The organism is Streptacidiphilus cavernicola, from assembly GCF_042510955.1.
GTDB classification, from domain to species: domain Bacteria; phylum Actinomycetota; class Actinomycetes; order Streptomycetales; family Streptomycetaceae; genus Streptacidiphilus; species Streptacidiphilus cavernicola.
In genome coordinates this window covers 1-112,458 of sequence record NZ_JBHFAB010000002.1, presented here as the reverse complement: position 1 = coordinate 112,458, position 112,458 = coordinate 1, and the positions used below count along the sequence as shown (strand labels likewise).

The window sequence follows — 112,458 nt, the reverse complement described above, 5'->3', positions numbered from 1 at the left end:
CGACCGTCGCCCGCGACCTCCGCGTCAGCGGGGCCGCCGCGGCGTCGTCGGTCACCGCCTACGTCCTGGTGTACGCGGTCTGCGCGCCCTTCCTCGGGCTGCTCAGCGACCGGGTCGGCCGCAGGGCGACGCTGCTGGTGGGCACGGCGCTGTTCGTGCTCTCGAACCTGGGCGCCGCGCTGTCCGCCGGGCTCGGCGAGCTGATCGCCGCGCGGGCCGTGGCCGGACTCGCCGCCGCCGCGGCGGGCCCGGCGATCTGGGCCCACATCGCCGAGACCGCCCCGGAACGGGTCCGGGGGCGCGCCCTCGGCCTCGGCATGGCGCTGTTCTCCTGCGGCCAGGTGGTCGGAGTGCCGCTGGGCGGGGCGCTGGCCGGGCTGGCCGGCTGGCGCTCGGCGTTCCTGGCCCTGGCGATCGGCACCGCCCTGGCCGTGCCGCTGCTGCTCCGTCAGGTGTCCGGCGCCCCGGCGGCGGCGGTGGCGGCGACCGAGGCGGGGCCCGGCGGTCTGCCCGGTGCGCTGGCCGCCGTGCTCGCCGGGTGGCGCAGCCCGCTGCTGCGCAGGGCACTGCTGGTCAACACGGTCTTCCACGCGGCCAATCTGGGCGCCTACACCTTCCTGGGCGCGCTGCTGGTCGCCCGGTTCCGGCTGACGGTGACCGAACTCGGCCTGGTCGGCGTCCTGGTCGGGGCGGGCAGCGTCGCGGGCTCGCTGGTCGGCGGGCGGCTCAACGACCGGGTCCGCCGGGCCGGGCGGACCGGACTGCCGCTGCTGCCGCTGTGGGGGCTGCTGCTGGCGGCCGGGACCGCCCTGGCCGCGAAGGGCCCGGGGCTGCCGCTGGCGCTGGCCGGGGTGGTGGTCTGGTTCCTGGCCAGCGGCGGCTTCGTGACCGACCAGCAGGCGCTGGCGGGCACGGTGGAACCGGAGCTGCGGGCCACCTCCAGCGCCTGGCTGACGTCGACCATGTACGCGGGGACCGGCCTGGGGGCCTGGGCGGTGGGCGCGTTCACCGCGGTCCCGACCGGGACGCTGGTGGTCGGCTCCGGGCTCGCCCTGCTGGCCGCGCTGGGCGGGGCGCTGCTCGCGGCCGGGACGGCGCGCCGCGGCGCGCCCGGGGAGGCCTGACGGCAGGTCAACCCGCCTGCAGCTCAGCCTGACGGAACATCAGTCTGACAGCAGGTCAGCCCGCCGCCCGCTGCGTGCCGTCCTCGCCCGTCGTAGCGGGGACGGCACGCAGTGGGCGTTCGGTCAGCGCGGTCATCCGCTCCCGGTCCTCCGCGCCGACCGGGGTGAACAGCAGGACCAGCGCCGACGGGTCGTCCACCGGGTGGAACGAGGACAGCGACAGCCTGACCGGGCCCAGCCCCGCGGGTTCCACGGTGACCGTGCGGGCGGTCAGCTCCGCCACCGAGTGGCATCCCCACCAGTGCCGCAGCTCCGGCGCGTCCTGGTCCAGCCGCCGGTAGACCTCGCTGGTGCGGGGCGCGCCGAGGGCGGTTCCGGCCTGGGCCCTGAAGTGCTGGAACACATTCATCGCCAGCGGTTCCCAGTCGTGCAGGACGCCGCGCAGCCGCTGGTCGGCCGCCATCAGCCACATGAGGTTGCGCCGGTCGGCCGGGACCGCCTCGGGGGCTCCCCACAGCGCGCTCCAGGGCGCGTTCCAGCCGAGCAGGTCGAAGCAGCGGTCCAGCAGCACCGCCGGGCTGGTCGGCCAGGAGTCGAGGACCGGCTGCACGGCGCGGGCCAGCTTTCCGGTCGGGCCCTCCTCGGCCGGTCCGGCCGGCTCGTGGTACCCGGCCAACCGCATGGCGTGCCGGACGCCCGTCCCGTCCAGCCGCAGGGCCCTGGCGACCGCCTCCAGGACCTGCCGGGACGCCGCCACCCGACCCTGCTCCAACCAGGTGTACCAGGCCAGACCCACCCCGGAGAGCGAGGCGACCTCCTCGCGGCGCAGCCCGGGGGTGCGCCGCCGGGCCGTCGCCACCAGCCCCACGTCCTCGGGCTTCAGCAACTCGCGGTGGGCCCGGAGGAAGGAGCCGAGCTCCTGGCTTGCGAAGGGAGTGGACACGGTGCGGGCTCCTCGGCCGGACGGACGGGACGGACGGGACAGGCGGGCGGTGGGACGGGACGAACGGGCACCGGTGCTGACGGCGTTTCAGGCGCCGCTGGGGACGAGCTTCCAGAGCCGGACCGGCATCCGGCTGACCCAGCCGCGCTCCTGCTGCCGCTGCCAGGCGGCCTCGCCGACCGCGCGGAAGAAGTCGCCGCGCCGTTCCGGCCCGACCAGTCGACTGTAGTAGTCGCCGAAGGTGGCGGCGTGGAAGTGCTCGTACTGCGCCGCGTCGGCGACGGTCACCTCGGCCTGGCGTTCGAGGAACGACTCGGTGGTCAGGAACTCGCCCAGCAGCGCCGCGAGTTCGTCCACCGTCCGGGTGCGGGCGCCGATCGGCAGGACGCCCGCCGCGGCGAACACCCCCGGCACCGCCGCGCGGTCGGCGCCCAGTCGGACCAGGGCGTCCCGGACGATCTCGTCCTCCCCGGCCAACCCGTCGGCGTCCCGGGCTGGGTGATAGGTCGTCAGCAGGAAGCCGCCGCCGGGCGCGAGGTGGTCCCGGACCCAGCCGAACACCCGGGCCTCGTCCGGATACAGCCAGTGCAGCACCGAGGTCATGGTGACCGCGTCGGCCCGGTACGGCAGCGGGGCCGGGTCGGTGAGGTCGGCCTGATGCAGGGCGACCCGGTCGCCGTGGGGCCGGAGCCGTTCGGCGGCCTCGGCGAGGCGGTGCTCGGAGCGCTCCAGGCCGACCGCGAGCCGCAGCGAGGGATGCCGCAGCAGCGCGGCCTCCAGCAACTGCCCTATCCCGCTGCCCAGGTCGACCAGCAGCTCCGGCCGCGGCGGCAGCCGGTCCAGCACCCAGTCCCGGTCGTGCACCTGGCGCAGCCGGCTGGCGTCGGCGTATCCCGCCAGGGTGCGGGCCTGGATCTCGACGGCGGACGCGCTCACGGGTGGACCTCCTGGAAGTCGGTGCTGGCGGGTGCGGTGCTGACGGGCGAGGCGGTGACGGGTTCGCTGATGAGCCGTTGCAGGCGCTCGCGCACGGCGCCCTGGTCGTAGCGCTTGAACAGGTTGATCCGGTTCCGGGCCAGGTCGCCCCGGTGCACCGCCTCGTAGAGGTCCTGGCGCTGGCCGAAGCCGTCCCCGGTCAGCTCCCAGGCGAGCCGGAACAGCCGGGACTTCTGCTCGGCACCGATGCCGCGTCCGCGCATGTAGCGGTCGAGCTGAGGCCGCAGCCGTGGGTTGGCCAGGTCCTTCGCGGTGGGCTGCATCAGCAGTCCGGACGCGCCGATGGAGCGGACGATCTCCACCGCGCTGCCGGCCACCTCGGCCGACCAGACCCGGCTGGCCGCGGTGTCGCCGGGGGCCAGCAGCCCGCCGTCGGTCACCGCGGCCCTGGCCTCGGCCGCGTCCAGGAAGTACTCGGTCAGTTCGGCGTAGCCGGCCAGTCGGCCCAGGTCTTCCTGGATGTTGCGGAAGCCGTCCACCCCGATGCTCTCGGCCAGCAGGGTCGCGGTGGCCAGCAGCGTCCGCAGCCGCTCGCGGTAGCGGATGTGGCCGACGTAGGCGCTCCAGGCGTTGATCCGGCCCAGGCCGGTCCTGGCCAGGTCGGCGTCCCGGAGCAGGAACACCCGGTCCCAGGGCACCAGGACGTCGTCGAAGAACAGCATGGCGTCCTGCTCGTCGTAGCGGGCGCCGAGCGGGTGGGCGTGCCCCCACGGGGCGCTGCCGAGCGGTTCGCGGCAGAGCGTGACCAGGCCCGGGGTGTTCAGCGGGAGCGCGAACCACACCACGAACTGCTCGCCGCGCCGCTGCGCGAACGAGGCCGACAGGTAGACCAGCACCTCGTGCGCCAGCGGGGCCAGCGTGGTCAACTGCTTGGCGCCGCGCACCACGATGCCCCGGTCGTTCTCCTCCAGCACCCGCAGGGCGAGGTCCGGATCGTCCACCGGGTCGGCCGAGCGGTCCACCTGCGGGTCACCCAGGGCGTGCGAGAGCACCAGGTCGTTGCGGGCGCAGTGCCGGTACCAGGCCTCGGCGTTGGCGCCGAAGCCGGTCCGCGCGCCCTCCAGCCGGTGCCGGAAGTCGTAGACCCCGACCGCGATCGAGGCCATGAAGGCGGGGGAGCGCCCGTGCTGGCCCAGGGCCTCGGCGTGCCAGAACTCGGCGCTGCGCCGCTGCAGCCGCAACTCCTCCAGGGTGTAAGGCGGTTGGTAGCCGCGAGCGAGCCGCAGGCCGGTGTCCGGGTCCTTCCAGGTGAGCAGCTCCTCGTGCTCGGGCTGGTGCTGGAGGTCGAGCAGCCGGGCGAGTTCGTCGACGGCCGGTCGGAACGCCGGGTGCGTGGCCGGGTCGGTGACCAGCTCACCGTCGAGGTAGAGCTCGCGTCCGTCGTCGAGTTCGGCCCGGTAGCGGTCGCCGGTGAGCAGGCCGCGCCCGGGGGAGGAGGGGGAGGTGGTGCGGGACAGGGGCATCAGCGGGCTCCGGCTGGGGCGGTGGGACGGTGGACGGGGTCGCTGTCGGGTGCGGGCGCGGCCCCGGAGGCGGGTCCGGGTGGTCCGGGTGCGGAGTCGGGCACGGGGCCGGGCCCGACGTCGAGTTCGAGATCGAGTTCGAGGGAGTGGAACCGGCCGTCGTGGTGGACCAGCGGCTCGCCCGGCTGTCCCTCGGCGGCGACCACCCGGCCGATCAGCAGGGCGTGGTCGCCGCCCGGCAGGACGTCGTGCAGCAGGCAGTCGAACCAGGCCAGGCAGCCTTCCAGGACCGGCGCCCCGGTGTCCTCGGTGCGCATCGGCGCGCCGGTGAACAGGCCCAGCGCCCGCCCCGCCCCCGGCGCGGCGAAGCGCCGGGCCAGGCCGTGCTGACGGTCGGTCAGCACCGAGACGGCGTAGTGCCCGGCGACCCGGGCCGCGGCCACCAGCGGGCTGCGCAGGTCGACCGCGACGCTGACCAGCGGCGGGTCCAGGGAGAGGGTGCAGAGCGAGGAGACGGTCTTGGCGAACAGCTCCTCGTCGGCCCGGACGGTCAGCAGGGCGACCCCGGTGGTCCAGTGCCGGGAGACGGCGCGGAAGGCGTCCGGGTCCACCGCCCGCGCGGGGGAGCGGCCGGTCATCGCAGCCCCACCCGGTAGGCCCGCAGCCACTCGTCCACCTGGACCAGGTGGTCCAGTCCGCCGACCGGGTTGGGCGCGGTGCGCGGGCTGGGCAGCGGCCGTCCCTCGGCCAGCAGCCGCCGCACCTCCGCCCGGTCGACCAGGTCGAAGACCGGCGCGTTCGGGTCGGCCAGCAGCCCGTGCGCCCGCTCGGTGAGCACCTCGGAGTAGCGGACCGCAGGGGTGGACGGGTAGCCGCTCTTCGGACGGTCCGTCACCTGCGGCGGCAGCAGGTCCCGGACCGCGTCCCTGAGCAGGCCCTTGGAGCGCCCGCCCGGGGCCTTGACCGCCCACGGCACGTTCCACAGGTACTCGACCAGCCGGTGGTCCGCGAACGGGACCCGGACCTCCAGGCCGACCGACATGCTGACCCGGTCCACCCGGTCCAGCAGCGACGGCAGCCAGCGGGTCAGCGCCAGGTGGGAGACCTCGCGCAGCCGCCGGTCCCGACCCCGCTCGCCGTCCAGCCGCGGCACGGCGGCCAGCGACGCCCGGTAGGCCTCGGCGGCGTACTCCGACGGCCGCACCTCCGCGGCGACCTCGGGGCGCAGCAGCGCCGCCGGGGCGGTCCGGCCGTGCAGCCAGGGGAAGGTGTCGGCGGCCAGCGCGGCCGGGTCGTGGAAGTAGGGGTAGCCGCCGAAGACCTCGTCCGCCACCTCCCCGGACAGTGCCACCGTGGAGTGCCGCCGGACCTCGCGGAACAGCAGGTGCAGCGAGGCGTCCATCTCGCCCCAGCCGGGCCGGTCGCGGGCCCGCAGCACCGCGTCTCGGGCGTCGAGCAGGTCGTCGTCGGGGATCAGCACACTGGTGTGCAGGGTGCCGATGTGGTCCGCCGCGGCCCGGACGAACGGGGCGTCGGCAGAGGTGCGCCAGGCGTCCGGGGCCCGGTCGGCGCTGCCGGGGAAGTCCACCGAGAAGCTGCTGACCTTGCCCTGGCCCGCCTGCTCCCTGGCGACGGCGGCGAGCGCGGTGATCGCGCTGGAGTCGACCCCGCCGGAGAGCAGGGTGCACAGCGGGACGTCGCTGATCAGCTGCCGCTGCACGGTGTCGGCGAGCAGCGAGCGCACCCGCTCCCGGGTCGCGGGCCCGTCGTCCGGGTGCGGGGCGGAGCGCAACCGCCAGTACGGCGTCTCCCGCGCGCCGTCGCGGTCGACCGTCACCAGGTGTCCTGGCAGCACCTCGCGCAGGCCGCGGAACAGTCCGTGGCCCGGGGTCGGCGCGGCCGGCAGGGCGAACAGCTCGGCGATGCCCTCGGCGTCCAGCTCGGCCCGGAACAGCGGGTTGGCGAGGACGGCCTTGGGCTCGGAGCCGAACAGCACCCCGGTCCGGTGCGCGTGCCAGAACAGCGGCTTGACGCCCAGACGGTCCCGGACCAGCAGCAGTTCCCGGCGGCGCTCGTCCCACAGCGCGTAGGCGAAGATCCCGTTGAAACGGGTGGGCGCCTGGGCGCCCCACTGGAGGTGCGCCCGGAGCACCACCTCGGTGTCGGAGCGGGTCCTGAAGCTGTGGCCCAGCGCGGTCAGCCGGTGCCGCAGCTCGCGGTGGTTGTACAGCTCGCCGTTGTAGGCCAGGACGGCGGCGCCGGGCTGCTCCGGGTCGGCCCGGTCGGCCAGCGGCTGCGCCCCGCCGGCCAGGTCGATGACGGACAGTCGGCGGTGGCCCAGGGCCGCGTGCCGGGACAGCCACACCCCGTCCGCGTCGGGCCCGCGGCAGGCCAGCGTCCTGGTCATGGCCTGGACGGTGCGGCGCTGGGCCCTGAGGTCGGTCTCCCAGTCGATCCAGCCGGTGACGCCGCACATCACGCCTCCCGGGCTTCGCCGGGGGCGGTCGCGGCGGACCGCTCGGCCTGGGCCGGGGCCGGGGCTGAGGCCTGGGCCGGGCCCGGTGTGCTGGCCTCCCAGTGGCAGCCGTGCCCGGTGGGCCCGGTCCGCAGGCTGTGGTCCGGGCGGTAGCCCTTGGCGCTGATGTTCGCGGAGAGCGCCTCGGTGCAGTAGGTGCACGGCGAGGCCAGGGTGAGCCGGACCCCGCCGCGGCGGGCCTGCTCGCGGTAGTCCCAGATGGCGCAGTGGGTGATGGTCAGCGCGGCGCGGTCGGCGGGCGCGGCCTGGTCCACCTCGTAGTCGGAGCCGTACAGCTCGGCCTGACGGGCGATCCGGTGGATCGGGTCGGCGGCGCCCCGGCCGTGGTCGGGCTCGACCAGCCGGTACACCTGCGCGTTGGCGCGGGCCCAGTCGCCGAGGACCTCCTCGCCGAACCGGGTCACCAGGAAACGCTCCATCAGCGCCTGCCCCCGGAAGAAGATCCGCTGCCAGGCGGCCGAGCCGCCGGTGGTCGGATCGGGCAGGTCGGCGAAGATCTCGGCCTGCAGCGCGAACCAGTCGGTCAGCCGGACGCCGCTGCCGCCGCCGTCGGCCTCCGACCGGGCGACCAGGAAGCGGGTCAGACCGGCCTCGGCCTCGTGCAGGCGCTGCCGCCAGAGCGCGGCGCGCTCTTGGTCCGGCATCGAGCGGTAGCGCGGACGGAGCTGCTCGGACAGGTCCTGGTCGCCGGGCCGCCGGTCGTCGGCGGCGTGCGGGGGCCGCTCGGCGGCGGGCGCGACGGCTCCGCGGAGAGCATCGCTCATCTCGGGGTCTCCTTCAGCGGATCGGAGCGGGCGGGGGACCCGTGAGCCGCGGTGAAACAGCTCCCAGCCCTCGGTCGCCGGTAACGCTACGGAGACCGGGACGCCCCTCAGAAGCCCCGAACGGAGCCGGAACGGGCGACCAAGGGCGACCCCGACTACTCCCAAGGTCGCCCCCTGCCACGTCGGCACCGGCGTTGACGAGCCGTCAGCCGTCAGCCGTCAGCCGTCAGCCGTCGGCCGCCCCGCCGCCCGTTGACCGACCGTCAGCTGGCCAGCCCGTGCCGGTGCGCATACAGCGCGGCCCGCAGCCGGTCGGACTGGCCGATCTTGCGCATGGCCTGGGTGAGGTGCTTCTTGACGGTCGCCTCGGCCAGGGCCAGCTCGCGGCCGATCTCGGCATTGCTCAGCCCGCGCGCCAGCTGCGCCAGCACGTCCCGCTCACGCCTGGTCAACCCGGCGTCATGAGGCAGGAGTTCGGGCCGCTGGCCGGGCAGCCCCGGCAGCGTCGGCGATCCGGGCAGCCCGGACGCCGGTATCCGCGCGGTGGGCGGGGCGGGCAGGAAGACCGAGCCCCCGGCCGCGGCCAGCGCCACCGCGCCGATGATCTGCTCCTCCGCCAGGTCCAGCGGGAAGCAGCCGCTGGCGCCGGTGAACAGGATCCGGCTGGCCTCGGCCGTGCTCTCGACCCGGCGCAGCAGCAGCACCCGGGCGTCCGGCGCCCCGTCCGGGCCGCGCAGCCGGAGCACCGCGGCGAGGTCGGCCTCCAGCGAGTCGCCCCGGCCCAGCAGGATCACGTCCGGACGCACCCGCCGCACCGCGTCCAGGGCGCGCAACGGGTCGGAGGAACTGCCGACCACGGTCAGCCCGGGACCGGCGGTCAGGACGCTGCGCAGGCCCGCGCTGGCGACCGGGTGGCGCTCCACCAGGAACACCCGGGTCGCGGCTCTCCCGGGGAGGCCGGGAGAGCCGGCGGGGCCGGCGCCGACGGCCGGGGCGCCGGCCTCGGCCAGCAGTTGGGCGCCGGCGATCAGGTCCAGCGGATTGTCGATCTCGACGTGCAGGGCGGCTACCGATCCCATCGCGAACCACCCTTCCCGGTCAGCGGTTCGGCGGACGCGTGGCGACGGTCGGCAGGGCGTTCGGGTGCGCAGAAGTGCCGCGGCATGGCGGTGTGGGTCCCCTCGGACGTGGCGTGGCCGCCGCGCGTGGGCGCCGGCGGTATTCGGTGCGGGAGGGAGGGGCGTTGCCGAGCGGCGGGGCCGGACGGTCAGCGCCGGGCGCGCCGAGGACAGAGCTCGTCGAAGCATCTGCGGTGCCACGAGCCCCCGATGCCGACCAGGGTGAAGTCGGTGCGTCGGATAGCCATGCCCGCGAGCGTAGTTGCGAGTTTCAGCGCAGGTCAAGGACAACCCCTGACCGCTGCTGGGGTGGTGCGCCGGGCCCGGTCCCGCCGGTCCTATGACCCACGGTCACCGCATGAACGCCTGACTGGTTGTCACCGGCCGCCCCACGCATGCTTCGAGGCAGCGGCGGACGTCCCGGCACCGCCGCGCTGACGAGGGACTTCACCCTCCACCGGAAGGATGACCATGCCAGTCCCCGCAGGCGTTCGGCGATGAGACGGTTCCTGCGACGGCGGCTGCTGCTGGCCGTGCCGACGCTGCTGGGGGTGTCGGTGGTGGTCTTCGCGACCGTCGCCCTGGTGCCCGGCGACCCGGTCGGCAACTTCCTCGGCCCCGGCGCCCCGCCCGAGGCCCGCCGCGAGCTGACCCGGCGGCTCGGCCTGGACCTGCCGCTGCCGGAACGCTACGGCAGCTGGCTCTGGCACGCGCTGCACGGCGACCTCGGCACCTCGATCGCCACCCAGCGCCCGGTCTCGCAACTGCTGCTGCCCGCCTTCGGGGAGACCCTGCTGCTCGCCTCCTGCTCGTTCCTGCTGGTCCTGGTCGGCGGGGCGGCGCTCGGCAGCCTGGGCGCGCTCCGGCCCCGCGGCCCGGTCGGACGGCTCACGGGCGCGATCGGCACCCTCTCCGTCTCCGCCCCGCAGTACTCGGTGTCGCTGCTGCTGATCGCGGTCTTCGCGGTGCACTGGCAGCTGCTTCCGGCCGGAGGCACCCACGACGTCTTCGGCGACGGCGGGGCGGCCGACCTGCTGCGGCACCTGGTGCTGCCCGCGGTCGCCGCCGCGCTGGTGCCGCTGGGGCTCACCGCCCGGGTGTTCCGGGCCGCGCTGGGATCGGTACTGGACGGCGAACTGCCGGACAGCCTGCGGGCCCGCGGCCTGAGCCGGACCGCGGTGCTCCGGCACTGCCTGCACAACGCCTCGCCCGCGCTGCTCACCATCGGCGGCCTGCAACTCGCCTACCTGCTGGAAGGAGTGGTCTTCGTGGAGACGCTGTTCTCCTGGCCCGGCATCGGGCAACTGCTCTACAACGCCCTGTCCGCCCGCGACCTGCCGGTGATCGAGGGCGGCGTGCTGCTGGTCGCCACCGCCTTCGTCGGCGTCAACATCCTGGTCGACACCGCCCACGCGGCGATCGACCCCCGGGTCCGGGGCTGACCGGCGATGACCTCCCTGACCACCCTGCCCGCCCCCGCGCCCGCCCCGGCCCCGGCGGCCCCCGCGGCGGGCCCGCTGCGCCGCCACGCCGGGCTGCTGCTCCCGCTGGTCCTCGCCGGGCTGCTGATCCTGGTCGCGCTGGCCGCGCCGTTGCTCGCCCCCTACGGCCCGACCACCGGCACACTGCAGACCCGGCTGCTCGACCCCGGCAGCCCCGGCCACCTGCTCGGCACCGACGGCCAGGGCCGGGACGTGCTCAGCAGGCTGATCTGGGCCGCCCGCCCCTCGCTGATCGGCGGCTTCGCCCCGGTCGCGATCGCCGCGCTGGCCGGCAGCGCGCTGGCGTCACCGCCGGACTCGGCGGCAGGGCGACCGAGCAGGCACTGCTGCGCTCACTCGACGTGCTCTACGCGTTCCCCGGCATCCTGCTGGCGATGGCCATCGCCACCCTGCTGGACACCGGCCTCGGCGCGGTGGTGCTCTCGCTGTCGGTGGTGCTCACCCCGGCGGTGACCCGGGTGGTGTTCACCGAGGTACGGCGGATCCGCTCGGCCGAGTTCCTGGAGGCCGCCCGGGTCAGCGGGGCCGGGCGGACCGCGGTGGCGCTGCGTCAGGTCGCCCCGGTGGTCGCGCCGGTGGTGCTGGTCTACTGCTCCTCCCTGGTCGGCCTGTCCATCGTCTACGCCGCCGGGCTCTCCTTCCTCGGCCTCGGCGTCGCCCCTCCGGCCGCCGAGTGGGGCGCGATGCTGGACGAGCTGCGGCCCAGCCTGCTGACCCACCCCCAGGTGGCGGTGATGCCCGCGCTGGTGATCCTGGCCGTGTCGGTGGTCTTCAACACGCTGGGTGAGGCGCTGCGCCGCCGCCTCGGCGACGCCGGAGACCTGCGGGCGGGGGCGCTGCGATGAGCGCCCCACTGCTCCAGGTCAGCGACCTGACGGTCACCCACCACCACGCCGGGGGCGCGACCCGGGCGGTGGACCGGGTGTCCTTCACCCTGCGCGGCGGCGAGGCGCTGGTGCTGCTGGGGGAGTCCGGCAGCGGCAAGACCACGGTGGCCAGGTCGCTGCTCGGGCTGCCCGGCCGGTCCGCCAGGGCCACCGGGCGGATCGTCCTCGACGGCCAGGACCTGCGGAGCTTGGACGAACGCGCGCTGTCCGGCATCCGCGGTCGCCGGGTCGGCTACGTCCCGCAGGACCCCACCGGCTCGCTGGACCCGCTGCGCCGGATCGGTGCCCAACTGACCGAGGTGCTGCGGCGGCACGGGGCGGCCGACAGCCGCAGGGCGGCCCGCGGTGCGGTGCCCGCGCTGCTGGAGTCGGTCGGGATCGCCGACCCCGACCGGGTCGCCCGCAGCTTCCCGCACGAACTGTCCGGCGGGCAGCGGCAGCGCGCGGCGATCGCCCTCGCGGTGTGCTGCGGCCCGCGGCTGCTGGTCGCCGACGAACCCACCACCGCCCTGGACGCCCTGGTCCAGGCCCAGGTGCTGGACCTGTTCGGGAGGCTCCGCGCCGAACGCGGCATCGCCCTGCTGCTGGTCACCCACGACCTCGCGGTGGCCCGCGGGACCGGCGGGACGGTCGCGGTGATGCGCGCGGGCCGCGTGGTCGAGACCGGCCCGGCCGACCAGATCCTCGACCACCCCGCCCACCCCTTCACCACCGACCTCGTCACCGCACAGCCGGGAACCCCTCGATGACCACCCCACCGCCTGCGGCCTCCACCGCGCCCTCGCCTTCGGCATCCGCTGCGCCACCCACCGGGCACCTGCTGTCGGTGCGGGCCGTGGGGAAGTCCTACCCGCGGGCGGGTGCCGTGCTGGACGGGGTCGACCTCTCGGTCGCCCGCGGCGGGACCGTCGGGCTGGTCGGCGAGTCGGGTTCGGGCAAGTCCACCCTGGCCCGGCTGGTCCTCGGCCTGGCCGCCCCGGACACCGGTGCCGTCCGCTTCGACGGGCAGGACCCGTACCGGCTGCGCGGACGCGCGTCCCGCTCGGTCAGGGCCCGGCTGCAGTTCGTCCCGCAGAACCCCCGCGGCTCGCTCAACCCCGCACTGCGGGCCGGTTCGGCGGTGGGCTTCGTCCTGGCCGCCCAGCGCACCCCGCGCGCCGAGCGGACCGAGCTGACCGCCGAACTGTTCCGACAGGTCGGCCTCGACCCGGCGCTGGCCCGCCGCTTCCCCCGCGAGCTGTCCGGCGGACAGGTGCAGCGGGTCGCCATCGCCCGTGCCCTCGCCACCGGCCCCGACCTGGTGGTCTGCGACGAGCCGACCTCCGCGCTGGACCGGGGCGTCCAGGCCCAGGTACTGGACCTGCTGACGGAGCTTCAGCAGACCCGGGGCCTGGCCTACCTCTTCATCTCGCACGACCTGGCGGTCGTCCGCCACCTCGCCCACCGGGTGTCGGTGCTGCGGCACGGCCGCGTGGTCGAGGAGGGCCCCGCCGACCAGGTCTGGGACCACCCGCAACACCCCTACACCCGAGCCCTGCTCGCCGCCTCCACCGGCCGCACCCCACCCCCCGCCCCCAACCACTGACGCCCGACCGCCCGCCATCCGCCGTCCGCCGTCCGCCGCCGCCCACCACCCACCGTCCACGCCCACCGCCGCCCCCGCCCGCCGAGCACCACCGTCCCCAGGAGCCACGCAACCATGCCGTACCCCGACCCCGCTGCCCGCACCGTCCCCACCCGCGCCCGCTCCAGAGCCGCGGCCGTCCTGGCCACCGCCTTCTTCTGCCTGTTCGGCGCCGCCGCCTGCGGCTCCACCAACCACACCGACCACACCGGCTCCGCCGCACCCGCGGCGGCCCGCGGCGGAACCCTGGTCGTCGGCGCCACCGGGACCCTCCCCAACCCGGACACCATCCTCGGCGGAGCCGGCTACGAGGGCACCAGCCTGGTCAGCTTCCAGATCTACGAGGGCCTCACCCGCTACGACCTGCTCACGCACACCGACCGGCCCGCCCCGGTCACCTCCGCGCTGGCCTCCTCCTGGACGGTCGCCCCGGACGGCGTCACCTGGACCTTCACCCTGCGCAAGGGCGTCACCTTCCAGGACGGCACCCCCTTCGACGCCGACGCCGTGGTCTTCAACCTGGACCGCTACTTCAAGAAGGGCAGCCGCTACTACTCCGCCGCGCTCGGCGCCGCCGCGCAGGAGTACGGCGGCGACATCGCCTCCTACCGCAAGGTGGACGCCGACCACGTGGTCCTGGTCACCAAGGCCGCCAACGGGCACTTCACCGACGACCTGACCCACCTCCTGATCGCCAGCCCCACCGCGGTCGCGAAGTACGGCGACACCGGCTTCTCCCAGCACCCGGTCGGCACCGGCCCGTTCGCCTTCGCCTCGGAGTCGGGCAACCAGGAGATCGACCTGGTCGCCAACACGACCTACTGGCGCGGAGCCCCCAAGCTGGACCGACTGGTCGTCAAGTCCCTGCCCGACGCGGCAGCCCGCACCGCCGCGCTCCGCTCCGGCGACGTCAACCTGATCGACTACCCCAACCCGGACGACATCGCCGCCCTCACCGCCGCCGGGGCCAAGGTCGACACCAACAGCTACGACCACATCTGGTACTGGATCCTGGACCGGTCCAAGGCCCCCTGGAACAACCTGAAGGTCCGTCAGGCCGCCAACTACGCCGTCAACCGCGCCGCCATCGCCGACGACCTGCTGCACGGCACCGCCGCCCCCGCCTACCAGGCCGCCCCCAAGGGCACCCTGGCCTACGACCCGGCCGGGAACGTCTACTCCTACGACCCGGCCAAGGCCAAGCAGCTGCTCGCGGAGGCCGGCTACCCGCACGGGTTCAGCAGCACCGTCACCGTCCCGACCGCCGGCTCCGGCAACCTGCTGCCGGTCCCGATCGCCGAGGCGATCCAACGCGACCTGGCGGTGGTCGGGATCACCGTGAAGATCCGCACCACCGACTGGTCCTCGCTGCTCGGGGCCGAGGCCAAGGGCCAGGTCGCGCTGGGCTCCGACGCGCTGGCCCAGTCCACCACCCTGTTTCAGTCCGAGTCGCTGCTGCCGCTGTTCCTGGGCAGCAACAGCCCGTTCTGGACCGGCCACTACTCCGACCCGGCCGTGGACCGCCTTTTCGCCGCCGCCTCGTCCTCGCTCGACCAGGGCACCCGGAAGACCGACTACACCCAGGCGCTGGACCGGGTGACCCAGGACGCGCCCTGGCTGTTCGTCGTCAACGACCGCGACCCGCGGGCGCTTTCGCCGAAGGTGCACGGCTTCGTCCAGCCGCAGTCCTGGTTCCTCGACCTGACCGGGGTCTGGGTCCAGAAGTAACCGCAGAAGCAACCGATCACCCCTCCCGAATCCGCCACCGCCACCCAGGAAGAACGGGCACCGCCATGACGCTCCCGCAGAGCCTCCCGCCCCGCTGGGGCCTCACCGTCCCGCTGCCCGGACTCACCATCGACCGGCACCGCTTCATCGTCGAGCGGCTGCCCGACCTCGGCTACACCGACGTCTGGAGCGCCGAGGGCGGCGGCACCGACGCGTTCACCCCGCTGGCCGCGACCGCGGCCTGGTCCCCGAGCCTGCGCATCGGCACCGGCATCGTCCCGGTGCACACCCGGGGACCGGCCGTGCTCGCCCAGACCGCCGCGACCCTGGCCCAACTCGCCCCCGGACGGCTGCTGCTGGGGATCGGCGCGTCGGTCCCCGCGCATGTCACCGACATCAACGGCATCCCCTTCGACGAACCGTTCAAGCGCACCAGGGACGTGCTCCGCTTCGTCACCAGGGCGCTGCGCGGCGAGCACGTCTCCGGGGACTTCGACACCTTCTCGATCACCGGCTACCAACTGCCGCACCCGCCCGCCGACCCGGTCAAGGTGATCCTCGGCGCGCTGCGCCCCGGCATGCTCAAGCTGGGCTTCACCGAGGGCGACGGCGCCATCACCAACCTGCTCTTCCCCGAGGACGTGCCGAAGGTGCTGGACGCGGTCGGCCCGCAACCCCCGGGCAAGGAGCTGGTGGTGAAGGTGTTCGTCTGCCCGACCGAGGACACCGAGTACGCGCGCCGGGCCACCAGGCCGTTCCTGGCCTGGATCCTCAACCGCGAGCCCTACCGCAAATTCCACGAGTGGCTCGGCCACGGCGAACTGCTGCGCGAGTCACACGAGTTGTGGGCCGCGGGCGATCCGGAGGGCGCGCAGAAGGCGCTGCCGGACGAGGTGGTGGACGGCCTGTTCATCAGCGGCTCGCCGGAGGAGTGCCGCGAGCGCATCCTCCGCTACCACCGGCCCGGGGTGACCACGATCCAGCTCTACGTGTCGCTCCCGCCCGAGGTGTTCGTCAGCCGGGCCCGCCTGCTCGACACCCTGACCCGGCTGGGCCCCGCCGCCGGCTGAACGGCGGGGCGCGGAGCACGCATCCTGACGTGGGCCGGGTTCAGTAGCCGTAGACGAGGTCGTAGGCGACCTGGGGCAGGAACTGTCCGGCGGCCGAGCCGGCCCCGGTGCCGCAGTTGCCGTCGGACTCGCCGGGGGTCTTGATCCACAGCAGCATCTCGGCGCCGCCGCCGAGCTTGCTGGGGGTGCCCAGTTCCCGTCCGGCCGGGTTGCACCAACTGCCGTTGGAGCCTTTGCCGTTGCGGCTGGTGTCGATCACATACGGCTTGGTGTAGCCGGAGGAGGAGCGGAGGGTCGCGTTGACGGAGTTGCCGTAGCTGGTGTTCTGGGCGGTGGTGTAGAAGTTGGAGACGTTGAGCGAGAAGCCGTGCGCGCCGCTGAGTCCGGCGGCGGCGAGGTGCTTGGCCATGGTCGCGGCGCTGATCCAGCCGGGATTGCCCGCGTCCAGGTAGACCCAGGTGTTGGGCGCCTTCTTGTTGAACTGGGTGATGGCGTTCTTCAGCAGCGCGTTGCGGTCGGCTATCTGGGCCGAGGTCATGCAGCTCTCGTCCCCGAGCGAGTCGGGCTCCAGGATGACGACGGCCGGTCGGCTGCCGATGCCGGAGGCGAAGGCCGCTATCCAGGTGTCGTAGGCGGCGTCGCTGCCCGCGCCGCCGCCGGACTGGCCGCCGCAGATGTCCCGGTTGGGGATGTTGTAGGCGACCAGGATCGGCAGCTTGCCCGCGTTCGCGGCGGCGCCGACGTAGGCGCCGGTCGCGGTGCCGATGGTGCCGCTCCAGTTGCCGAACCAGCGAGCGGCGGGGGTCTTGGCGATGGAGGCCTTGATGGCGGCGGTGCGCCCGTCGCCGGGGTTGGCGGCGACCCACTGCTTGGCGCTGGAGTTGGGGTCGGCGTAGAAGCCGTTGGTCATCCCGACCGGGCTGGCCGCGTAGGCGGTGCCGGTGTGCAGGGCGACCAGCGCGGTGGTGAGCGCGGTGGCCAGGGTCAGGGACAGGGCACGGGCAGGGCTTCGCATGTGGGGGGTACTCCTTCGCTGCTGAAGGGGGCCAGGAGTGTGGAAGCGCTTCCGGTTTGCTGGGATCCGATCCGCGTGTGGGATGCGAGATGGATGATTGACGTGTGAGGAGGACCGTGTCAATGCGTTGAACACCAGCAGTTCTACCGGCCGGTCGGCTCACCCCGTGGAACAGGGCCTTCGGGACGGCCAGCCGGAAGCGGTACCATTTCTGGATTCCGCCAGGGGCAATCCGGAGGTCCCGGCAGGGTCGGCCGACCAGGGTGGCCGGGGCGTGGGAGCATGGCGCTGACCGTCGCCCGAGACCTCAAGGGAGCCAGCCGTTCCATGGAGCCGTCGCCCAAGCGTCTGCCGACCCTCGACGAGGTGGCCGAACGCGCCGGGGTCTCGCGCACTGCCGCGTCCCGTGCGATCAACAACGTCCCGCACGTCAGCCGGGCCAAGCGGGAGGCCGTCGCGCGGGCGGTCCGCGAGCTGGGCTACGTGCCCAACCCGACCGCGCGGGCGCTGGCACGGAGCCGGGTCGGGGCGGTCGTGCTGGCCGTGTCGAGCGACGAGCCGGGGCTGTTCGCCGACCCGTTCTTCGCCGAGATCACGGTCGGCGTCAGCGCGGCGCTGGAGCAGACCGAGTTCGAACTGATCCTGCTGCTGGCCAACACCGCGCGGGGCAAGGAGCGGCTGCGGCAGATGCTGCGCTCCCGGCGGGCCGACGGGGTGATGCTGATGGCGCTGCGCGGGGACGACCCGCTGAGCCGGCTGGCCGAGGAGGGGGAACTGCCGGTGGTCTTCGGCGGCCTCCCGCTGACCGGCGAGCCGCGCTGGTACGTGGACGCGGACAACCGCGGCGGCGGTCGGCTGGCCGCCGAGCACCTGGTCCGCACCGGGCGCCGACGGCCGGTGATGGTCACCGGACACGTCGACACCCAGGTCGCGGTGGCCCGCGAGGCGGGCTTCGCCGAAGGGCTCGCGCTGGCCGGCCTGCCCCGTCCGGCCGTCGAGCCGGGGGACTTCAGCGAGGAGGGCGGGGCCGTCGCGATGCGGCGGCTGCTGGACGCGCACCCCGACCTCGACGCCGTGTTTGTCGCCTCGGACGGCATGGCCGTCGGCGCGCTGCGGACACTGCGGGACCGTGGCCGCCGGGTGCCCGAGGACGTGGCCGTGATCGGCTTCAACGACCTGGCCGGCGCCCGCTCCACCCATCCGCCGCTGACGACGGTGCACCAGCCGGTGCGCGCGCTGGGGCACGAGATGGCCCGGATGCTGGTCGGCCTGATCGAGGGTCAGCAGCCCAGCCCGCTGATCCTGCCGACCCGGCTGACCGTGCGGGACTCCGCCCCGGCGGCCTCCCCTTCCGGGATCTGACCCGCCGCCAGGAGCGCCCCCGCCGAGTCGGGTCCGTCCGAGCGGGCGCCCAGAGCCGGACGCCCAGAGCCGGAGGCTCAGGCGGGCGGACGGGACGTCAGCGCGCGGCGCATATGGGCGATCCCGTACTCGAAGGCGTGGTCGACGTCCCCGCCCAGCCGGAACGCGCCGGCCAGCTCCATCCCGATGAAGCCGGTGACCCAGGCGGTCACCAGCCGGGCGGCGTCGAGCTCCTCCGCCTCGCCCGCGAGCTGCCGGGACGCCCGCAGGATCGGCGCGGCGACGCGGGCGGGCGTCTCCGGCGCCGCGGTCGCGGACAGCATCAGCCGGAAGCCCTCGGGGCGCTCCTGGGCGAAGGCGCGGTATTCGCGCGCCAGCTCCTCCAACGAGCCGTCGGTCGCCTCCAGCCGGGTGATCAGGTCCTCGATGGAGGCCTCGGCCACGGCGGCCAGCAGCGCCGCGCGGTCGCGGACGTGCTTGTAGAGGGAGGGTGCGCGCACCCCGACCCGCTGGGCGACGCTCTGCATGGTCAGCCCCTCCCGGCCGCCGGATTCCAGGATGTCCCGGCCCGCCGCGACGATGGTGCCCAGCGAGGTCTTCTCAGGAGTCGGCATCGGACGGCCCGCCCTTCCGCGGCTAAAAGCTATTGACCGTAGCCATGAAGGCTATGTAGCGTAGCCATCGTAGCCGCTGGACCCCTCCAGGAGGAAACCATGAAGCTCGCTCCGCACCTGCACCGCCTCGGAAACGACGTGGTGGCGTGCTATCTGATCGACACCCCCGAGGGCATCACCCTCATCGACGCGGGCCTCCCCGGCCACTGGAACGACCTGCAGGCCGAGCTGCGCGCGCTGGGCAAGTCCGCCGCCGACATCCGCGGGCTGGTGCTGACCCACGGGGACGCCGACCACCTCGGCTTCGCCGAGCGGCTGCGGACCGAGCACGGGGTGCCGGTCTTCGTGCACGCCGCCGACGCCGTCCGCACCCGCACCGGGGAGAAGCCCAAGACTCCGGCGGGCCCGATGCGGCTCGGCCCCGCGCTCGGCTTCCTCGGCTACTCGCTCCGCAAGAACGGCCTGCGCACCAGGTACGTCCAGGAGGTGACCGAGGTCGCCGACGGCGACGTGCTGGAGCTGCCCGGGAGCCCGGTGGTCGTGGGCATGCCGGGGCACTCCCCGGGGAGCATCGCGGTGCACGTGCCGCTCGCGGACGCGGTCTGCGTCGGTGACGCGCTGACCACCCGGCACGTGCTGACCGGGCGCACCGGCCCGCAGCCCGCGCCGTTCACCGACGATCCGGCCGAGTCGCTGGCCTCGCTGGAGCGCCTCGCCGCGCTGGAGGCGTCCTGGGTCCTGCCCGGTCACGGCGCGCCCTGGAACGCCTCCCCGGCCGAGGTGGCCGCCGCGGTCAGGAAGGCCGACGAGGCCGGGAAGGCCGGGAAGGCCGGCGCGTAGCCGCGGGCCCGGTCGGCGCGGTCACTCCGCCGACCAGGTCGTCCGGCAGGCGGCGGCGGTGAAGCCGGGGCCCACGCCGACCAGCAGGCCGGTCGATCCCGCCGCGGGCGGATCGGTGAAGTGACGGGCGAGGACGTCCAGCACGGCGACGCCGCCCAGGTTGCCGCGGTCGCGCAGCCCGGCCCAGGAGTGGTCGAGCAGCTCGGGGGCGCAGTCCAGCCCCGCCTGCAGGTCGCTGAGGATGCGCGGACCGCCGGTGTGCGCGATCAGGAACGCGGGGGAGTCCTCGGGGTCGCGCCGGTACCAGTCCAGCAGCGGGGGGATCAGGTCCGCCATGGACTCCAGCGCCTGCGCGGTCGACTCGAAGTGCTGCCCGGTGCCGTCGAGGCGCATCCGGTAGCGCTCGGTGCTGTCCGGGATGACGTACTCCCAGGTGTCGTCGATCCGCGGACCGCCGCCGACGGGGGTGTCGGTCACCACGACGGCCCCGGCGGAGTCCCCGAACAGGGCCTTGTAGATCATGCTCTCGGTGGTGGTCTCGGAGTGCTGATACACCGTGCTGAGCGTCTCCGCGACCACCACCAGGACCCGTCGCCCCGGGTGGGCCCGCAGGTAGTCGGCCGCCCGGACCAGGGCGTGGGCGCCCCCGGCGCACCCCAGCTGGGTGAGCGGCACCCGGCTCACCGCGGGGTTCAGCCGCAGGCTGTTGACCAGGTGCACATCGAGCCCGGGGACGGCCAGGCCGGTCGAGTGGCTGGTGACCACGGCGTCGATGTCGGCGGGATCGAGACCGCTGCCGAGCAGCGCGCCGACCGCCGCCTCGACGCCCATGGCGCAGACGTCGTCGAAGGCCCGGTTGTTGCGCGACTCGATGTCCTCGGTGGTGGCCACGGTCTTCAGCGGCTGGGTGAAGTGGCGCAGCTGGACGCCGGTGCGCCCGACGATGCGGCTCCAGCGGGTCAGCAGCGGGTGGTCCGGGTGCGCGCGGCCGATGTCCTCGACGATCTCGTCGACGGTGACCGCATGGGGTGGCAGGACGATGGCGGGGGATCCCAGGAAGGCTGGCATGCGGCCCCTTCTGGTCGTTGCGTCGGTGTTCGTCGCCGGGCGGGTGCTCAACGCTAGGCGGCCGGGGCGCGTCCCGCCAGGGGTGTCCACCGAGAGGTCCGACAAACGGACGATCGTTCCGATTACTCCGCGGAATCCGGGTCCGTGAGCAGGTCGAGCTGCCAGGAGACGCCGAAGCGGTCGTTCACCCAGCCGAACTTCGTACTGAAGCCGTAGCAGTCCAGCGGCATCAGCTCCGAGCCCTGCTCGGCGAGGGCCGCGTACAGCCGGTCGATCTCGGCCTCGTTCTCGCAGCGCACATACAGCGAGACCGCCGGGGTGAAGCCGAAGGCGTGCTTCACATAGCTGTCGATGCACATGAACTGCTGCCCGGCGATCGAGAACACGGCGCGGTGGACGCTGCCCTCCGGGCCCGGCCCCTCGGCGCCGTAGCGGGTGACGTCGAGGACCTCGGCGTCGTCGAACAGCGCGGTGTAGTAGGCGATCGCCTCCTCCGCCCGGCCCTCGAACATCAGGAATGTGGTGATCTTCTGCGGTGTCGCGGTTGCCATGCTGCAGAGGTTAGACCGCACCCACGGGGCGGGTCCGCAGCGGCTCACCGCCGCCGGTTAAGCAATTCCTTACCGAAGCTTGCAGATTCTCGCCGCTGCTCTGAAAACCCTGCTCCTGAGGTCTGGTCAGCTGACACGCGGTCAACTAGGTTGAGCCGCGCTTGCTGCTAGTTGCAGCAAGACTTTGCCGAACGACGGTTACTGCCCGGCACGCGCGGTCGCTCGACGGCCGCCACGACGGCCCGGCAGCGGGGGTCCCGGTGCGCCGCGAGGCGTCCGCGGACCCGTTTCAGCAGTCCCCACCCGTACTGCAGGAGCACCCCCATGTCCGTGCAACGTGCGCGCCTCCGCGCGCCCTCGCCCCACCTCGGCTCCTCCCCCCGCGGCCCGGTCAAGTGGACCGCGCTGGCCGCCGTCGCCGCCCTGGCGGCCGTCGCCGCACTCGGGGCCGCCGCCCCGCCCGCCGCCGCCGCGACCGCACCGGGCGGCCCGGGATCGGTCTCGACCTGGAACGAACCCCTGGGCACCCAGGGCTTCGCCACCGCGCTCAGCCAGACCTCCAAGGTCTGGTACCTGCTCGCCAACGGCGCGCTGCAGAACGTCTACTACCCGCAGACCGACAACCCGGACAGCTACGGGCTGCAGTTCTACGTCACCGACGGCTCCGGCTTCACCGACAACGAGATCAACAGCACCGCGCACACCGTCACCCTGGCCGACCCCGACTCGCTGACCTGGACCCAGACCAACACCGCGACCAGCGGCAAGTACACCATCACCAAGACCTACGTGGCCGACCCGAACCGCTCCGTCATCGAGATCAACACCACCTTCACCAACCACACCGCCACCCCGCTGTCGCTGTACGCGGACTACCTGCCGCAGCTGAACAACCAGGGCAACGGCAACTCCGGCAGCACCGACAGCGCCAGCGGCGACCTGGTCGCGTCCAACGGCCCGGTCGCCAGCGCGCTGGCCGCCTCCGTCCCGTTCAGCAGCGCCTCCACCGGCTACGTGGGCACCGCCGGCAGCGGCAGCGCCCAACTGGGCGCGAGCCACGCGCTGACCACCCCCTACAGCGCGACCGCCGGCCCGGGACACATCGAGCAGACCGCGCAGATCCCGGTCGCCGCCACCGGCTCCACCAGCTTCACCCTGGCCCTGGCCTTCGACAGCAGCACCGCCTCGGCCGTCAGCGACGCCACAGCCTCGCTGGCCGCCGGGTTCAGCGCCACCGAGAGCGCCTTCCAGGCCGGTTGGCACACCTGGAACCAGGGCCTGAACTCCCCGCCCGCGTCCGTCAGTTCCAGCCCCGGGCTGCTCACCCAGTACCAGGTGGCGCTGATGGAGACCAAGGCGGACGAGGACAAGAACTACGTGGGCGCCTTCGTGGCCTCCCCGTCCACCCCCTGGGGCGCCTCGGTCAGCGCCGACGGCGGCGGCCAGCACGGCTACCACCTGGTGTGGACCCGCGACGAGTACCAGATGGCCTCCGCCCTGCTGGCCGCGGGCGACAAGCAGGACGCCAGTGACGCGCTGACCTACATCCTGACCTACGAGGAGAGCGCCAGCGGCCAGGTCAAGCAGAACTCCTGGCTCAACGGCAACCCGATGTGGGGCGGCAACCAGGAGGACGAACAAGCAGACCCGATCATCCTGGCCTACCAGCTCGGCCGCACCGGTGCCGCCGACTTCGCCAGACTCAAGCTCACCGCTGCCTTCATCGCCGCCAACGGCCCCACCACGGGACAGGAGCGCTGGGAGGAGAACGGCGGCTACTCGCCCGCCACCATCGCCGCCGAGATCGCCGGACTGATCTGCGCCGCCCAGATCGCCACCGTCAACGGCGACACCGCCGACGCCGCGTCCTGGACCGCCACCGCCAAGAGCTGGGCCGCCGACGTCGTCGGCTGGACCTACACCACCAACGGCTCCTACGGGAACGGCAGCTACTTCCTCCGGATCACCCCCGACGGACAGCCGAACTCCGGGGCCACCATCGGCCTCGCCAACGGCGGCGGCAACCACGACGACCGCACCGTGGTCGACCAGAGCTTCCTGGACCTGGTCCGGCTGGGCGTGCTGGCCCCCGGCTCCACCCAGGTCAGCAACACCCTGGCGGTCGACGACGCGCAGATCGGGGTCAGCACCCCGGAAGGGCTGATCGACCACCGCTACGACTTCGACGGCTACGGCGAGAACGCCTCCGGCGCCGACTACACCGGCGCGGGCGTCGGCCGGCCCTGGCCGGTGCTCAGCGGCGAACGCGGCGAGTACGACGTCGCCGCGGGCAATCTGACCGGGGCTCAGACCACCCTGCAGACCATGGCGGACTCGGCCGCCGACTACCAGATCTCCGAACAGGTCTGGAACGGGGCCACCGGCACCAACGGCTTCACCAACGGCAAGCCGGACGACTCCGCCACCCCGCTGATGTGGGCCATGGCCCAGTACGTCCGACTGGCCATCGACATCTCCGCGGGCCAGGACGTGGACACCCCGGCCGTGGTCTGCCAGACCTTCGACACCTGCGCCGCGCCGCCCACCAAGGCCCCCGCCGCGCCCACCGGCCTGACCGCCACCGCGGTGCACACCACCGGGATCACCCTGTCCTGGACCGGGGCGCCGCTGGCGGCCGGCTACAAGGTCTACCGCGCCACCGGAAGCGGCACGCCGGTGCTGGTCGGCACCACCGCGAACACCACCTTCGCCGACACCGGGCTGACCCCGTCCACCGCCTACACCTACGACGTCACCGCCTACAACAACATCGGCGCCTCCCCGGCCTCGGCCCCGGTCACCGCGACCACCAAGGCCCCGAGCCCGCCGCCGGACCCGCCGACCATGCTCAACAGCACCGGCGCGACCAGCACCACCGTCACGCTGACCTGGACCGCCGCCACCGACAGCGCGGGCGGCACGGTCGCCGGGTACCACGTCTACCGGGCCACCGGGAGCGGCACGCCGGTGCCGGTCGCCACCACCACCGCCCCCGGCTACACCGACACCGGGCTGAGCCCGACCACCGTCTACACCTACCACGTCACCGCCTTCGACACCGACGGCAACGAGTCCGCGGCCTCCAACAGCATCAGCGCCCTGACCACGGCGAACAACGTGGAGACCGTCAACGTCACCGTCCCCGGTTACACCGACCAGACCGGCCTGAAGGTCTACCTCGACGGGACCCTCTCCGCGCTGGGCGGCGGCCTGCCGGACTGGGCCGCCAGCGGCATCGCCTTCACCCGGGTGGACGCCACGCACTGGACCGCCACGATCACCGCGGCTGGGCCGACCACGCTGCAGTACAAGTACACGATCGGCGCGAACTGGTCCGACAACGAGGAGACCAGCAGCTGCGGCTACGTCGGCAACCGCACCCTGGTCATCAACGGCGGCACCACCACGGACACCGTCGCCAACTGGGAAGGCCCCTTCACCTGCGGCAGCCCGCCGACGCCCACCCCCACCCCCACGCCTACTCCCACCCCGACTCCCACGCCCACCCCGACCGGTGTCACCGAGACCGTGAACGTCACCGTCCCGGAGAGCACCCCCGCCACCGGCAAGGTCTACCTGGCCGGGAACCTCTCCGCGCTCGGTGAGGGCCAGACCGACTGGGCCGCGAACGGCGTGCTGATGACCCGGGTGGACGCCACCCACTTCACCGCGACGATCACCGCGGCCAAGGCCGCCACCCTGGCCTACAAGTACACGCTCAACGGCAACTGGTCCAACAACGAGGAGACGGCGGGCTGCGCCTACGTGGCCAACCGCAGCATGTCCGTCAACGGCGGAACCGTCACCGACACCGTCGCCAACTGGGAGGGCTACGGCGGCTGCTGACCCCCTGTCGGCAGCCTGTCCGGTGCCTCGCGGGCCCGCCGGACCCGCCGCTTCAACGCGGCGGGTCGGCGGGGTAGCTGAACACCAGCATGGTGACCCCGTCGGGCGACACCCAGGGACCGTGTGCCATCCCCGGCGGTCGGCAGGCGTACATGCCCGCGGAAAAGGTCTGATTGAGCGTCAGATCGTGCATCGCGCCGTCAAGGAGGTAGACCTCCTCCCAGAAGTCGTGCCGCGCCACCCCCTCCCCGGAGGTGTCGGTCCCCGGCTCCCAGCGCACCAGTGCGGTCCGCCGTTCCCCGCGCGCGTCCTCCGCCAACACCCGCTCGGCCACCCCGGCCCCGGCCCCCGGCGGCGCCGTCCACGCCCGGTCCGGGAAGTGGAACTCAAGCTCGGGCTTCCCCACTGCTGCCTCCTCGGCTGTCGACACGGCTGTCGGTACGGCTTCCCCTGGTCGGCGTTCCGTCCGGGGTGAACGCCTGGTGGAAGGTGAAGGCATGCGGCACGGAGCCGTGGTCCTGGAGGTGCTCCAGCCGGGATACCCCCTCCTGCCAGGTGGGTATCGCGCCGTCGGAGACCCACCAGAACACGTGGCCGGGGCGGCCCGTCCGCTCGAACCAGTCCTGACGCCGGTTCAGCGCCCCGCGGTGCAGGCCGGTGTAGACGGCGTCGAAGGCGGAGCCCAGGTCGGTCCAGAGCGAGAGGGTCGCGGCCAGGGCGGTGCTCTCCGCCGTACGGCCCTTGCCGTACCAGGTCGGCGCGGCGAACTCTCCCCAAGGGCCCCAGTCCAGCTCGAACATGGTGCCCCGGTCGCCGTCCGCTGCCTCGGCGTGGGCGAGGTATCCGGGGTGTCGGCTCATCGTCCGGTAGACGGCCTCGCCGCTCTCGTGGAATTCGCGGGTGAGCTGCCCGGGATCGGCGAGAGGCGACTTCAGGACGCCGAAGGTGTACAGCGCAAGGCGGGGCATGCGTCTCTCCCTGGTCGTGGGTGCCTGGTGCGGATCGCGAGCAGCGCATCCGGCGGGAACTCCGGTGCGACCGACCGCGGTCGGTCGCCGAGGACCAGGTGAAGGTAACCGCTTCCGCGGGCGGTGTCGAAGTTGCGTTCTACCGGTTCGCGTGGCCTCCTGGGCAGCCGGGTCAGGTCAGCAGCCCCTCGACCGCCGTCCTGAGCCCGGCCATCGCCGCGCGGTAGAAGCGGGGACCGTAGGAGACCCGGGCGACGCCCAGCTCCCGGAGCGCGGCCAGGTCCAACTCGTCGCCGCTGTTGCCGTTGACCGGACCGGGCAGCCCCGCGACCAGCGCGGCGAGGTCGCTCCTGCGGGAGACGGCGATCGGGTAGACGCAGTCCGCGCCCGCGTCCAGGTAGAGCCGGCCCCGTCGGATCGCCTCCTCGATCCGTTGCTGCTCCGGCACCTTGTTGGCGGGCAGGAAGGTGTCCACCCGGGCGTTGACCACGATCGGCACCCCGGCGTCGTCCGCGGCGGAGCGCACCGCCGCGAGCCACCGGGCCTGCGCACCGGCCTCGGTCAGGCCGCCGCCCCGGTGGTCGGTGTCCTCCAGGTTGCAGCCGACGGCGCCGATCTCCAGCAGTCGGTCCACCAGCTCCCGCGGCTCCATGCCGTATCCCGCCTCGGCGTCCACCGTCACCGGGACCGACACCGCCCGCGCGATCCGTCCGGCCGCGGCGAACATCTCCTGCCACGGCGCGCCCTCGCCGTCGGGCAGGCCGAGCATCGCCGAGACGGCGGCGCTGGCGGTGGCGACGGCCGGGAACCCCGCCTCGGCCACCACGGTCGCACTGACCGCGTCCCAGACGTTGGGCAGGACCAGCAGGCCGCCGTCGTGGTGCAGCGCACGGAGCTGCTCCGCCTGGGCCTTCAGATCATCCTGGGTACGCGCGGTGTGACGGGCGTGCGTGGTCATTGACAGCCTCCGGATCGAACACGGCAACGGGGTAGAACACTGCGACTGGTCAGGGCCCGCTCATTGTGTCTGCCGCGGACCCGCTCGAAGGTACAGACCCGGCCGGCGCCCGGAACTCATCGGCCGGATCCCGGCTGCGTCCGGACAGGTGAGTTCGGTTGCTCCGTGCGGCCCCACCGCCCGTGTCCCTGCGGACGGCGCCCGCCGGTATTGGTGTGGGGTGGGCGGACGGGGGTCGGCCAGGCGGCCCCGGGGAGCACGGTGGCGGCTGCGGCAAGCCTGCGCAGGCGGGCGGCCGACGGACCAGGGAAAGCGGGCCCTTGTGGCGAAGTTCCTCGCCGATCACCCCTATGTCACCCTCTTCGCGGTCATCGCCCTGGGCTCGTTGCTGGGAATGGTGAGGTTCGGACCGGTCAAGCTGGGTGCGGCCGGGGTGCTCTTCGCCGGGCTCGCGGTGGGCGCCCTCGACAAGGGCGTCGGCGCCGCCGTCCCCACTGCGCTGTCGGTGGAAGGGCTGGCCCTGTACGTCTACACGGTCGGGCTGGAGTCGGGCCCCGCCTTCTTCCGTGAGGTCGGCAGGCAACTGCCGGTGATGGTCGGCGCGGTGGTCGCCCTGGTGGCCACCGCGCTGCTGGTCGGCTGGGGCGGAAAAGCGCTGTTCGGCATCAGCGGCCCCTTCCTCGCGGGCGGGTACGCGGGCATCGGCACCACCACCCCCGGCCTGGCGGCGGCCCAGGCCGCCTCCGCGGACCCGACCCAGCCCGCGGTCGGCTACGCCATCGGCTATCCGCTGGCCATCGTGGTGACCATCCTGTTCCTCTCCTTCCTCGCCAAGCGCGGGCCCTGGCCCGCGGCCAAGGACCCGGGCGACGGGCTGCCCGCCGAACTGCGGACCGTCACCGTGCGGGTGGGGCGCGAGGCCCGGCTGAACAAGGTCCCCGGGGTCGCCGAGGGCGGGCTGCTGGCCAGCGTGCACGAACCCGTCGGCGGACGACCGGCGGTGGCACTGGACCTCGACGTCCTGCGACCGGGCGACCAGGTGGTCCTGGTGGGCGGCGACGAGGCGGTCGAGGCCGGCACCGCGTTCCTCGGGTCCCGGGCCGAGCACCACCTGCTGGACGACCGCGGGTACGTCGACTACCGGCGCATCCTGGTCAGCAACCCGGCCCTGGCCGGACGCACCGTCGCCGAACTGGAACTGGCCGAGCGCTTTGGCGCCAAGGCCTCCCGGCTGCGGCACGGCGACGACGACCTGCTGGCCACCGGGGGAGTGGTGGTCCAACTCGACGACCGGATCCGGGTGGTCGCCCCGCGCGGCAGGGCCGAGGAGATCACCCGCTACCTCGGCGACAACGAGGCGGGCACCAGCCAGGTCAGCGCGGTGAGCCTGGGTCTCGGGCTGTGCCTGGGCTTTCTGATCGGCATCCCCTCGGTCACCGTCGGCTCGACCACCCTCGCCCTGGGCACGGCGGCGGGACCGCTGCTGATGGGGATGTTCCTGGGCTGGCGCCGCCGCACCGGGCCGCTGGTGTGGACCCTGCCGACCCGGGCCAACCTCACCCTGCGTCAGATCGGCCTGCTGCTCTTTCTCGCCATCGTCGGCCTGACCTCGGGCTACGCCTTCCGGGTCAACGCCTTCTCGCTGTTCGGGCTGAAGCTGCTGGCGGTGCTGGTGGTCGGCGCGGTGGTCAGCTACTCGCTGCTGCTGCTGGCCTGCCGACTGCTCGGCCAGAGCCGGGAACGGGCGATGGGGCTGCTCGCCGGATACGTCGGCAACCCGGCGCTCACCTCCTACGCGAATGCCCAGGTCCGCGACAACCGGATCAACACCGGCTACTCGACCCTGTTTGCGCTGGCCATCCTGGTCAAGATCATCTGCATCCAGCTGATCGTGGGTCTCTAGAAAAAAGCCAACAAGAAAAAGCAACAGATCTAGACGTTATCCATCAGAGTGCGTACCTTTCGAACAAGTCGCAGGCAGTGCGAACTGCCCTGCCGCGCAGCCGAGTCAGCTCCCCTCCCCCCACCCAGGAGCACGCCATGCGCACGGAATCGGAACGGTTAGCACGACCAGCACGATCGACCCGTCGGTACCTCCGGACCCTGCTCTCCGCCGTGGCGGCGCTCGGGTTTCTGCTCGGCGCCTTCCTCGGCGCCCCCGCCTCGGCGCAGGCGGCCGGCTCGCTGCCGTGCGACATCTACGCTGCCGCCGGTACCCCCTGCGTCGCTGCGCACAGCACTACGCGGGCGTTGTTCTCTGCGTACAACGGCCCGCTGTACCAGGTCACCCGGGCGTCGAACGGCGGCACCGCCGACATCGGGCTGCTGGCCCCCGGCGGCTACGCCAACGCCGCGCAGCAGGACTCGTTCTGTGCCAACACCACCTGTCGGATCACCAGGGTCTACGATCAGACCTCGCGTCACAACGACCTCCTGCCCGGTCCGGCCGGGACTTCCGGTATGGGGGCCGACCGCGGGGCGGATGCGAGTGAGTTGTCGGTCACGGCCGGCGGGCACAAGGTCTACGGCATCTGGGTCTCCCCGGGTGTGGGCTACCGCTCCAGCGGGGCCGCGTCGGGCGCTGCGGTGAACGGGCAGCCCGAGGGTGCCTACATGGTCGCCAGCGGTACCCATGTCGGTTCGGCCTGCTGCTTTGACTACGGCAACGCCGAGAGCACCCCGGCCGACACCGGCAACGGTCACATGGACGCGGTGAGCATCGCCACCACCTGCTACTTCGCGCCGTGCACCGGGACCGGCCCCTGGGTCGAGGCCGACATGGAGAACGGCATGTTCCAGGGCGACAACGGCTCCAACACCGCGAACGCGGGCAACAGGAGCGCGTTCGTCACCGCCGTCCTGAAGAACAACGGGCAGACGACGTACGCGCTCAAGGGCGGCAACGCGCAGTCCGGCGGGCTGTCGACCTGGTGGAGCGGTGCGCTGCCGACGCGCGGCGGCTACACCCCGATGCACCAGGAGGGCGGGATCATCCTGGGCACCGGCGGCGACAACAGCAACTGGAACATGGGCACCTTCTTCGAGGGCGTGATGGTCGCGGGCTACCCGACCGACGCCGCCGAGAACGCGGTCCAGGCGAACGTCGTCTCGGTCGGCTACGCCGGTGAGACGAACGTCCCCAACGGGCCGCAGGGGCAGATCACCGGCCCCGGCAACCAGTGCGTCGACGTCGCGGGCGACGACACCGGCGCGGATGGGACGGCCGTCCAGCTGTGGAACTGCCAGTCCTACGCCGAAGACCAGTACTGGACCCACAACGCCAACGGCTCGCTGAGCACTATCGGCCGCTGCCTGGACATCAACGGCAACGGAACCGCCGCCGGCACCAAGGTCGAGCTATGGGACTGCAACGGCGTCGGCGGCCAGGTCTGGAACCAGCGCTCCGACGGCTCGCTGTTCAACCCCCAGTCCGGCCGCTGCCTGGACTCGCCCAGCGGCGCCACGGCCAACGGCACCCGGCTGCAGATCTGGGACTGCAACGGCACCGCCGCGCAGAAGTTCACCCTGCACTGACGGCTCCGCGGGCCCGGCCCCTATCGCTCCGCGGGGCCGGGCCCGACCGTCCGTCAGGCGGTGTGTCGACGCCCGTCAGTGGTTGACGGCGAACCGCAGCAGCGCCTGGATGTTGCCCTGCTCGACCTTGCCCCGGGTGTTGACGACCTCCAGCGTCCAGGAGGTGCCCGCGCGCACGGCCTTGGCGACCGCTATCGCGTTCCCGGTGCCCAGCAGGCTCGGCCAGATGTCCGCCACGACGTCCATCGTGCCGCCGGTGCCGTCGTAGACCTTGCAGCTGACCTTGGCGGCCTTGTCGAAGGAACTGCCCTTCTTGAACGCCGCGATGGTGATCAGCACCGCCGAGATGTGGTCGGGTATGCGGTTCAGCTCCATCTTGATGAACTCGTCGTCGCCGTCGCCCTTGCCGGTCTGGTTGTCGCCGGTGCTGGTGACGCTGCCGTCGTCCATGGCGTCGGTGACGTCCAGGCCGACGTAGCGTACGGGCTGGCCGTCGTTGTCGAGGAGGATCCCGAACGCGTCCAGGTCCACGCCGCGCTTGCGCTTCGCGCGGCCGAGCAGCCCGCCGGAGGCGCCTCCGGTGGCGTCCCAGGACAGGCCCATGCCGAGGGTGGTGACTCCGCGAAGGTCATTGGGGCCGTCGCCCTTGGTGAGGGTGGGCATGTGAGATCCGTTTCTCTAGATCCGAAGCGTGAGTACGCCGGGCCGGCATCGGTATGACCCGGGGGATTCCGACATGATGCCTCGACCGCTTGTGACGACGCACGCGGGGGTGGCGGTTGCGCCCGCGCGCCCGACGATTCGTGGGGCGGTCAGGAAGCGAAGCCGCCGTTGCTCTTGAGCAGCTGGCCGTTGATCCACTGGCCCTGCGGCGAGCACAGGAAGTCCACCAGGTGCGCGGTGTCCTGCGGGCGGCCGAGGCGGCCCAGCGGGGTCTGGCTGAGCACCTGTTCCTGGAGCTCGTCGGACATCCAACCGGTGTCCACCGGGCCGGGGTTGATCACGTTGGCGGTGGCACCGAGGTGAGCGAGTTCGTGTGCGGCGGCCAGGGTGATCCGGTCCAGAGCCGCCTTGCTTGCCCCGTAGGGAAGATTGCCGACGGTGTGGTCGCTGGTGAGGCTGATCACCCGTCCGGTTCCCGCGGCCCCGCGGAAACCCGTGTCCCCGTGGAAGCGGCGGCCGTACTCGCGGATCAGCAGCCAGGTGGCGCGCGCGTTCACGGCGAAGTGCCGGTCGAAGCTCTCGACGGTCGTGTCGAGCAGGCCGGAGGCGACCGACTCGGCGTGGCACATCACCAGGGCGGTGACGCCGCCGAGACGGGCCTCGACCTGGTCGAAGACCTTCCCCGGGGCGTCGGGGTCGGCGAGGTCCGCCTCCACAGCCACCGTGTCCACGCCGTGTTCGGCCAAGGCGGCGGCGATGCCGTTCGCCGCGGCCGGCTCGACACCCCAGGGCATCCGGGCGTCGTACGGCGTCCAGTAGGTGAAGGCGATGTTCCAGCCCGAGCGGGCCAGTTGCCGGGCGATGCCCGCACCGATGCCCACGGAACGGCCGACGCCGGTCAGCAGGGCCACCGGCCGGGGAGCTTCGGGCGGAGAGGTACGGGCTGCGGTCGTCACAAAGCGCATCGTGGTATCCGCGTCGCGGGTCTGGCAACCGGATTTCCCGGTGGCTGACCTGCCGTCAAGGATGCGGCGGTTCACCGACGAGGAGTCGGCACGTTCCGCCCGCCCCGGGTTACCGGGCGTTGCCGCCGCTCCGTTGTACGGCGTCGGCGATGACCGCTGTCACCAGTTTGTCGACGGCTGTCGTGGCGGGCGACGCGCCGGAATCGCGGGCGCGGTCGGGGTCGGCGAACAGCAGGTGCCCGCCGCCGACCAGGGAGAGGGTGAGCGAGTCGATGTCGGCGTCGGCCGCGATCCGGCCGAGGTCGCGTTCGTCGGTCAGGTAGCCGGAGACCGCGGCGGTGGCCTGGGCCAGGATGGCGATGCCGCCTCCGGGCATGGCCTGCCGCAGCCGGGCGCGCAGCTCGTCCCGGAAGGTGATCAGCGGGATGATCGCCACCGGGACCGGCTGGAACAGCGCGGTCAGCGCGCCGGTGAGGTTGCCGGCCACGGTGCCGGTGCCGACTGACGCGCGCAGCGCACTCGCCTGCGTCTCCAGCCGTGCGGCCCGGTCGAGCACGAGGTCCACCAGGAAGGCGTCGAAGTCGGCGAAGTGCCGGTGCAGGACGCCTTTGGCGCAGCCTGCCTCGTCGGTGACGGCCCTGCTGGTCAGCCCGTTCGGCCCGTCCCGCAGCAGTACCCGCTCGGCGGCGTCGAACAGTTGCTGCCGTGCGTCGCGAAGGTGCACCCCGGTGGGCAACGCGTTGGTCCTCTCGTCCGTCGGTCGATGTGTCGTGTTGTCGCTCTGTCGGCTTATCGTTGCCTAGTGGGCAGCTGCCCACTAGAGTGGGCGCATGCCCACTCTACCGCGAGAGCAACCGGAGCCGTCCGCGCCGGAGCCGTCCCTGCCCGAGCCGCATACGGCCCGGCGGATGGCCGAGTCCTTCGGTGTGGACGCGCAGCGCTACGACCACGCCCGGCCCGGCTACCCCGACGCGCTGGTGTCCCGGATCGTCGCTGGAGACCCGGGAACCGACGTCCGCGACAGGCAAGGCGCCCGCCACGTTCGCGACGTCCTCGACGTCGGCTGCGGCACCGGCATCGCGGCCCGTCAGTTCCAGGCCGCAGGCTGCACCGTGCTCGGCGTCGACCCCGATCCGCGGATGGCGGACGCCGCGCGGGCCCGCGGACTGCGGGTGGAGGTCGCCGCCTTCGAAGCCTGGCAGCCGGACGGCCGGACCTTCGACGCGGTCGTCGCCGCCCAGTCGTGGCACTGGGTGGATCCGGTCGCGGGGACCGCGAAGGCGGCGCAACTGCTGCGCCCCGGGGGACGGCTGGCCGTCTTCGGGCATGTGTACGAGCCGCCCGCCGAGGTGGCCGAACCGTTCGCCGCCGCCTACCGGCGGGCGGTGCCCGACTCCCCGTTCAACAACCAGGCGGCCCGACGCCCGCTCGACCTCTACCACGCCATGTACGCGAAGTTCGCCGACCGGATCCGCGAGACCGGACAGTTCGACGAACCCGAGCAGTGGCGATTCGACTGGGAGCGGTACTACAGCCGCGACCAGTGGCTCGACCTGCTGCCCACCACCGGCGGCCTGACCCAGCTCAGCCCTGGGCAACTGGCCGAGGTGCTGGACGCGGTCGGCAGCGCCATCGACACCCTGGGCGGCGGCTTCACGCTGAACAGCACCACCCTGGCAGTGACCGCGATGCGCGCCGCCGCTCCCTGACGGAATGATGTCCCGATGGACTGCTACGCCTGCCGGATGAACCGGACGATCGACACCCTCCCCCCGCGCGAGCTGATCGCCGCCGACCCGCACTGGCGGGTCGCCCACGCCATGGACACCTCCCTCCCCGGTTGGCTGGTGCTGCTGCCGCGGCGTCATGTCACCGCGCTGGCCGAGCTGACCGACCAGGAGGCGACCGGGCTCGGCAGCTGGCAGGTCCGGCTCTCCCGGGCGCTGACCGAGGTCACCGGCTGCGCCAAGACCTACGCGGTGCAGTTCGCCGAGGCCGAGGGCTTCGCCCATGTCCACGTCCACGTCGTCCCGCGGATGCCGGACCTGGCCCCGGCCCTGCGCGGCCCCGGCGTCTTCGCCCTGCTGAACGCCCCGACCGAGGAGCGCGTGCCGCCGCAGGCCATGGACGCACTCGCGACCCGACTCACCGCGGCACTGCGCTCCGCCGCCCCTGAGCCTGAGGCCTAGTCAGAGCAGGCGGCGGATCTCGCCGCGGGCGCGGTAGAAGCCGCCGCTGCCGGACGGGTGCACCTCGGCGACCAGGTAGCGGGCCCCGGGGACGCGGATGTCCTTGGGGAACTGCACCCGCCAGCCGGGGTCGAACCCCGGCGTCACGACCCGGATCCGGGTGCGGGCGCCCTCCTGGACGCACTCCACCACCACCCCGCCCGACGCCCCGGCCTGACCGGCGGTCACGGTCTCCACCGAGGCCGACGGCAGCACCCGCTCCCACCCGGCGGCCTTGATGTCCGCGGTCTCCGGCAGCCGACCGTCCTCCGCGTCGCGCACCGCGGACTCACTGGCGTCTATGCAGGCCAACGTGCCGTCCGTGGTCACGATGTAGAGGCGCTCGTCGCGGTACTGCATCGAGTAGGCGGAGCCGCACCCGGTGCCCAGCTTCCAGAGCCGGGTGCCGTCCGGGCCGAAGCAGTAGACCGACGAGTGGTTGTCGGCGGCGAAGACGTACCGCCCGTCCGGCGACGTCGCGCAGGAGAAGACCGCCGCGTCGCAGCGGTAGCGGGCCCGGACCGCGCCGTCCGCCTTCCCCAGCCGGTAGACCCAGCCGCGGCTGGTGCCCGCGAAGACCTCGGTTGTCTCCTGCCATCCGAACAGCACCGCGCCGTCGGTCTCCGTCCCCCAGAGCTGCGCGCCGTCGCCCGCGCCGTACATGGTGACGCCGCGGGCATGGCCGTGGTAGACGCCGTCGTCGTCGCAGCGGACCATCCAGGCGTGGCTGCCCTCGCCGCCGCGCCGCCACTGGAACTCGTCCTCGTGGTCGACGGTGGTGATGCCACCCTTCCGGTCGGAGACGCCGAGCACGCCGTCATGGATGTCCAGCCAGTAGATGTCCACGTCGTCGGCTATCTCGTAGGCGACCCGGGGCACCTTGCCACCGAGGTCGTACACCCGCCCGTCGTCGCAGCCCGCGTAGATCCAGAAGTCGTCGGCGACAATGCACTTGACCCCGTCCGGCAGCCCGAACCGGCCGGTGACCGTCCCGTCGTGGGTCAGCGTGAAGACGTCGCCGCGCTGGTTGCCGACCCAGGCGTGCTCCTCGCCGACGAAGACGCCGAAGGCCGGCGAGCCGGAGGAGAACCGCCACAGCACCGGGGCCTGCCGGGCCGACGAACGCGAGCTGGTGATCTCCCGACGCGTCACCGCGCGCCGCTGCCGCACGCCCCGCACCGCCGGCGCGTAGCCCTTGCGCACCTTCTCGCCGACCTTGCGGGCCGCTGCCGCGGCGGCCTTCTGCACGTTCGGGTAGGCCGCGGTGCGGACCTGTCCGGCCTCGCCGATCCGGCCGTAGGTGATGGTCACCTCCAGCCCGGAGTGCCGCACCTCGTAGTACTTGTGGGCGCCGGATCCCTCCTCCGAGAGCTCCAGATAGGTCGTCAGTTCGGTGGCGGGCACGGCGGAAGTCATGGGTGTCCCCTCCAGGGGCGGAGCGCGGGTTGCGGAACGTCAGTGCGCTGGTCGCCACCACCGGCGACTGCGATACCTGAACCCTAGGCCGCACCACTGACAACGCCGTCCGGGCCCGGCGCGGGACCGGTGCTGCCGCGGACCACCAGCTGGGTCGCCAGCTCGATGTGCAGGGCCTCCGCCTCGTGCCCCTCCAGCACCCGGACCAGCGCGGTGACCGCCAACCGGCCCAGCTCCTGCAGCGGCTGACGCACCGTGGTCAGCTCCGGCGTGCTGGCGCGGCTGACGTCGATGTCGTCGAAGCCCAGCACCGACAGGTCCGCGGGCACCCGCAGGCCGCGTTCGGCGGCGGCGCGCAGGACGCCGACGGCGACCTTGTCGTTGAAGCACACCACCGCGGTCGGCCGGGGGGAGAGGTCGAGCAGTTCGCCGCCCAGGCGGTGGCCGGTTCCGGTGACCGGCTCCCCGGCCCGGACCAGCGCCGGGTCGATCAGCGCGCCCACCTCGGCCAGCGCGGAGGCGTGCCCCGCCATCCGGTCCTCGCCCGCGGTCAGCACCGGCGCCGCCGAGATCACCCCGATCCGGCGGTGGCCCAGGCCGGTCAGGTGCGCGGTCGCGGCACGCGCGCCGGTCACGTTCGCCGCCGAGACCGAGAGCACGTCGCGCGGCACCCGCACCCGGGGATCGATCACCACGAACGGGGTGCCCGAGGCGCGCAGCGCGTCCAGGTCGGCGGCGGACTCCGGCGGCAGGACCAGGACCGCCCCGGCGATGTCCCGCCTGCTCGGCAGCCGTGCCAGCACCGCGTCGTGGTACCCGGCGTTGCCCGCGTCCAGCAGGACCTCCCGGCCGTGCAGCCGCAGCGTCTCGGCGGCGCTGGAGACGATCGGCCCGAAGTAGTCGGTCAGTTCGTAGGGGCAGCGCAGCAGCACCTGCCCCTGCCGCCGGGGGCGCGGACGCGGCTGCGGGGCCGGGCCGTCGAGTTGGCGCACCGCCTCCTGGACCCGGCGGCGGGTCTCGGCCGCGACATGGGCACGGCCGTTGAGGGCGCGGGAGACCGTGGCGGCCGACAGGCCGAGGTGCGCGGCGAGGTCGCGGACCGTGGCGCGGCCGACCGGCGGGCTGGTGATCTCCTGCGCGTGTTCCACGGGCACAGCATAGGCCAGCGCTGACGTGCGGTGATGTGTCCGCTTCTTGACACGTTCGGGTCAGGCTGCTTTCGTACCTGGAACACATGTTGCAGAGAGCGCTCTATGAAGTATCAGTGCAGATCAGCGCCAGTAAATGATCTGTACCAGAACGCTTTTGGCGACGTGTTCTGCACCTCATGTTTCAGAAACGCAATCCACCCCATTGCGAAAGGTCGTCATGAAACGTTCCCAGAGGTTCAGGATGGCTGCCCGCCGGGTCGCGGGACCCGGCACAGCCGTGGTCCTGCTCGCCGCGGGCCTGTCCGCCTTCGGCGCCGGTTCCGCCCAGGCCGCCGTCTCGACCTCGGCCTGGTACACCCTGGTGGCGAACAACAGCGGCAAGTGCGTCGACGCCGCAGCCGCGTCCACCGCCAACGGCACCGCGGTCCAGCAGTACACCTGCAACGGCACCACCGCGCAGGAGTGGCAGTTCCGGGCCGGCGCCGACTCCGGCTACTACGAGATCGTCAACAACAACGGCGCGCAGCCGGCCATCGACGTCAACGGCCCCTCCACCGCCAACGGCGCACTGCTCCACCTCTGGGCCAACGGCGGCTACAGCAGCCAGGAGTGGCAGCCGGTGCTGGAGAGCAGCGGGCGCTACCACTTCGTCAACCACTACAGCGGCCTCTGCCTGGACGTGCCGAGCGCCTCCACCGCCGACAGCGTCCAACTGCAGCAGTACACCTGCAACGGCACCGCCGCGCAGTCCTACACGCTCAACACGGTCGGCGGCGGTGGCGGCACGACGCCGCCGACCAACCCCGACCTCGGCCCGAACGTCAAGATCTTCGACCCGTCGATGTCGAGCTCGGCCATCCAGTCGACCGTCAACTCGATCTACAGCTCCCAGCAGTCCAACCAGTTCGGCACCAACCGCTACGCCATGCTGTTCGAGCCGGGCAGCTACAACGTGGACGTGCCGGTCGGCTTCTACACCGAGGTCGCCGGACTCGGCGCGTCCCCTGACGACGTGTCACTCACCGGCGGCGGCGTGCACGTCGACGCCGGCTGGTCCGGCGGCAACGCCACCCAGAACTTCTGGCGCGACGTGGAGAACCTGTCCGACACGCCCAGCTCGGGGACGCTGGAGTACGCCGTCTCCCAGGCCGACCCGTTCCGGCGGGTGGACGTGCACGGCAACATGATCCTCGACGACAACACCTCGGGGAACAACAGCAGCAACTGGTCCTCCGGCGGCTTCATCGGCGACTCCCGGGTCTCCGGCCAGATCAACTCCGGCACCCAGCAGCAGTTCCTGACCCAGAACACCTCGATGGGCAGCTGGGCCGGATCGAACTGGAACATGGTCTTCGTCGGCGACAACGGCGCCCCCGGCCAGTCGTTCCCGACCTACACCACGGTTGCGCAGACCCCGACCGGCCGCGAGAAGCCGTACCTGTACGTGGACTCCACCGGCCTCTACCACGTGATGGTCCCGGCCCTGCGCACCAACGCCACCGGCCCCGACTGGACCGGCGGCAGCACCGCGGGCACCTCGCTGCCGATCAGCCAGTTCTACGTGGTGAAGTCCGGCGACACCGCGGCGACCATCAACGCCGCGCTGGCCTCCGGCCTCAACCTGCTGGTCACCCCCGGCGTCTACCACCTCAGCGCACCGCTGAACATCACCCGGCCCGACACCGTGGTGCTCGGCCTGGGCCTGGCCACCCTGGTCCCGGACAACGGCGTCACCGCGATCACCACCGCCGACGTCAACGGCATCGACATCGCCGGACTGATCGTCAGCGCGGGCACCACCAACAGCTCCGCGCTGGTGCAGATCGGCCCGGCCGGCTCGTCGGCGAGCCACGCCGCCGACCCGACCGAGCTGCAGGACGTGTTCTTCCGCGTCGGCGGCGACGTGGCCGGCAAGGCCACCGCGTCGCTGGTGGTCAACAGCGCCGACACGGTCGGCAGCGACCTGTGGATCTGGCGGGCCGACCACGGCAACGGCGGCACCGTCGGTTGGAGCACCAACACGGCCGCGAACGGGCTGGTGGTCAACGGCGCCAACGTCACCATGTACGGGTTGGCGGTCGAGCACTACCAGCAGTACCAGACCCTGTGGAACGGCAACGGCGGACGGACCTACTTCTACCAGTCCGAGATGCCCTACGACGTTCCCAACAACGCGAGTTGGACCGCGGGCGGCGGGGAGAACGGCTACCCCTCCTACAAGGTCGCCAACACGGTGACCTCGCACCAGGCCTGGGGCATCGGCGTGTACTGCTACTTCAGCACCAACTCGGCGGTGGCCGCGGACCGCGCCATCGAGGTGCCGACCAGCGGCACGACGTTCCACGACATGGTGACGGTCTCGCTGGGCGGCACCGGGACCATCCACCACATCATCAACAACTCGGGCGGCCAGGTCTCCTCCAGCCCCACGGTGGCAGACCTCACCAGCGGGCCGTGACCGCGGCCGGATCTGCGGCCATGGCCGGGTCTGGGCCGTGACCGGGCCGCGATCGTGACCGGGCCGCGATCGTGACCGAGGCCCGGCGATAGCCACGGTGCCCCACCGCCCGCAGGACGGGCGATGGGGCACCGTGTTGTCCACCGCGGGGGTTGAGTCGGGGGTTGAGCCCACGTCAGTCGGCCGGGGCGGTCAGGTCGATGATCCGTTCCGCCCGGTCGATGAGCTGGTCGTAGGTGATCACGTCGATACGGTTCAACTGGCTGCTGTAGTTCCACAGCACCCTGGCCGTCTCGTTCGCGGTGAGGCCCCCGGCGGTGTGCGCGCTGTGCCCTATCACCACGGTCATCGAGGCCCTGCGGCAGTCGATCCCGAGTTCGGCCAGGATGGTGTGGCGCTGCTCGTCCAGGCCGACCAGGTAGTTGATCACCTGGCCGACCGCTCGGTGCACGCTGTTGCCCGGGATCAGGTGGTTCCGCTGCCCGGTCAATAGGTTCTTGACGTCGGCCTGCTTGAGCTCCACCCCGTGCAGGGTTCCCTCGGGCCGCAGCAGGGCCAGGTCGAGCCGGTCCAGCACAGTGAGAGCCCGGCGGGCGGCCGAGCCGAGGAACTCCCCACCGAACACCCAGGTCATCCCCTCCAGGATGCTCTGGAGCTCTGCCTCCTTCGTTCCGGGGGTCTCGGCCGCGGCCCTGAGCCGGTCCAGGTCCTGCCTACGCCGGGTGTGCTCCAGCGCGGTGGCCAGAATTCGGGCGCGGTCGAGTCCCAGGGCACGGGTCGGGTCGCTTCTGAGCAGGTCCAGGAGTTCGTCAACAGCCGCCTGCGCGGGGGCTTCCGGCCCTCCTGATCCATCGTGCCCTCTCGCCGACGCGGCCGCTTCGCTGCTGGTCACCTGCAGGCCGACGGTGCTGCGGGGCGCTCCGCGGAAGGGGTCCGATCCAGCGGTGAAGGGACGCGGGCCGCTGAGCTGGCGCAGCCGGAAGACCGGGACGTTGGTGTTCCAGACGATGGGGCTGGCGAGGAACCGTCCAGCCTCCCGTGTCCCGGTCGGCACCAGGCGTTCGACCGGCCGCTCACGGTCGACGGCGAACTCACCGAGGTAGAGGCTCTGGTCGCTGCGGGTCTGGAAGACCCGCAGCGGGATGCCGCGCTTGAGGTGGGAGAGGACCCCGTGGTTCTCGGTGGACAGCCAGTCATGGTCCTGCCGGTGCCCCGGGGCCAGCAGCACGTCACCGTCCCACCGCGGTGCGAGGTCCGGGGTCGGCTGGTCCGGGGCGAGAAAGAGAAAGGTGTTGGGTGTGAGTGCGCTGGAGGTGGCCGACGCCCTCCTGTTGCCGCCGTAGCTGTCATGGACGTCGCCGCGCGGGACGATCGTCCCCGGTTCGATGTTCCAGGAGGCGGGCCACGGTGCAGTCGGGGGACGGTCCGCCACCAGGTCGGCCAGGCGCTGCCAGTGAGCCTCGGGCATCGGCAGGCTGACGAGGGTCCGCAACCGCGCGTCCTCGCTGCGCGCCCCGCGTGCTCGTTTCACCACGATGCCGAGCCCGGCCCCGGCGAGGTCGTCCGGCAGGACAGGGGCGCCAAGGCACAACCGGTCGAAGGAGAGTCCGACCTTCACCTTCTCCGGCACGTCCGGTTCCGGTGGGGCCTCTTCTTCTGACGGCGCCTCATCCGCAGCAGCCTCAGTCCGGCGGCCACTGAGTTGTTGCACCATCCGTCCGAGCCTCCTGCGGTCGTCCTTGAACGGTGCGGTGCCCACGACGGTTCCCAGGGCGACGACCCCACCACCACGGCCGCCGCGCCAGAGCACGACTCGGTCGCCCTCCAGCGCGTCCGCCGGCGCCAGAGCCCTGTGCTGCGGATCCCAGTTGTCGACCTTCTTGTAGCCGCTCCCGGTCTTGTCCTGGGTCACGCAGAGCCACTGCCGCACTGATCGTCCCTCCGTCTGCCTCGGTCGCTCGCGCGTCCGCAGGGGCCGGGGTTCATCATGAGCCGCGGCACTGACAAGAATGCTCTGTCGGTCGGAGGTTGTCGGTCGTCAGTTGTCAGCTGTCGGCCGTCAGTTGAGGGTGTCGGGGTCCGGGCCGGTGCGCAGGCCGCGGTCCAGGGCGGCGAGGGCCTCGATCTCGTTCGGGTCGAGCTCGAAACCGAAGACGTCGAGGTTCTCGCGGATCCGGGCCTCGGTGACCGACTTGGGGATGACCACGTTGCCGGTCTGCAGGTGCCAGCGCAGGACCACCTGGGCCGGGCTCCTGCCGTGCCTCGCGGCGATCGAGACGACCGCGGCGTCGCCGAGGACCGCACCCTGGGCGAGCGGGCTCCAGGCCTCGGTGGCGATGCCGTGCCGGGCGTGGAATGCGCGCAACTCCCGCTGCTGGAGCCCGGGGTGGAGTTCGACCTGATTGACGGCCGGGACCACCGAGGCGCTGTCGAGCAGCCGCTCCAGGTGCGCGGGCTGGAAGTTGGAGACTCCGATGGCCCGGGTGCGCCCGTCGGCGAGGAGCTTCTCGAAGGCACGCCAGGTGTCGCGGTAGCGGTCCCTGGCGGGGGTCGGCGGATCAGGTAGAGGTCGACGTGGTCGAGCCCCAGCTTGTCCAGTGAGGCGTCGAACGCGGTGAGGGTTGTGTCGTAGCCCTGATCGGGGTTCCAGAGCTTTGTGGTGACGAACAGTTCGTCGCGAGCGAGGCCGGAGTCGGCGAGGGCCCGGCCCAACGTTCTGTCGTTCCTTCTCGGTTGCAGGTTGCAGGTTGCAGGTTGCTGGTTGCTGATTGCGGGTCTTGGCGGGTTGCGGTCGTGCCGGTCGGGGATGGTGCCGCCGCTCAGCGGTGAGCCGGTACGGCCTGTCCGGAGCGAGCCGTGGTCTCGGCGGAGCCGACGGCGGGTGAGGTGGGGGAGTGACGCTCGGGGTGGCGGCGTTCGAGCGAACGGGAGACCACGGCGAGGACCAGGGCGGAGCCGGCCAGCGCCGCACCGACCCAGTTGGGCGAGCTGTAGCCGAACCCGGCGGCGATGACCGCGCCGCCGAGCCACGCGGAGAGCGCGTTGCCGAGGTTGAAGGCGCCGATATTGACCGCGGACGCCAGCGTCGGGGCGCCGTGCGCGAAGTCCAGCACCCGTTTCTGCAGCGGCGGCACCGTGGCGAAGCCCAGTGCGCCGATCAGGAAGACGGCGACGGCTGCTGCGGCCTTGTTGTGCGCTCCCACCGTGAACAGGGCGAGGACCAGCGCCAGGCCCCCGAGCGCGGTGAGCAGCATCGGCATCAGCCTGCGGTCGGCGAACCTCCCGCCGACCAGGTTGCCGCCGACCATGCCGAGCCCGAACAGCACCAGCAGCCAGGTGACGGAGGAGTCCGCGTAACCGGCGACCTCGGTCATCATCGGCGCGATGTAGGTGACGGCGGCGAAGACCCCGCCGAAGCCGAGCACCGTCATCGCCATGGCCAGCAGCACCTGGACGTTCCTGAACGCGACCAGCTCGTGCCGCAGCCGGACCCCTTCGGGTTTGGGCAGGTCGGGGACCAGCCTGGCGATGCCGACCAAGCCGACCACGCCGAGCGCGGCGACCAGGAAGAAGGTGGTGCGCCAGCCGGCGCTCTGCCCGACCAGGGTGCCCAGCGGCACGCCCACGACGTTGGCGACGGTCAGGCCGGTGAACATCAGCGCGATCGCCCCGGCCTTCCGGTCCGGAGCGACCAGTTCGGCGGCGACGACCGCGCCGATGCCGAAGAACGCGCCGTGGGCGAGCGAGGCGACCACGCGGCCGATCAGCATCACCGCGAAGACCGGGGCGACCGCCGAGATCAGATTGCCGACGACGAACAGGGCCATCAGCAGCATCAGCATGTTCTTGCGGGGGATTCTGGTGCCCAGCAGGGTCATCAGCGGTGCGCCGAGGACGACCCCGAGGGCGTACCCGGTGACCAGGAACCCGGCGGTCGGCACCGAGACGCCGAAGCTGGCGGCGACATCGGGCAGGAGGCCCATGATGACGAACTCGGTGGTGCCGATGCCGAAGGCCCCGATGGCGAGGGCCAGGAGCGCGAGAGGCATGGAAGTACCCTTCCGGATGATGTTGCGGTAGCGCCTTACAAGCTACGACAATAATTGCAGACGCGGTATAATTGCAAACGCGGTATAGTTGCGTATGCCGACACACGCCGGGCTGCACGAGCCGCACCCCGCACCCCGCACCCCGCACTCGCCCGCCTGGCCGGCCTGGTCGTGGAGCCACCCCCGGCCCCGTACGGAAGGACGCGCCGCAGATGACCGCCACCGACCCCGCACTCACCGCACTGGCTCAGGGCTGGTCGGCGCTCTCCCTGCTGCACGGAAGGATCGAGACGCACTTGGAACGCGCCCTGCAGTCCGGGCACGGCCTGAGCGTGCGTGAGTACTCACTCCTCGACGTCCTCAGCCGCCAGCACGACGGAGAGGGCGGCCACCTCCAGATGAAGCAGGTGGCCGACGCCGTCGTGCTCAGCCAGAGCGCCACCACCCGCCTGGTCACCCGCCTGGAGGACCGCGGCCTGCTGGCCCGCTACCTCTGCCCCACCGACCGTCGCGGCATCTACACCGACGTGTCCGCCACCGGCCTCGCGCTACTGAAGCAGGCCCGCCCCACCAACAACCGCGCCCTGCGCGAAGCCCTGGACAGCGCCATGGCGGAACCCGACCTCGCCCCGCTCGCCCAGGCCGTCACCCACCTGACCGCCCCGACGGCGATCTGAATCCCGGCGCGTACGCATGTGCGTGCGCGCATGCGTGAGTCTGCGCATGCGCGCGGCTAATTTCACTTGCGTGACATCGCCACTCGGGCCAACGTCGTCCGACACCGGACGAAGGCAGAGGACATGACCACGCAGACCCAGCACGTCGACCACGAACTCGTCGAGGCCGCGGCTCACGTCGCGCGCACTCGCTGCCGGGGCGACAACCACACCATGGCGGCCGCGGCCCGTGCCCGGGACGGCCGGATCGTCACCGCGGTGAACGCTTACCACTTCACCGGGGGCCCCTGCGCCGAGCTGGTCCTCATCGGCACGGCAGCCGCCCAGGGCGTCTATGAACTGGACACCATCGTCGCCGTGGGCGACCGCGACCGGGGCGTCGTCCCACCGTGCGGCCGATGCCGTCAGGCCCTTCTCGACTACTTCCCGACCCTCAAGGTCATCGTCGGCGCAGACGACCGGCTCCGAACCCTCCCCATCACCGACCTGCTCCCCGAAGGCTATGTCTGGGCCGACTACCAACTCGACGCCGAGCAGACCTGATGCTGCGTCAAGCACCCTTGCCCTGCCCAGGGGCAGACGCCCGGAGTCGCCGTGCTCATGTCTTCGACCTCTACTGTGAACGCCAGCTGCAGGGCGGCCTCGCGCATACGCCCGAGTCGTTGCGCTGGATCTTCTCCGACCTGGCGGAAGTCGGCCTGCGTCGCATGCGGGAGGAGCCGCCCCAATCCGCCCTCTTCGGCGCGCCCTTCCTGTGGACCGCACTGTTCCGCCGTGTTGCGGCAGCAGAAGCCGCCGGACGTGCGGGCGCATCGGGCGGTCCCGGCGACGATCCGGCGTAGGTGGCTGCCGTTGCTAGACCGCACCCGCGGGGACGGTGGCTTCCGGCCCGAAGCGGGTCCACTTCAGGTGGTGGCGGAATCGGTGAGGGCCGCGTCGATGCGGTTGAGGACGTGGGGCCAGCCCTCGCTCATGCCGTGGTAGGCGTGCTTGCCCAGCGGGGAGTCGAGGTCGAAGCCTGCGTGGTCGAGCAGCAGGCGAGTTCCCGGGCCCTCCGGTTCCAGCCGCCAGGTGATCGTGGTGTCCAGGGAGCCTTCCGCGAACCGGTAGGCGAGCAGGCGCTCGGGCACGACTGCGGTCACCTCGCAGGGCTGGACGCCCCAATCGCCCATGTCGAGGGTGAAGCAGTGGCCGACGATCGGCTTGATATCGCCGGGAACCCACCACCGGGCCTGGAGTTCGGGGTCGGTCAGCGCGTTCCAGACCCTGGCGGGCGGGTGTGCCAGGTACTGCTCGCAGTGGATCGTGGTGGGGTCGTCAGTCATCGGTGTTCTCCTCGTTCAGTACGTCGGCCAGGGTTTGCAGTCGCTGCTTCCAGTAGTGCTCAAACGGGTGCAGCCACTCGCCGACCTCGGCGAGCCCGCCCGGTTCCAGGTGGTAGAACCGCTGCCGACCGCGGGGCTCCTCGCGCACCAGACCGGCGGCCCGCAGCACTGCCAGGTGTTCGGAGACCGCTGGACGCCCCAGGTCGAAGAGGCTGGCCAGATCGCCGGTGGCCCGTGGGCCCTCGCGTAGACGTTCGAGCAGCTTGCGGCGCACTGGATTGGCCAGCACGCCGAACACATCGGTCGGCATGTCGCCACCATACGTCGGAGAATTCCGACGCGTCAACTATTTCCGACGGGTCTAGAGGGCTTGCCCCGGTGTTCCTCCGGGCTTGCTCCTGCTGACGCGCGGCAAGGCGGAGCCCCCGGTCTTGGGCTAGGGTGCGGCGGGTGACCGGTGCTGCGCGACGTCCGCTGCTCTTCCTCGACATGGACGGGCCGCTGATCCCGTTCGGTGCGACGCCCCGTCAACTGCCGGGCGGCTATCCGACGTATCCAGCGGATTCCGGGCTGCGCGAGGCCGAAGGCGAAGCCGCTGCTGGCGAGGCTCGACCCCGCGCTCGGACCGCGATTGGTGGCGCTGGGGTGCGAGTTGGTGTGGGCCACGACCTGGATGCAGGAGGCGAATGAATGTGTCGGCCCGCGGATCGGTGTCCACTGCCGCCGCCCAGCAGCTGATAGCCGGGCGGGTGTCGTTGTCGGACGTGATGTCTGCGCTGGCGCTGGCTCGGCCGGTGTTCCATTCGGAGGCAGATCTGCAGCACGGCTTCGCGCGGGCGCTGTGGGGGTTGGACCGCAGCGTGGAGTGCCGCTTGGAGGTGCGGCAGACCGGGTCGGACCGGATCGAGCACGTGGACCTGCTGTGCATCGGTCCGCTGAGCCGAACTGCCGTGGAGTTCAAGTACTTCACGCGTGCCTGGAGCGGCACGGTGGGTACCGGCCCGAGGAGCGAGCAGTACGCGCTGAAGTCGCACGCGGCCAATGATCTGGCCCGGCGGAACTTCGTGTTCGACGTGGAGCGGTTGGAGCGGTTCTGCGACCGGGCGGACCAGAACGGCCTCGCCCTCATGGTCACCAATGACGCTTCCCTGTGGAGCGAGCCGAAGGCGTCGGCAAAGCGGACTCGGGACCATGAGTTCCGGCTTCACCAGGGTCGTATGCTGACCGGCACACTCCAGTGGGCTGGCGGTGCGTACAAGGAGAACACCCGCGTCCTGCGCGGCGACTACCGTCTGGACTGGCGGCCGTACACACGGCAGCCGGGCGTCGGGGGAGAGTTCCAGTACCTGGGTCTGTTCGTCGTCGGAGCGGGCGGTGTTGCCGCTGCGGAACCGACCGGGCCGAACACGTCCGTACCGACGCCGACGCTACAACCGACGTCGCCACCCTCGGCGGCGCTGCCGCCAGCCCCGACACCGCTGGCCTGACGGGGCGTCTCTGCGGCGCTGACAGGTGTGATGATGGCGGCCATGGCGTTCTCAACCGCGTTCACGAGACTGTTCGGCGTGCGGTACCCGATCGCGTTGGCGCCCATGGGCGGGTCCGCCGGTGGTGCGTTGGCTGCCGCGGTCTCCCGTGGAGGCGGGCTCGGGCTGCTGGGTGCCGGGAACGGCGATCCGGACTGGCTGGCCCGCGAGGTGCCCCTCGTCGCGTCGGGCACGGACGCGCCCTGGGGCATCGGCTTTCTGACCTGGGCGATCGACGTCGGCACGGTCGAACGGGCGCTGGAGTACCGCCCCCGAGCGGTGATGCTGTCCTTTGGCGACCCGAGCCCGTTCGTCGAACCCGTCCGCCGGGCCGGGGCGGCGCTAATCCTCCAGGTCACCGACCTGGAGGAGGCCAGGCGAGCGGTGGATCTGGGCGCTGACGTGATCGTGGCGCAGGGCACCGAGGCCGGCGGGCACGGTGCCCGGCACGGACGGTCCACGCTGCCCTTCGTGCCGTTGGTGGTTGATCTGGCGGCGCCCGTCCCGGTACTGGCGGCGGGCGGGATCGCCGACGGCCGCGGCTTGGCGGCGGCGCTGGCTCTGGGAGCCGCGGGAGCGGTCATCGGCACCCGCTTCCAGGCGACGGCCGAGGCCCTGGTGCACCCGTCGATCGCGAAAGCGATTGTCGAGGGGTGCGGGCAGGACACCGAACGCAACCGCGTGCTCGACATCGCCCGTGGCTCGCACTGGCCGTCCCGGTACACCGCCCGTACGCTCGGCCACCCCTATCTCGAACGATGGCGAGGCAGGGAGACCGAACTCGCCGCGGACGAGCAGGCGCGTCAGCAGTACCAGGACGATGTAGCTCGGGAGGCGGTGCCTCCGCTGCCGGTCTGGGCGGGGGAGGGGGTGGACCTCATCACCGACGTGCCGCCGGCGGCGGATCTGGTCGCCGCGCTGGCCGACCAGGCCGAGGCCGCCCTGACCCGAGCAGGAAGGAACTGACGGCGGAAAGGGGGTGGTTGTCCGGCTGGGGCGGTGGCCTTGGAGTCCGCGAACCAGGATCTCGTGGGGCCGACGGCGTCCCGCCTTTTCTGGTATCGGAAGGCGGGCAGAGCCGGTCGGGGGTGGCTGGAAAATCAGAGTTGAACATGTTCAAAAAGTCGGCCATGATGGCGCACATGACCGAAGGGGAGCGGCTTCGCCGTGCGAGGGTGTGGATCGTGCTGTTCATGGTCGGCCTGGTGCTTGCCGGGATCACGGCCTTTCCGCTGGTGACCGAGTCGGGTTGGCTGGTGTGGTGGGCGACGGACCGGGGGTCGCCGCTGGCCGGGCCACACGGGCACCTGCTGCCGTCGAGCGCTGTCGCCTGGGTGCTGCGGGTGCACCAGGGGCTGCAGGAGACGTCACACGCGTATCCGTTCCTGGCCTACGGCACCGACTGGCTTGCCTTCGCGCATCTGACGATCGCCGTTGCGTTCGTCGGACCGCTGCGTGACCCGGTCCGCAACGTCTGGGTGGTCGACTTCGGGTTGATCGCCTGCGCTGGGATCATCCCGCTCGCCCTGGTCTGTGGGCCGCTGCGCGGCCTGCCGCTCTGGTGGCTGCCGGTCGACATGTCCTTTGGCGTCCTTGGTGCGGTCCCGCTGGTGCTGGCGCGGCGTCACATCAAGGCCGTGGAAAGCGCATCCGGGAGCTGGCGGGCCGCCCGAAGCCGACCCGAGCTGAACCGATCTACCTGAGTCGGCCGGGAGCGGCGGAAGCTGACGAAGGTTGACGGGAATAGTAGGAAATGATCGAAGCTGACCGAAACCCGCAGTCGGCGGGGAGCTGACCGAGGCCCCCTGTTGCCAGGGGGCCTCGGGATTGCAGCGGCATCCGGCGGGAGCCAGCTAAAGCCAGGAGCCAGCTCAAGCACAGCGGAATCCCACCCGGATCACACCGGCTTCAGCAGCCGGGCCTTAGCAGCCGGGCTTCAGCGGCCGGGTCTCAGCCCGGACCATACGTCACGGGTAGCTGACCACATCCGACGGTGTGGTGTTGGACGGAGTCGCGCCTCCCGTCTGGTTGATGACGTGCTGGATCACGCCGACCCCGCCCAGGGACACGGTGAGCAGGTCGTGGAAGTTGACCCCGGCCGTGTTCGGGGCCTCGAAGGCGTGGTCCGAGACCACCGCCGGATTGACGTTGAAGTAGCAGTAGCTGCCCAGCCCGTAGGCCTGGTGCGTGGTGACGTTGGGCGACACCACGTACGCTGCGTAGCCGTTGTTGGTCCCGTTCATCCAGGCTGCCTGGTTCGGCGGGTCGTAGGGCATCTCGTTCTGCAGGAAGATGGTCTCGCCGCCCTGGCCGTTCCAGACCACCTCGTTCTTCTGGTAGTGCTCCACGAACAGACCGGTCGCCAGTACGTTGTTGCCGTTGACGATCAGTCCGGTGTCGGCGGTGTTGACGGTCCAGCCGACCGTTCCGCCGTTGCCGTGGTCCGCGCGCCAGGCCCAGATGTCGTTCACCAGGGTGTTGTTGGCGTTGACCACCAGGCTGTCGGTCGCCTTGCCCGCGATGTCGCCGCCGATCCGGAAGAACACGTCCTGGATCGAGGTCGGGTTGCCGGCGTGGCTGGTGGTCGAGCCCTGGGTGCCGACGGTCAGCAGCGCCTGGGAGTTGGTGGTGCCGGCGTCGAACAGCACGCCGCTGATCCGGACCCCGTCCACGTCGGCGACCTGCATGGTGTTGACGCCGCCGGTCGGGATCAGGGTCGGGAACCCGGTGCCGAGCACCACGGTGTTGGGGTTGTTGACGTTGAGCGTCTGGTCGATGGTGTAGACGCCGGGGGTGAAGAACAGGCTGCAGCCCTGCGCCAGCGCCGCGTTCATCTGCGCCGCGGTGTTGGACGGGGTGGCCACGAAGAACTGGCTCATCGGCAGCGAAGTGCCGGGAGTCGGCCCGTTCGCCCAGCTCGGGCCGGAGGCGTTGGTCCGCAGCGACGGCAGGAACACCCGGTAGGCGCCGGACGAGTCGACGTACAGGTACGGCACGTCACGCGAGGTCGGCGTGGTGGCCAGGGTGGTCATCGGCGGGTTCGGGAAGCTCTGCGCGGGTGCGCCGGTCACGCCGGAGAACACCATGTTCCACACCGAGCCGCTCCAGCTGCCGAAGCTGCTGTCCTGCGAGTACCACTGCTGCTGCGACACACTGGAGGCCTGCCCGCTGATCTTGGAGTCGGCGATGTAGCCGCCGCTCGCGTAGCCGTAGCTGGCCGGGTACATCTGCAGCCCGCCGTGGATGTCCATCCGGCGGAACGGACCGGCCTGGGCGACCGCCCAGCGGGTGTTCCCGGCCGACGGGTTGACGGCCATGTTCTCCGCCGAGCGCCAGAAGTTCTGGGTGGCGTTCCCGGTGCCGTCGAACGCGTCCACGGTGACGTCGCCGTTGATGGTGACGTCGTCGGGGTTCTGCCCCAGCCCCTGGATCGAGGTGTAGTAGCCGATGTTCGCGGTGTTGCTGTAGGTGCCCGGCTTGAACAGCAGGGCGTAGCGCTGGGTGCCGAACTGGTTCAGCTTCTGGGTGTTGAAGACCGAGTCCAGGGTGGCCTGGATGGAGGCGCTCGACATGCTCGGGTCGAAGATGTCGACGTTGGGCCCGAAGTTGGGCGTGGCCGGCTGGGTGCAGCCGGTGGCCACGGTGGTGACCGTCCAGCCGAACGCGGCGGAACCGGTGGCGCTGGTGCCGTCGGTGGCGGTCACCGTCGGGTTGAAGCTGCCGGCCGTGCTCGGGGTACCCGAGATCAGGCCGGTCGAGGCGTTGATGGACAGCCCGGTCGGCAGCCCGGTCGCGCTGTAGCTCAGGGTCTGGCCCGACGCCGAGTCAGAGGCGTGGATCTGCAGGCTGACCGCGGTGCCCACGGTGGTGGACTGGGCCCCGGGGCTGGTGACCGTGACGGTGTTGCCGCCGGTGGCCGTCCCGGTGAAGACCTGGAACTCCCACAGCGAGTAGCCGTAGCCGGTGCCGCGGGCCGTGCCGTACATCCGGATGTAGCGACCGCTGCCGGAGACGTTCAGGGTCTGCACGCCGCCGGTGCCGGTGGTCGTGGTGTAGATCGGGGTCCAGGTCGCGTTGTCGTTGGAGGTCTGGATCTGGAAGGCCTTGCCGTAGGCGGCCTCCCAGTTCAGCCCGACCTGGCAGATCGACTGGGTGGAGCCGAGGTCCACCTCCAGCCACTGCGGGTCGCTGAACGCGCTGGACCAGCGGGTGCCGGTGTTGCCGTCGGTGGCGTCGGCGGCCGGAGTCCCGGCGCCCTCGACCGAGGAGGCGGTGGTCGGCTGCCCCAGCGCGGCATTCGCGGTCCCGCAGCCGCCGCCGCTGCCGGCGATCGTGCCGTAGACCTGGAACTCCCACAGCGAGTAGCCGTAGCCGGTGTTGCGGGCCGTCCCGTACATCCGGACGTAGCGGCCGGTGCCGGAGACGGCCAGCGTCTCGATGCCGCCGGGCCCGGTGGTGGTGCTGTAGATCGGGGTCCAGTTGACGTTGTCGGTGGAGGTCTGGATCTGGTACGCCTTGCCCGAGGCGGTCTCCCAGTTCAGTACGACCTTGTCGATGGACGCGGACGCGCCGAGGTCGACCTCGATCCACTGCGGGTCGCTGAACGCGCTGGACCAGCGGGTGCCGGTGTTGCCGTCGGTCGCGTTCGACGCCGGAGTACCGGCGTTCTCGGTGGAGGAGGCGGTGGTCGTCTTGCCCTGCGAGAGCAGGGTGTCGGCGGCACGGGCGGACGGCGCGGCGATGGTGCAGAGCGCCAGACTCAGCGCGACCAGGAAGAATAACGCGGCGTGAGCCGGGCGGATCAGAGCACCCCGGTGGAGCGTTCCACCGGAGGAGTGGGCCTGCATGGCGACTCCAGCTTGGTCGTGGGTGGGTTGGTGGCAGGACGTGCGACGTGCGGGACGTGAGGGTTGCGCTGGACGTGCGGGACGTGGTGGGTCGGGGAGGCTTCGCGAAGCGAAACAGCGGCGCGGAGGACAGGCCCTCGGCGCGCTCGTCCGGCGTGCGGGGAGCGGTCCGGCGTGACGGGGGATCGGCCCGGCGTGCGGGGGAGCCCGTACCGCGACCGCGAGCGGTTGCGACCACGAACGTCAGCAGTGGTGCAGCGGGAGCCCGGCAGGGGCGGCGGGCTGCGCGCGGCGGGGCGTGAACGGGCCATGAAGGCTCCTTCTCGACATGCGGAGATCTGAATTCCCGACCCAGAGAGCGCTCTCCCTCATGAGGTATAGGGGTGCCCCACAGCGATGTCAACGAGTCCGCGTACCGGAACCGGCCGAGGGGTCAACGGGTGACCCCCGCGGCCGTCAGACCGCCCCGCGGTAGCGGTGCTCCGGGCGTCCGGCCGTGCCGTAGCGCAGCTCCAGGCGGGCGCGGCCCTCCCGGACCAGATAGGACAGGTACCGCTGCGCGGTCGGGCGGGAGATCCCGGTCGCCTCGGCGACCTCCGCCGCCGACAGGTCGCGCGTCCGCACCGCCTCGCTGACCAGCGCCAGGGTGGGGGCGGACAGCCCCTTCGCGGGCGGCAGCTGCGGAACCGGCGTGGGACGGGCGACGCTGAACAGCGCGTCGACCTGGGCCTGGTCGGCCTCCGCGGCCGGACCCAGTGAGTGGATCCGGCTGTGCAGCTCCCGGAAGGCGGTCAGCCGCTCGCTGAACTCGGCGAAGCCGAACGGCTTGACCAGGTATCCCACCGCTCCGAGCTTCATCGCCGCCCGCACCGTGGCCAGGTCCCGGGCTCCGGTGATCACGACGGCGTCGGGCCGGGCGCCCCCGGACTCGCCGGTCAGCCGGTGCAGCACGTCGAGCCCGCTGCCGTCGGGCAGGTGGATGTCCAACAGCAGGAGATCCGGCTGCAGTTCGCGGGCCGCCTGGACGGCCGTCTCGACCGTGGACGCCTGGCCGACCACCTCGAAGCCCTCGATGCGTGCCACGTAGCGCGCGTGGATGCCGCTGACCCGGAAGTCGTCGTCCACCACCACGACCCCGATCACCAGCGATCGCCCCCGGAGGCCGCGAGCTCGAACGGATTCGCGTGGGCGGTCCGCGCGGCGGGGTCCGGGACGGAACCCGACAGCGGAAGCACGACCGTGAACACGGCCCCGGCTGCGGCCCCGGTCTCAGCCCCGGTCCCAGCCTCGGCTTCGGCCCCGTTACTCACCGTGATGGTCCCGCCGTGGTGCTGGACCAGCCGCTTGACCAGGGCCAGTCCGAGCCCGCGTCGTGCCGTGCCCCGGTCCGGACGGGTGGACCATCCGTCCTCAAAGATCACCTCGGCGTTCTCCGGCGCCACCCCGGGACCCGAGTCCGCGACCCGTACCGTGATGGCGGACGGCGTCTCCAGCAGCGAGAGGCACACCCGCGCACTGCCCGCCATCGCGCCGCCCGCCATCGCGCCGCCCGCCGTCGCGGCTGCCCCGGACACCGCCGCGTCCACCGCGTTGTCCAGCAGGTTGCCGACGATGGTGAGCAGTCCGCGCAGGTGGGGCGGTTCCTCGCCAAGCTGGGACTCCTCGCTGAGGGTGATCCCCACCCCGCGCTCGGCGGCGACGGTGGACTTCGCCACGATCAGTCCGACCATCATCGGGTTCCCCACCCGCTGCCGCACCGACTCGGTCAGCGCGGCCTCGGCTCCGGCCGACTCCATCACGTACTCGAAGGCCGCGTCGTGCTCCCCCAGGTCCAGCAGCCCGGCCAGGATGTGCATGCGGTTGGTGAACTCGTGCTGCTGGGCCCGCAGGGCGTCGGTGAGCCCGCGCACCGAGTCCAGCTCGCGCAGCAGTCCGACCATCTCGGTCCGGTCGCGCACGGTCACCACGGCCCCGAGTTCACGGCCGCGCAGCCCGACCGGCATCCGGTTGACGACCAGGCAGTACCGGTCGGTGAGCACGGTGAGGTCGGTGCCGGGGAGGGTGCCGTCCAGGACGTCACGCAGCCGCCCCTCCGGGAGGACGTCCTTCGGCTTCAGGCCCAGCGCCGCGTCGATCCCCAGCAGCCGCCTGGCCTCGTCGTTGACCACGGTGATGTTGCCGCGCGGGTCGAAGGCGATCACGCCTTCCCTGATCCCGTGCAGCATCGCCTCCCGGTCCTGCAGCAGCCCGGCGATCTCCTCCAGCTCCAGGCCGAAGGTGGACCGCTTCAGCCGCCTGGCCAGTGCGTAGGAGGCGGCGCAGCCGACCGCGAGGGCGATGCCCGCGTACAGGGCGAAGGTGGGCAGCTCCCGCCAGAGCTGGCCGATGACGTTGTTCTCCGGGATACCGACCGAGACCTCGCCGATGATCGCGCCCGAGGGGCCGCGCAGCGGTGCCTTGCCGTTGGCCGAACGCCCGGTGGCGCCCTGGTCGATGCCCACGTGTCCCAGCCCGTCGAGCACGACGATCGGTTCGGCGACCCGCTTTCCGATGAGTCCGGCGACCGGATGGGAGTGCCTGACGCCGCGCAGATCGATCACTACGACATAGGACGCCTTCGAGGCGGCGGTGATCCGCTCGGCGGCCGTCTGCACCAGGGAGCCTTCGGCCGGGTCCGCCATGCCCGCGCGGATCTGCGGGTCCCAGGCGGCCACCTCGGCTATGGACAGCGCCCGCTGCTCGTACTCACGGTCGAGCTGGGCCCGCTGCGCCCAGGCGAACAGGACGAAGCCGATCACGCTGGTCACTGCCAGGATCGCGACCTGGCTGGCCAGGATCCGGGTGGACAGCCTCCGTCCCTGGCCCTGGCCTCGTCGTGGTCTCCGTCGGAACATCGTCTCTCATCGTTCGGCTCCCGAGCCGGCACCCTTGCCGACGCTCGTGGAGCGATTGTTACCGGTCAGGGATGATTTGCCTAGCCCGGTCGCCGGCCCCCGGGCGAACCCGGGGACCGGCGGACGGGGCGCGGACGGGCACCGACAGCGGCGAGCGGGACGGGGCGAGGAGCGCGGGCCGCGCCGGGCCGGGGGCCTCAGCCGCCGCTGATGGTGAAGCCCTCCGCCTTGTTCGCCGCGATGACGTAGCTGTTGGTGTAGGTGTCGCTCACCTTCACCTTGCTGACGTCGACCCCGGAGAGCTTGGCGGTGGTCTCGACGGTCGCCGGGCCGTTGGCGGGCATCATCCCGTCCGGCAGGAACTGCCCCTTGTCCTGGGCCAGCGCTGCGACGTAGACGGCCTTGGTGATCAGACCGTTGTTGGTGTACGACGCGGGCAGCGCGTCGGCGATCTGCTCGGCGGTGTGGGTGTTGATCCAGTGCATCGTCGCGACCAGCGCGTCGACCACCTTTTGCGCGGTGTCCTGGTGCGAGGTGACCCAGCTGTTCAGGGCGAGCACACCGGCGGCGGGCCAGGTGCCGCCGAGCCACTGGGTCGCGCCCGAGGTGCTGGAGAGGTCGAGCACCGAGGTCCCGGCCCCGGCCTTCTCGACGGCGCTGACCGTGGGCTGGGTGGTGATGGCGCAGTCCACCGTGTTCTTCTGCAGCGCGGCGAGCAGCGTGGACCCCTCGCCCACACCCAGCCGGTGGAACTGGCTGGAGCTCAGGTTGTAGTGCGCGGCCAGCTGCTGGACCAGGTCGTCGGTGCCGGAGCCGAGGTCGGTGACACCGATGGTCTTCCCCTTGAAGTCGGCGGGAGTGGTGACGCCCGAGTGCTTGGAGCACATCACCCGCTCGCCGGGAGCGCCGCTGAGCTGGGCCAGGTTGATCACGTCCTTGCCCTTGGCCTGGAAGTCGAAGGTGTGGATGTACCAGGCGCCGGCCATGTCGACCTGGCCGGAGGCCATCGCGGTCTCGGCGCCGACGCCGCCCGCCGTCTCGGTGCTGAGCTGCATGTTCACGCCGTACTTCTTGTAGTAGCCGAGCTGCTGGGCCAGCTCGTACGGCAGGTAGATCTGCTTGTCGATGCCGCCGACCATCATGGTGACCTTCGGCAGGCTGCCGCCGCCACTGCCTCCGGCGGCGCTGCCGGTGCTGCCGCTGCTGCTGGAGGAGCCGCAGGCGGTCAGCCCGAGGACGGCGAGCAGACCGCCCGTCATCGCCAGCGCGACGGTACGACGGGATCTCCTGGCGTTGCTGAACATGGCTGTACTCCTTTGTACGGTGCGGGGTTGTGTCAGGTGAGGGTGTTCGGGGCGACGACCGGGGGCTCGTTCAGAGCCCGGCGACCTCGGTCGAGGCCGGGGGACGCCAACTGAGCAGCTTCTTCTCCAGCAGGCTGATGCCGCTCTCCGCGGTGAGCGCGATGACGGCGATGATCACCATCGCGGCGAACACCCCGTTGGGGTTGAAGTGGTTCTGGGCGTCCGAGATGACCAGGCCCAGGCCCTGCTGGGCGCCGAGGAACTCCCCGACGATCGCGCCGATGACGGCGAAGCCGAAGGCGACGTGGAGACTCGCGGTGATCCAGGTGAGCGCCGAGGGCAGCACCACATGACGGGTGATCTGCAGCCGCGAGGCGCCGAGGACCCGGGCGTTGTTGACGAAGACCTGGTCGACCTCGCGGACGCCCTGGAAGGCGTTGAAGAACACGACGAAGAAGACCAGCACGGAGGCGAGCAGCACCTTCGCCGGGGTGCCCAGGCCGAGCCAGACGAAGAAGATCGAGCCGAGCACGATGCGCGGGACGGCGTTCACGATCTTGATGTACGGGCCGATCACATCGGCCAGGAAGCGGACCTGGCCGAGCAGCACACCCAGCACGACGCCGCCGACCACGCCGTAGACGAAGCCCAGCAGGGCCTCCTCCATGGTGACGCCAATCTGGGTCCAGATCGAGCCGAACGTGGTGCCGTGCTGGAACCAGTCGCCCAACTGCTGCACGATGCCGGACGGTTGGCCGAAGAAGAACGGGTCGATGACCCCCCACTGGGCGAACAGCTGCCAGCCGCCGATCACGATGACGCCGAGCAGCGCCCGGCTCACGTTGACCTTGATCCTGCGGGTGCGGGCCTGGCGCAGCGCCCTGGCCTTGACGGTGGCCTCGTCGGCTGCGATCTCGGACCGCAGGGTGGAGCGGACCTGGTCGGGTGTCTGCATCTCCCGCTCCCCGGGCTCGGATGTGGGTGTGGTCGCGGATGCGGCTGCGGTGTTCATCAGCGCTCGCCCTCCGCTCCGGCAGTGGCCAGGGCGGCCGAGGTGCCGCCGGTCAGCGCGTAGGCGCGCTGCACCTCGTCCTTGAGCGACTCCCAGATCTGGTGGTGGAGTTCGAGGAAGCGCGGCTCGAAGCGGATCTCCTGCACCGCGCCGCGCGGACGCGGCAGGTCGATGTCGTAGACGCCCTTGATCGACCCGGGCCCCGAGGTCATCACCACCACGCGGTCGGAGAGCGCGACGGCCTCCTCCAGGTCGTGGGTGATGAAGAGGACCGAGGGCTTGAGCTCCTCCCAGAGGCCGAGCAGCTCGTTCGACATGATCGCCTTGGTCTGCACGTCCAGTGCCCCGAACGGCTCGTCCATCAGCAGGATCGAAGGCTCGTTGATCAGCGCGGCGGCCATGGCGACGCGCTTGCGCATCCCCCCGGAGAGCTGGTGCGGGTGGTGCTCCTCGAAGCCGCGCAGCCCCACCCGGCCGAGCCAGTCCCGGGCCATGGCCTGGGCCTGCTTCTTGCCGACGCCGCGGAAGACCGGGCCGAGCGCCACATTGGCGAGCACCGACTTCCAGGGCAGCAGGGCGTCCTGCTGGAACATGAAGCTGACGCCGTCGGTGATCCCGTCGACCTCCTTGCCGCCCACCCGGACGCTGCCCGCGCTGGGCCGGTCGAGGCCGGCCACCATGCCCAGGGTGGTCGACTTGCCGCAGCCGGTGGGTCCCACCACCGCGCAGAACTGCCCCGGCTCGACCGTGAAGTCCACATCGCGGAGCGCGGTGAAGACCTTTCCGGCCGGGGAGGTGAAGCGCCTTGTCACACCTGACAGTTCAATTCTCTGTGCGCCCGTCACATCCGTTTCCTTTCGTCCTCGCCGTTGAGGACTCTGAAGCTAGAGCGACGCGCAGATGACATCCATGTTTCGTGCTTAGCTCGCGATTAAGCTCTTAACCTGCGGTTTTGTGCATTCTGCTCACGCCCTCAGTGCGCGGGTCGGGGTTGCCGGTTGGGGCCAGGGCCCGGGGTCAGTGCCGGGGATGGCGGAAGGCGAGGGCGGTCAGGGTGAACACGATGCCGCCGACGACGAAGACCAGGTCGGTGGCATCGCCCGCGACCGTTGCCCAGGTCGACGGGTGGGCCATGCCCGTGGTCTGTGCCGTGGACAGCCCGGTCAACCCGTCCGGGAGGACACCGGTGGCCCTGACCACATCGTCCACCACGCCCGAGGCGCCCCGCAGGACCAGGAGCACGGCCCCGGCCCAGGTCGCGGACAGCAGCAGCCACCGCGGCACCCGGCGCCTCCACGACCGGATCACCAGCGCGAGCGCCAGCAGCACGCCGACGGCCACCATCAGGTAGAGCGCGGCGGACAGGACGTAGAAGATCACCCGTCCGCTACCCGGGTGCGTGGCCGCGGTCGGGACCTCCAGCCCGGTCAGCGCCCACATGACGTGCCAAGCCAGAAAGACGATCACCCAGACGAACACCGCACGTGGGGCCCATGCATCGGCGGGTAGTGGGTCCTCACTCACCCCGCCCCCAGTCGGCGGTGCCGCGCGGCGGCGGCCCGCACCATCGGTCGTGGAGGCGGGGGACGACGGCTTCATACCAACCACCATGTCCCGGGAGGCCCCTGCGGCGGATCCCGCCAGCGGTCGAGACGCCTCCTACGGGGCAACCCCGCCATGCTCCTCCCCAGGGAGGACCCGGCTCTGCTCCCGCCGGAAGCGCGGCCGGGTCGGAGAGTCGCTAGCTGGGCTGCCAGAGCTCGATGCGGTTGCCCTCGGGATCGGTGACCCAGCCGAAGCGGCCGACGCCTTCCATGTCCTGGGTCTCCTCGGCCACGGCCGCGCCCTTGGCGCGCAGTTGGGCGAGCATCGCGTCCAGGTCGCGGACGCGGAAGTTGAGCATGGTCTGCTGGGCGCGGGAACCGAAGTAGTCGGTCTCGGACTCGAAGGTCGCGAAGACGGTCAGCCCGGCCTCCGGGCGCCACAGGCCGTTCTCGTCGGCGTCCAGGCCCAGGCAGTCGCGATACCAGGCGCCCAGGGACGCCGGATCGGCGGCCCGCATGAAGTAGCCGCCCACTCCCAGCACACGTTCCATGCCGCGATCCTGCCAGAGCCGTGCCCGCCCGCCGCGCACCGCGCGGTCTCGGCGAGCCGCGCGGTCGCGCAGCAGTCCAAACGCCGCGGACCCCATGCCCGGTGACTGCGTGAACCCGGCGCGGACCCGGCGGGATTTGGTCGGGCCGCCCCCGTTTCCCCGGCTCGAAGACGGACAGGCGCTACCACTTGAAGCCCGTCCGAGCACTTCCCGAAGGAGCCGTGTGATGAACTGGCGTGATCGCGCAGCCTGTCGTGCCGAGGACCCGGAGCTGTTTTTTCCGGTGGGGACCAACGGCAGCGCCCTGTTGCAGGTGGAGCAGGCCAAGGCGGTCTGCCGCCGCTGCCCGGTCCTGGACGCGTGCCTGGGGTGGGCCATGGAGATCAACCAGGAGTCCGGCGTCTGCGGCGGCCTGACCGAGGACGAGCGGCGCGCCGCACGGCGCAGGCGGGCGCGGACGGCACGGGTCGGTCGCAGCAGCGGCGGCCGGTGAGCGAGGACGCCGTAGACGGCGCGGCGGAGTGGGGGAGCGGCGGAGTAGGCGGAGTGGGGGAGGCGGCGGTCGCCGCCGCACCCGCTCACCCGCTCACCCGCTTAGGCGTCGCCGTCCCACCGCTCACCGCTCACCTGCTCACGCGCCGCCGCCTCCGCCGTGCGCCGTGTCGCCGTCGCTGCTGCGGCCGTCGTCGCCACTGTCGTCCTGGTTGTGCCAGGTCTGACCGGTCGGCAGCAGGGCGTCCGCGTCGGCGGGGCCCCATGATCCGCGCTGGTACGGCACCACCGCCGGAGGCTTCTCGATCAGCGGCTGGAGGATGCGCCAGGTCTCCTCCACCGCGTCCTCGCGGGAGAACAGCGCGCGGTCGCCGGTCAACGCGTCGTGCAGCAGCCGTTCGTAGGGGGCGGGCGGCTTGCCGAGTTCGGCGGCGAACGGCAGTTCCAGGTGCACGTCGCGGGAACCCGTGCCGTCCGCGGCCTTGGACAGCAGCCGCAGCCGCATCGCCGGGTCGGGGTCGATGGTCAGGATCAGCTGGTTGGCCGCCGCGTGCGCGGGGACGTCCAGCGGTGCGCGCGTCTCGGGGTGCCGGTAGACCAGCCGGACCTCGGTGACCGTCGTCGCCAGCGCCTTGCCGGCCCGGATCAGGATCGGGACGCCCTGCCAGCGCTCGTTGCGGATCTCCAGCCGCAGTGCCACATAGGTCTCCGTGCCGGACCCGTCGCCGACCCCGGGCACCTGCTGGTAACCCTCGTACTGGGCTCGGACGGCGTGGGCCGGGTCGGCGTCGGCGACCGCGCGCAGGACCTCGACCTTCGCGTCCCACAGGGCATCGGCATCAGCTCCGCGCGGCGCCTCCATCGTCACCAGGGCCAGCACCTGGAGGAGGTGGTTCTGCACCACGTCCCGCAGCGCTCCCACGGCGTCGTAGAAGGACCCGCGGTCCTCGACGCCGAAGTCCTCGGCCAGGGTGATCTGCACGCTCTCGATGTGCTCACGGCTCCAGACCGGCGCCAGCAGCGTGTTGGCGAACCGCAGATAGGCCAGGTCCAGCACCGGCTGCTTGCCGAGGAAGTGGTCTATCCGCAGGATCTGCTGCTCCCGCAGCAGGCTGTGCAGCCGCCGGTCGAGCTCCCGGGCCGAGGCGGCGTCGTGGCCGAACGGCTTCTCGACCAGCACCCGGGCGTCCCGGGTCAGCCCGGCGTCCGCCAGGTGGCCGACGACGTCGGCGAACAGGGACGGCGGGATCTCCAGGTAGAACAGCGGACGCCCGGCGTCCCGGAGCCGCTCGGCGAGGCTCTGGTAGAGCGCGGGGTCGGCGAAGTCGCCGTGCAGGTAGTCCAGCCGGGCCGCCAGTCGCTCCAGCGCCTCCGCGTCCACCTGCTGCTCGACCGCGTGGACGGCCTCGCGCAGGGTGCGGCGCAGGTCCTCCGCCGACCGGTCCTCCCGGGCGACCCCGATGATCGGGCAGTCCAGGCGGTTCGCGGCCTCCAACCGGTACAACGAGGGGAGGGTCATCTTGTGGGCGAGATCCCCGGTGATGCCGAACACCACCAGGACGTCGCTCTGCTGTTCAGCTGCGTCGGTCATTGTCGCCTGCCCTTCGCCACAGGTCGCCGGTACGCCGTCGCAGCGACGTCTGCCCGTTCCGGACGGCATCCACGCCCGATCTTTCGGTTCGTCAGGAGGCTTGAGCCGTACGTGGTGTGGCAGAAGGTACAGCGCGGCCTGCCAGTTCGGTCGGCCGACACGCACCGCTTCCCCTCATCGGAGGAGTACCCATGGGAAAGATCTTCGGTAGAGAGCCCGCGCTGTGGCTCGGCCTGGTCGCCATCGTCGTCAAGGTCGTCTCGGCGTTCTGGCTGCACGTCTCCACCAACCAGCAGTCCGTGATCAACGCCGCCGCGGCGGCGGCCGTGGGCCTGCTGGTCGCGGTCAGCACGCACGACGGAGTGTCCGCGGCGATCCTCGGGTTTGTTCAGGCCACGGTGGCGCTCGCGGTCGGCTTCGGGCTGCACTGGGCGCCGGAGCAGCAGGCGATGGTGATGTCCCTGGCCACGACCCTGATAGCGATGTTCACCCGGACCCAGGTCACCGCGAAGGTGTCCGCTGCCCAGGCCGCGAAGCCGCCGACCCGCCCCCGGCCGCGAGCAGCCTGAACCCGAAGCTGGGCACTGGCGGCTGACGCTGCGTCAACCCGCCTTTGGCGGAAGCGTGGTGTAGAGCCGCACGGTCGTCCCGGTGTCCGGTGTCGATCGGATCCGGACCAGGTCGCACAACTGCTGGACCAGCCACATGCCGTGGCCGCCGACCTGGTCCGGATGCGGGCGCACGCGTCCGATCAGGGGGTTGTCGATGTATCCGGCGTCGTGGAACTCGCAGACCAGGTCGGTCTCCTCGGTCCAGACCCGCAGCGTGCCGTGGCCGCCGCCGTGGTTGATGCTGTTGGTCGCCACCTCGGTGGCCGCGATCAGCAGTTCGCGCAGCCGCGTGCCGTCCAGGCCGTGCGCGGTGGCGCAGTCGGCGACCTTCTCCCGCACCGCGCCCAGCTGCCCGGGGCCGTAGGCGAACGCGTGGTGCGGGTCGCACGGGGGGCCGAGCTCGTCGAAGTCGTAGGGGGAGTCCTGGTAGGTCGGGCTCGGTCCGTGTCCGCCGTCGGTGAATTGCAGCGGATGGCAGCGGCCGAGCGCCTCCAGCACCGTGCCGCTGGCCGCGTCGGTGTCGTACGGACAGAGCAGCCACCAGGCCGGGGACTTGACGAAGGCCAGGTTCAACAGCCACTCGTGGTAGCGCAGTTCGGCCGCCTCCACCTGCGAGCGGCCGGTCCAGCGGGACTCGCCGATGCCGCGGACCGGGCGCCCGGCGTCGGTGCATTCGGCGATCCAGGACTGCCAGGCCGGGATCAGCCGCGCCGGATTGCGTCCGAGCGCGTCCACGTCGAGGAAGGAGACGTCCTTTCCGTGGCCGTTCAACTGCTCCCTGAGCAGGTGCTGCTTCGCCTCGGCGACGGCGACCAGGACGATCTCGCCGCCGGTCAGCGCGTCGTCGATGAAGGAGAGCGTGCCGGCCAGGAACTGGGCCTCACCCTGGTACGCGTAGAGCTCGTGCCGGAAGCCGGAGCCGGGGCCGCCCGCGTCGGGGGGCGTCGGCCCGGTCGTCGTCCCGCCGTCGCTCACCCTGTTCGCCGGACTGTTCATCGGACCAGCTCCACGGCGCTCTGCGAGAGGTGGAAGCCCAGCAGCTCCCAGCAGCGGCGCACGGTGTCATTGGCCTGCTCGACCAGGATCCTGCGGTCCGGGAGCAGCCGAGCCGCGGCGGCGAGGGTGCGCATCCCGGCGGTGTCCATCAGTTCGAGGTGTTCGCAGCTCAGCCGCAGGGGTCGGCCGTCGACCAGCGGGGCGGACGACAGGAGTTCGCTCACCGCGGTGTGGAAGGCACCGGCTCCTTCGGAGTCCACCACGCCGCTGACGCTCCAGCGGTCCGGGCCCGCGTTGAACAGCCGGAACCCGGGCGGGGGCGGCACGACGGGGACGGCCCCGGCGGCCGACCCGTCCACTGCGTCGACTCCGTCCGCACGGCTCGCCCGGCCCAGGTGGTGCGGGTGGACCCCGGTGGCCTGTGCCAGAGCGGCCGGAGAGAAGCCGTCCCTGGGGTAGGCGCAGACCACGATGGCGCCGCTGTCGGCGACCAGCGCGTCCAGGCCCAGCTCATGCCGGGCGACCTGCTCCGGGCTGGCCCCAGCGGGCCAGAGCCGGTCCATCTGGGCCAGGACGCGGAGCGTCCGGAAGCCCTCGCGGCAGGCGGCGTCGGCCTCGCGGCGCACCGCGCCGAGAACGGCGGGCCCGTCCCAGGCCGTGCCACGGGAACGCTCGGCCAGCGGGTCCACCAGCAGGCCCCGGGCCACCCCGTCGACGGACCAGCGGGAGTCGGGGGAGCCGACGACCATGACCTTGTCCCCGAACAGGACGCCGTCGGCGGCGAAGGCACGCGCGGCGGGGGTGAGGTCCTCACCCGGCTCGACCAGCCAGCAGACATGGTCCCCGGCGAGCACCGGGTCCAGAGTCGCCACGTCGCGTGCGAGCCTCACGCAGCTCCTCCTCCATCCAGTCCAGGCCGTACCCTATACCAGGCCCCGGCACGGTCCCGGCAGCGCCGCGACGCTCGTCACGGCCGGTCGTCGGTGTGTGCGCACACCCACGACAGCGCGTCGTGGACGCCCCTCACATAGTCCCTCGGGGCTCTCCGCTGCGCCTGCTGCGCCAGTTGCACGACCGAGGCGTCGATTTCCGCGGTGAGATCGGCCAGGTCCGGTGGCCCGGTGCTGACCGCACCGGTCACCGGTGCGGCACCGGCCCGTCCGGTCGCCCAGGCGTAGCCGGCCAGGGCGCCCCTGGTCAGCGCGGTCTGCCGCCGCGGGCGTGCGGCGGCGGCTTCCAGCTCCGCCTGGGCCTGCCGCACCTCGGCCTCCGGGCGCGCCCCGATGCGGACGGTGCCGGCGTTCGTCGTCATCCCTCTGTTCGTCATACCTCTTCGGCTTTCCCGAACAGGCGTGGGGAAACAGCGACTGGTGCGGCGCGGTGCGTGCGCACCGTCCGGTGCGGTGCGGGACGGTCAGGCGCCGGAGGTGAAGCGGAGCTGACGGAGCAGCACTTGGCGGGCGACTTCGCACATCCGCAGGCCGTAGGCGAGCGCGTGACCGTGCATCAGCTCGTAGGCGCGCTCCGTCCGGACCCGGGCCTGGAGGGTGACCAGTCCGGCGGCCTGGTGGACGACGGGGAGCTCGCGCTGGTTGAGATCCTTCACATACCTACCATCGGTATGGTTCAGGCCGCTGGTCAAGAGTGCGGTTCGCTGGGCTCGCCCCGGTGGCATGGTCGAACACGTGTGCAAGGCGGCTTCGGGGGCAGACGCCCGGAGAGCCCGCCCCGCCGATCCAGAGGAGCACACCGTTACCCCGACTCGGAATCCTGCCCCGGCACAGTTCCGCATGGCGCCTACACGCTCATGTGAGGGGAAGCAGCGCCCGGATCGTCTTGCCGCCGTCCGGGCACAGGTGGACGTCGAGGTGCCGGGTCAGCCGCCGCAGCAGGTTCCAGCCGAATCCGCCGCCTCCGCTGCGCAGATCGGCCGTGCGTTGGACCGGGACCGCGGCGACGGTGTCGGTGAGCGCCACCGTCAGGGTGCCCGCTCCGTCGACGGCGAGCTCCAGGGTGCAGGGCCCCGGCGCGTGGCGGACCGCGTTGGCGACGAGTTCGCTGACCACCAGCAGGGCGTCGTCGCGGGTCTCGGCCGAAGGGGAGACCGGAGTGGTGGCGAGAAACGCTCGGGTGTGGTCGCGGGCGCGGCTGACGGTTCCGCTGGAACCGTCGAGGAACCATGCGTGTGCGGCGGTTGATTCCTCGGGCCTGGCTTCCATGTTCGGTACCCCGTGACTGTTGAGGAGAAGCTGTACTCCTGTAGCGCCTACCCCCGATGCGGGTTCCCATCGTCGCGTTCGTCCCCGTATCCGCGACAACCCTCATTGTCGCGGGGGCGCCCGGTGCGTAGGGTGGGAGCATGGCCGACAGTTCTCAGCCACCGATACCGGACAGACCGTCAGCAGCCGCGGACGAGGCCCTCGCCGCGGCCGTGGACCAGCTGCGACGGAACGGTGGCGGCCCATCCGGCGGCGCGTCCCCGGAACCGGCGTCCTCGCCGGAACCGGCGCACGCGGCCCGGGACGACGCGCTCGGCAGGCTCGCTGCTCTGGCCCGGCTGCAGGTCGCGCTGGAACTGCAGGTCCGTCAGGCGGCGGCGGGCGCCGCGGCGGCGGGGGCGAACTACTCCCAGCTCGGCGCGGCCTGGAACATCAGCCGTCAGGGGGCCCGCCAGCGCTGGCCGGGCCTCGTCTTCACCCGCCCGCAGTCCGAACCCGAGCTCGAACCCGAGCTCGAACCCGAGTCCGACCTGACCGAAGGAAGTCCCCGCGTGAACGCCACTGCCCCGCCCACCTCCTACACCGTGCTGCTGGTCGAGGACGACGACGCGGACGCGATGCTGATCGAGGAGGCCCTGGTGGACCGTGGCCTGGCCCGCAGCGTCCGCCGGGCCGCCGACGGCATCGCCGCCCTGGACTACCTGCGCGACGCCGACAACCCGCGGCCCGACCTGATCGTGCTGGACCTGAACATGCCGCGGATGAACGGCCGGGAGCTGCTGACCGTCCTGAAGAACGATCAGGACCTGTCCACCGTCCCGGTCGTGGTCCTCACCACCTCCGCCGCGCCGGACGACGTCAACGGCGCGTACCAGGGGCACGCCAACGCCTACGTCACCAAGCCCGTCAACCTGGACGACTTCATCCACGCCGTGCAGAGCATCGACGCCTTCTTCCTGGACACCGCGACCGGGCCGGTCGCCGACGCCTGAAGCCCGCGGCCCGTCCTCCGCGCTGCTCAGTCCTCCGTCAGGAGCTGGCTGCGCAGGGTGCCCAGCGCGCGGGAGAGCAGCCGGGAGACGTGCATCTGGGAGACGCCGAGGGCCTCGCCGATCTGGGACTGCGTCATCTCCGCGCCGAAGCGCATCGAGATGATCTGCCGGTCGCGTTCGCCGAGCCCCGCCAGCAGCGGCTTGAGGGAGATCAGGTTCTCGACGCTGGCCATCCCGGGATCGTCCTCGCCCAGGCGTGCAACGAAGGTGGCCCCCTCCTCGTCGCTGTCCGAGCCAGGGGAGCCGGCGTCGATCGAGGAGACCGAGTAGCCGTTGGCCGCGACCATGCCTTCGCGGACCTCGGCCTCGCTCAGTTCCAGGTGGGCGGCGAGTTCGGTGACGGTGGGGGCGCGGCCCAGCCGGTAGGTCAGCGCGTCGGTGGCCTTGGCCAGCACCAGGCGCAGTTCCTGCAGCCGGCGCGGGACGTGCACGGCCCAGCTGGTGTCGCGGAAGAACCGCTTGATCTCGCCGATGATGGTGGGCATCGCGAAGGTCGGGAACTCGTTCTCCTGCTCCAGGTCGAACCGGTTGATCGCCTTGATCAGGCCGATCGTGCCGACCTGGACGATGTCCTCCATCGGCTCACTGCGGGTGCGGAACCGCTGCGCGGCGAACCGCACCAGCGCCATGTTCAGCTCGACCAGGGTGTTCCGCACGTACTGGTACTCGTGCGTCCCCTCCTCCAGCTCGGCCATCCGGGCGAACAACACCTTCGACATCGCCCGCGCGTCGCTCGGCGACACCCGCCGCAACTCCGCCGGGTCCCAGCTGAGCCAGGAGCTGACCTGCTCCTGCACCGCGTCCGGTGCTGCTCCTACCGCTGCTGCTGCTTCCTGCGGGTACGCCGTGACCTGGTCGAGCGCTGCCGCAGCGGTGCGGGTCCGCGCTTGAGTGACAGTGTCCACGGGTTTCCTCCGAAGGCAGGACCTTCCGGTACGGGGGGACCCCGTGCCGGACCGCGAAGGCGTTCGCGTGGGCATCGTGTACCCGGCGAATCCCGCCTCATGCCAGGGAATCCCGGAGAATTTCACGGCCCGCCCCGGAGGGTTTCCCCGCCCGCGGCCTGACATGGGCGGCCCGGGGCTGGGCAGCGGAGTGACTGGGGGCCACCAGCCTTCCCGCGTCTGCGGCGCGGCCGGTTCACTCGTCGTGCAAGGAGCTGACATGGTCAAGGTTCTTCTGGTGCTGCTCTGCTTCGTCTTCCCGTTCCTGGCCGTGCTGCTCAAGGACGGGCCCAGCCTGAAGGTGCTGTGGGCCTTCCTGCTGCAACTGCTCGGCCACATCCCCGGTGTGATCTACGGCATCTACCAGGTCGTCAAGGACTGAACGGCCGCCGCGGGGTGCCTCCGTGTGCGGGCGGGGCGACGATCCCGCCCCGCCCGCGCGTCACACCTCTGGCGGCGCCGTCAGTTGACGGTCAGTGTGAGCGGACCCGCCAGTGCGGCGTAGCCGTCGTTGGCGAGGTACCAGACCGCGTAGTTCCCGGCGCCCTTGAGGCTGCTGGTCTGGAAGGTGAGCGAGCCGCTGGTGCCGGGGGCGTACTGCCAGGTGGTCGAGGCCTGGGAGCCGGGGGTGACCCCGGCCGGGTAGATCCCGATCCAGTTGGTGCTGCTCGCGGTGGCCGACCCGGTCGCGTACTGGAAGGTCACGCTCGCGCCGTTGCTGACGCTCGGGGTGGTCGTGGTCAGCGTGCTGGGCGGGGTGGCGACCGGCACGAAGGCGTCGTTGAGCGGGGTGGCGTAGGTGTCGTTGGCGGTGATGCCGGGCAGGCCGAGGGCCGCCTCGATGGTGCGTGCGGTGCTGTAGTGGTCGTAGCGGGTGCTGCTGGTGGTCCCGGCCGGCACGGTGCCCTGGGAGCCGAGCACGATGGTGGCGATGTGGTTGTCGGCCTCGCCGCTGGACTCGTCCCAGGTGACGATGAGCAGCGACTTCTGGGTGGTCCAGGCCGGTGAGGCGAGGATCGGGTTCAGGGTCTTCTGCAGCCAGCCGTCCTGGGTCTTCAGGCTGGTGGCGCTGCCGTTGCCGGAGGCCTCGCCGTCGTAGTAGTCGTCGGCCGCGATCCAGGCGAAGTTCGGGGTGGTGGCGGCGCTGGCGAGGTCGGTGGTCAGCTGGGTGGTGTCGAACAGGTGGGCCTTGCAGCGGGCGGCGTTGCCGCTGACGTCGGTGTAGTTGATGAACGGCGCGTCGTCCGGCTCGTAGTACGAGTCGTTGGCGGTGGTGAGGTTGCAGGGGGAGCCCATGCCCTGCTCGTAGGCCTTCCAGGTCTTGCCCTTGGCCTCGATGGTGTCGCCCAGGTTCTTGCCCGGGTCGCTGATGTTGGGCCAGTAGACCGCGCCGTTGGCGTAGGTGTCGCCGCCCGCGATGGCGAGGTAGTTCTCGTCGCTGGGGTGGTAGACGCCGTGGTAGTTGTTCAGGCTGGCGCCCTTGCTCATCAGGCTGTGCAGGTAGGGCGTGTCCGCGGGGTCGTTCATGATCTGGGTGCAGCGCACGTAACGTGAATCGGCGGCGCGACCGCCGCGAGCCGCCGCGCGGGGGCGCGGGCGGCCGGAGGAGCAGGAAAGGCTTCACTGCGTTCCCTTCGGTTTTGGGCATGGCAAAGCACACGGCGGAGCACGGCAGAGCGAAGCGGAGTACGGCAGAACGGCGGCTCGGCGCTCACCGGCGGGCCGCTGAGAGCGCTCTCTAGGCAGAGGTTTAGGGCAGGGCCTCGGACATGTCAAGCATCTGCGCCGGATCGAGGAGGAGCGGGAGTACGGGGCGTGCGCGGCCCGTACGCGGCCCCGTACGGATCCGGCCACAGCCGCCCGAATCGCCGTCTCCGCCGCCGCCACCTGACCGGGAGTGCCTCGCGATGCGGTCCGTTCGTACTCGTTCTAGTCTCGGTAGGTGTGGGACACCGTCGGAACCGGCGGTGAGTCTGTTGCACGAGGAGGCATGATGCTTACTCAGGAACTGCTCCACACCGGCGAAGCGACGCTGGCAACCCCGGCGGAGCGCAGCGCGATGACCGCGCTGATGGTGGAGACGGAGGCGCCGGTCAGCGACGCCCCGCTCTACGCGCCCGAGGACGTCGGCGGCGGCCTGCTGTTGCTGGGCCTGCTGCTGTCGCCGAAGCCGCCGAAGGACCGGTGACCGACAGCGTGGCGCGCACCGCGCCCGCCGGGATCGGAGCCTGATTCGCCGATGTCCGTCTACGACGCCACCCCTGAGGAAGAGATTTCCCAGGCCGCCGAGCGGATGGCCGTCCGCGCCCTCGCCGTGTTCCACACGGTCGAGGGCGCGGACGCGCCGCGGCCGGACGCGCTGGAGGACTCCAAGCCCGCCCTGGCGGCAGCCCGGGTCCTGGGCGCCGACCTCTTCGCCCCCTACCTGCTGACCCGGCGCCCCCTGCACGCCGAACTGGAGGAAGCCGTGGCCCTGGCCCAGGCGTTCCAGCTGTTCCCGGCCGCGGCCTCCGGGGTTGCTGCCGCAGGCGCTGCCGCTGTTCCCGCCGCAGGCGTGGAGGGTGCAGGTGCGGTGGAGTCGGCGGGGTCCGTGGTGGCCTGGCGCGACTGGGCGGCAGGCCACCTGCTGAGCCGGTGCGCGCCTGCCGCGTCCGCCGGGCCCCTTGCTGCCGTGTCCGCCCCGGGGCCCGCTCCGATGCCGGAGCGCTGCCCCGTCCTCGGCGACGAACTGCGCTGGCGGGAGTGGGCCGGGTGGATGGCCCAGGTCTCGCCGTTGGCGCTGCCGGGCATCGACAGCCCGGTCCACGAGGCCGCGCTGCGCAACACCCGGGCGCTGGCGCGGGGTGCCGTACGCGCCATGCTGCGCCGCGACTACCGCACCGCGGCCAGGATCGCCCGCTGGCTCGCCCTGGGCCGGTCGCTCGGAGCGGACTCGCCGCTGGACCTGGCGCCGATGCTGCGTCACCTGCGGATGTTCGGCGGTCCCAGCGCCCGCACCGCCCTGGACCTGTGCGTGGGGGAGCGGCTGGTCGAGGCGGCGGGGGAGCTGTGAGCGACGCCGTCCTGGGGACCGCCCAGCAGTTGGGCTCACGCGCCCTGTCGTGGCTGCGGGCCTCCGCGCACTTCGGCGTGCTACCCGACACCACCGTCGACTTCGCCGACCCCGACAACGCCTACAAACCTTTGGGGGAAACGGCTTTGGCCGCTTCCCTGGTACTGCGCGAGGGTGTCGGCGGTCCCGCCGAACTAAGCACCGCACGCGAACTGCTGGACCAGGCCTGGGGGCAACTGCGGCAGGGCGACTTCCTGTTCGAGCGCCAACTGCGCCATCCGATGGTCACCGACCCGGTGGAGACCTATGCCCACTTCGTCCGGGGCGGCCACCGCCATCCGGGGCTGGACCGGATCGCCGAGCACCTGGGCGGCCTGGCCTCGACCCGTGCGGTCGAGATGATGCCGAACCGCCGGCTGGGAGTGGCCAACGCCCACCGCGTCATCGGCTCCGGCGACCGCGGGGATTGGGCCGCCATGGCCGAGGACACCTGGCTCGGGGCCTCGCCCGAGCCGTGGATGATCGACTGGATGACCGGCTACAACATGACCCACACCGTCTTCCACCTGACCGACTGGGGCGCCGACCCCGACGGTCTGCCCGAGCCCCTCGCGGACTACCTGCGGATCTGGCTGCCGGTCTGGGCGGATGTGTGGCAGGAGGTCGCGCAGTGGGACCTGCTGGGCGAACTGCTGATCGTGGACGCCTGCCTGCCCGAGCCGGTCTGCGACCCCGGAAGCTGGGACCGGCTCGCCGCGGCGCAGCACCCCAGCGGCCTGCTCCCGAGGGACGCGGAGCCGGTGACCGAGGACCCCCGACAGGCCTTCAAGGACCACGAGCACACCGCGGTCGTCGCCGTCGTCGCCGGAACCCTGACCCTCTCACGCGCCCTGGGCGGCACCTGGACCGAGGCGTGACCGGCCGACCGGACGCCGCGGCGGCTCCCGCCGACGCCGACCCCTGCCTCGCGCCGCCGGTCGCACCGCTGCTCGACCCGCTGATCGCGCCGCTGCTCGATGCCGCTCCGGGGGCCACTGCTGTGGCCCTGGCCGCCGTCCGTGGCCGCGACACCCTGCTCCGCTGGACCGGAACCACCGACCGTGCCGCAGGCAGGGCCGTGGACGCGGACACCCGGTTCGAGATCGGCTCGCTCAGCAAGACCTGCACCGCGCTGCTCCTGGCCGAGGCGGTCGCCCGTGCGGAGGTCCGCTACGGCGACCCGATCGCCCGCCACCTCCCGTCCGGGACCGCTCCACGCCACCGCAGCGGCGAGCCGATCACCGTGCTGCACCTGGCCACCCACACCTCGGGGCTGCCGCGACTGCCGAGGGGCATGTTCCCCGGCGCGCTGCGCGACTGGTCCGGCAACCCCTACGGGCGCTACAGCGAGCAGCAACTCTTCGACTCCCTGGCCACCACGGCCGTCCGCGCCCGTCCGGGGACCCGGGTGTACTACTCCAACCTCGGCGTGGGACTGCTGGGGCACGTCCTGGCCGGTGCGGCCGGGACCAGCTATCCGGAACTCCTCCGGGCACGCGTCCTGGACCCGCTGGCGCTGACCCGCACCACTGGCGACGCCGGCTGTGACCAGGCCACCGGACACTGGCACGGACGGCCCCGGCCGCCGTGGTCCATTCCCGCCCTGCCCGGCGCGGGGGCGCTGCGCTCCAGCGCCCGGGACCTGCTGCGCTACCTGCAGGCCCTGATCGACCCGGCCGGTGCGGGCCCGCTCGCCGACGCACTGACCGACGTCCAGCGCCCGCGCCTGGCGCTGCCCCGCACCGGGGACAGGATCTGCCTGGTCTGGAACCTGCGCTCCTCCCCGGGCCGCGACCTGTTCTTCCATTCCGGCGGCACCCGCGGGTTCACCGCCTTCATCGGTTTCTGCCCACAGACCCGCACCGGCCTCGCCGCACTCGCCAACACCACTCCCACCGGCAACGACGCCTTCAGCCAGGCCGCCTACAGCACCCTGCGGAAGCTGCCCGGAACTCCGGGCCGAGCCGATTCCGCAGGTCCTCGTCAGGGCGGGGATTCCTTTCGCGGCGAGTGATCCGGTTGATGTCAGTGGGCGCGTTTAGGCTCGGTCGATGATGCAGTCCGGGTGAGATGAGAGGTGTGAAGGTCGTGTCGCGTGTTCGAGTGCACAATCTCAGCGTGTCGCTGGACGGGTTCGCCGCCGGGGCGGAGCAGACGTTGGAGGCCCCGTTCGGGCATGCCGGGACCCGGCTGGTCGAGTGGTTCTTTCAGACCCGCGCCTTCAACGAGATGAACGGCCGGGCCGGTGGCAGCAGCGGTGTGGACGACGCCCTCGCCGGGACCTGGGGGCCCGGGATCGGGGCGGAGATCATGGGCCGCAACAAGTTCGGGCCGCAGCGCGGCCCGTGGACCGATGAGGAGTGGAAGGGCTGGTGGGGGGACAACCCGCCGTTCCACACCCCGGTGTTCGTGCTGACGCACCACCCGCGGCCGTCCCTGGAGATGGAGGGCGGCACGGTCTTCCACTTCGTGGACGCCACGCCGCAGGAAGCCCTGCGGCAGGCCCGCGAGGCCGCGGGCGGCCTCGATGTGCGGATCGGCGGAGGCCCGGACACGGTCCGGCAGTTCCTCGCGGAGGACCTGGTCGACCACCTCCACGTCGCCGTCGTCCCGATCGTGCTGGGCCGCGGTGAGCGGTTGTGGGAGGGCCTGGAAGGGCTGGAGCAGCGGTTCCGGGTCGAGTCGGTGACGACACCCAGCGGTATCACCCATATGACCTTCACCCGGCCGTAGCTCCGCCCCCTGCCGGGCCGAGGCGATTCCACGCCCCGGCCCGAAACCGGGTCGGGAGTCCGTGCTGTCAGTCGGCCAGTTTGAATTCCAGGGCCGTCTCCCATTGGGCGGTGTCCGGCTGTTCGCGCGGGTCGGTGCGGTAGCTCTCCAGGCGGCAGGCCCAGCGGTCGCCTGCCTCGGTGGGGGTCATGTCCCAGGCCAGGCCGCGGTCTGCGGCCCAGTCCAGGAGTAGCGCGTTCGCCTGGACGAGGGTGCTGGGGCTGCCGGTGTGGAGGTAGGAGGCGTAGCGGCCGGCGGGCAGCGTCCCGTTGATGAGGTCGCCGTCTACCGCCACCGCGTCGATGACCGGGACACCGGCCTCGATCTCCAGCTGCCGGGCCATGTCGATGAGGTTGTACTTCAAGAACGGCGGCCCGGCGGGCTTCGCGCCCAGGGCGGCCACGCGCCCCAGGACCTCGGGGATGCGGTGGGCGATGGTGTCGACAGTGGCCATGGTGACCCGGGCCCGGACGGCGATGTACGGCTGGGCGGGGCGTTCGACGATCCGGGGGGATGCGTGCGTAGCGGAAGTCATGCCCCAGTAGACCGCGTCCGGCGGGCGAACTCATCGGTCGGCGGGGAGATCCGGGTCGGGTTCCGCGGCGGTTCCGCGGCGCGCGTGCATCGTCGGTGCTGCCGAACGGGTGGTTGGCAGCCGGATGTCAGCCGGGTCGGCGTGGCGGCGGTGTTGACGGGGCGTCGTATTCGTACGGTTGTCCCAAGGCCCGGTGGAGTGGCCGAGAGGCAAGGCAGCGGTCCGCAAGGCCGCGTACATGGGTTCGACTCCTATCTCCACCTCCTTTGTGACGCCCAGGTGATGGGCAGCGCAGCGGGGCGGCACCCGGTGGGTGCCGCCCCGCTGATTGTGCGTCAGTTGTTACTGCCGGTCACCAGCGATACCAGCGTCCGCGGGACCCGCCCGCTCCGGCGCCCCGGAAAACGAAGCCCAGGGCCCAGACGACCAGCACGATGATAGCGATCCACCACAGGATATGGATCGCGAACCCCGCGCCGCCCAGGATCAGAGCCAGCAGCAGAACCAAAAGAAGTGCACCCATAGTTATCATCCTCCTGGCGAACGCATGCCCCGGTACAGCCGACCCATGCACTCGGTTCTGCTCGCCTTCCGGACTACAGGTCCGGGCGGTGGGTCGGGCCGGAATGTGTGCCGGGCGCGACCAGCCCGCTCTCGTAGGCGAGCACCACGGCCTGGACCCGGTCGCGGAGGTCGAGCTTGCTGAGGATGCGCGCGACGTGGGTCTTCACGGTGGTGGTGCTCAGGGTGAGCCGGTCGGCGAGTTCGGCGTTGCTCAGGCCGGTGGCCAGCAGGTGCAGAACCTCCAGTTCGCGCGGGGTCAGCCCGGACAGGTCGCGGTGGACGGCGGACCTGGACTCGTCGCGGGGCGCGAAGCGCTCGATCAGGCGGCGGGTGATGGCGGGGGCCAGCAGCGCGTCGCCGGCGCGGACCAGCCGGACCGAGGCGATCAGGTGCTCGGGGGTGACGTCCTTGAGCAGGAAGCCGCTGGCGCCGGCGGTGAGGGCGGCATACACGTAGTGGTCCAGGTCGTAGGTGGTGAGGATGAGCACCTTGGTGCGCTGATCATCCACAGCTGTGCCTCCGGTGCCCCCGGCGCCCGTGCTGCTCCCTCCATCTGCGGCCATAATCCGCCGAGTTGCTTCAAGTCCGTCCATCTCGGGCATTCTGATGTCCATCAGCACCACGTCCGGACGGGTGCGGCGGACCGCGGCGACGGCCTCGGTCCCGTTCACAGCCTCCGCGACGACCTCGATGCCGTCGGCGGCCAGGATCATCCGGAAGCCGGTGCGCACCAGAGCCTGGTCGTCGGCGATGACTGCGCGCAGCGCGGTCTGGTTCACGTGCTGCTCCAGGGGATTCGGGCACTGATCCGGTAGCCGCCGCTGATCGTACGCCCGGCGTCGAGCGTTCCGTCGTAGAGGGACAGGCGTTCGCGCAGGCCCAGCAGGCCGCGGCTGTTGCCGGTCCGTGCCTGCGCCCCGGGGGAGCCGCCGGTGTCGACCACCTCCACTTCCAGCACGGAGTCGTCGTAGCCGACGGTCACGGTGGCGGTGGAGCCGACGGCGTGCTTGAGGGTGTTGGTCAGGGCCTCCTGAATCACGCGGTAGGCGGTGAGGTCGATCCCCGAGGGGAGGGGGTGGGGCGGGAGCGAGACCGAGGTGATGACGGGCAGTCCGGCGGCGCGGACGCGCTGGACGAGGGCGGGGAGTTGACCCAGGCCCGGCTGCGGTTCCAGCTCGTCAGCGGTGAGGTGGTCGGTCGTGGGGCCGTGGGCGGCGCGGCCGTCAGCGGCGGGGGCGCCGGGCGGCACGGGGCCGCCGGGCACGGGAGCACGGGACGCGGGGGCGCCGGGCACGGGGGCACCGGACGTCGGAACACCGGACGCGGGGCCGTCGGGCGCGGGGCAGCCCGGACTCCCCGGACCTGCCGGACTCCCCGAACTCCCTGACCGGGCTCCGGTTCCGGAGACCGCCAGCAGGCCCATCACATGCCGCAGTTCGGCCATCGCGGCCCGCCCGCCCGCCTCGACGGCGAGGATGGCCTCCTTGGCCAGCTCCGGCGAGGAGTCCAGGACCATGCGGGCGGCACCGGCCTGAATGACCATCACGCTCACATTGTGGGTGACCACATCGTGCAGTTCGCGGGCGATCCGTGCGCGTTCCTCGTCCACGGCCCGGCGGGTGGCCGATTCCTGGGCCTGCTGGAGCTCGACCAGCCTGAGTCGGGTGTCGGCCAGTCTGGAGGCCCAGAAGCGGGCGACGCTCGCGAGCAGCCCGAGCACCAGCAGGGCGACCAGGAGGTCCCGCAGCGTGGAGGTGGCGTTGCGGAAGGTGGGGATGACCAGGAGCGCGCTCAGGGCGAAACTGCCCATCACCGGCACCTGGTTCCGGCTGTGGATCACCGCGGCGCAGATGGCCAGGCAGCAGGTGAACAGCACGAGGAACGCGGGCAGGTAGAGGTCGGCCCGAGCGGCGATCAGCAGCACCCAGAACGTGGCCAGCGGGAACCGCCGCCGCGCCGCGAGGGCAAGGGCGCCGACCGCGGCGACGACGTAGTGCTGGAAGTCCGGGGAAAGCCACCTGACCGGGCCGCCCGGGGCGATCGGCGCCGCCGGGGGCAGCAGGACCGGCCCGAGGATGCGGCGTGGCAGCGGCATCGGAGCGGCGGGCGGCACCAGCCGTCCGACGTCCTGCGGGCCGACCGCGACACCGACCGCGACACTGCGCATCGCGAGCAGCACCACCACCGTGACCAGCACGGCGAACAGCACGTCCCCCAGCAGCGAGCCGCGCCGCAGCGGAGCCGCCCGGCCGCCCTCGGGACGCAGCACGGCGCGTATCCGCTGACGCCACGGGTGCTGCGGGTGCCACGGGCGCTGATCGATCCAGTCCATGCGGACATTCTTGGGCGCGCCCAGGTCCGCGCGCATCCCCCTCACTGCTCATCGGCGACGCCGAGCGGCGTACATCGCAGGGAGGACGCCGGGCCAGGGTCGTCCGCGCGGCGGAGCAGACATCGGTGCGACGGCCGACGCGGCCCACGGGCGCCCGCTCCTAGCGTCGTCGGTGCCGCCGGACCCGGCGTCAGTTCCCTCTTCCGAACCCTGAACTCCGAACCCTGAGAGGCCTCCGATGACGAACGTGATCGAACTTGAGGGGGTGGTCAAGCGCTACCAGAGCGCTGACACCCCCGCGCTCGGCCCGGTGGACCTGGTCGTCGCCGAGGGCGAGGCGGTGGCGATCACCGGCCCCTCCGGCAGCGGGAAGTCCACCCTGCTGAACCTGGTGGCGGGTCTGGACCGGCCGACGGAGGGGCGGGTGTCCGTGGGCGGCCTTCGGATCGACGGGCTGGGGGAGCGCGGGCTCGCCCGGTTCCGGCGCGAGCGCATCGGCATGGTGTTCCAGTTCTTCAACCTGCTGGACGACCTGACCGTCGCCGACAACATCCTCCTCCCGGCCCAGTTGGCCGGGACGCCGAGGGCCGCTGCTGCGGCACGGGCGGCCGAACTCATGGCGGTGCTGGGCATCGCCGAGCACGCGCGCGCCTATCCGGGCCGGTTGTCCGGCGGCGAGCGCCAGCGGGTCGCGGTCGCCAGAGCGCTGGTCAACCGTCCCGCGCTGCTGCTGGCCGACGAGCCGACCGGGGCCCTGGACACGGCCTCCGGCCACGAGGTCCGCGAGCTGCTGCTCGACCTGCACCGCAGCGGGCAGACCGTGGTCCTGGTGACGCACGACCTCGCCCTGGCCCGGTCCTGCGCCGAGCGGACCGTCTCCCTGGTGGACGGAAACGCGCTGGACCACAGCGACAACCGCGACGAGCGCGACGAGCGCGACAACCGCGACGAGCGCGCGCGGGCCGCACGGTGAAGGCCCCCAGGACGACCGGCCGGATCCGGTTGAGCAGGGCCGGGCGGCGGCGGGTGCAGACCCTGGTGGTGCTGTTGTCGGTGTTGATGGCGGTGGCCTCCGCGGTGCTGGCCGGCTCGCTGTTGGTCAACGCGTCCGCGCCGTTCGACCGGGCCTTCGCCCAGCAGCACGGCGCCCAGCTGACCCTCCAGGTGGACCCCGCCCGCGCCGACGCCGCCCGGCTCGCCGCCACCGGACGCCCCGGACGGCTGACCGGCGTCACGGCCGCTTCCGGCCCCTACCGGACCGCGCAGATCGACCCGCCGGGTCCGGGCGGGATCGACATGCACCAGACGATGACGGTCGTCGGACGCGCGACACCGACCGGAGGAGTCGACGACCTGGCCCTGCGCTCGGGGCACTGGGCCACCGCTCCGGGGCAGATCGTGCTCGCGGTCTACTCCGGCCAGGGGGCCTCGAACCTGCCGGACAACGTGAACAAGCCCGGCGACGTCATCAGCGTCTCCCCGGCCCCCGGCAGCGCCAAGCTGACCGTGGTCGGTTTCGCCTCCTCGGTCACCGGCAGCGCCGACGGCTGGGTCGTCCCCGCCGAGATCGACGCCCTGCACAGCGCCGGTGCGCCGACGGGCCTGCAGATGCTCTACCGCTTCCGCTCCGCGGGCACTACCGCCCAGGTCAACGCGGACCGGGCCGCGCTCACCGCGGCGCTCCCGCCCGGTGCGGTCCTGGGCGCCCAGTCGTACCTGGACGTCAAGCTGGCCGCGGACGAGAACACCGCGCTGTTCGTGCCGGTGATGACGGCCTTCGGGATCCTCGGCCTGCTGATGTCGGTGATCATCATCGCCAGTGTGGTCAGCGGGGCCGTGAGCGCGCAGACCCGCAGGATCGGCACCCTGAAGGCGATCGGACTGAGCCCGGGTCAGGTGGTCCGGGTCTACCTGGTCCAGGCGCTGATCCCGTCAGCCGTCGGCGCTGTTCTGGGTGCGGTGGTCGGCGACCTCTTGGGGGCGGCCCTGGCCGGGGACTCGGAGGCGGTGTACGGGGGCAGCTCGGCGGCGGGCGCCTGGTGGATCGACCTGGCCGTGCCGGCCGCGGCCCTGGTCCTGGTCGCGCTCGCCGCCCTGCTTCCGGCGCTGCGCGCGGGCCGGCTGAGCACCGTCGAAGCGCTCGCCCTGGGCCGCGCCCCGCGCAGTGGCCGCGGGCAGTGGGCCCACCGGGCGGCTGCCCGACTGCCGCTGCCCCGGGCGGTCACCCTGGGACTGGCCTCCCCGTTCACCCGCCCGGTCCGCTCGGCCGCGCTGCTGGCGGCGGTGGTGTTCGGCACCACGGCGGCGACCTTCGCCCTCGGGCTCACCTCCTCCGCCAGTGCGGTCACCACCGCACGCCACCCCAGCCAACAGGCCCCGGTCTCGGTCTTCCTGAACGGGCAGACGCCCGACGGCAAGGGGTTCTCGGCCGACCCGGCCAGCACCCTCGCCACGATCGAGGCGCAGCCGGGCACGGCCTCCTACGTCGGGCAGACCCAGAGCGAGGTCACCGTCGCGGGCGCCGCCGGAACCGTTCAGGTCCGGCTCTACCAGGGGAACTCCGGCTCCCAGGCGCTGGCGATGATCCACGGGCGCTGGTTCGGCCGCCCCGGCGAGATCGTGGTGCCCACCCACTTCCTCGCCAGCACCGGCACCAGGGTCGGCCAGCGCGTCACCCTGGTCGACCGAGGCGTGCGGGTGCCGGTGCGGATCGTCGGCGAGGACTTCGACCCCGGCAACGCCGGGCTGGTGATCAACGCCGACCTGGCCACCCTCATCGGCGCCGAGCCGACCGCGCACCCCGACATCTACAGCGTGATGCTCAAGCCGGGGACCTCCGCCGCGGGTTACGTCGCGGCGCTGAGCCGGGCCCTCGGCTCCTCCGGGGCCCAGGCCGTGGCTGATCCGGGCGAGCACCTCAACGCGACCGTGATCGCCTTCGACGCGATGGCGGTGCTGCTCACCCTGATCCTGGTCTCCGTCGCCGGGTTGGGCGTGCTGAACTCCGTTGTCCTGGACACCCGCGAGCGGGTGCACGACCTGGGCGTCTGCAAAGCGGTGGGGATGACACCGGGTCAGACGGTCACCCAGGTCCTCACCTCGGTCGCCGGGGCAGGCGTGATCGCCGGAGTCATCGGCGTGCCGGCCGGAGTGGCGCTGCACGACTACGTCATCCCGCTGGTGCTGCGCACGGCGGGCAGCGGCACTCCGCCGCAGGTCCAGAACGTGTACGGGCTGCCGGAACTGCTCCTGCTGGGGCTGGGCGGCGTGGTCATCGCCGCCTGCGGCGCGCTGCTGCCCGCCGGTTGGGCGGCCAAGGCACGCACAGCCACGGCACTGCGCACCGAGTAGCGACCCCGTCGGAGCCTGGCTCGTGTACCGGACGGTCAAGCGTCGCGGCGGTGATCCTCACCGCGGTGGCGTGCGTCGCCGCGGTTCAGCGCCGGAGGAGTTCGCCGAAGCGGTGAAGGGCCAAGTCGGTGCGGTGGCGGTCGCCGGTGGTCGTCAGATCGAACAGCAGGCCCCGGATCACAGCCATGACCAGCGTGGGAGTGACGGTGTCGTCGGGGCCGCCGGCGATGTCGCGGAACGCGGCGCCGAGGGTGTCGAACCAGTCCGTGATCGCCTCGGCCTGGTTCGGGTAGTTCTCGGGGTGGACCAGGCCGTCGGCGTGCACCTCGAAGAACAGCCGGACCAGCGCAGCGCGCTCGGGCGCGCTGATCCAGGCCCAGATGCCGTGCAGGCGCTCCTCCGGGGAGGCCGCCTCCGACGGGAGTTTCCCAGCCAACCGGGTCGCACCGCGACGGCGGGCCTCGGCGAGGATCGCGGACACCAACTCCTGCTTGCTGCCGAAGTCGTAGAGCAGCATCCGCGGGCTGGTACCGAGCGCCGCGGCCAGCGGCCGCAGGCTCAACCCGGCCAGGCCGTGACCCAGTACGTAGTCGGTCGCCCGCGCCAGCGTCCGCTCCCGCCGGGCGGGATCCGGGGGTCGCCCCATGGTGGACCGTCCCTTCCGGACAACGGATCTGAGCCTGTGCCAGAGTATATGATACGACTGTTTCACTCATGAGAGGGGGCAGTCGTGGACACACCCGACCGGGCACTCGTGCTGGGCGCCGGAGGTCTCGTCGGCATGGCCTGGATGGCTGGACTCGCCTGCGGACTGCGCCGTGGCGGGGTGGATCTCGGCGGGGCCGACCTGACCGTCGGCACCTCGGCCGGTGCGATCACCGCCGCCCTGCTGGCCACCGGCCAGGACCCCGACCGGCTCGCCGCCCCGGTGCGCCCCGCCGGCTCCGGCGGCACCCCGCCCCAGGTGGACGGGCGCCGACTGGGCGAGGTGTTCGCGGTACTCGGCGGGGCCGCCTCGGACCCGGCCGAGGCGCGGCGCCGAGTCGGCCGGCTCGCGCTCGCCGCCGAGACCGGCCCCGAGCAGGCACATGTCGCCCGCATGCGGGCCATGGCCGGAGCCGATCGATGGCCGGATCGAAAACTGCTCATCACCGCACTGGACGCCGAGACCGGCGAGCAGGAGGTCTTCGACCGTGCCAGTGGCGCGTCGCTGTCCTCCGCGGTGGCGGCAAGCACGGCCTTCCCGGGCATCTACCCGCCGATCACCATCAACGGCCGTCGGTACCTGGACGGCTCCCTGCGCTCGGCGACCAACGCCGACCTCGCGGCCGGAGCCCGGACGATCGTCGTGATCAACCCGCAGGCACACCTGTTTCCCCGCGAGCTGCTCCAGCGGGAACTGGCGGCGACCGGGGCGCACACCGTGCTGACCATCGAGCCCGATCCGGCGTCACTACGCGCGTTCGGCCAGGACCTGAACGACCGGACGGCCTGGGAACCGGCCTACCGGGCGGGCCTCCGCCAGGCCCCCGATGACGCGGAGCGGCTCCGCCTGGCATGGGGGACCGGATCCGACGGGGCCTGAGCAACCGTCAGTGAGCGAGCCGTCCGGCCGTCGGTTGTCCGGCCGTCCTCACGTCGGCGTGGGCTGGGGGGCACGGCGGCGTCCTCGAAAGCGTCCGTGCCACCGGGCACGGCCGTGTGCGGCGCTACTGGATCAAGATCTAGTGCCTCCGACACACCCGTGGGTTTTCGATACGCCGACGATATGCGTCGACTCGTAGCATCGGGAACATGCGTGTGTTGATCGTCGAGGACGAGCCCTACCTGGCCGAAGCCATCCGCGACGGCCTGCGCCTGGCCGCGATCGCGGCCGACATCGCGGGCGACGGCGACACCGCTCTGGAACTGCTGGGCGTCAACCCCTACGACATCGCCGTCCTCGACCGCGACATCCCGGGACCCTCCGGGGACGAGATCGCCCGACGCATCGTCGCCTCCGGCAGCGGCATGCCGATCCTCCTGCTCACCGCGGCCGACCGGCTGGACGACAAGGGTCCGGGTTCGGGCTCGGCGCCGACGACTACCTGACGAAGCCCTTCGACCTCCGCGAACTCGTACTCAGGCTCCGCGCACTCGACCGCAGACGTGCCCACAGCAGGCCGCCGGTGCGCGAGATCGCAGGGCTGCGGCTGGACCCGTTCCGCAGAGAGGTCTTCCGGGACGGCCGCTCCGTCGCACTGACCAGGAAGCAGTTCGCGGTGCTCGAAGTCCTCGCCGCCGCCGAAGGCGGTGTCGTCAGCGCCGAGGAACTCCTGGAACGGGCGTGGGACGAGAACACCGACCCGTTCACCAACGCCGTGCGGATCACCGTCTCGGCCCTGCGCAGGCGTCTCGGTGAACCCTCGATCATCGCCACTCTGCCGGGCGTCGGCTACCGCATCGACGCGTACGCCCAGTCGGAGTCGGAGCCACAGCTGGAGCGGCACCCGGAGACCGGAGACGGGGGAGGGGCCCGTGGATAGGGCCCCCGGGCTGAGCGTCCGGGTCAGGCTCGCCCTCAGCTATGCCGGGTTCCTCATGGTCGCCGGCATCCTGCTGCTCGCGGCGATGTGGGTGTACCTGGTGAACTCCCTGCCCAATGTGACCGTCACCATCGGCGGAGTCCTCAACCGCTCCGCCCTGCTGCGCGGCTTCGGGCCGGCCGCCGCCACCGTCATGGGGTTCCTGCTGGTGTTCGGACTCCTGGGCGGATGGGTCCTGGCGGGCAGCATGCTCGCCCCGCTGACCAGGATCACCGAGGCCACCCGCCTGGCCACGAGCGGATCGCTCTCCCACCGGATCCGGCTGCCGGGCCGCAGGGACGAGTTCCGGGACCTCGCCGACGACTTCGACACGATGCTCGCGCAGCTCGAAGCGCACGTCGCCGAGCAGCAGCGCTTCGCGGCCAACGCCTCCCATGAGCTGCGGACCCCGCTCGCCGTCTCGAAGGCGCTGCTCGACGTGGCCCACGCCGATCCCCAGCACGACACCGGCGAACTCATCGAACGCCTGTATGTCGTCAACACCCGGGCGATCGACCTCACCGAGGCACTGCTGCTGCTCAGCCGGGCAGACCAGGGCTCCTTCAGCCGAGAGCCGGTCGACCTGTCCCTGCTGGCGGAAGACGCCGTCGAGACGCTGCTCCCGCTCGCCGAGAGGCGCGGTGTCACCCTCGACGTCTCCGGCGACATCGCCCCGGCCTACGGATCGCAGGCGCTGCTGCGGCAGTTGACGACAAATCTGGTGCACAACGCCATCGTGCACAACCTGCCCGCTCAGGGCGCGGTGTGGATCACCACGGCCGTTCGCCCGGACACCGTGCTGCTGACGGTCGAGAACAGCGGCGAGAAGCTCCCCCCGGCCCTGGTGGCGACGCTCACCGAACCGTTTCGGCGCGGCACCGAACGCATTCGCGACGACCACGGGGGCGTCGGCCTCGGCCTGGCGATCGTCACAAGAATCGTCCAGGCCCACGGCGGATCTCTCACCGTCACCCCGCGCCCCGCGGGCGGGCTGTGCGTCGTTGTCGAACTCACCGCCGTCCCGCCGCATATCAGCCGTCGTCAGTAACCCCTTCCGAAACGTGCAGGATTTCAGAGTTCAGGAATGCGATCAGTGAGCGAATCAATACCAGAGTCCACGGATGTGCGGCAGCAACTCGAAGCCGGGGAGCACGCCGGGAGGCCGGACCCGACGGAGGCCGGGACCCCGGCCGGAAGCCGGGTCGGCCGCCTCGGTTTCCGGCCGGGGGCCTGGCGGCGCGGCCGGGTCCTCGCGGCGCTGGCGCTGCTGCTCGGGCTGCTGATGCTGCTGCACGCGGAGATCCCGAACCTGGTCTGGAACCTCGGCAGCCTGGCGGAGACCTTCCTCCCGTGGTTCGGCCTGGGCGTCCCGGTGCTGCTGGTCGGGGCGCTGTGGCGCCGCTCCGCCTCGGCGCTGGTCGCGCTGCTGCTGCCGGTCGTGGTCTGGGCGAGCCTCTTCGGCGGGACGCTCGGCGACAAGTCTCACCTCAGCGGCGACCCCGCCGCCGGCGACCTCACCGTGGTCAGTCAGAACATCGACGCGGGCAACCCCGACCCGGCCCGAACCGCCCGCGACCTGGCCGCCTCCGGGGCGGACCTGCTGGCGCTGGAGGAGATCACCCCGAAGGCGGAGCCGCTGTACCTGCGGGGCCTGGCGAAGGCGTACCCGTACCACGCGGTGCTGGGCACGGTCGGGCTGTGGAGCAAACTGCCGCTGTCGGACACCCAGTCGATCGACATCGTGGACTACGGCCCGCTGGCGACCGCCGTACCGGCCGCCCAGAAGCTGGCTGTGAACCGGGCGTTGCGCACCACGGTGGCCACCGACCACGGGCCGCTGACGGTGTACGTGGCGCACCTGGGCTCGGTCCGGGTGAATCCCCGGGGCGGCTTCTCGACGACCTCGCGGGACATCGGCACGCAGGCTCTCGGCAAGGCCGTCGCCGCCGACCGGAGCACCCGCGTGGTGCTGCTCGGCGACCTGAACGGCAGCCTGGACGACCGTAAGTTCGCCGCTCTCACCGCGCAGTTGCGCTCGGTCCAGGACGCGGCCGGGAGCGGCTTCGGCTTCACCTGGCCGGCGGGCTTCCCGGTCGCCCGGATCGACCAGATCCTGGTCCGCGGCGTGCGGCCGGAGAACTCCTGGGTACTGCCGGGCACCGGCAGCGACCACCTGCCGGTGGCGGCCACGATCAGCTGGTGAACCCGCGCCGAGCCCCAGGTCAGGGGCCCTGTCAGGCGCCCCTGGCAGGGCCCCTGGCAGCCCCCGCCGCGCCTCCGGCAGGCCCCCGCTGAGCCCCCGTCAGCTCCCCGCGTCCCCGCCGCAGGTCGGATGCGCCGGGCGTGACTCCTGATGCGACGGCCCCATTGACATGTCCTCAGATTCCGCGTTCTACTCATGCCTCGTGCCGGTTGGCAACGTTGTCAGACCCTCGGGATCGTCAGACCCTCAGGGCGTGACCGCGGTGCCGGTCGCGGACGCCACCCGTCCCTGGCACACCCATGCACACAGCACGGAAACGCGGAGGCAACCGATGGCCACACGGCGGCGCCCGGATGGGCCCCGTATCAGCAGCAGACTCCGTCAACGCCTGACCCTGGTGGCCCTGGCAGCCATCGCGGTCATGCCGTTCCAGACCTTCGGCAGTGCGGTGGCCGCGTCCGGCCCGCAGCTCGTCGCGGACCCCGCAGCCCTGGTCAACCCCCTGATCGGCACCTCGGGCGCGGTGGACACCTTCCCCGGTCCCGACATGCCCAACGGCATGCTCCAGTGGAGCCCGGACACCACGCCCAACCGCACCGACGGCGGCGGCTACGAGTACGACAGCACGAAGATCTCCGGCTACAGCCTCACCCATGTCTCCGGCCCCGGCTGCCCGGTCGCGGGCGACATACCGATCCTGCCGCTCACCGGCGCGCTGACCGGGAACCTCTCCAACGCCACGGCCACCTTCAGCCACGCCGACGAGCAGACCGGGATCGGCTACTACGGCCTGACCGACGCCGCGGGCGTCAAGACCGAACTGACCGACACCACCCGGGCGGGCCTGGGGAAGTTCACCTTCCCGGCCGGTGCGCAGGCCAACCTGCTGCTCAAGCTGAGCGGCGGCGCCACGCAGGTGGACGGCACCCGGGCGAAGGTGGTCAGCGACACCGAGGTGAGCGGCTCGGTCGACAGCGGCCACTTCTGCGGCGCGGCCAACCGCTACACGCTGCACTTCGACATCAAGTTCAACCAGCCGTTCACCCAGAGCGGCACCTGGGTGGGCAGCACCATCAACCCCGACGCCAAGGCGCTCAGCCTCGGCCGGCCGCAGCAGGACCTGGCCGCGCCGAAGAGTGCCCCGCAGCAGGAGAAGCACTTCACCGTCCCGGCCAGCCCGTCGCCGAAGATCCACCCGACCAGCGGGGCCAAGGCCGTGGGCGCCAAGCCCTCGACCGACAAGGCGGCCTCGCCCGCCGCGGCCTCGTCGGCCCCGGTCACCGGCGCCAACGGGATGTACCTCACCTTCGACACCTCCGCGTCGACCACGGTGACCGCGGCCGTCGGCATCTCGTACACCAGCGACGCCAACGCCGCCTCGAACCTCTCCACCGAGGTCAAGGGGTGGGACTTCGACGCCATGCGGCAGGCCAACCACGACGCCTGGAACACCGTGCTGGACCGGGTACGGGTCGGCGGCGGCAGCCACGACCAGCAGGTGCAGTTCTACACCGCCCTCTACCACTCGCTGCTGCACCCCAACGTGTACTCCGACGACAACGGCCAGTACATGGGCATGGACGACCAGGTACACAAACTGAGCAAGGGTCAGAAGGCGCAGTACGCCAACTACTCGGGCTGGGACACCTACCGCTCGCAGACCCAGCTGATCGCCATGGTCGAGCCGAAGGTGACCGGCGACATCGTCACCTCGATGCTCAACGGCTACGACCAGACCGGCCTGCTGCCCAAGTGGGCCTCCAACAACGGCGAGAGCTACGTCATGGTCGGCGACCCGGGCGCCTCGATCATCGCCGACGCCTACGCCTTCGGGGTGCGCAACTTCGACACCGCGCACGCCCTGGACGCGATGGTGCACGAGGCCACCGCGCCCAACCAGGACCGTCCCGGCGAGGCGGTGCGCGACGCCAAGGGCTACCTGCCGCTGGACGAGACCGACTACGGCTGCTGCAACTTCTACGGCCCGGTCTCCACCCAGCTGGAGTACGACAGCGCGGACTACGCCCTGGCGTCCTTCGCGAAGGCGCTGGGCAACACGGCGGACTACCAGAAGTTCGCCACCCGCGCCCAGGACTGGATGAACGTCTTCAACCCGCAGACCGGCTACATGCAGGGCAAGGACCTGGACGGCCAGTTCGCGGGCGGCTTCACCCCGGGCACCTCCAACGGCTTCGTCGAGGGCACCTCCGCCCAGTACACGCCCATGGTGCCGTTCGACCTGCAGCAGCTGATCACCGCCCGCGGCGGGGACGCGGCCTACGCGTCCTACCTGGACAGCCTGCTGGGCAACATCACCGACCCCGGTGGGACCAACGCCGACCTCAGCAACGAGCCCAGCCTGGAGATCCCCTGGGAGTACGACTACCTCGGGCAGCCGTGGAAGGCCCAGGCCGCCGTGCGCCAGGCGCAGCAGAAGCTCTACTTCAACGCGCCAGTCGGCTCGTTCGGCAACGACGACCTCGGGGCGATGAGCTCCTGGTACGTCTGGTCCTCGCTGGGGATGTACCCGGAGACGCCGGGCACCGACACGCTGGTGCTGGGCAGCCCGGCCTTCCCGGTCGCGAACGTGACCTTCGGCAACGGCAAGCAGGCCGTGATCAACGCGCCGCAGGCCGCACCCGACGCCCCCTACGTCCAGGCGCTGGACGTGAAGGGCAAGGAGTGGAACAACGCGTGGCTGACGTTCGGTCAGCTCCAGAAGGCCGGCACGCTCGACTACAGCCTCAACACCGTGCCGAACACCGGCTGGGCCGCGTCGGACGCGGCGGCCCCGCCGTCCGACACCACCGGCGGCGGCCGGGTGCTCGCGGCCACCGGCCCGAGCAGCGACGGGCTGATCGTCGCGCCGGGCGGCTCGGGTGACGCCACCCTGCGGCTGACCAACCTGGGCACCCAGCCGGTCACCGCCGACTGGACCGCCACCGTGCCCTCGGGGGTGACCCTCGCCGCGCCCACCGGTTCGGTGACCGTGCCCGCGTCGGGCAGCGCCGAGGCGAAGATCCCGGTCACCGCCGGGAGCACCGAGGGCGCGTACTCGGTGACCTTCGCGGTCACCGACCACAGCAGCGGCGCCGCCCTGGCCTCCGCCACGCTGCGGGTCGCGGTGGCCCAACCGGGCGAGCTGTGGCCCTACGAGTCCAACGAGGGCGTCTACGCCGACGGCGCCCACTTCTCCGGCGGCTTCGACGACGAGGGATGGGCCTACTCGCAGAACGCCCTGACCGCGGCCGGGGTCGGCAGCAACGGGAAGGTCAGCGCCGACGGCATCTCCTACACCTGGCCGACCACCGCAGCGGGACGGCCGGACAACCTGGAGGTCGGCGGCCAGACCATCCCGCAGCCGGCCGGCACCACCGGGGCCTCCATCGGCCTCCTCGGCGCCGCGACCAACGCGCCCACCGACGGAACCGGCGTCCCCGGCAAGCTCACCGTCACCTACACCGACGGCAGCACCACGACGGCGACGGTGACGTTCTCCGACTGGACCCTCAACGGCGGCTCCAGCAAGGCGGTGGCCGGCGACACCACTGCCGTCACCACCGCCTACCGCAACACCGGCGCCGGGGGCAAGGACACCGTGAAGGCCTACGTCTTCTCGGTGAAGGTGCCGCTGGACCAGACGAAGACGGTGGCCTCGGTGACCCTCCCGGTCACCGGAGCCTCGGGCACGGTCCACCTGTTCGCCATCGGCTTCGGCGGATAGGCGGCAAGCCCGGCACCGAATCGCAGCAAGGAGCAGCAGCACAGCAAGCAGTAGCACCCGGGGCCGTCCCCTCCGCAGACCGGCGGAGCGGGACGGCCCCGCCGACTCCGGTGCCGGGCCTCAGCCGAGCTGGTGCCGGCTGCCGTCGGCGACGGCGCGGAGCTTGTCCGGGTTGGCCACGTTGTGGATGGCCGAGATGCGGCCTTCCGGGTCGAAGTCGAAGGTCATCGTGGCGAGCACGCGGTCCGGGCCGTGGAAGACCACCCCCGGGCCGCCGTTGATCGAGGTCAGCTCGGCCCGCATCTGTCCGGGCTCGACGCCCTGGTAGGCCACGGTGCCGAGCGCGCTGAACCAACGGGCCACGGTCTCCAGCCCGACGACCGGCTTGAGGGCCTGGCGGACCTTGCCGCCGCCGTCGGTCCACAGCGTCACATCCGGGGAGAGCAGCTCCATCAGGGTGTTGATGTCGCCGCCCGTCGCCGCCGCGAAGAAGCGCTCGGTGACGTCGCGTTGGCGGGCGCGGTCCGCGGTGAAGCGGGGTCGCCGGGCCTGGACGTGCTCGCGGGCGCGGTGCGCGGCCTGCCGGACCGCCGGCTCCGAACGCTCCACCGCCTCCGCGATCTCCGCATGGCTGAACGCGAAGACCTCCTTCAGCACGAAGACCGCCCGCTCCAGCGGGCTCAGCGTCTCCAGGACGACCAGCAGGGCCATCGAGACCGAGTCCGCGGCGGCGACGCCGTCGGCGGTGTCCGGGCCGGTGAGGACCGGCTCGGGCAGCCACGGCCCGACGTAGGCCTCGCGCTGGTGGCGGGTCGAACGGAGCCGCTCCATGGACAGGTTGGAGATGATCCGGGTCAGGTAGGCCTTGGGGTCGGCGACCTGGGAGCGGTCGGCCGCCGACCATTTGAGCCAGGCGTCCTGGACCACGTCCTCGGCGTCGGCGGCGCTGCCGAGGATGCGGTAGGCGACGGAGAAGAGCAGGGTGCGGTACTGCTGGAAGGCGAGCTGGTCGGGGCCTGCTGCCTGCTGGGGCTGGGTCACTTGGCGCTCCTGGTCCGGGTGTGGCGGCCGCCGCGCGGCCAGAACGCGCCCGAGGCGGGCATCTTCTTCATACGGGCGAAGGTCGCCCACGGCGCGGCGGAGACGGTCTCCTTGTACGCCGCGGCCCGCTTGCCGGTCAGCACGAGCCGGCGCGGGCTGTCGTCGGGGTGGGTGAACTGTACGACGGCGTCGTTCCGGCCCAGGCTGACGGGGGTGTGGTAGTAGCCGAAGCGGAAGGCCCTGGGCTCCTTGCCGACCAGCACCCGCAGGATCGACAGGGCCGCGTGCACGCCGCTGGGCATGCCGCTCTGGCAGGTCCCGTGCATCACGCCGTAGCCCTGGCGGACCGCCGCCGCGTCGCCCACGGCGTAGACCTCCGGGTGGGAGACCGAGCGCAGCGCACTGTCGGTGACCACCCGGCCGCGCTCGTCGACGGTCAGTCCCGCGGCGGCGGCCAGCGGCGGGACGCGGGTACCGCTGGTCCACAGCACGGCGTCGGCCGGGACGCCGGAGCCGTCCGCGAGCTCGACGCGGTCCGGCAGCACCTTGACCACCTCGACGCCGCTGCGCACCCGCACACCGAGCCGGGCCAGCGCCGCGTCCAGGTGCGCCTTGGCCTTCGGGTGCAGGCCCGCGCCCGGCTCCTGACGGCCCAGCAGCACCACCTGGAGCCCTGGGTGCCGCTCGGCGATCTCCGCGGCGGCCTCGACGCCGGTCAGGCCGCTGCCACCGACCACGACGGTCCCGCCGTCGAGCCCGGCCGGGCGTTCCAGCCGATCCAGCCGTTCCAGCCGTTCGGCGAGGAGGGCGGCGTCCCGTGGGCTGTCGAGGGTGTGGGCGTACTCGTCCACGCCGGGGACGGCGGCGGTGTCCGCGACGCTGCCCAGGCCGTAGACCAGGGTGTCGTAGCGCAGGACCCGTTCGTCGTCGATCCGGACGGTCTTCGCCTCGGCGTCCACGGCGGTGACCCAGCCGCGGACGAACCCGGCGCCGGTGCCCTCCAGCAGCTCCGGGATGTTCATCTCGGCCGTCTCCTGGCCGGTGGCGGTCATGTGCAGACGGAGCCGCTCGGTGAAGGTGCTGCTGGGGCTGACCAGGGTCACCCGCAGCCCCCGCGCTTCCTGGTGCGGGCCGCGAGCTGGACCGCGGCGGAGAGCCCGGCGTATCCGGCGCCCAGGACCAGGACCTCGTGCTGCTGCTGCGCTGTTGTCGCGTTCATCGCTCTGTGTCTCCTCGGTGGCGGTCGTTCCCGCTGCAGCGGACGACCAGCAGACGCAAGCTGCCCTTCCGTTCGTGACACGGGGTCGGTGTGGCCTGCGTCACATCCGGCGGGGCCGCGTCGTCGGCGCGGTCCAGGACCGCCGCACCTGGGCCCAAGCCGTCTTTTGACGGCTTGTTCGGAACGGAGCCGCCCGAGCATGGACACGCAGACGGACGCAGACGGGTCCGTCTGAAGGTCGAAAAGCTTGGGGGAGTCTTCATGAGCTTCGAGGAAACACCGCTGTTCAGCTTCCGCCGCTCGGCGTGCCTCGCCGCGGCCGTCGCCCTGACCGCCTGCGCCGCGGCGCTGGCGCCGGCCGCCGAGGCGTCACCGGTCGTCCGCCCGGCGGCGCCGTCCGCCCAGGTCGGCGCCGCCGGGCGGAGCACCGCGGCAGCCACAGCCGCCGCGCCCACGTCCGTGCGGACCTTCACGGCGACCGCCGCGTCGCCCAAGACGTCGATCACCTGCACCCTGACCGCGCACAATCCGACCTACGGCGGCCCGGTGTACGGGCAGTACGGCACCTCGACGGTCCAGTGCACGGCCAACGTCCAGTCGATCTACCTGATCACCGCCCTGTACTACGAGAACTCGCTCTACGTCGACAGCGTCACCCAGACCGGAGGGGGTACCGCCGCATCGGCCAACGGAGCCACCCAGTACTCGAACTCGCTCAGCGGTCCGTGGACCACGGGCGCGGTGGCGATGATCACCTACCCCAGCGGGTACACGCCCGCGACCCAGAACCTCGGCGAGGTCTACAGCAGCACGGTCAACCTGCAGTAGTCAGCAGTAGTCAGCAGGAGTCAGCGGTAGCGGCCACCGTGCCGACGCGGGTCACCAGCGCAGCCCGGCGAAGTCGATCGGCCGCGGTGCGAGCCGTCGGGTGCGGTCGGCCAGGCCGTGCAGGCGGCGGGTGAACTCGTCGGCGGGCAGGTGCTTGCGGTCGCCGTGACCCGGCATCAGCCAGGCGAACCGGATCCGCGGCGCCGTACGCGCCAGCGACGCGGCCAACTCGGTGATGGAGTACCAGGTGACCGACTCGGCGACGGCGAGGTCGGCCGCGGACCGGGACCAGTAGAAGCTGTCGCCGCTGAAGCAGTACGTATCGTCGGCGAGGAACAGGACACTGCCCTCGGTGTGTCCGGGCAGCGGGTGCGCGGTCACCCCGTCGGCGATCTCCACCGGGTCGGTGCCGCGCAGGACCATGTCGGCGTCCGGAACGGCGACCAGGTCGCCTTCGTGGATCCAGAGCCGGGCGTCGAACCGGTCGGCGTAGGCACGGCCGTGCTTGGCGTGGTCGCGGTGGGTGAGCAGGACGTCGGTCACCGGACCGAGGGCCTCGTAGGCCGTCGCCAGCTCGGGGCTCCAGCGCGGGGTGTCGACCATCATCAGGTTCCCGGCGGGCCGCCGCAGCAGATAGGAGTTCGCGCCCGCGGTGCGGGGCGAGTTGTGCCCGCACAGGTGGACGTGCTCGGTGAGCCGCAGCGGGAACGGGTCGTGGGCCGGGTCCAGCTCCCGCCCGCCGTGGCGGATGGAGCGGGTGGGGCAGGCGAACGCCGCGGCGTGCAGCGCCGCCTCCTCCGCCTCGCTGCGCGGTTGCCGGACCACCGACGAGCGGCCGGCGATCTCGGAGATCAGGTCGGGGGCGAGCTGTCGGGCCACATCGCAGTTGGTGCAGCGATTGTCGACCCGCCAGCCGGAGTCGGCCGGTTGAGTGTCCATGGGGCGATTCCTCCGGGCAGACGCTGGGGCGGCTCTGGCTCCGGAATCCTCGCACGCGGCGGTAAAGCCCGCGTAGTGCGCCCGAAACACTGGTGGTGTTCTGTGGGGCCCCTGGCGCGAAATCCATTGCCGAGGGGCGGATGTGACGACGTTGAGGGGACTCCCCGGAGACCCAGGAGCAATGGAGCACTTCGCGCAGTGCCTGAGCGGCGTCGCGGCCCTGGTCGACTGGGACGGCAGCTGGTTCCGGGAGTTCTGGCAGCGCGACGCCGAAGGGATGCGCGCCTGCCTGGAGGGCCGTGAGGTGCCGCCCTGGGACGTGATCGAGTCCATGCTCCACGACCTCGCCGCGGTCCGGGGCACGGAGAGCGCCCGGCACGAGGCGGCTCGGCTCCGCCCGCTGTACCGCGCATCGGTACGGGCCTACGACCGCACCGAGGGGGTCAGGGCGACGCTCACCGAACGGCTGCGCCTGCTGCGCGAGGAGCAGCAGCGGTCAGCCCGCCTGCTGCGCGACCTGCAGACCCGCGGCGCCTCGGCCGTCGGCCCGGAGCGGCAGCGGGCCGGTGCGAGCGATCTGGCCTGGGCCGGTGACTACCACGCGCGGATCTGCGGCCGAATCGCCGAACTGCGGGGCCGGGTGGCGGCTTTGGAGCAGGGAGAGGCGGCACCGGTCCGCCCGGTGCCCCAGAACGCCGGGCAGCGGCCGGAGTCTGCACTACTGGAGTCCTCGCTGCCGGAGCGGCGGCCCCCGGCGTCCTCCGCGTCAAGGCGCAGAGGACGGGTACGCGGCAGCGCCCGCTTCGCGGGCCAGGACGTCGGGGCCCGGACCGGGTCCGTCGAAGCGGGTGCGGAGCAGTCCGCCGGGACCGTGGCCGCCGCGGACCGCTCCGCCGGGACCGTGGCCGCACCTCGCGGTGCCCGCTTCTCCGGGGCGCCGACCACAGCCTCCCCGGGGACCACGGCGGTGACCACCCTGCCCGGGGCGGTCGGCACGTTACGCGGTGCGCGGTTCGTGGGGGCCGCGGACGCGCCCGCCGCCCGGGTCGCCGCCGCCGTGGACGACGCGGACCGCGCGGCGGTCACCCGCACCGTCGAGATGCTGCGGGGACTTCGCGCGCACGACCGCGGCGGCCAGGCGCACGCCGTCCTCGCCGAGGCCGCGTACCAGCCTGCCGTACGGTTCCCGCTGCTGGCGGAGCAGCTGGAGCGAGCGGGTATGGCCGCGGACTGGGCCACGCTGCTGTGGGAGGCGGCGGCGCTGCCGCTCGACCGCGTGCTCGCCGCCGCGGAGGCACTCGGGGCCGCCGGACGCACCCCGGACGGCGAACAGCTGCTGCGGCTGGGCATGGGCAGGTCCGCCGCGGAGGTCGGCCCCGCGGTGGCCGAACTCGTCGACGAGGCCCGGGGCAGGGAGGCCCGCGCCGTCCTCGACGTCTATCTCCGCACCCGTGCCACCGGCGAGTCCGCCCGGGTCGCGCTCGCGGACCCGGTCCGCCTGGTGCCGCTTCTCCTTGAGGTGGCCCTCGGCGTTTCCACCGGCCTGCACGAGGACCTGGTGCTGTCGCTGCGGGTCGCCGGGATGCGTGACGAGGTGTCAGCGGCGCTGTCGCAGGCCGGATAGGGCCCATGGCCCAATGGGCCCGGTCGCGGTGGCCGCTCTCAGGCGGTCCGGTCGGCGTCGGGACGCAGACCGCCGATGATCAGGTCGAGCACGCGGCCGGTCTGCTCGGGGGTGCTGCTGCCCGCGGTGGCGAGGAAGGTGCCGAGCAGGATCACGGTGACGTCGTCGGGGTCGACGTCGGCGCGCAGGGTGCCGTCGGCGGCGCCCGCGTCCAGGAACGCGGCGATCGCGCCGGTGATCCGCTCACGGGTGGCCGGGGTGGCGATGCGCCCCGCGGCCCAGCCGGCCCGCAGGGTGTCGATCATTCCGCGCTTCATCGCGGCGAACCGGGCGTAGCTGTCCATCCAGGCGCGCAGTGCCAGGTCCGCGGGGTGGGCGGCGAGCAGGGCGGGGGCGCTGGTGGTGATGGCGGTGAGCTCGGCCGCGTAGACGGCTTCGACCAGGGCCTCGCGGGTGGGGAAGTGGCGGTAGAGGGTGCCGATGCCCAGGCCGGCGTCGCGGGCGATGTCCTCCAGCGGGACACCGGCGTCGGCGGCGGTGAAGGCGGTGCGCGCGACGGCGATGAGGGTGTCGCGGTTGCGTTGTGCGTCCGCGCGGAGCGGGCGGTCCTGGGCGGCCAAAGCGGAGGTACCTCCGTTAGTGCTATTCTCGGATAGAGCGGAGGGACCTCCGCTTCCCCCATGCTCCCACAGGACAGGAGTCCAGCCCATGCCTGTCGATGCCGCTTCCACCACACCCAACGGCGTCCCCCGCCCCGGCGGTGCGGGCCGGCTCGCCGGTCGCACCGTCTCCCGGGTCGGCTTCGGCGCGATGCAGCTGGAGCGCCTGCACGCGGACCGGGCTGCCGCGGTCGCGCTGCTGCGCCGCGCGGTCGACCTGGGGATCGACCACGTCGACACCGCCCACTTCTACGGCAACGGGTTCGTCAACGCGGTGATCCGCGAGGCGTTCGGCCCCCGGGACGAGGTCCTGGTGGTGAGCAAGGTCGGCGCGGACCCCGACCCGGGCGCCCGCATCCCGCTGCGCCCCGCCCAGCGGCCCGAGCAGTTGCGGGCCAGCGTCGAGGCCAACCTGGCCGGTCTGGGCCTGGAGCAGATCCCGGTGGTGAACCTGCGCCGCCTGGACACCGGCCCCGGGCTCCGCGCCGAGGGCGACCAGGTCGTCGCCATCGAGGACCAGCTGGCGACGATGACCGCGCTGCGCGACGAGGGCAAGATTGGCGCCATCGGTCTGAGCAGCGTGACCGCGGACGGGCTGCGCCGGGCGCTCCCGGCCGGAATCGCCTGCGTGCAGAACGCCTACAGCCTGCTCGCCCGGGACGACGAGGACATGCTCGCGCTGTGCGCCGCCGAGCAGATCGCCTGGGTGCCGTTCTTCCCGCTCGGCAGCGCCTTCCCCGGCCTGCCGAAGGTCACCGACGAGCCCGCGGTGCGCGCCGCCGCCGAGTCCCTGGACTGCACACCGGCCCAGGTGGGCCTGGCCTGGCTGCTGCGGCACGCGCCCCACGTCCTGCTGATCCCCGGCACCGCCGACCCGGACCACCTGGCCGCGAACACCGCGGCCGGCTCGCTGGTGCTGGACGAGGCGACCCTCGCGGCCCTGGACGCCGTCCCGTCGCGCCCGCTGCGCATGGCGCTGGGGTGACCCGACACTGTCCGGCGGAGCGGACATGACGCACCCTCACCACCCGCACCAGCTACCTGAACACCACAAGCCTCAGCACCAGACAGCTCAGAACCACACACCTCAGTACTACACACCAGGACAGGGCACCACACCATGACTGACCCGACACCCACCCTCGACCCAAGGCGGTGGCGGGCCCTGGGCTTCATCGCCCTGGCCCAGCTGATGGTCGTCCTCGACGGCACCATCGTCAACATCGCCCTCCCCTCGGCGCAGCACGACCTGGGCATCTCCGACGCCAACCGCCAGTGGGTGGTGACCGCCTACGCACTGGCCTTCGGCGGCCTGCTCCTCTTCGGCGGCCGGATCTCCGACCGCTGGGGACGCCGCCGCGCCTTCATGGTCGGCCTGATAGGTTTCGCCGCCGCCTCCGCGCTCGGCGGCGCTGCGGTGAACACCGGCATGCTGCTGGGCGCCCGTGCGCTCCAGGGCGCGTTCGGCGCGATCCTGGCACCGGCCGCACTCTCGCTGCTGGCGGTGATGTTCACCCAGCCCAGGGAGCGCGCCAAGGCCTTCGGCATCTACGGTGCGATCAGCGGCGGCGGCGCGGCCATCGGGCTGATCCTCGGCGGCCTGCTCACCGAGTACGCCGACTGGCGCTGGACCCTCTACGTCAACGTCCTCTTCGCGGTGGTCGCGGTGGCCGGCGCGGTGTTCGTGATCAAGGAGCCCGAGGGCGCACGCCACACCACCCGCCTGGACATCCCCGGCATCGTGCTGGCCGGCACCGGACTGGCCTCGCTGGTCTACGGCTTCAGCAAGGCCGAGACGGACGGCTGGAGTTCGGCCGGGACACTCGGCTTCATCATCGCCGCCGTGGTGCTGCTGGCGGCCTTCGTGGTGGTGCAGTCGCGCGGCAGGTCCCCGCTGCTACCGCTGCGCGTGGTCCTGGACCGCAACCGCGGCGGGGCCTACCTGACCATCGGCATCTCGGTGGTCGGCATGTTCGGCGCCTTCCTGTTCCTGACCTACTACCTGCAGGTGGTGCTCCACTACAGCCCGGTCACCAGCGGGTTCGCCTTCCTGCCGATGGTGGTCGGGATGATGCTGGGCGCCACCCAGGTCGCGGTGCGGCTGCTGCCCAAGGTCCCGGCGCGGTTCCTGATGGCCCCGGGCGCGTTCCTCGCGGCCGGTGCGATGCTGGTGCTGACCCAGATCAGCGTCGGCGGCTCCTACGCCACCCACGTCCTGCCCGCGCTGCTGATGCTCGGCTTCGGCATGGGCCTGGTGTTCATGCCCGCGATGAACCTGGCCACCCTGGGCGTGCAGCGCCAGGACGCGGGCGTGGCGTCCGCCATGGTCAGCACTTCCCAGCAGGTCGGCGGCGCCATCGGCACCTCGCTGCTGAGCACCGTCGCCAACAGCGCCACCGCCGGCTACGCCAAGGGGCACGCGAGCGCGGTCCGCTCCGCGGCCGACGCCGCCGCGCTGAAGTCGAGCGCGATGGTGCACGGCTTCACCACCGCCTACTGGGTCGCGGCCGGGCTGCTCGCGCTGGCCGGGCTGTCCGCGGCGGTCCTGGTCAACGCGCGTCCGCTGGGCGGCCACCAGGTCGAGTCCGACTCCAAGGCCGCAGAGGCCGCCGAGGAGCAGGAGACGGTGCCCACTCTGGCGCACTGACCCCGCACGCCCGGACGCCCGGACGCCGGGTCCAACGCACCGTCGGACCCGGCGTCCGGGCGTCGCAGCGCGACCAAGAGTACGGACGGGGTCGGGCCCCGGCGCGCGGTCACCCCTCCGGGCTCTGGAAGCGGGCCAGTTCGTCGTCGATCAGGCCCTGGGCCTTCTTCACCACGCGGGAGTTGTAGGCACCGGTCGAGCGGAGGGCCAGCAGCGCGTTCTGCTGGGCGGACGCCGTGGCCAGCATCAGCTGCTGGAACTGCTCGCGCGGATCGACGCCCTCCGCGACGGCCCCGACGGCGGGCTTCCGGCGGCGGGCCGCCGTCCAGTTCCGGACCTGCTCCAGCACCGCCGGGTCGTAGGGGACGCCGTCGGGCGTCCTCAGCTCGGGATCGTCCAGGGCGTCGGCGACGCGGGACGTCATCTCGGCGTAGAGCTCGACGAAGGCGGCGCGGTCGGCGGCCTCGTCGTCGCCGGGGACCTTGAGCGCGCGGATCACCCGCGGCAGCGACAGCCCCTGCACGAGCAGGGTGGTGACGGCCACGACGAACGCGATCAGCAGGAGCTGCGGCCGGTAGGGGGTGTCGGACGGCAGCGACTGGGCGGCGGCCACCGTGATCGCGCCGCGCATCCCGGACCAGGCGATCACCGTTCCGCCGCGCCACCCGAACTTCTCGTTGATCTTGAAGTCAGCGTCGCTCCGGCCGCGCACCAGTCGGCCCTGGAGCCGCTCCGGGTCGGTGTTCCGGAAGCGGTTCGGCAGGTCCTGCCCGCTGCTGAGCCGGTCGGCGAGGTCGTCCAGCGTGGTCCGGAAGTTCTCGGCCCGGTCCGCGTCGCGTCTGAGCGAGGCGACCAGCGGGACGAGGAACAGCATCCGTACCGCGATCGCCAGCAGCGTCGCCAGCAGCCCGATCCAGACGGCGTGGACGACGTCCTGTCCGGCGTCGTGCGCCTGGTCCAGCAGGGTCCTGAGCTGAAGCCCCATCAGCAGGAAGATCCCGCTTTCCAGGAGGAAGGCGATGGTCTGCCAGTTGACCTCCTCGGCGAGCCGGTCCCTGGCCCGCAGGAACCGGGGGCTGAGATGACCGCTGACCAGCCCGGTCAGCACGACCGAGAGCACCCCCGAGGCGCCCAGGGCCTCGGCGGGCAGGAACGCCAGGAACGGCACCACGAACGAGAGGGCCGTGTTGAGCACGGTGTCGGTGAGCCGCCCCCGCACCAGCACGGTCAGCAGGCCGACCAGGACCCCGATGACGGTGGCGATGGCCACCGAGAGCAGGAAGTCCGTGCCCACCTTCCACAGGTGCACGGTGGAGGTCGTCGCGGCGACCGCCGAACCGAGCAGGACCAGCGAGGACGCGTCGTTGACCAGGCCCTCGCCCTCCAGGATGGTCATCAGCCGGGACGGCAGGCCGAGCCGCTTGCCGATGGAGGTGGCCGCGACCGCGTCGGTCGGGCTGATGATCGCGCCGAGCGCGAACGCGGCGGCCAGCCCGAGACCGGGCAGCAGCCAGGCGAACAGGTACCCCGCGCACAGGGTGGTCGCGACCACGAGCAGGATCGCCAGCCGCAGGATGGCCTTGAGGTCGCGCCGGAAGTCGATCGCCGGCATGTGCACGGCCGAGGAGTAGAGCAGCGGCGGCAGCACCACGGTCAGCACGAGCTCGGGCTCGACCTCGATGTGCGGCACCCCCGGCAGGAAGCTGAGCACGAGTCCGACCACGACCAGGGACAGCGGCGCGGCCACCCCGATCCGCCGGGACACCACCGCCACCGCCACCATGCTGATCACGCCGAGCACGGCGATCAACGTCAGTTCCACGTGCGCTTCCCCTCTGGCCCCACCCGTCGTGAGGGCTCCCCTGCACGATGCGGGCCCGCGTCGTGCATGCAGCCGCATCTTTCCAGGTGGTCCGGCCTGCCGACGGCCACCGCGCTGCCGTCGTCGGGGACACCTCCCTCACCTCGCTTCAACGCTCGGTCGCCGAAGCAGGGGTGGGTAGAGTGACCTGACCGGCGGTCAGCAGGCCGGTGCAGCCATCCTCCCGGCTCGGACCGAGCCCGCGACCGATCGGAATGCCCATGCCCGACCTCGACGCCTGGATCTCGGCGGCACGCAGTTCGCAGGACCGCTTCGCCGCCCTCGTGCTGCCGCTCGACGCCGAACAGGTGCAGCATCCCTCGTACGCCGAGGACTGGTCGGTCGCCCAGGTCGCCTCGCACCTGGGCAGTCAGGCGGAGATCTTCGGCCTTGCCCTGGACGCCGGACTGGCCGGAACCGCGGCTCCGGGAATGGAGCAGTTCCAGCCGCTGTGGGACACCTGGAACGGCCGCTCCGCTCAGCTTCAGGCGACGGAGAGCGTGAAGGCCAACGAGGCCCTGGTGTCCCGGATCGAGGGCCTGTCCGAGGCGGACCGGGCCCGCTTCAAGGTGTCCCTGTTCGGCCGGGAGGTCGACCTGGCCGGGCTGCTGGCCCTGCGGTTGGGCGAGCACGCCCTGCACACCTGGGACATCGCGGTGGCGCTGGACTCCACGGCTGTCCTGTCCGCTGACGCGGTCGACCTGTTGATCGACGTGCTCCCCAGTACCGCCGCACGGGCCGGCCGGGCCGCCGCCGAGCCCCGCACCCTCGCGGTCGAGACCGCCGCCCCGGAACGCCGCTTCACGCTGACGACCGGGCCCGACGTCGTACTCACCCCCGACTCCGGCACCGGCCCGGTCGACCTGGTCCTGCCCGCTGAGGAGCTGGTGCGGCTCGTCTACGGGCGGTTGGACGAGGAGGCGACCTCGGCAGAGCTGCCGGGCCACGAGGTGGTCCCCGAGCTGCGGCAGGTGTTCCCGGGATTCTGACGGGTCGTTCGGGCCCCGGCGGCTTCGGGCCCTGACGGCCTACGGGACGGCCGCCGGAGCCCTGCCCGGGGGGGCTATCCGAACCGCGTGGTGTCGCCCGCTCCGCTGCGGACGATCTCGGCCTCGCCGCTGGAGAAGTCGATGACCGTGGTCGGCTCGGTGCCGCAGTCGCCCGAGTCGAGCACGGCGTCCACGACGTGGTCGAGCCGTTCCTTGATCTCCCACCCCTGCGTCATCGGCTCCTCCTCGCCGGGCATGAGCAGGGTGCTGGACAGCAGGGGCTCGCCGAGTTCGGCGAGCAGCGCCTGGGTGACCGCATGGTCGGGGATGCGGACCCCCACCGTCCTCTTCTTCGGGTGGAGCAGTTGCCGCGGGACCTCGGCGGTGGCCGGAAGAATAAAGGTGTACCGGCCCGGGGTGGCCGCCTTGACCGCTCGGAAGACCCTGTTGTCGATGTGCACGAACTGGCCCAGCTGAGCGAAGTTCTGACACACCAGGGTGAAGTGGTGACGGTCGTTGAGGCTGCGGATGGAGCGGATCCGGTCGATGCCGTCACGGTTGCCGAGCTGGCATCCCAGTGCGAAACACGAGTCGGTCGGATACGCGAGCAGCGCTCCGGAGCGGATGAGGTCGGCCACGGCAGCGATGGTGCGCTGCTGCGGGTTCTCGGGGTGGACGTCGAAGTACTTCGCCATCCGCTGAGCTTAGGGGACCGCGGTCACTGTTGTGCCGTGCCGCGAGTTCCGCGGGCGGCGTGGCGGCGCCGGCAGCCGGCAGGTGATTCCCCGACACGGCCACACGGGCACGGGTCCACAGGATAACGTCACCTGACGGTGCACCAACAATGAATGGGGGGCGGGGCAACGGTGATGTGGATCGATGCCTCGGCATGCGGTGCGGCAGGGGGACTGATCGCCGAAGCGGTCGTCACCTTCGGGCGCCTGAATGCCTGGCAGCAGGCCCGACACACGGCGAGGGCCACGGCGGCGCCGCTTCCCCGGCTCGACGGGTTCGTCGATCCGCTCGCGGACTCGCTCGCCGCACTCCTCCGGGTGGCGCTCGGGGGAGTGGCCGGTTGGCTGCTCCACGCCGAGATCACCGGTGTGTACGCGGCGGTGACCGTCGGAGCCTCGGCCCCCGCGCTGCTCGCCCAGGTGGGCAGGGCGACCACACCCGCCGTGGCCCTGCATGGGCCCGACGGAGCACAGCCGGCCGCACTCCCCTCGCCAGGCGATGGCCAGGGGCCGCCGCCGACCCGTGCGGGGGATGCGGGGGAGGCGTCGTGACCACCGGCTCGGTCGTCCGGAGTTCCTGGCGGTCCTTCATCGGCCGTAGTCCGTCGCCGTCCTCCTCCCTCTCCCTCTCGCCCGCTCCGGGACGCGGTCGCGGACGCGACGGCCACACCCTGCGGCAGCGGTTCTGGGCCTCGTTCACCGGCCTGGACCTGCCCCCCGTGCGCTCCGCGCGCCTCGGCGCCGCGCCCGCCCACGCGACGACCCCGGGGAGTCCGCCCGTCGCCCCGCGCCAGCCCCCTCCCCGGCGGCGGACCGGCGGACTCCCCTCGGGGCGGTTCCTGCTGCCCCGGCTCCCGCAGGTCGGCGGACTGACCGCTGACGGCGGCGACGCGGTGCTGGTCGAAGCGTCCTCCCCGGACGGCAGCGCCACGTTCCTGGTGCGCGGCCACGGAACCACCCCTCTCGCGTACAGCCTGGAACTGGTGGTGCACGGCAGGGACGCCACCCGGCCGCTGATGACGTCGGTCGGCTACGCCGGGCCGGACGGTGTCGAGCGGTTGCTGCTGGTGCCGGTGGTGCGTGCTCGGATCGGTCCGCCCGCCTCGTACGTCCGTCTCCCGGACCTCAGCGCCGAGGCGGAGTTGACGGCCTCCGCGCCCGTTCCGGTGAGCCCGGAGAGCGCGAGCGCCTGGGATGCCGCGACGGTTGCGGCATCGGTCCGCGCGGCGCTCAACGAGGCGACCCGCGAGGCCTGGCGCCAGGTGCGGGAGTCGGTCGCGGACGACGGCCTGGGTGCTGTCATCGACCGGGAGCTCCGGTGACCGCGGCCGAGGAACGCGCCGCCCGCACCGAGGGCCCCCGGCCCGGAACACGTCCGGAGCCCGGCTCCCTCGCGGCCCGGTCGGCGCTCGAACAGGTGCTGGAACGCACCACCAGCCCGCAGGCCGCCGTACGCGAGTTGCTCGGCGACACCCCGGCGCTGTGGTGGAACTGCTGCGGCGAGGCGGCCCGCGCCGACCCCGCCTGGCTGTCCGGTCGGCGCTGCGAGGAACTGCGCACCTGGCTGCACACGACGGCGTCGGACCAGGGCGCCGCGGCGGTGGCGTCGGTCGACCACCCGCTCCTGCTGGCCCGGGTGCTGGCCGCACCCGCGGACGGGACCGGGGACGAGGCCCTGTCGCAACTCTCCACGGCCTGGCAAGAAAGCAGACTGCTCCCTCTTGCCCCCGCCCCCACCGACGCCGAGGACCCCTCCTCCGCCGACCCCGCCTCCAACGTGCTGGCAATCGCCCTGCTGATGATGGCGGGGGCGGAATCGCGCAGGCGGCCCGCCGTCCGGGTGTCGGTGGTCTTCGGCCGATCGGCCGGTCCGGACGGACGCGCCGAGCTGCCGGAGGGGGCCACCGGTGTCCTGGAGCTTCGCGACTTCCCCCGGGGGCCGACGGGGCTGTACCCCGACCCGCGGGCGATGGCCGGGGTGCGGAGCCCCAACGGCCAGTTCGCCGCCGCGCTTGACCACGCCTGGCGTCTGGCCGGTCCGCGACGCGAGGGGCGCTGCGTCCTGTGGCGCATCGTCCTGTCCGACGAACCGGCGGCTCCGGCACGGCTCGAAGGCCCCTCGCTCGGTGCGGCCTTCGCCCTGGGCCTGCGCGAACTGCTGCGCCACCCGCGGTCCGGTCGGCCCGGCCTGTCCCGGCTGCGCGCGGTCTTCTACGGCCTGCGGCCCCGGACCGCGGTCACCGGCGCGCTCGGAGGCGAGGACCTGCTCAGGGTCAGCGGCATGGACGCCAAGCTGCTCGCCGCCCGCCGCAGCGGTCTGCGGCTCGTCGCCCCCGAGGCGAACCGGCTCGACGCCGCCAAGGCGCCCGAACCCGGCGACGTCAGGTTCGCCCGGACGCTCCGACAGGCCGACCGTCACGCCCGGCGGTTCCGCACCGGTCGGCTGGCGGTCGCCCTGTCCCTGGTCGTGGTCAGCGGTGCCGGGGCCGGTGCGCTGGGCGCGGCCGTCAACCAGCACGGCAACAGCGTCCGCCAGCACCAGTACGCCCTCTCCCGGCAGTTGGCCGCGCAGGCGGTGGCCCTCGACACGTCCCAGCCGGACATCGCCAAGCAGATGCGCATCGCGGCATACCGCACCGCGCCGACCACGGAAGCCTTCGACGCGCTGACCAGCGGGGTGCGGCTGCCCGGGGTGATCGCCGCGCCCGCCGTCTCGCACGTCGCCGTCAGCGACAGCCTCATCGCGGTCGAGGCCGCCGGCCGGGCCCGCCTGTGGAGCCGCTCCACCCACCGCTTCGCGGCGGTGCTGCCCACCCCGGGCGTGACCGCCGCGGCGTTCAGCCCGGACGGCACCGCCCTCGCCGTGGGCACCAGCACCGGAGCCCTGGACGTCTGGAACGTCACCGAACCGGGGCACCCGACGCTCAGCAGGACGCTGCCCGGCGCGGTCGGCCCGATCCAGGCCGTGGCGTTCAGCCCGGACGGCCGCCTGCTCACCGCGGGCGGCGCCGACCACAGCGTCCGGGTGTGGAATCCGGCCGCTGATCGTGGTCAGGGCGGAGCCGCCACCCCGCCGACCCCCCTGGCGACGATCAACGGCGGGGCGGGCACGGTCGCCGGACTCGCCGTCAGCCGGGACGGACACCAGCTGGCCGAGGCGGATTCCGACGGCTCGACCAGCCTGTGGGACATCACCCGACCCGCCGTCCCGGTCCTGCTCACCCGGATCCCCGACAGCCAGCCGGTCCGCTCGGTCGCCTTCGACCCGGTGGGCCAGGTGCTGGCCGCGACCGGCCTCGACGGGAACGTGCGCCTGTGGGACATCCGCGACCCGCGCCGTCCGGCGGCACTGGCCGCGCTGCACGGCACCGGCCCGATGGCCGCCACGGCCTTCTCGCCCGACGGACGCTTTCTGGCCGCCACCGGCATCAACGACGCTGGGCCCACCCAGCTCTGGGACGTCTCCGACCCCCGGTTCCCCGCGCCGCTGCCGACCCTGGCCGACGGCGGCGGGAACACCGACGTGGCCTTCAGCCCGGACGGGACCGTACTCGTCACCGTGGACAAGTCGTCCGGCGGCCTCCGCTCCCCGGACGACACGGTCAAACTGTGGAGCGCGATGAGCCTGGGGCTGCCGGCCGCCACCGCGGCGCTGCCCTTCGGCAAGCACTACGACTCCGTCGCGCTGTCACCCGACGCCGCGGTCATGGCCGCGGCGGGCGTCGACGAGGTGGGCGTGTGGGACCTGGCCGATCCGGAGCATCCCCGCGAGCTGTGGAGCGAGGGAGACCCGCGGACTCCGACCGGGTACAGCGTCTCCCTGTCGAACCGCACCCTCGCGGTCGGGGGAGACCACACCGTCACCCTGCTGAGCCTGGCCGACCCGAGCCGTCCGGTGGAGCAGGGCTCGACCGTCCTGCCCGGCTCCGGGGCCTTCCCGGACTCCCTCGACGTCACGCTCAGCCCGGACGGGCGGCTGCTGGCGGTTCGGGACAGCGACCGGCCGGAAGCCTGGCTCCTCGCTGTCCCGGCCGTCTCGGCCTCGTCGCCTTCCTCGCCACCCCGCCTCCTGGCCACCCTCGACGGCATCCCCGGCGGGCACGAGACCTTCAGCGCCGACGGGACCCTGCTGGCCATCGGCAACCTCCCGCAGAACCAAGGGGGCAACGTCCAGGGCCCGTCCCCGGCAGGGATCTGGGACATCCGCGATCCGAGCGACCCCAAGCCGTTGACCAGTGCCGTCAAGCAGATCGGGATCGCCACGGCCGTGCAGTTCTCCCCGAAATCCCCGGTGCTGGCGGTCGGCGCCCGGGACGGCACGGTGGCCTTCTGGCGGACCACGCCCAGCGGGCGGGTGACGCGGTCGGCGTCGCTGCCCGGTGCCGGGGCGGCAGTGCTGGCCCTGCGCTACAGCGCGGACGGCGACTTCCTCCTGGACCTCGACACAGCCGGAACCATCCGCATGTGGAACCTGACGAATCCGACCAGCCCCACCCTGCTCGGGCACTACAACGAGCCCGCCAGCCCAGGTCTCGCCTACGGGGACGCCTCGGCCGCGGTCGGACCCGCCCGACCGGCCGACGGCGGCCGGACGATCGTCACCGCCACCGACCTCAGCGACCCCTACCTCTGGACCAGCGGCGCCGACCAAGCCGTCAGGCGGCTGTGCCAGACCATCGGCGACACCCTGACCACCGCGCAGTGGAGCCACTACCTCCCGGGCGCAAGCTACGCCAACCCCTGCCCGAGCTGAGCACGGCCGCCCCGCGCCCCGGCCGCCACCCCGCGACCCCACCACCCTCAGGAGAAACCCCGTGCAATCACCCCAACCCCACAACCTCCGAGCCCCCTTCCGCTCCTTGCTGAGCGCGCTCACGACCGTAGCGGCGATATCCCTCTGCGCCGCAGGATGCAGCAGCACACCGCCCCCGTCGCGCCCGTCACCCCCGCCGCTCCGACCGACAGCCACCCACCCATCGCCGCCCCTCGCACCCCCGAACCCACCCGACTTCGCCCTGTTCACCGGCCACTGGATCGGACACGGCAACGACATGACCGTCAACGCCGACGGCACGTTCACGATGGAGCTGCGCACCTACGTCTCCTGCACCGACAACCCTCCGCCCTGCGACACCGACACCAACGCGCAGATCACCGACGGCGCTCACGCGCTCGGCACGCTTCGCACCGTCTCCGGAACCGTCGCCTCCGGCGTGATCAGCACCACCAACGACGCCCCCCAGATGCCGACCGGCCCGGTCACCTTCACCCTCGACACCACCAACGACGCCATCAACGCCCTGAACCTCAACTGGTGCGGCCCCAACGCCCCTGTAGGAATCTGCTACTGATCCCCCAGCACGCAACCTTCGGAAGCCCCGAAACCCCTTGCTCTCACCCGCCGCTACAGCACGGAATCCTCGGAGCCGACGCCGAACAAGAACGCAACATGGCCCTCAGCGCCGCCCAGATCGCGTGCTCCGAGACCGGGTGCAGCGAAGCGGACCGCTACTACTACGGCATGTACTCGCAAGGGTTCCTCGGCCAAGGCATCATTGAGGCAGCTGGAGCCGGCGGTATCGTAGGCAGCAAGGCTCTCAAGGCGCAGGTCGAAAGGATTCAGAAGCAAAAAGCTGAGAGCGGCTCGGCCACCCGCTTCGGCCCAAACCCGCCTCCCGGAACCGGAGATAATTGGACTGTTCGGGCCTCGGACAACGGCAAGGGAACAGTCTGGCAAGCGCCCGGATCCAACGGAAACGCAAACAGTGTCTGCGTAATGGCAGCAACACCGCGATACGCTAATGGGTATGTACGCTTTTATAATTCCGGTGGCCAGCCGCTCGGTATTAACGGAAATCCTGGCCCAAACTCCGCCACGCCTATCCCATTGGATCAGAATGGAAATTATCCACTTCCTACTGGATGGCAGCAGTGAAAATTAAGGCAACCGGGTGCAGCGTCAGGCGGATCTGTTTCGATGGGGGAATGGTTATTCTCCTCGATTCTGGGCAGGAGATTCGAATCGAAACTTTTGCCCATATCGAGGGTACGCAAGAAGCTCCTGTTCGATTCGATCCGCAAGTCCCGTCCGAATCAGCAAATGCCATCGCCATGAGGCTACTAAATGCAAATATTTCCGAGGTCGAGGCAATGGATTCGGGGTCCTTGAATCTCCAATTTTAGGACGGGCGTCGACTAACTGTGACAGCGGATCTCAATTATGAAGCGTGGAGTATTACATCAGCCGATGGAGCCCGTATTATTTGCATGCCTGGCGGTGAAATCGCAGTCTGGTCGTAGTCCATGGAAATGCCTTGGTCGTGAGAATTTTCTCGTCCTTCAGGTGTTGCAGGCTTCCCAGGGTTTGATCTCGGCGGATATGGGCGGTATCTCGTTCCAGGTGGATGGCGGGACGATCTTCGTTTGCTTTGCTGTGCGTCGACGTGAGACGGAGGAGCTGGAAGAGGATGACGATATCATGTTCGAACTGGATGCCTTCCTGGGTGGTGAAACTCCGTTGAGGACACGGGTATACGTAGGCCCCCGGACGGTGATTGGCCAGGACGTCGCCATCGTATGGTTTATCTGGCCAAGCTGGAAACGGACGGGTAGCTGCGCTATGCCCGGCATATTGACAGCACATCTACTGACACCGGTGCCGGTCGTGGTGTCGATGGGACGGTCGATAATGCCGGTCATGGCAGATCGCAATCTGGTCCTTCGGATCATTACCACGGCGGCGCGGGAGTCGTTGAAGCCGCTCGGCTTGGCCTAGCGCGGGCGGTCGCGGGGGGAGTGGGGATGGTTGGGTGGCTGGTCTGGGAATGTGTGGTTCGGGTCTCGCTGCTTTGTTCCCTCAAGGAGTATCTCGGGCGGGGCGTCGTCGCAGGATTTGGCCTGGAAGAGATGTATCACGCGGTCAGCGTCGTGGGCCAGCAAGGCTGCCAGGTCCGGGGGCAGATGCGGTGCCCGGGCGGCATTGTGGCGGACCAGCAGTTTGGGAGAGCTCGTGAGCTGGCGTATGGCTTGGGCGTTCGCGTGCGGTGCGCTGATCCACCGTAGTGCTGTGGTCTGTTCGTGCGGGTCGATGTCGGGAACCTGGGAGGCCATTGCGTCGATCTCGGCCGCCGTTGCTGGCGGCACGGCGTGGTGATGGTGTGCACGCCCGACACCTCGGCGGCCATGTGACAGTCGCGTGGCCGTTAAGTGCTTTTCTGCCGGTTCCGTCAGCTGTGGACGTAGGTTCGGGCGTGGCGGCGCTCCGCGCTGACCCGGGGGCCGCCGGGAAATGAAGCCAAGTTGGGTCTTGAACCCGCCACGGGATTCGCCGGAAGCCCTGCGGGAGCGGCCAGGGAGCGGCCACGCTTGTTCCTATGGATACCACCGAAGAACAGGTCGCTGTTGCTGAGGCATTGCGGGTCTGTCTGGGAATCCCCTGCCCGAAGTGCAAGGTGAAGGCCGGTCAGCACTGCCGTAATCAGATGGGGGGTGGGGTAGTCAACGCCCGTTTCCACAAGCCGCGGCAGGTCGACTCCGGCGCGCAGCAGATCCTGGAGGCCGTGGGCATCAGGCATTTGCGCTGGCAGGCTGCGGCCACGGGCACCTGGACCGGTGCCCCCGTGTGAGCGGCTGCGCAGCATCGTGCGCAGTTGGCCGTACAACTCCTTGATCAGGTCGTTGTCGCGCCAGCGGCGGAAGAACCGGTAGACGGCCCGCCACTTGGGGTCGTCGGCGGGCAGACTGGCCCAGTGAACGCCCTCGGTCACCAGGTAGCGCACAGCGTCCAACATCCCTCCGGGCGACCCCCTCGCCCGTTCAGCCAGGCCGGGACCGGCAGCAGCGGCCGAACGATCACCCACTCCGCGTCCGAGAGGTGGAGCCGTAGCGAGGGGTCCGGCCGGGCTGGTCGGCGGCGTTGCCGAGTCTATGCGCGAGGCAATCGCACAACACTCCGGAACTGGACGCCGAGGGTGGGCACGCCAGAGTGGAGCACGAGGGCCTCCTGGTTGTTCGCTGACTCGACATCACCGAACTGTGCAAGAGGCCCTTCTTCTATGTGCCGACCACCGACTGATCACCCGAACGAGACCAAAGCGCATGGAAGTTCGAGCGGCAGTCTGTCCCTCGGATTGGGAATCGCTTCTAAAGCCACATGATCCGAACTCGGTTTTTTTTAGATGGCTGGGCGCCAGAAGAAGGTTTTGCGGTGGGTGATTTTGTTGTTGGTGGTGATGTAGGTGTCGGCGAAGGGTTCGTGGAGGGGTTGTCCGGTGTGGGTGGTGCCGTGGAAGTGGCCCCAGCAGGCGGCGGTGTTGAGGTTGCTGGTGGTGTGGTCGATGTGGTGGTGGCCGGTGGCGATGATGCGTTGGTGTTGGTAGAAGTGGAGGATTTGGTGGAGGCCGAGGAGGGGTGGGTAGCCGGGGCGTTCGTAGACGGCGTCGTCGGTGAAGATGTGGGTGAGGTTGTTCCAGGTGCGGTTGTCGATGATGTGGAAGAGGTCGTGGACGAGGGTGTCCGCGGTGCGGTAGGCGGTGCTGGTGCTGGTGCTGGTGCTGGTGCTGGTGGTTGTGGCGGGGCTGGTGCTGGTGGTTATGGCGGTGGTGGTGCTGGTGGTCATGGTGTTCCTCTTGCTTTCTTTTCGGGGGGTGGGTGGGTTGGGGGTGCTTTTTCGGGGGTGTTTTTTCGGGGGGTGTTTTTTCTGGGTGGGGGTGGGCCGGGGTGTGGGGGTTATTGTCCTTGCCAGTGGGGTGGGCGTTTTTGGGTGAAGGCGAGGGGGCCTTCTAGGGTGTCGTGGCTGTTGATGCGGTGTTCTTCCCAGTGGTAGCGGGTGGTGAAGGCTTGTTCGAGGGGCATGGTGGTGGCTTTTTGTGCGGCTTCTTTGGTGGCGCGGAGGGCGAGGGGGGCGCAGGTGAGGATGTCGTGGAGCCAGTGGTCGGTGGTCTGGTCGAGTTGGTCCAAGGGGACGACTTCGTTGACGAGGCCGAGTTGGTAGGCGCGTTGGGCGGTCATGGGGCGGCCGGTGAGGAGGTGGCCCATGGCGGCTTTGAGGGGTGTTTGCTGGCTGAGGCGGAAGACGCCGCCGGCGCCGGCGATCAGGCCGTGTCTGGGTTCGGGTAGGGCGAAGGTGGCGTGGTCGGCGGCGATGATGATGTCGCAGGCCAGGGCGAGTTCGAAGCCGCCTCCTAGGGCGTAGCCGTTGACGCGTGCGATCAGGGGTTTGCTGAGGTTGAAGCGTTCGGTCAGGCGGGGCCAGCCGGGTTGGCCGTGGCTGCCGAAGGTGCTGGGGCGGGTGCCGTGGTGTTGGCGTTGGGCGAGTTCGTGCAGGTCCTGGCCGACGGAGAAGGAGCGGTTGCCGGTGCCGGTCAGGACGGCGGCCCAGAGGTTGTCGTCGTGTTCGAAGTCGTCCCAGATCTCGGCGAGTTGTTCGTGCATGCGCAGGTTCATGGCGTTCAGGACCTGGGGGCGGTCCAGGGTGATCCAGGCGGCGTGGCCCTTCTTCTCGTAGCGGACGACCGGTGAGGCGGCATCGCCGTCCGCGGTCCCGGTCCCGGTGGTGGGTTCGGCGGCGGTGGGTTCGATGGTGGTGGGTTCGGTGGTGGTGGTGTCGCTGGTCTTGGCGTCGTCGTTGGTGGTGTTCATGGGTGCTCCGGCCGGCGTGTTTGGGGGGTGTGGTGGTTGGTCAGGCCGTCCAGGGTGATCGCGGCCTGGATGGCGGCCGGGGTGGTGGTGGCGGTGGCGGGGGTGGTGGTCTGGGTGGTCGTGGTTGCTTCGGCTGGTGGGCTTGGGGGGTGTGGTGGTTGGTTTGGCTGTTCAGGGTGGCTGTGGCTTGGGTGGCGGCTGGGGTGGTGGTGGCGTCGCGGCTGGTGTCGGTACCGGTTTTGGTGGTGGTGGTCTCGGCGCTGGTGCCGGTGGTGGCGTTGTTGCCGGTCTCGGCGCTGGTGCCGGTGGCGTTGGTGTTCATGGGTGCTTCGGCCGGCGTGTTTGGGGGGCGTGGTGGTTGGTCAGGCCGTCCAGGGTGATCGCGGCCGGGGTGGTGGTGGCGTTGCCGCCGGTCCCGGTGGCAGTGCCGGTGGTGGTGCGGGTGCTGGTGCCGGTGGTGGTGGTTGCAGTGTTGGTGGTGTTGGTGGTGGTCATGGTTGCTCCGGCCAGTGGGCTTGGGAGATGTGGTGGTTGGTCAGGCCGTAGAGGGTGACGGTGGCTTGGATGGCGGCCAGGGTGATGGTGGTGGTGAGGGGGGTGGTGTATTGGAGGAGGAGGCCTGCGGTCATGGTTCCTAGGGGTGGGCCGACGCTGAGGACGGTCATGACGGCGACGATGGTGCGGCCGCGGCGGTCTTCGGTGACTTGGCGCAGGATCATGATGTCGATCAGGACGCGGAGGGCGGGGACGGTCAGGGTGGCCAGGATCAGGGTGGCGAAGACCCACCAGGGGCCCAGGGGGGCGGCGAGGAGGGCGACGGCGGCGGCGACTACTGCGGAGACGGTGATCAGGAGGCGGCCGGGGGTCATCAGGGTGTGGAGTTTGCTGACGAAGGGGGCGCCGAGGAGCATGCCGACGGCGGATCCGGACAGGGCTGTGCCGATCAGGGCGGGGGAGGTGTGTTGGGTGCGCAGGGTGACCACGACGGTCAGGATGATGGCGGTGATGATGAGGTAGAAGGTGCCGATCAGCAGGATCGCGCCGCGGAGCAGGGGGTTGCGCCATAGTTCCAGGACGCCGGCGAACATGCCCTCGGTGCCGGGTGCGGCACCGGTGCCCGTGCTCGCGCCCGTGCCGGGTGCGGTGTCGGTGCCTGCGTTCGTGCCTGTGTCGGGGGTGGTGTCGGGTCCCGGTGCGGGGGTGGTGGTGTGGGCGGCGGGGTCGGCCGGGCCGCTCCGGTTGCCCTGGATGCCCTGGGTGCCCTGGGTGCCCTGGGTGCCCTGGGTGCCCTGGGTGTGCTGGGTGCTTTGGTGGTTTTGGTTGTTGGGGTGGGTGTCGGTGGTGTGCTGGCTGGTGGGGGTGCGGGGGGGTATGCGGACGAACAGGGTGCACAGCAGGGAGAGGGTGAAGGTGGCGGCGCAGGCGAGGAAGGGCAGGACGCGGGCGATGCCGTAGAGGGTGCCGCCGACGGCGGGGCCGATCAGTCCGGCGGCGCCTTCGCGGACTTCGTCCTGGGTCAGGGCTTGGGTGAGTTGTTCGGGGGGGACGACGGCGCGGACCAGGAGCATGCGGACGGGGCCGCCGAAGGCGGCGCCGATGCCCAGGACGGCGGCGACGAGCATGAGGTGGATCATGGTGAGGTGGCCGGTGGTGATGGCGATGGCGACGGAGGCGGTGGCCAGGGCGCGGAGTGCTTCGGCGCCGATGAGCATGGTGCGGTGGTTCCAGCGGTCGACGAGTTGGCCGATGGGCAGTCCCAGGAGCACGTTGGTGGCGGCTTGGACGAAGCCGAACAGGCCGGCCAGGGCGGGGGAGCCGGTCAGGCCGAGGACCAGTAGCGGGTAGGCGACGTCGACGGCTTCGACGCCCAGGGTGGTGCTGGTCGCGCCGATCCACAGGAGTTGGAAGCGCCAGTTGCGGCGCAGTGGGGGCGGGGCCAGGTGGAGGCCGGCCGGCGCGGTCTGGGTGCTCATGGTTCGGGGCCTCTCGTTCTGCGGAGGGTCCGCGGCCTACGGGGGTTGCCGGGTGCGGGGTGCGGGGGCCGCGGCGCGGGCGGCGGCGGCACCGCCTGGCGGGTCTGGCGGCGTGACGCCTCCGCGCACCCGAGCCCAAACGC

The 112,458-nt window shown here is 71.9% G+C and carries 100 protein-coding genes, 1 tRNA gene and 6 pseudogenes (1 of these 107 only partly in view); 51 read left to right on the top strand and 56 right to left on the bottom strand.

Features of this window, described 5'->3' with window-relative positions; genetic code table 11:
- Positions 1-1,124 carry the 3' portion of an MFS transporter gene (locus tag ACEZDE_RS02635; protein WP_380531463.1) on the top strand. 133 nt of this gene lie to the left of the window's left edge, so only the last 1,124 of its 1,257 coding nucleotides appear in the window; its start codon lies off the left edge, out of view; it ends in the stop codon at positions 1,122-1,124.
- 55 nt (positions 1,125-1,179) lie between these two features.
- Here the strand turns inward: ACEZDE_RS02635 and ACEZDE_RS02630 are convergent, their stop codons facing one another.
- The 7 genes from ACEZDE_RS02630 to ACEZDE_RS02600 form a co-directional block, all read right to left on the bottom strand.
- Complete coding sequence (locus ACEZDE_RS02630) at positions 1,180-2,067, bottom strand: helix-turn-helix domain-containing protein (RefSeq protein WP_380531461.1); 888 nt, start codon at positions 2,065-2,067, stop codon at positions 1,180-1,182.
- Positions 2,068-2,154: 87 nt separating this feature from the next.
- Positions 2,155-3,003, bottom strand: coding sequence for a class I SAM-dependent methyltransferase (locus tag ACEZDE_RS02625; RefSeq protein WP_380531458.1), 849 nt, complete (start codon positions 3,001-3,003; stop codon positions 2,155-2,157).
- Positions 3,000-4,526 (bottom strand): 4-hydroxyphenylacetate 3-hydroxylase family protein, encoded by a 1,527-nt coding sequence (locus ACEZDE_RS02620; protein WP_380531456.1) that lies wholly within the window; start codon positions 4,524-4,526, stop codon positions 3,000-3,002. The genes ACEZDE_RS02625 and ACEZDE_RS02620 overlap by 4 nt, the downstream gene beginning before the upstream one ends.
- On the bottom strand, positions 4,526-5,164 hold the full coding sequence (locus ACEZDE_RS02615; protein ID WP_380531454.1) for a flavin reductase family protein: 639 nt from the start codon (positions 5,162-5,164) through the stop codon (positions 4,526-4,528). Before ACEZDE_RS02615 ends, ACEZDE_RS02620 begins: the two co-directional genes overlap by 1 nt.
- Complete coding sequence (gene asnB, locus ACEZDE_RS02610; RefSeq protein WP_380531452.1) at positions 5,161-7,002, bottom strand: asparagine synthase (glutamine-hydrolyzing); 1,842 nt, start codon at positions 7,000-7,002, stop codon at positions 5,161-5,163. The genes ACEZDE_RS02615 and asnB overlap by 4 nt, the downstream gene beginning before the upstream one ends.
- The gene (locus ACEZDE_RS02605) at positions 7,002-7,826 is read right to left on the bottom strand and encodes a hypothetical protein (RefSeq protein ID WP_380531450.1); all 825 of its coding nucleotides are present in this window, start codon (positions 7,824-7,826) and stop codon (positions 7,002-7,004) included. Before ACEZDE_RS02605 ends, asnB begins: the two co-directional genes overlap by 1 nt.
- Before the next feature lie 263 nt (positions 7,827-8,089).
- Positions 8,090-8,905 (bottom strand): response regulator transcription factor, encoded by an 816-nt coding sequence (locus ACEZDE_RS02600; RefSeq protein ID WP_380531447.1) that lies wholly within the window; start codon positions 8,903-8,905, stop codon positions 8,090-8,092.
- Between the two features lie 536 nt (positions 8,906-9,441).
- On the opposite strand from ACEZDE_RS02600, the gene ACEZDE_RS02595 reads away from it, so the two are divergent.
- The 6 genes from ACEZDE_RS02595 (at position 9,442) to ACEZDE_RS02570 (ending at position 15,755) form a co-directional block, all read left to right on the top strand.
- Positions 9,442-10,386 carry an ABC transporter permease gene (locus ACEZDE_RS02595; RefSeq protein WP_380531445.1) on the top strand — a complete coding sequence of 315 codons (945 nt, stop codon included), beginning with the start codon at positions 9,442-9,444 and terminating at the stop codon, positions 10,384-10,386.
- Complete coding sequence (locus ACEZDE_RS02590) at positions 10,383-11,291, top strand: ABC transporter permease (RefSeq protein WP_380532312.1); 909 nt, start codon at positions 10,383-10,385, stop codon at positions 11,289-11,291. The genes ACEZDE_RS02595 and ACEZDE_RS02590 overlap by 4 nt, the downstream gene beginning before the upstream one ends.
- The gene (locus tag ACEZDE_RS02585) at positions 11,288-12,082 is read left to right on the top strand and encodes an ABC transporter ATP-binding protein (protein ID WP_380531442.1); all 795 of its coding nucleotides are present in this window, start codon (positions 11,288-11,290) and stop codon (positions 12,080-12,082) included. The genes ACEZDE_RS02590 and ACEZDE_RS02585 overlap by 4 nt, the downstream gene beginning before the upstream one ends.
- The gene (locus ACEZDE_RS02580; RefSeq protein ID WP_380531439.1) at positions 12,079-12,918 is read left to right on the top strand and encodes an ATP-binding cassette domain-containing protein; all 840 of its coding nucleotides are present in this window, start codon (positions 12,079-12,081) and stop codon (positions 12,916-12,918) included. The genes ACEZDE_RS02585 and ACEZDE_RS02580 overlap by 4 nt, the downstream gene beginning before the upstream one ends.
- A gap of 114 nt (positions 12,919-13,032) precedes the next feature.
- Complete coding sequence (locus ACEZDE_RS02575; protein WP_380531436.1) at positions 13,033-14,685, top strand: ABC transporter substrate-binding protein; 1,653 nt, start codon at positions 13,033-13,035, stop codon at positions 14,683-14,685.
- Positions 14,686-14,750: 65 nt separating this feature from the next.
- A complete protein-coding gene (locus ACEZDE_RS02570) occupies positions 14,751-15,755 on the top strand; it encodes an LLM class F420-dependent oxidoreductase (RefSeq protein ID WP_380531433.1) in 1,005 nt (334 codons plus the stop codon).
- A gap of 40 nt (positions 15,756-15,795) precedes the next feature.
- Here the strand turns inward: ACEZDE_RS02570 and ACEZDE_RS02565 are convergent, their stop codons facing one another.
- Positions 15,796-16,770 carry a glycoside hydrolase family 6 protein gene (locus ACEZDE_RS02565; protein WP_380531430.1) on the bottom strand — a complete coding sequence of 325 codons (975 nt, stop codon included), beginning with the start codon at positions 16,768-16,770 and terminating at the stop codon, positions 15,796-15,798.
- Positions 16,771-17,097: 327 nt separating this feature from the next.
- Between ACEZDE_RS02565 and ACEZDE_RS02560 the strand changes: the two genes are divergently transcribed.
- A complete protein-coding gene (locus ACEZDE_RS02560; protein WP_380532309.1) occupies positions 17,098-18,132 on the top strand; it encodes a LacI family DNA-binding transcriptional regulator in 1,035 nt (344 codons plus the stop codon).
- 77 nt (positions 18,133-18,209) lie between these two features.
- On the opposite strand, the gene ACEZDE_RS02555 is transcribed toward ACEZDE_RS02560, so the two are convergent.
- Entirely contained in the window at positions 18,210-18,746 is a 537-nt protein-coding gene (locus ACEZDE_RS02555) for a TetR-like C-terminal domain-containing protein (RefSeq protein ID WP_380531427.1), read from the bottom strand.
- Between the two features lie 99 nt (positions 18,747-18,845).
- On the opposite strand from ACEZDE_RS02555, the gene ACEZDE_RS02550 reads away from it, so the two are divergent.
- The gene (locus ACEZDE_RS02550; RefSeq protein ID WP_380531424.1) at positions 18,846-19,586 is read left to right on the top strand and encodes an MBL fold metallo-hydrolase; all 741 of its coding nucleotides are present in this window, start codon (positions 18,846-18,848) and stop codon (positions 19,584-19,586) included.
- 21 nt (positions 19,587-19,607) lie between these two features.
- Here the strand turns inward: ACEZDE_RS02550 and ACEZDE_RS02545 are convergent, their stop codons facing one another.
- Both ACEZDE_RS02545 and ACEZDE_RS02540 read right to left on the bottom strand, forming a co-directional pair.
- Positions 19,608-20,654, bottom strand: coding sequence for a type III polyketide synthase (locus ACEZDE_RS02545; protein WP_380531421.1), 1,047 nt, complete (start codon positions 20,652-20,654; stop codon positions 19,608-19,610).
- Positions 20,655-20,776: 122 nt separating this feature from the next.
- The gene (locus tag ACEZDE_RS02540; protein WP_380531418.1) at positions 20,777-21,205 is read right to left on the bottom strand and encodes a VOC family protein; all 429 of its coding nucleotides are present in this window, start codon (positions 21,203-21,205) and stop codon (positions 20,777-20,779) included.
- A gap of 324 nt (positions 21,206-21,529) precedes the next feature.
- Between ACEZDE_RS02540 and ACEZDE_RS02535 the strand changes: the two genes are divergently transcribed.
- The gene (locus ACEZDE_RS02535; protein ID WP_380531415.1) at positions 21,530-25,051 is read left to right on the top strand and encodes a glycoside hydrolase family 15 protein; all 3,522 of its coding nucleotides are present in this window, start codon (positions 21,530-21,532) and stop codon (positions 25,049-25,051) included.
- 52 nt (positions 25,052-25,103) lie between these two features.
- Here ACEZDE_RS02535 and ACEZDE_RS02530 read toward each other — a convergent pair whose 3' ends face one another.
- The 3 genes from ACEZDE_RS02530 to ACEZDE_RS02520 all read right to left on the bottom strand — a co-directional run bounded on the left by ACEZDE_RS02530 (position 25,104) and on the right by ACEZDE_RS02520 (position 26,977).
- Positions 25,104-25,457, bottom strand: a complete 354-nt coding sequence (locus ACEZDE_RS02530; RefSeq protein WP_380531412.1) for a cupin domain-containing protein — start codon at positions 25,455-25,457, stop codon at positions 25,104-25,106.
- Positions 25,438-26,019, bottom strand: a complete 582-nt coding sequence (locus ACEZDE_RS02525; protein WP_380531410.1) for a DUF3291 domain-containing protein — start codon at positions 26,017-26,019, stop codon at positions 25,438-25,440. The genes ACEZDE_RS02530 and ACEZDE_RS02525 overlap by 20 nt, the downstream gene beginning before the upstream one ends.
- Before the next feature lie 172 nt (positions 26,020-26,191).
- On the bottom strand, positions 26,192-26,977 hold the full coding sequence (locus ACEZDE_RS02520) for an isocitrate lyase/PEP mutase family protein (RefSeq protein ID WP_380531407.1): 786 nt from the start codon (positions 26,975-26,977) through the stop codon (positions 26,192-26,194).
- Between the two features lie 322 nt (positions 26,978-27,299).
- On the opposite strand from ACEZDE_RS02520, the gene ACEZDE_RS02515 reads away from it, so the two are divergent.
- Positions 27,300-28,880: an aspartate-alanine antiporter-like transporter gene (locus ACEZDE_RS02515; RefSeq protein ID WP_380531404.1), complete on the top strand. Its 1,581-nt coding sequence runs from the start codon at positions 27,300-27,302 to the stop codon at positions 28,878-28,880.
- Positions 28,881-29,017: 137 nt separating this feature from the next.
- On the top strand, positions 29,018-30,511 hold the full coding sequence (locus tag ACEZDE_RS02510) for an arabinofuranosidase catalytic domain-containing protein (RefSeq protein ID WP_380531401.1): 1,494 nt from the start codon (positions 29,018-29,020) through the stop codon (positions 30,509-30,511).
- 75 nt (positions 30,512-30,586) lie between these two features.
- Here the strand turns inward: ACEZDE_RS02510 and ACEZDE_RS02505 are convergent, their stop codons facing one another.
- The 3 genes from ACEZDE_RS02505 to ACEZDE_RS02495 form a co-directional block, all read right to left on the bottom strand.
- A complete protein-coding gene (locus ACEZDE_RS02505; protein ID WP_380531398.1) occupies positions 30,587-31,174 on the bottom strand; it encodes a TerD family protein in 588 nt (195 codons plus the stop codon).
- A gap of 149 nt (positions 31,175-31,323) precedes the next feature.
- Positions 31,324-32,139: an SDR family oxidoreductase gene (locus tag ACEZDE_RS02500; RefSeq protein WP_380531395.1), complete on the bottom strand. Its 816-nt coding sequence runs from the start codon at positions 32,137-32,139 to the stop codon at positions 31,324-31,326.
- Between the two features lie 109 nt (positions 32,140-32,248).
- A complete protein-coding gene (locus tag ACEZDE_RS02495) occupies positions 32,249-32,875 on the bottom strand; it encodes a TetR/AcrR family transcriptional regulator (protein ID WP_380531392.1) in 627 nt (208 codons plus the stop codon).
- A 94-nt stretch (positions 32,876-32,969) separates the two neighbouring features.
- Between ACEZDE_RS02495 and ACEZDE_RS02490 the strand changes: the two genes are divergently transcribed.
- Complete coding sequence (locus tag ACEZDE_RS02490) at positions 32,970-33,848, top strand: class I SAM-dependent methyltransferase (RefSeq protein ID WP_380531389.1); 879 nt, start codon at positions 32,970-32,972, stop codon at positions 33,846-33,848.
- Between the two features lie 15 nt (positions 33,849-33,863).
- Entirely contained in the window at positions 33,864-34,328 is a 465-nt protein-coding gene (locus tag ACEZDE_RS02485; RefSeq protein WP_380531386.1) for an HIT family protein, read from the top strand.
- Here ACEZDE_RS02485 and ACEZDE_RS02480 read toward each other — a convergent pair whose 3' ends face one another.
- The gene (locus ACEZDE_RS02480; RefSeq protein ID WP_380531384.1) at positions 34,329-35,783 is read right to left on the bottom strand and encodes a WGR domain-containing protein; all 1,455 of its coding nucleotides are present in this window, start codon (positions 35,781-35,783) and stop codon (positions 34,329-34,331) included.
- A gap of 83 nt (positions 35,784-35,866) precedes the next feature.
- Entirely contained in the window at positions 35,867-36,931 is a 1,065-nt protein-coding gene (locus ACEZDE_RS02475) for a LacI family DNA-binding transcriptional regulator (protein ID WP_380531381.1), read from the bottom strand.
- Between the two features lie 244 nt (positions 36,932-37,175).
- On the opposite strand from ACEZDE_RS02475, the gene ACEZDE_RS02470 reads away from it, so the two are divergent.
- Complete coding sequence (locus ACEZDE_RS02470) at positions 37,176-39,392, top strand: RICIN domain-containing protein (protein WP_380531378.1); 2,217 nt, start codon at positions 37,176-37,178, stop codon at positions 39,390-39,392.
- 175 nt (positions 39,393-39,567) lie between these two features.
- Here ACEZDE_RS02470 and ACEZDE_RS02465 read toward each other — a convergent pair whose 3' ends face one another.
- The 3 genes and pseudogenes from ACEZDE_RS02465 to ACEZDE_RS02455 all read right to left on the bottom strand — a co-directional run bounded on the left by ACEZDE_RS02465 (position 39,568) and on the right by ACEZDE_RS02455 (position 43,441).
- Positions 39,568-41,304 carry a Shedu anti-phage system protein SduA domain-containing protein gene (locus ACEZDE_RS02465; protein ID WP_380531376.1) on the bottom strand — a complete coding sequence of 579 codons (1,737 nt, stop codon included), beginning with the start codon at positions 41,302-41,304 and terminating at the stop codon, positions 39,568-39,570.
- A gap of 147 nt (positions 41,305-41,451) precedes the next feature.
- Positions 41,452-42,116, bottom strand: a pseudogene (locus ACEZDE_RS02460) (aldo/keto reductase); the annotation flags it as partial.
- Positions 42,117-42,211: 95 nt separating this feature from the next.
- The gene (locus ACEZDE_RS02455) at positions 42,212-43,441 is read right to left on the bottom strand and encodes an MFS transporter (protein ID WP_380531373.1); all 1,230 of its coding nucleotides are present in this window, start codon (positions 43,439-43,441) and stop codon (positions 42,212-42,214) included.
- A 212-nt stretch (positions 43,442-43,653) separates the two neighbouring features.
- Here ACEZDE_RS02455 and ACEZDE_RS02450 point away from each other — a divergent pair, with 212 nt between their 5' ends.
- From ACEZDE_RS02450 to ACEZDE_RS02440, 3 genes and pseudogenes are all read left to right on the top strand, one after another.
- Positions 43,654-44,118, top strand: coding sequence for a MarR family winged helix-turn-helix transcriptional regulator (locus tag ACEZDE_RS02450; RefSeq protein ID WP_380531370.1), 465 nt, complete (start codon positions 43,654-43,656; stop codon positions 44,116-44,118).
- A 123-nt stretch (positions 44,119-44,241) separates the two neighbouring features.
- Positions 44,242-44,661: a cytidine deaminase gene (locus ACEZDE_RS02445; RefSeq protein WP_380531367.1), complete on the top strand. Its 420-nt coding sequence runs from the start codon at positions 44,242-44,244 to the stop codon at positions 44,659-44,661.
- An 86-nt stretch (positions 44,662-44,747) separates the two neighbouring features.
- Positions 44,748-44,960, top strand: a pseudogene (locus ACEZDE_RS02440) (hypothetical protein); the annotation flags it as partial.
- A 63-nt stretch (positions 44,961-45,023) separates the two neighbouring features.
- Here the strand turns inward: ACEZDE_RS02440 and ACEZDE_RS02435 are convergent.
- Positions 45,024-45,443, bottom strand: a complete 420-nt coding sequence (locus ACEZDE_RS02435) for an SRPBCC family protein (protein WP_380531365.1) — start codon at positions 45,441-45,443, stop codon at positions 45,024-45,026.
- Complete coding sequence (locus tag ACEZDE_RS02430) at positions 45,436-45,753, bottom strand: ArsR/SmtB family transcription factor (protein WP_380531362.1); 318 nt, start codon at positions 45,751-45,753, stop codon at positions 45,436-45,438. Before ACEZDE_RS02430 ends, ACEZDE_RS02435 begins: the two co-directional genes overlap by 8 nt.
- Positions 45,754-45,893: 140 nt before the next feature.
- On the opposite strand from ACEZDE_RS02430, the pseudogene ACEZDE_RS02425 reads away from it, so the two are divergent.
- From ACEZDE_RS02425 to ACEZDE_RS02410, 4 genes and pseudogenes are all read left to right on the top strand, one after another.
- Positions 45,894-46,158 (top strand): annotated as a pseudogene (locus ACEZDE_RS02425) (hypothetical protein); the annotation flags it as partial.
- Entirely contained in the window at positions 46,130-46,930 is an 801-nt protein-coding gene (locus ACEZDE_RS02420; protein ID WP_380531359.1) for a hypothetical protein, read from the top strand. The pseudogene ACEZDE_RS02425 and the gene ACEZDE_RS02420, both read left to right, overlap by 29 nt.
- A 30-nt stretch (positions 46,931-46,960) precedes the next feature.
- Positions 46,961-47,935 carry a nitronate monooxygenase gene (locus ACEZDE_RS02415; protein WP_380531356.1) on the top strand — a complete coding sequence of 325 codons (975 nt, stop codon included), beginning with the start codon at positions 46,961-46,963 and terminating at the stop codon, positions 47,933-47,935.
- A 176-nt stretch (positions 47,936-48,111) separates the two neighbouring features.
- A complete protein-coding gene (locus ACEZDE_RS02410; RefSeq protein ID WP_380531353.1) occupies positions 48,112-48,672 on the top strand; it encodes a hypothetical protein in 561 nt (186 codons plus the stop codon).
- Positions 48,673-48,936: 264 nt separating this feature from the next.
- On the opposite strand, the gene ACEZDE_RS02405 is transcribed toward ACEZDE_RS02410, so the two are convergent.
- The 8 genes from ACEZDE_RS02405 to ACEZDE_RS02370 all read right to left on the bottom strand — a co-directional run bounded on the left by ACEZDE_RS02405 (position 48,937) and on the right by ACEZDE_RS02370 (position 59,121).
- On the bottom strand, positions 48,937-51,816 hold the full coding sequence (locus ACEZDE_RS02405) for a discoidin domain-containing protein (protein ID WP_380531351.1): 2,880 nt from the start codon (positions 51,814-51,816) through the stop codon (positions 48,937-48,939).
- A gap of 456 nt (positions 51,817-52,272) precedes the next feature.
- Positions 52,273-52,959 carry a response regulator gene (locus tag ACEZDE_RS02400; RefSeq protein ID WP_380531348.1) on the bottom strand — a complete coding sequence of 229 codons (687 nt, stop codon included), beginning with the start codon at positions 52,957-52,959 and terminating at the stop codon, positions 52,273-52,275.
- Positions 52,956-54,710, bottom strand: a complete 1,755-nt coding sequence (locus ACEZDE_RS02395) for an ATP-binding protein (RefSeq protein WP_380531346.1) — start codon at positions 54,708-54,710, stop codon at positions 52,956-52,958. Before ACEZDE_RS02395 ends, ACEZDE_RS02400 begins: the two co-directional genes overlap by 4 nt.
- Before the next feature lie 197 nt (positions 54,711-54,907).
- Positions 54,908-56,014, bottom strand: coding sequence for an ABC transporter substrate-binding protein (locus ACEZDE_RS02390; protein WP_380531343.1), 1,107 nt, complete (start codon positions 56,012-56,014; stop codon positions 54,908-54,910).
- Positions 56,015-56,084: 70 nt separating this feature from the next.
- Positions 56,085-56,969, bottom strand: a complete 885-nt coding sequence (locus tag ACEZDE_RS02385) for an ABC transporter permease (protein WP_380531341.1) — start codon at positions 56,967-56,969, stop codon at positions 56,085-56,087.
- Positions 56,970-57,025: 56 nt separating this feature from the next.
- Complete coding sequence (locus ACEZDE_RS02380) at positions 57,026-57,847, bottom strand: ABC transporter ATP-binding protein (protein WP_380532306.1); 822 nt, start codon at positions 57,845-57,847, stop codon at positions 57,026-57,028.
- A 196-nt stretch (positions 57,848-58,043) separates the two neighbouring features.
- On the bottom strand, positions 58,044-58,493 hold the full coding sequence (locus ACEZDE_RS02375) for a hypothetical protein (RefSeq protein ID WP_380531338.1): 450 nt from the start codon (positions 58,491-58,493) through the stop codon (positions 58,044-58,046).
- A 274-nt stretch (positions 58,494-58,767) separates the two neighbouring features.
- Complete coding sequence (locus ACEZDE_RS02370) at positions 58,768-59,121, bottom strand: VOC family protein (protein WP_380531335.1); 354 nt, start codon at positions 59,119-59,121, stop codon at positions 58,768-58,770.
- A 226-nt stretch (positions 59,122-59,347) separates the two neighbouring features.
- Here ACEZDE_RS02370 and ACEZDE_RS02365 point away from each other — a divergent pair, with 226 nt between their 5' ends.
- Positions 59,348-59,614, top strand: a complete 267-nt coding sequence (locus tag ACEZDE_RS02365) for a WhiB family transcriptional regulator (protein ID WP_380531333.1) — start codon at positions 59,348-59,350, stop codon at positions 59,612-59,614.
- A 138-nt stretch (positions 59,615-59,752) separates the two neighbouring features.
- On the opposite strand, the gene ACEZDE_RS02360 is transcribed toward ACEZDE_RS02365, so the two are convergent.
- Positions 59,753-61,204: a glucose-6-phosphate dehydrogenase gene (locus ACEZDE_RS02360; protein ID WP_380531330.1), complete on the bottom strand. Its 1,452-nt coding sequence runs from the start codon at positions 61,202-61,204 to the stop codon at positions 59,753-59,755.
- Between the two features lie 191 nt (positions 61,205-61,395).
- Between ACEZDE_RS02360 and ACEZDE_RS02355 the strand changes: the two genes are divergently transcribed.
- Complete coding sequence (locus ACEZDE_RS02355) at positions 61,396-61,773, top strand: hypothetical protein (protein WP_380531327.1); 378 nt, start codon at positions 61,396-61,398, stop codon at positions 61,771-61,773.
- 33 nt (positions 61,774-61,806) lie between these two features.
- Here the strand turns inward: ACEZDE_RS02355 and ACEZDE_RS02350 are convergent, their stop codons facing one another.
- The 5 genes from ACEZDE_RS02350 to ACEZDE_RS02330 form a co-directional block, all read right to left on the bottom strand.
- The gene (locus ACEZDE_RS02350; protein ID WP_380531326.1) at positions 61,807-62,811 is read right to left on the bottom strand and encodes an anti-sigma factor RsbA family regulatory protein; all 1,005 of its coding nucleotides are present in this window, start codon (positions 62,809-62,811) and stop codon (positions 61,807-61,809) included.
- Complete coding sequence (locus ACEZDE_RS02345) at positions 62,808-63,701, bottom strand: MEDS domain-containing protein (RefSeq protein ID WP_380531323.1); 894 nt, start codon at positions 63,699-63,701, stop codon at positions 62,808-62,810. The genes ACEZDE_RS02350 and ACEZDE_RS02345 overlap by 4 nt, the downstream gene beginning before the upstream one ends.
- A gap of 77 nt (positions 63,702-63,778) precedes the next feature.
- On the bottom strand, positions 63,779-64,123 hold the full coding sequence (locus tag ACEZDE_RS02340; RefSeq protein WP_380531321.1) for a hypothetical protein: 345 nt from the start codon (positions 64,121-64,123) through the stop codon (positions 63,779-63,781).
- Positions 64,124-64,225: 102 nt separating this feature from the next.
- Positions 64,226-64,417, bottom strand: a complete 192-nt coding sequence (locus tag ACEZDE_RS02335; RefSeq protein ID WP_380531319.1) for a hypothetical protein — start codon at positions 64,415-64,417, stop codon at positions 64,226-64,228.
- Positions 64,418-64,616: 199 nt separating this feature from the next.
- Complete coding sequence (locus ACEZDE_RS02330) at positions 64,617-65,030, bottom strand: ATP-binding protein (protein WP_380531317.1); 414 nt, start codon at positions 65,028-65,030, stop codon at positions 64,617-64,619.
- A 140-nt stretch (positions 65,031-65,170) separates the two neighbouring features.
- Between ACEZDE_RS02330 and ACEZDE_RS02325 the strand changes: the two genes are divergently transcribed.
- Entirely contained in the window at positions 65,171-66,022 is an 852-nt protein-coding gene (locus ACEZDE_RS02325) for a response regulator (RefSeq protein ID WP_380531314.1), read from the top strand.
- Positions 66,023-66,048: 26 nt separating this feature from the next.
- Here the strand turns inward: ACEZDE_RS02325 and ACEZDE_RS02320 are convergent, their stop codons facing one another.
- A complete protein-coding gene (locus tag ACEZDE_RS02320; protein WP_380531311.1) occupies positions 66,049-66,987 on the bottom strand; it encodes an RNA polymerase sigma factor SigF in 939 nt (312 codons plus the stop codon).
- Between the two features lie 259 nt (positions 66,988-67,246).
- Between ACEZDE_RS02320 and ACEZDE_RS02315 the strand changes: the two genes are divergently transcribed.
- Positions 67,247-67,408 (top strand): YqaE/Pmp3 family membrane protein, encoded by a 162-nt coding sequence (locus ACEZDE_RS02315; RefSeq protein WP_380531308.1) that lies wholly within the window; start codon positions 67,247-67,249, stop codon positions 67,406-67,408.
- 80 nt (positions 67,409-67,488) lie between these two features.
- Here ACEZDE_RS02315 and ACEZDE_RS02310 read toward each other — a convergent pair whose 3' ends face one another.
- Positions 67,489-68,553, bottom strand: a complete 1,065-nt coding sequence (locus tag ACEZDE_RS02310; RefSeq protein ID WP_380531305.1) for an alkaline phosphatase family protein — start codon at positions 68,551-68,553, stop codon at positions 67,489-67,491.
- A gap of 463 nt (positions 68,554-69,016) precedes the next feature.
- Here ACEZDE_RS02310 and ACEZDE_RS02305 point away from each other — a divergent pair, with 463 nt between their 5' ends.
- The 5 genes from ACEZDE_RS02305 (at position 69,017) to ACEZDE_RS02285 (ending at position 72,850) form a co-directional block, all read left to right on the top strand.
- A complete protein-coding gene (locus ACEZDE_RS02305; RefSeq protein WP_380531303.1) occupies positions 69,017-69,214 on the top strand; it encodes a hypothetical protein in 198 nt (65 codons plus the stop codon).
- Between the two features lie 51 nt (positions 69,215-69,265).
- Complete coding sequence (locus ACEZDE_RS02300; RefSeq protein ID WP_380531300.1) at positions 69,266-70,078, top strand: hypothetical protein; 813 nt, start codon at positions 69,266-69,268, stop codon at positions 70,076-70,078.
- Positions 70,075-70,995 carry a DUF6895 family protein gene (locus ACEZDE_RS02295; RefSeq protein WP_380531297.1) on the top strand — a complete coding sequence of 307 codons (921 nt, stop codon included), beginning with the start codon at positions 70,075-70,077 and terminating at the stop codon, positions 70,993-70,995. The genes ACEZDE_RS02300 and ACEZDE_RS02295 overlap by 4 nt, the downstream gene beginning before the upstream one ends.
- Positions 70,992-72,131, top strand: coding sequence for a serine hydrolase domain-containing protein (locus ACEZDE_RS02290; RefSeq protein WP_380531294.1), 1,140 nt, complete (start codon positions 70,992-70,994; stop codon positions 72,129-72,131). Before ACEZDE_RS02295 ends, ACEZDE_RS02290 begins: the two co-directional genes overlap by 4 nt.
- A gap of 74 nt (positions 72,132-72,205) precedes the next feature.
- Positions 72,206-72,850, top strand: coding sequence for a dihydrofolate reductase family protein (locus ACEZDE_RS02285; protein ID WP_380531291.1), 645 nt, complete (start codon positions 72,206-72,208; stop codon positions 72,848-72,850).
- A 67-nt stretch (positions 72,851-72,917) separates the two neighbouring features.
- Here ACEZDE_RS02285 and ACEZDE_RS02280 read toward each other — a convergent pair whose 3' ends face one another.
- Positions 72,918-73,424: a GyrI-like domain-containing protein gene (locus ACEZDE_RS02280; protein ID WP_380531288.1), complete on the bottom strand. Its 507-nt coding sequence runs from the start codon at positions 73,422-73,424 to the stop codon at positions 72,918-72,920.
- Positions 73,425-73,616: 192 nt separating this feature from the next.
- Between ACEZDE_RS02280 and ACEZDE_RS02275 the strand changes: the two genes are divergently transcribed.
- Positions 73,617-73,687: transfer RNA gene (locus tag ACEZDE_RS02275), tRNA-Cys, on the top strand.
- 89 nt (positions 73,688-73,776) lie between these two features.
- On the opposite strand, the gene ACEZDE_RS02270 is transcribed toward ACEZDE_RS02275, so the two are convergent.
- From ACEZDE_RS02270 to ACEZDE_RS02260, 3 genes are all read right to left on the bottom strand, one after another.
- On the bottom strand, positions 73,777-73,947 hold the full coding sequence (locus ACEZDE_RS02270; RefSeq protein ID WP_380531285.1) for a hydrophobic protein: 171 nt from the start codon (positions 73,945-73,947) through the stop codon (positions 73,777-73,779).
- Between the two features lie 73 nt (positions 73,948-74,020).
- A complete protein-coding gene (locus ACEZDE_RS02265) occupies positions 74,021-74,701 on the bottom strand; it encodes a response regulator (protein ID WP_380532303.1) in 681 nt (226 codons plus the stop codon).
- 62 nt (positions 74,702-74,763) lie between these two features.
- The gene (locus ACEZDE_RS02260) at positions 74,764-76,320 is read right to left on the bottom strand and encodes a sensor histidine kinase (RefSeq protein WP_380531282.1); all 1,557 of its coding nucleotides are present in this window, start codon (positions 76,318-76,320) and stop codon (positions 74,764-74,766) included.
- Positions 76,321-76,558: 238 nt separating this feature from the next.
- Here ACEZDE_RS02260 and ACEZDE_RS02255 point away from each other — a divergent pair, with 238 nt between their 5' ends.
- Both ACEZDE_RS02255 and ACEZDE_RS02250 read left to right on the top strand, forming a co-directional pair.
- Positions 76,559-77,293, top strand: a complete 735-nt coding sequence (locus ACEZDE_RS02255; protein ID WP_380531279.1) for an ABC transporter ATP-binding protein — start codon at positions 76,559-76,561, stop codon at positions 77,291-77,293.
- On the top strand, positions 77,290-79,671 hold the full coding sequence (locus ACEZDE_RS02250) for an ABC transporter permease (RefSeq protein ID WP_380531277.1): 2,382 nt from the start codon (positions 77,290-77,292) through the stop codon (positions 79,669-79,671). Before ACEZDE_RS02255 ends, ACEZDE_RS02250 begins: the two co-directional genes overlap by 4 nt.
- An 85-nt stretch (positions 79,672-79,756) precedes the next feature.
- On the opposite strand, the gene ACEZDE_RS02245 is transcribed toward ACEZDE_RS02250, so the two are convergent.
- Positions 79,757-80,317, bottom strand: a complete 561-nt coding sequence (locus tag ACEZDE_RS02245; protein ID WP_380531274.1) for a TetR family transcriptional regulator — start codon at positions 80,315-80,317, stop codon at positions 79,757-79,759.
- A gap of 84 nt (positions 80,318-80,401) precedes the next feature.
- On the opposite strand from ACEZDE_RS02245, the gene ACEZDE_RS02240 reads away from it, so the two are divergent.
- The 5 genes and pseudogenes from ACEZDE_RS02240 (at position 80,402) to ACEZDE_RS02220 (ending at position 88,162) form a co-directional block, all read left to right on the top strand.
- Positions 80,402-81,256, top strand: coding sequence for a patatin-like phospholipase family protein (locus ACEZDE_RS02240; RefSeq protein ID WP_380531271.1), 855 nt, complete (start codon positions 80,402-80,404; stop codon positions 81,254-81,256).
- Between the two features lie 209 nt (positions 81,257-81,465).
- Positions 81,466-82,196 (top strand): annotated as a pseudogene (locus tag ACEZDE_RS02235) (response regulator transcription factor).
- Positions 82,189-83,283: a sensor histidine kinase gene (locus ACEZDE_RS02230; RefSeq protein ID WP_380531268.1), complete on the top strand. Its 1,095-nt coding sequence runs from the start codon at positions 82,189-82,191 to the stop codon at positions 83,281-83,283. The pseudogene ACEZDE_RS02235 and the gene ACEZDE_RS02230 overlap by 8 nt, the downstream one beginning before the upstream one ends.
- Before the next feature lie 36 nt (positions 83,284-83,319).
- On the top strand, positions 83,320-84,438 hold the full coding sequence (locus tag ACEZDE_RS02225; protein WP_380531265.1) for an endonuclease/exonuclease/phosphatase family protein: 1,119 nt from the start codon (positions 83,320-83,322) through the stop codon (positions 84,436-84,438).
- Between the two features lie 397 nt (positions 84,439-84,835).
- The gene (locus ACEZDE_RS02220) at positions 84,836-88,162 is read left to right on the top strand and encodes a lectin (RefSeq protein WP_380531262.1); all 3,327 of its coding nucleotides are present in this window, start codon (positions 84,836-84,838) and stop codon (positions 88,160-88,162) included.
- Between the two features lie 120 nt (positions 88,163-88,282).
- Here the strand turns inward: ACEZDE_RS02220 and ACEZDE_RS02215 are convergent, their stop codons facing one another.
- Positions 88,283-89,203 (bottom strand): RNA polymerase sigma-70 factor, encoded by a 921-nt coding sequence (locus tag ACEZDE_RS02215; RefSeq protein ID WP_380531259.1) that lies wholly within the window; start codon positions 89,201-89,203, stop codon positions 88,283-88,285.
- Positions 89,200-90,422, bottom strand: a pseudogene (locus ACEZDE_RS02210) (NAD(P)/FAD-dependent oxidoreductase). Before ACEZDE_RS02210 ends, ACEZDE_RS02215 begins: the two are co-directional and overlap by 4 nt.
- Positions 90,423-90,683: 261 nt before the next feature.
- On the opposite strand from ACEZDE_RS02210, the gene ACEZDE_RS02205 reads away from it, so the two are divergent.
- Entirely contained in the window at positions 90,684-91,250 is a 567-nt protein-coding gene (locus ACEZDE_RS02205; protein WP_380531257.1) for a hypothetical protein, read from the top strand.
- 51 nt (positions 91,251-91,301) lie between these two features.
- Here the strand turns inward: ACEZDE_RS02205 and ACEZDE_RS02200 are convergent, their stop codons facing one another.
- Positions 91,302-92,189, bottom strand: coding sequence for an MBL fold metallo-hydrolase (locus ACEZDE_RS02200; RefSeq protein WP_380531254.1), 888 nt, complete (start codon positions 92,187-92,189; stop codon positions 91,302-91,304).
- Positions 92,190-92,370: 181 nt separating this feature from the next.
- Here ACEZDE_RS02200 and ACEZDE_RS02195 point away from each other — a divergent pair, with 181 nt between their 5' ends.
- A complete protein-coding gene (locus ACEZDE_RS02195; protein ID WP_380531252.1) occupies positions 92,371-93,813 on the top strand; it encodes a hypothetical protein in 1,443 nt (480 codons plus the stop codon).
- Between the two features lie 38 nt (positions 93,814-93,851).
- Here the strand turns inward: ACEZDE_RS02195 and ACEZDE_RS02190 are convergent, their stop codons facing one another.
- A complete protein-coding gene (locus ACEZDE_RS02190) occupies positions 93,852-94,433 on the bottom strand; it encodes a TetR/AcrR family transcriptional regulator (protein ID WP_380531249.1) in 582 nt (193 codons plus the stop codon).
- 88 nt (positions 94,434-94,521) lie between these two features.
- Here ACEZDE_RS02190 and ACEZDE_RS02185 point away from each other — a divergent pair, with 88 nt between their 5' ends.
- Both ACEZDE_RS02185 and ACEZDE_RS02180 read left to right on the top strand, forming a co-directional pair.
- The gene (locus ACEZDE_RS02185) at positions 94,522-95,457 is read left to right on the top strand and encodes an aldo/keto reductase (RefSeq protein WP_380531247.1); all 936 of its coding nucleotides are present in this window, start codon (positions 94,522-94,524) and stop codon (positions 95,455-95,457) included.
- Between the two features lie 135 nt (positions 95,458-95,592).
- Positions 95,593-97,119, top strand: coding sequence for an MFS transporter (locus ACEZDE_RS02180; protein ID WP_380531244.1), 1,527 nt, complete (start codon positions 95,593-95,595; stop codon positions 97,117-97,119).
- Between the two features lie 109 nt (positions 97,120-97,228).
- Here ACEZDE_RS02180 and ACEZDE_RS02175 read toward each other — a convergent pair whose 3' ends face one another.
- The gene (locus ACEZDE_RS02175; protein WP_380531241.1) at positions 97,229-98,941 is read right to left on the bottom strand and encodes a cation:proton antiporter; all 1,713 of its coding nucleotides are present in this window, start codon (positions 98,939-98,941) and stop codon (positions 97,229-97,231) included.
- Between the two features lie 260 nt (positions 98,942-99,201).
- On the opposite strand from ACEZDE_RS02175, the gene ACEZDE_RS02170 reads away from it, so the two are divergent.
- Positions 99,202-99,969 carry a maleylpyruvate isomerase family mycothiol-dependent enzyme gene (locus ACEZDE_RS02170; protein WP_380531238.1) on the top strand — a complete coding sequence of 256 codons (768 nt, stop codon included), beginning with the start codon at positions 99,202-99,204 and terminating at the stop codon, positions 99,967-99,969.
- A gap of 74 nt (positions 99,970-100,043) precedes the next feature.
- On the opposite strand, the gene ACEZDE_RS02165 is transcribed toward ACEZDE_RS02170, so the two are convergent.
- Positions 100,044-100,664, bottom strand: a complete 621-nt coding sequence (locus tag ACEZDE_RS02165) for an L-threonylcarbamoyladenylate synthase (protein ID WP_380531235.1) — start codon at positions 100,662-100,664, stop codon at positions 100,044-100,046.
- Between the two features lie 174 nt (positions 100,665-100,838).
- Here ACEZDE_RS02165 and ACEZDE_RS02160 point away from each other — a divergent pair, with 174 nt between their 5' ends.
- The 7 genes and pseudogenes from ACEZDE_RS02160 (at position 100,839) to ACEZDE_RS02130 (ending at position 107,478) form a co-directional block, all read left to right on the top strand.
- On the top strand, positions 100,839-101,255 hold the full coding sequence (locus ACEZDE_RS02160; RefSeq protein ID WP_380531232.1) for a hypothetical protein: 417 nt from the start codon (positions 100,839-100,841) through the stop codon (positions 101,253-101,255).
- On the top strand, positions 101,252-102,025 hold the full coding sequence (locus ACEZDE_RS02155) for a hypothetical protein (RefSeq protein ID WP_380531229.1): 774 nt from the start codon (positions 101,252-101,254) through the stop codon (positions 102,023-102,025). Before ACEZDE_RS02160 ends, ACEZDE_RS02155 begins: the two co-directional genes overlap by 4 nt.
- Positions 102,022-105,456, top strand: a complete 3,435-nt coding sequence (locus ACEZDE_RS02150; protein WP_380531226.1) for a hypothetical protein — start codon at positions 102,022-102,024, stop codon at positions 105,454-105,456. The genes ACEZDE_RS02155 and ACEZDE_RS02150 overlap by 4 nt, the downstream gene beginning before the upstream one ends.
- Positions 105,457-105,754: 298 nt before the next feature.
- The gene (locus ACEZDE_RS02145; RefSeq protein WP_380531223.1) at positions 105,755-106,054 is read left to right on the top strand and encodes a hypothetical protein; all 300 of its coding nucleotides are present in this window, start codon (positions 105,755-105,757) and stop codon (positions 106,052-106,054) included.
- A gap of 98 nt (positions 106,055-106,152) precedes the next feature.
- Positions 106,153-106,638 carry a hypothetical protein gene (locus tag ACEZDE_RS02140; protein ID WP_380532369.1) on the top strand — a complete coding sequence of 162 codons (486 nt, stop codon included), beginning with the start codon at positions 106,153-106,155 and terminating at the stop codon, positions 106,636-106,638.
- A pseudogene (locus ACEZDE_RS02135) lies at positions 106,626-107,003 on the top strand (DUF6188 family protein). The gene ACEZDE_RS02140 and the pseudogene ACEZDE_RS02135 overlap by 13 nt, the downstream one beginning before the upstream one ends.
- Positions 106,924-107,478 (top strand): hypothetical protein, encoded by a 555-nt coding sequence (locus ACEZDE_RS02130; RefSeq protein ID WP_380532367.1) that lies wholly within the window; start codon positions 106,924-106,926, stop codon positions 107,476-107,478. Before ACEZDE_RS02135 ends, ACEZDE_RS02130 begins: the two are co-directional and overlap by 80 nt.
- 451 nt (positions 107,479-107,929) lie before the next feature.
- Here the strand turns inward: ACEZDE_RS02130 and ACEZDE_RS02125 are convergent, their stop codons facing one another.
- The 5 genes from ACEZDE_RS02125 to ACEZDE_RS02105 form a co-directional block, all read right to left on the bottom strand.
- Complete coding sequence (locus ACEZDE_RS02125; RefSeq protein ID WP_380531220.1) at positions 107,930-108,481, bottom strand: transposase; 552 nt, start codon at positions 108,479-108,481, stop codon at positions 107,930-107,932.
- 395 nt (positions 108,482-108,876) lie between these two features.
- Positions 108,877-109,320, bottom strand: a complete 444-nt coding sequence (locus ACEZDE_RS02120) for a nuclear transport factor 2 family protein (RefSeq protein ID WP_380531217.1) — start codon at positions 109,318-109,320, stop codon at positions 108,877-108,879.
- Between the two features lie 110 nt (positions 109,321-109,430).
- Positions 109,431-110,342 carry an enoyl-CoA-hydratase DpgD gene (gene dpgD, locus ACEZDE_RS02115; RefSeq protein ID WP_380531214.1) on the bottom strand — a complete coding sequence of 304 codons (912 nt, stop codon included), beginning with the start codon at positions 110,340-110,342 and terminating at the stop codon, positions 109,431-109,433.
- A gap of 318 nt (positions 110,343-110,660) precedes the next feature.
- On the bottom strand, positions 110,661-110,837 hold the full coding sequence (locus ACEZDE_RS02110) for a hypothetical protein (RefSeq protein WP_380531211.1): 177 nt from the start codon (positions 110,835-110,837) through the stop codon (positions 110,661-110,663).
- Positions 110,834-112,315, bottom strand: a complete 1,482-nt coding sequence (locus tag ACEZDE_RS02105) for an MFS transporter (RefSeq protein WP_380531208.1) — start codon at positions 112,313-112,315, stop codon at positions 110,834-110,836. Before ACEZDE_RS02105 ends, ACEZDE_RS02110 begins: the two co-directional genes overlap by 4 nt.
- Positions 112,316-112,458: the final 143 nt, after the last annotated feature.

Coding starts and splice junctions, on each gene's coding strand:
- ACEZDE_RS02505 (WP_380531398.1), bottom strand. CDS start 31,174: ATGCCCACCCTCACCAAGGGCGACGGCCCCAATGACCTTCGCGGAGTC.
- ACEZDE_RS02205 (WP_380531257.1), top strand. CDS start 90,684: ATGAGCTTCGAGGAAACACCGCTGTTCAGCTTCCGCCGCTCGGCGTGC.
- ACEZDE_RS02490 (WP_380531389.1), top strand. CDS start 32,970: ATGCCCACTCTACCGCGAGAGCAACCGGAGCCGTCCGCGCCGGAGCCG.
- ACEZDE_RS02620 (WP_380531456.1), bottom strand. CDS start 4,526: ATGCCCCTGTCCCGCACCACCTCCCCCTCCTCCCCCGGGCGCGGCCTG.
- ACEZDE_RS02385 (WP_380531341.1), bottom strand. CDS start 56,969: ATGCAGACACCCGACCAGGTCCGCTCCACCCTGCGGTCCGAGATCGCA.
- ACEZDE_RS02410 (WP_380531353.1), top strand. CDS start 48,112: ATGACCGAAGGGGAGCGGCTTCGCCGTGCGAGGGTGTGGATCGTGCTG.
- ACEZDE_RS02485 (WP_380531386.1), top strand. CDS start 33,864: ATGGACTGCTACGCCTGCCGGATGAACCGGACGATCGACACCCTCCCC.
- ACEZDE_RS02455 (WP_380531373.1), bottom strand. CDS start 43,441: ATGCCTCTCGCGCTCCTGGCCCTCGCCATCGGGGCCTTCGGCATCGGC.
- ACEZDE_RS02270 (WP_380531285.1), bottom strand. CDS start 73,947: ATGGGTGCACTTCTTTTGGTTCTGCTGCTGGCTCTGATCCTGGGCGGC.
- ACEZDE_RS02510 (WP_380531401.1), top strand. CDS start 29,018: ATGCGCACGGAATCGGAACGGTTAGCACGACCAGCACGATCGACCCGT.
- ACEZDE_RS02600 (WP_380531447.1), bottom strand. CDS start 8,905: ATGGGATCGGTAGCCGCCCTGCACGTCGAGATCGACAATCCGCTGGAC.
- ACEZDE_RS02435 (WP_380531365.1), bottom strand. CDS start 45,443: ATGACTGACGACCCCACCACGATCCACTGCGAGCAGTACCTGGCACAC.
- ACEZDE_RS02280 (WP_380531288.1), bottom strand. CDS start 73,424: ATGACTTCCGCTACGCACGCATCCCCCCGGATCGTCGAACGCCCCGCC.
- ACEZDE_RS02500 (WP_380531395.1), bottom strand. CDS start 32,139: ATGCGCTTTGTGACGACCGCAGCCCGTACCTCTCCGCCCGAAGCTCCC.
- ACEZDE_RS02350 (WP_380531326.1), bottom strand. CDS start 62,811: ATGAACAGTCCGGCGAACAGGGTGAGCGACGGCGGGACGACGACCGGG.
- ACEZDE_RS02305 (WP_380531303.1), top strand. CDS start 69,017: ATGATGCTTACTCAGGAACTGCTCCACACCGGCGAAGCGACGCTGGCA.
- ACEZDE_RS02355 (WP_380531327.1), top strand. CDS start 61,396: ATGGGAAAGATCTTCGGTAGAGAGCCCGCGCTGTGGCTCGGCCTGGTC.
- ACEZDE_RS02200 (WP_380531254.1), bottom strand. CDS start 92,189: ATGGACACTCAACCGGCCGACTCCGGCTGGCGGGTCGACAATCGCTGC.
- ACEZDE_RS02195 (WP_380531252.1), top strand. CDS start 92,371: ATGGAGCACTTCGCGCAGTGCCTGAGCGGCGTCGCGGCCCTGGTCGAC.
- ACEZDE_RS02110 (WP_380531211.1), bottom strand. CDS start 110,837: ATGACCACCACCAACACCACCAACACTGCAACCACCACCACCGGCACC.
- dpgD (WP_380531214.1), bottom strand. CDS start 110,342: ATGAACACCACCAACGACGACGCCAAGACCAGCGACACCACCACCACC.
- ACEZDE_RS02395 (WP_380531346.1), bottom strand. CDS start 54,710: ATGTTCCGACGGAGACCACGACGAGGCCAGGGCCAGGGACGGAGGCTG.
- ACEZDE_RS02265 (WP_380532303.1), bottom strand. CDS start 74,701: ATGATCCTGGCCGCCGACGGCATCGAGGTCGTCGCGGAGGCTGTGAAC.
- ACEZDE_RS02245 (WP_380531274.1), bottom strand. CDS start 80,317: ATGGGGCGACCCCCGGATCCCGCCCGGCGGGAGCGGACGCTGGCGCGG.
- ACEZDE_RS02595 (WP_380531445.1), top strand. CDS start 9,442: ATGAGACGGTTCCTGCGACGGCGGCTGCTGCTGGCCGTGCCGACGCTG.
- ACEZDE_RS02605 (WP_380531450.1), bottom strand. CDS start 7,826: ATGAGCGATGCTCTCCGCGGAGCCGTCGCGCCCGCCGCCGAGCGGCCC.
- ACEZDE_RS02585 (WP_380531442.1), top strand. CDS start 11,288: ATGAGCGCCCCACTGCTCCAGGTCAGCGACCTGACGGTCACCCACCAC.
- ACEZDE_RS02520 (WP_380531407.1), bottom strand. CDS start 26,977: ATGACCACGCACGCCCGTCACACCGCGCGTACCCAGGATGATCTGAAG.
- ACEZDE_RS02145 (WP_380531223.1), top strand. CDS start 105,755: ATGACCGTCAACGCCGACGGCACGTTCACGATGGAGCTGCGCACCTAC.
- ACEZDE_RS02315 (WP_380531308.1), top strand. CDS start 67,247: ATGGTCAAGGTTCTTCTGGTGCTGCTCTGCTTCGTCTTCCCGTTCCTG.
- ACEZDE_RS02120 (WP_380531217.1), bottom strand. CDS start 109,320: ATGACCACCAGCACCACCACCGCCATAACCACCAGCACCAGCCCCGCC.
- ACEZDE_RS02170 (WP_380531238.1), top strand. CDS start 99,202: ATGCCCGACCTCGACGCCTGGATCTCGGCGGCACGCAGTTCGCAGGAC.
- ACEZDE_RS02415 (WP_380531356.1), top strand. CDS start 46,961: ATGATGGCGGCCATGGCGTTCTCAACCGCGTTCACGAGACTGTTCGGC.
- ACEZDE_RS02260 (WP_380531282.1), bottom strand. CDS start 76,320: ATGGACTGGATCGATCAGCGCCCGTGGCACCCGCAGCACCCGTGGCGT.
- ACEZDE_RS02300 (WP_380531300.1), top strand. CDS start 69,266: ATGTCCGTCTACGACGCCACCCCTGAGGAAGAGATTTCCCAGGCCGCC.
- ACEZDE_RS02160 (WP_380531232.1), top strand. CDS start 100,839: ATGTGGATCGATGCCTCGGCATGCGGTGCGGCAGGGGGACTGATCGCC.
- ACEZDE_RS02470 (WP_380531378.1), top strand. CDS start 37,176: ATGGCTGCCCGCCGGGTCGCGGGACCCGGCACAGCCGTGGTCCTGCTC.
- ACEZDE_RS02570 (WP_380531433.1), top strand. CDS start 14,751: ATGACGCTCCCGCAGAGCCTCCCGCCCCGCTGGGGCCTCACCGTCCCG.
- ACEZDE_RS02550 (WP_380531424.1), top strand. CDS start 18,846: ATGAAGCTCGCTCCGCACCTGCACCGCCTCGGAAACGACGTGGTGGCG.
- ACEZDE_RS02405 (WP_380531351.1), bottom strand. CDS start 51,816: ATGCAGGCCCACTCCTCCGGTGGAACGCTCCACCGGGGTGCTCTGATC.
- ACEZDE_RS02330 (WP_380531317.1), bottom strand. CDS start 65,030: ATGGAAGCCAGGCCCGAGGAATCAACCGCCGCACACGCATGGTTCCTC.
- ACEZDE_RS02525 (WP_380531410.1), bottom strand. CDS start 26,019: ATGCCCCGCCTTGCGCTGTACACCTTCGGCGTCCTGAAGTCGCCTCTC.
- ACEZDE_RS02255 (WP_380531279.1), top strand. CDS start 76,559: ATGACGAACGTGATCGAACTTGAGGGGGTGGTCAAGCGCTACCAGAGC.
- ACEZDE_RS02370 (WP_380531335.1), bottom strand. CDS start 59,121: ATGGAACGTGTGCTGGGAGTGGGCGGCTACTTCATGCGGGCCGCCGAT.
- ACEZDE_RS02450 (WP_380531370.1), top strand. CDS start 43,654: ATGACCGCCACCGACCCCGCACTCACCGCACTGGCTCAGGGCTGGTCG.
- ACEZDE_RS02130 (WP_380532367.1), top strand. CDS start 106,924: ATGAAGCGTGGAGTATTACATCAGCCGATGGAGCCCGTATTATTTGCA.
- ACEZDE_RS02480 (WP_380531384.1), bottom strand. CDS start 35,783: ATGACTTCCGCCGTGCCCGCCACCGAACTGACGACCTATCTGGAGCTC.
- ACEZDE_RS02535 (WP_380531415.1), top strand. CDS start 21,530: ATGTCCGTGCAACGTGCGCGCCTCCGCGCGCCCTCGCCCCACCTCGGC.
- ACEZDE_RS02420 (WP_380531359.1), top strand. CDS start 46,130: ATGAATGTGTCGGCCCGCGGATCGGTGTCCACTGCCGCCGCCCAGCAG.
- ACEZDE_RS02580 (WP_380531439.1), top strand. CDS start 12,079: ATGACCACCCCACCGCCTGCGGCCTCCACCGCGCCCTCGCCTTCGGCA.
- ACEZDE_RS02180 (WP_380531244.1), top strand. CDS start 95,593: ATGACTGACCCGACACCCACCCTCGACCCAAGGCGGTGGCGGGCCCTG.
- ACEZDE_RS02565 (WP_380531430.1), bottom strand. CDS start 16,770: ATGCGAAGCCCTGCCCGTGCCCTGTCCCTGACCCTGGCCACCGCGCTC.
- ACEZDE_RS02165 (WP_380531235.1), bottom strand. CDS start 100,664: ATGGCGAAGTACTTCGACGTCCACCCCGAGAACCCGCAGCAGCGCACC.
- ACEZDE_RS02445 (WP_380531367.1), top strand. CDS start 44,242: ATGACCACGCAGACCCAGCACGTCGACCACGAACTCGTCGAGGCCGCG.
- ACEZDE_RS02185 (WP_380531247.1), top strand. CDS start 94,522: ATGCCTGTCGATGCCGCTTCCACCACACCCAACGGCGTCCCCCGCCCC.
- ACEZDE_RS02540 (WP_380531418.1), bottom strand. CDS start 21,205: ATGGCAACCGCGACACCGCAGAAGATCACCACATTCCTGATGTTCGAG.
- ACEZDE_RS02545 (WP_380531421.1), bottom strand. CDS start 20,654: ATGCCAGCCTTCCTGGGATCCCCCGCCATCGTCCTGCCACCCCATGCG.
- ACEZDE_RS02360 (WP_380531330.1), bottom strand. CDS start 61,204: ATGACCGACGCAGCTGAACAGCAGAGCGACGTCCTGGTGGTGTTCGGC.
- ACEZDE_RS02430 (WP_380531362.1), bottom strand. CDS start 45,753: ATGCCGACCGATGTGTTCGGCGTGCTGGCCAATCCAGTGCGCCGCAAG.
- ACEZDE_RS02365 (WP_380531333.1), top strand. CDS start 59,348: ATGAACTGGCGTGATCGCGCAGCCTGTCGTGCCGAGGACCCGGAGCTG.
- ACEZDE_RS02555 (WP_380531427.1), bottom strand. CDS start 18,746: ATGCCGACTCCTGAGAAGACCTCGCTGGGCACCATCGTCGCGGCGGGC.
- ACEZDE_RS02105 (WP_380531208.1), bottom strand. CDS start 112,315: ATGAGCACCCAGACCGCGCCGGCCGGCCTCCACCTGGCCCCGCCCCCA.
- ACEZDE_RS02225 (WP_380531265.1), top strand. CDS start 83,320: ATGCGATCAGTGAGCGAATCAATACCAGAGTCCACGGATGTGCGGCAG.
- ACEZDE_RS02325 (WP_380531314.1), top strand. CDS start 65,171: ATGGCCGACAGTTCTCAGCCACCGATACCGGACAGACCGTCAGCAGCC.
- ACEZDE_RS02140 (WP_380532369.1), top strand. CDS start 106,153: ATGGCCCTCAGCGCCGCCCAGATCGCGTGCTCCGAGACCGGGTGCAGC.
- ACEZDE_RS02390 (WP_380531343.1), bottom strand. CDS start 56,014: ATGTTCAGCAACGCCAGGAGATCCCGTCGTACCGTCGCGCTGGCGATG.
- asnB (WP_380531452.1), bottom strand. CDS start 7,002: ATGTGCGGCGTCACCGGCTGGATCGACTGGGAGACCGACCTCAGGGCC.
- ACEZDE_RS02340 (WP_380531321.1), bottom strand. CDS start 64,123: ATGACGACGAACGCCGGCACCGTCCGCATCGGGGCGCGCCCGGAGGCC.
- ACEZDE_RS02615 (WP_380531454.1), bottom strand. CDS start 5,164: ATGACCGGCCGCTCCCCCGCGCGGGCGGTGGACCCGGACGCCTTCCGC.
- ACEZDE_RS02560 (WP_380532309.1), top strand. CDS start 17,098: ATGGAGCCGTCGCCCAAGCGTCTGCCGACCCTCGACGAGGTGGCCGAA.
- ACEZDE_RS02310 (WP_380531305.1), bottom strand. CDS start 68,553: ATGAACGACCCCGCGGACACGCCCTACCTGCACAGCCTGATGAGCAAG.
- ACEZDE_RS02575 (WP_380531436.1), top strand. CDS start 13,033: ATGCCGTACCCCGACCCCGCTGCCCGCACCGTCCCCACCCGCGCCCGC.